The sequence below is a fragment of the Desulfobaculum bizertense DSM 18034 genome, assembly GCF_900167065.1.
Taxonomy (GTDB): Bacteria; Desulfobacterota; Desulfovibrionia; order Desulfovibrionales; family Desulfovibrionaceae; genus Desulfobaculum; species Desulfobaculum bizertense.
On record NZ_FUYA01000002.1, the window covers coordinates 99582 to 214924 of the forward strand.

Here is a 115343-nt window from a genome sequence, read left to right on the forward strand (position 1 = left end):
CTGCGGCAATACTTTTCTTTGTACAGGGCAGGAGTACACGAAAAAAGATGAAAGGTGTAGTCGTGCCCAGCACCGCCGCAACATCTGCAAGTTTTCTGGCTTCATCCGACTGGAGTGCAGCCTGAACGGGCTTTATGGCAAGGGGCAGACCTGCAACAAAAGCCGCCAGCACCAGCCCCGGAAAGCTAAAGATGATTTGTCCCGAAAAGAGTCCTCCGAATGGTCCTTCGCGGCCAAAGAGCACAAGCAGGACAAAGCCGCTGGCAACAGGCGGAAAGACAAGAGGGAGCGTTACGAGAATATCAATGGCCTCGCGAAGGGGTCCTTTTGACCACGCCAGCCAGCAGGCGAGTGGAAGGGCGATGAGGAGAAAGCAGAGGCCAGAAACACTGAGCACCTTGATGGAAAGTGACAGGGGTTCCAGAGTCTGGGCCTGCGTTGCGAGGAGGAAAAAGCCCTGCATTTACAGACCAAACCTGTGAATAATGGTCTGTGCCTCTGGGGTCTGCACAAAGGCAAGAAATGCTGTGGCTTCGTCCTTGTGTGGGGCGTCTGCCATTTCACAGAGCACGATGGAAATCGGGGAGTATGCTTTTTCGTTGAGTTCTGCATAGCCACCGATCTTGGGCGCAAGCTTGAGGGCGTGCGTGAGGTTGATGAACGCGACATCGACTTCACCGCTTAAAAGGTATGCCGCAGCCTGAGGAACCGTGGAAACCGGAATGAGCCGATCCCCAAGCTTGTGCAAAAGGCCGGTGTTTTCAAGATATTCCTTGGCGGCTTTGCCATAGATTGCCCTGCTTGGATCTGGAATGGCGAGTTTTCGAAAGCCGAGGGCTAGCTCCTGCGGGCCATTAAAGCTTTTCCCCTTGGGGTAAATGGCAACAAGTTTGCCTTTGCCAAGGGAATCTTCCCGGCAAAACTCAAGTCCTGAATCCTTGAGGAAATTTTTGTCTCCCAGCACAAGATCGACTGCACCGCTCATTTTTGCCTGTGCTGTGACGCGGGCCATGTTGCCATAGACCAGCTCTGGCTTTTCTCCACCGCTTTGAACATAGGCTTTGACCACAGGATTCAGAACGGCCCGGTAGCCAGCTCCGGAGGCGATGACAAGCTGGGCAAAGGCTGAGGAGGGGATACAGAGGAGAACGAGAAGCACGAGCGAGATTATGCGAGGAGATCGAAACATACGTCATCCTTTGTGGAGTAGCGGTTTTGAAGATTCTGTCGCGGGTCACGGTGCGCAAGCTGGCGCTTGAGCCAAAAAGGGGAGTGGTGTCCATTTTCTACGGCAACAATTCTGTCTGCCAGATAAAACGCCTCTTCGAGATCATGCGTCACGTGCACAATGGGAATATCCCAGTGCCCTTTCTGATTTTTGAGTTCTGTGCGAAGCGCTTCGCGTGTGGCGATGTCCAGCGCGGAAAAGGGTTCATCCAGAAGCAGAAGGACGGGTTTTCTGGCCAGAGCCTGACAGAATGCGGCCCGCTGGCGTTCGCCGCCAGAAATGTTTGCGGGCTTTTGTTCTGCGATGTGAGCAATGGAGAACTGTTTGAGCAGGGCGTCTATGTCGACGTCCTCACGGGCGGCAAAGGCGACGTTTTTGCGCACGGTAAGGTGAGGGAAGAGCGTGTAGTCCTGAAAGACCAGTCCAAGGCCGCGCTTTTGCGGGGGCAAAAACGTTTTGGCTGTGCTGTCACTCCAGACTGTGTCGTGGAGCTTGACCTGTCCGGAGTCTGGGCGGGTGAGTCCGGCAATGATGCGAACAAGAGTGCTCTTTCCTGCACCAGATGGGCCAACTATGGCTGTCAGAGTTCCAGGCTCACAGGTGAGCTTGATATCCAGTGTGAAATTTGCCAGCTGCTTTTGAACATCCAGGCAGAGGCTCATGACGATGTCCTTGTGTTGAGGTGGTTGATGGCAAGCAGAGCGGCAAAGCTGATGGGCACCATTGCCATGCAGAGTTTGAAGGCATCTGCGTAGCGCAGGGCTTCGACAGCTTCATATATGGCTACGGAAGCAACCTTGGTTGTTCCGGGGATACTTCCGCCAACCATGAGTATGACGCCAAATTCTCCAAGACTGTGGGCAAAGACCAGCATAGCGGCAGCAGAAAGACCGGGGAGGCTGTTGGGCAGGACGACCCGGACAAAGGTCGCGCAGGGGGAAAGCCCAAGCACAGACGCGCTTTCCAAAAGCCGTATGTCCAGCTTTTCAAAAGCGGCCCGCATGGGCTGAATGGCAAAGGGGAGATTGTAGACTAGGGAGGCGATAAGAATGCCGCCAAAGCTGAACACAAGGCGCTGGCCCGTCGTCTGTTCCCAGAGCGCTCCTAATGGACCCTGTGGGCCGAGTACCAGAAGGAGCGCAAATCCGAGAACTGTAGGAGGGAGAACCATTGGCAAGGAGACAATGGCGTCAAGCAGGCTTTTGCCCCGAAAGTGGGCAAAAGCTAAAATATAGGCAAGTGGCGCGGCAACAAAGGGGATGAAGCACGTTGTCGCCAGCGCCAGCTTTGCCGAAAGAAGAAGAGGAGTCAGGTCCATCTACTTGTATCCGTATTTGGCCTTGATTTTTTGTACGGTGTCGCTTCGCATAAAGTCTGCGAATTTCTGTGCGGCATCCCTGTGTTCGCTTTTTTTCAGAATGCATGCGGCCTGAAGAATATCGGGAGCGCCTTCAACAACGGTAAATGCTCCGCCCTTGGCCTTACCTGAGAACATGGAAGAATAGGCACAGAACCCTGCGTCGGTATTCTTGGTCTGGGCATACTGGAAAACCTGCGCAATGGTCTGGGCAAAGATGAGCTTGGGCTGAACCTTGTCCCAGATGTCGATGTTCTTCATGGCAATCATTGCTGCGGTCCCGTATGGCGCGGTTTCGACGTTGGCAATGGAGATTTTCTCGACGCGGGAATCTAGCACAAGATTTTTCCATGCAATTTTGCCAAGCTCTGGGTTGGCAGACCAGAGAACAAGCTGGCCCTTGGCATAGACAAACGGTTTTTCGGCGAGCTGCTCTTTGTAAAGCAGCTCTGGACGGCGTTCGTCAGCAGACAGGAAAACGTCGAAGGGAGCACCATTTTTAATCTGTCCGTAGAGCTTTCCGGTGGAGGTGTATGCGGCTTCGGCGTGCAGCCCTGTTTCGGCTTCGAACGCAGGGATGATTTCCTGCATGGCAGGCATAAAGTTTGCGGCCTGGGCGATGAGCAGGTCTGCTGCTCCGGCTGTTCCCGGAAGCAGAAGCGTGAGTGTGAGAACGAGAGTGAATAGCTGTTTCATGGTTTCTCCGAATGGTTCTGACGTGAGGAGTTGAATCTTTTGTTGATCTCTATAGACTCGTGTCAGGAAACTATGAGTATCCCTGATGAGATACAAGCGTGTCACGCAAGTTCGAGAATGCGTGACCAAAAGGGGGGTGTGGTGACTGAACCCGTGAACCGACGGGGACGGCATTCCGGTGATGGAGGTGACAGGATGTCGCCCTTTGAGACCTTTGCTGTCCCTGAGAATATGCGCCATTTGCCGACTGAAGCTCTGGATGTGCTGGAGCGTGGATTCTGGCAGTGGCGGGATGAGGCAAAGCGCGCGGACCGGTTGCGGTCCCGGACGCGGATATGCCTGCTGTTTGAGCTTTTGCGCTATAGTGGCGCGCGGCTTGGAGAAGTCTTGGCGCTTGATGATCGCCGGGCTGTGGACATTGAGAAGATGCAGATTTTTGTGGGCAAGGGCGCGCAGAAGCGCTGTGTGCCTTTGCCAGAAAAGCTGTGTCGGGAACTGAGAAAATTTGCGGCAAGTCCGGCAGGGACGGGTCTTGCTGGAGAGCTGTTTCATCTCGATCCCGGCTATGTGCGGCGCATGTTTTATGCCCGTGCAGAGCAGTGTGGACTCCCCCGGGAGCTGGGCGCTCCGCAGGTCTTGCGCCGCTCGCGCGCCATTGAACTTCTTCGGAGCGGTGTGCCCCTTGGCGTTGTTCAGGAGATTCTGGGGCAGTCCTCGGCAGATCTTGTGTCTGTGTTCCAAAACTGGTCCAAGCACGACGTGCAGGACATTGTCCGAAGAATGGCCGTTGACGCTGCACCGTTGCGGTCCAGTGCCCGAAATGTGTTTTCCGGGCATGTTGCAGAAATCCGGCGGGATGGCGTGATGGCCGAAGTTGTGCTGGAAACGGTGTTTGGGCAGCATGTGAGTGCCGTGATTACCGTGGAAAGTCTGGAAGCGCTCCAGCTGGACATTGGGGTGCCCGTGAGTGCCTCAATCAAGGCGCCGCTGGTGGATGTGGTGTTTGATGCCGAGGGGCGGGTGAGTAGCGCGAGCAACTGTTTTGCAGCAGAGATTACAGGAGTTCGCCGCTCGGAAGTCCTCAGCGAAATTACAGGACGCTCTGTGGATGGAATGCGCTTTTGTGCACTGCTCGCAAGTCGCGTTCTGGATGAGCAACAGCCAGAACGAGACGGCCCGAGCGCAGGGCAGTCGGTCTGCTTCTGTTTTAAGGCGCTTTCAGTTGTGCTGCATACTCTCTAAAGAAAAAAGGCGGACCCAAGGGTCCGCCTTTATTTTGCGTATCTGGTAACGGAATATCCGTTATGGGGAGAGCTAGCTCAGCTTGCCAAGAGTCTTGGTCAGCTCGAGCATAACGCCCAGTCCCTGCTTTGCTTCGGGGCTGTTGAGGCTCTTTGCCAGACCAAAAACGCTGACGCGGTCGGTCTTGGTAAGATCCAGCTCTGCGAATGCATCGCCAGCCTTTTCGATAAGCTCGCGGGTATGCGGCTCGCCCATCTTGTTGAGCAGGCCCAGCAGGAAAACAAAGGCTTCGCCCATGTTTTTGATTTCTTCCGGGCCGTAAGTGGATGCAATCTTGCCTCGCACTTCGAGCATGGTCTGGTAGGTGCGGAAAACGCCCTGCTGTTCCAGACCGTCCAGTTTCTCAATGGCCAGCGGCACGGTGTGCTGCAGGAGCGGAGAAACGGTTTTCCACAGCTCGATGATGTTGTCGAGCTGCTCCAGCATGTAGGTGATGTTGTTGACGCTGGTCATCATGCGACGCATCAGCTCAAACAGGTCCTCAAGCTGGAAACCGGAATCAATCTTGCCAAGTTCTGTCAGCAGAACTTTAAAGGCATCGTTTGCAATGGGAGAGAGATCTTTTTTCAGCTCCCGTGCATTCTCTGCCTGCTCGTGAACGACATCGAGTTTCTTCTCAATCTCGTCCAGTCGCTGGAGAATTCGTTCTTCAGTGCTTGTCATAACTTCGTGCTCCTCTCAGCTTACATTCCGGGAACGTTTTTCATCTTGCCGGCCATGAACATCTGGGATTCCAGAGGCAGGTCGTGTCCCTTAAGCATGAGGTTGAAGTAGACCCACTTGAACATCATCTTGCCCCAGTAGTTCATGTGGCTTTCGCCAAGCAGGGACAGCGGTCCAAGACCGGGGAAGGGGTACTTGCCCGGAAGCGGCTCAACGTCATAGTTGAAGTCGATGAGGTACGCCTGCTCGTAACCGGAAACGATGAAGCAGGTGGAGTGACCGTCGAACTCGGGACGAGGCTCTTCACCCTCGATCTCGCGGTGCAGGTTCTCGGCAACAATGTCGGCCTCGTAGTGAGCAACAGAGCCAGCCTTGGAGGTCGGAACGTTGGTTGCGTCACCAATGATGTACATGTTGTCGAACTGCTTGGATTTCAGGGTGTGCTTGTCTGTGTCCATGTAGCCCATCGGGTCAGCGATTTCGCTGTCCATGAGGAACTGGGCACCAAAGTTCGGCGGAATGGAAACCAGCAGGTCGTAGTCAACCTGATCGCCAGTTACGGATTCAAGCACTTTCTTGTCTGCATCAACGCTGTCCAGAACAAAGTTCGGGGTCACCTTGATGTTTTTCTCTTCACAGACCTTGGAAAGGATCTTGGTTGCTACTGGCTTGGTAAACGGACCAGTCAGGGGGGTGACCAGTTCGATTTCAATGTCTTTTCGCACGCCATTCATGGTGAAGAACCAGTCGGCGAGGTAGACGAACTCCAGAGGTGCAACGGGGCACTTGATGGGCATTTCTGCGATGTTCAGAACAACGCGGCCCTTCTTCATGTACTTCCAGTGCTTCTGGAGAGCGATAGCTCCATCAGGAGTGTAAAAATCGTGGATGTCCTTGCGCCATCCGTTCATCATTCCCTCAACTTCTTCGGGAACAATGCGGCAGCCCGTGCCGACCACAATCCAGTCGTAGTCATATTTGCCGTTGGCACAGGTCACAACCTTGGAAGCAGGATCAACATTGACAATGGTATCCTGAACAAAGTTGACGCCATTCGGGATGAAGCTGCTCTTGGGCTTGATGCAGTCATCAATGGAATAAATTCCAAACGGCACGAAAAGCCAGCCCGCCTGATAGTGGTGCTGCCAGTCGCGGTCGATGACGGTGATTTCCCATTCCTTTTCGGACAGTTTTTCTCTCATCTTGTTGGCAACGATGGTTCCACCGGCGCCAGCACCGAGAATGAGCAGTTTTTTCATACCAGGGACTCCTTATTGATGTTGGGATAAGGTTCACGCGCTTGGTGGCGCGCTATGTTGAGCGCCGCCGGTTTCCCGGCGCAGGTCCCTGCCGTTGTTCTGCTGCGGGGCAAAAGAAGGAGTCGCCTGTGCAGCAAAGCGAAATGACGTACTTTTTCACGTCTGGTCAGGGGGGCAGTCTTGTGTGACTGCGCTCTTGTTTGTTCAATTAAACAGCACTGTTTGGGGTGTGCTGTTCATTGTCTGTCACTGCCTTGTGTCCTGTGCAGCGGTCGCGAAGGGGGCTGACCCCAAAAAGCATGCGGGGGAGTCGCATGTGATGACCTTTTTGGAGCCAAGCCCTTCCCTTGCGTAAAGAAATCCGGGGATGAGACGGATTTCTGTGTGCCTTTGCAGTCTGTTCCCTGCAAAGGCTCCTGGGGCTGGTGGTGATGAATCAGCCCCAGGGAGGGGAATTTGCAAAAACGGGCAACATGCGCTCTGGAGAAGCGCAGGCTGCGTTGCCTGTCTTTGCCACTGACTTTTGGTGATGAATCAAAAGCCAGGCTATGAGGTGTCTGGGCCAAGGATGACTGGCTTTGCCCGGACGAGTGGCAGACCAAGGTCTGTTCCCCTTGTTCTGCCTGCCAGCCTTTATGGAGGAAGAGGCCTAAGGCTGGCGGGGTGCATGCCGAAATGACGGGAATTATGGAGAGAGCCATTCCTGTCAGCGGCATACGGTAAATTTGATCTTGTTAATCTATATTGAAAAAGTCTGGATTAAGCAGAAAAAAAGAGGGGGTACGTTTTTTCTATTTCGGACTTTTTTAATACCGATTAATTTTGTCTGAATTAAGTCAATGTTGGCACTGTGTCAAGATACGGGTGATATTTTTAATTATCAATATTTTTAATTATTTATGCGGAAAATGAGAAATATTCCGAGAAAAATGAAGGAAAATGAAGGGATGGGAGAGGCATATTTTTGTGCTGTTTAAGACCAAAAGCAGAGGCGGCACAGCGCTGAGGGGAGTGTGACGGCTCCCCTCAGTGGCGCTGCCATTCAGCTGTTTTTATGATCGTTTCTTAGCACAACGGGAGCAGAGCACAGGCATTCAGCGCCTCAGAAAGGATGCCCTGATGGTTTGGTGGAAAAGCAAGCATCAGCCCAAAGAAGATGGCAGAAAGCAAAACATAGAGCCAAAGCCCGGAGCGCTTTGTTCTGTCTCCCCAGAAGATAACAAGACGTGGGTTGATGATGCCAAGGATAATGCACACCAAAAAAGCAAGTGCAAGAACGAGACACAGAGTGGACATGGAAACCTCCAATTTTTCGGCCTCAGTTTTAGTGCAAATTCATCAGCAAAACAACAGTTGATGTATCTTTATATCCTACGCTTGCACTTGGGACATGGGGAGCGGGAATGAAGAAGAGAGGGGTGCTCGTGAGGTGAGGCGCTGAGTGTGAAAAAGTGTTGGAAAATGGTGAATGTTTCACGGCATAAAAAGTGTGAAACGTAGCGTCAAAAATGTCGTCAAATTCTCAGCATAAATTGCGCCAAGTTTGTCGCAATTTTGTGCAAAAAAGTCCTAATTTTTGAATGCCGTGAATTTGTTGAAAATATTTTTGAAAAAAGTATTGAATATTAGGGTATTGATCGTGGTTGACCACTGTAAAAATAGCCAAAGAAAGAAAAGATTTTTTTTAGAAAAATAAAATGGCAAAAAATACAATGATTTCAGTATAGTGACCGCGATTAAGCCCTGCGAGTGTTTGTCGTGAATAAAAAAACGCTTGCGTCATAGAAAAAGATGCCATAGCGCGAGCGTATCAGGAACATATTTTCATGCTGTTTGAGAGTCTGTTTCTGACGCAAAAACGCAGGATGTTTCCCTTGCATGCTTTTGCATCAGTCGAGACCTCTTTTTTGTGCCAAAAGCAGTTCCGTTGTCGTGCGGGACGAGCACACGGCATCCTCATTTATGGATGCGAAACTGCGTTTACTGCATGTGTGGCGGTACGGCGAACTGAAGTTAAGCCACCTTCAATTGCGGCCGACGTGTTCGGGCGTAAACAGTCACTAAAGCTGTCTTGCTCAGCTCCTTCCTGGGTGAAGCTTCCATGCCAGTTGAAGCTTCTCTTTTCCCAGGGCGCAAGCGCTTTTCTGAGTGTCTCCAAAACACCGTCCTCCTGCCTGCACAGGAAGAGAGGAAGCGGAGAGACGCCCTGATTTGTTAGAAATGCCTGCCTTGCACGCGCGCAGGCGACCTTCGTGATTCCCCGTGGAACCGAAGGGGTGGACGAAAGTCCACAAAAAGGAGTTGAAAATGCATGGCCTGAAGAGTCTGCGGACTCATTACGTCTTCGGGTATGTGCTCATTGCTCTTGCTGTCCTGAACTGGTCAGGAAATTTTGTAGCAGCTCGGGCAATGGCGAACGTTTTTCCACCTGCAACATTTAACGTTTTGCGCTGGCTTATTGCGACAGTGGTGTTTCTCCCCTTTGGGATTCGTCCGCTGTGGCGAGAAAGAGCCGTTGTGTTAGCGAATCTGCCTGTATTATTTCTTGTTTCGCTCTTCGGTATCTCTCTCTACGACGTGTTGAGCTTTATTGCCGGGAGCACCACAGGTGCCCTCAATATGTCGCTCATTGCAACGCTTTCCCCGGTGTTTACCTTTATTGCTGCCCATTTCTTTCTTGGGGAAGATCTGAACCGGCAGACGATTGTGGGTATCTTGGTGAGTGTTGTTGGTGTGGTGACTCTGGTCACGAACGGCGACATTTCTCGGCTTGCGGTCCTGAGGTTTTCGACTGGCGATTTGCTCATGCTTTGTGTGGCCTGCATGTCCGCAGGGTACAACGTCTCTATTAAGCGTCTCGCAGGAAAGCTGAGTCAGTCAGCAATGTTGATGGCGACATTTCTTTTAGGTTTACTTGCTCTGTGCCCCATGTGTTTTTGGGAATTGCAAAACGGTGCAAGCCTTCCTGAAATGACGGTGGAAATTTGGGAGATTCTCTTATATCTTGGAATCTTCGCGTCGGTTTTATGTTACTTGTTCTGGAATATGGCTGTTTCAATTATTGGCGCAGGAAAGGCCACGCTTTTTTATTACACAATTCCCTTTTGTAGCGGAATTCTTGCGTGGTACTTCCTTGGTGAAGCAGTAACGTATGCCCAGATTATGAGTGGGATAATGATTTTCGGAGGTATCATTATCTGTTTGAGCGCGGGGTCATCGACCAAAACGCGTCCACACAAAAGAATTCAATCTATGAGGGCACTTCGAGGTGAATCGGTATGAACTCACGGCGTCTTTGCCGTGGAATATTTTGTTGCTCACGGCTGGCGCCTTTGTTTTCATCCTTGGGTACAATGGGGTGGCTGCTCATCACAGCTTCGTCCCCTCAGGACTGTATGGCTTTGCCGTCCTGTTCCATCACTTTGTCCCAGATCTCGACGTCAGCACCTGGTATCTGGCGTTTAACGTCCCCATCTTTCTGCTCGCGTGGAAAGCTGTCGGACGTCGTTTCTTTTTGCTGAACTTATACTGCATGAGCATGGTGACCTTTTTGACCGCCGTCATGCATCTCGACTTTGGTATTCAGGACAGAATGTGCGCGGCAATAGCCTCTGGCGCACTCATGGGCGCAGGAGCTGGCATAATCCTGCGTTCCTATGGGGCAGGAGGCGGGCTTGATATTGTCGCCGTCATTTTGAACAGTAAATTCAACACGCGTATCGGTACGTTTTATTTTTTGGTCAACGCTGTACTGATGGCTGCCGTCGCTACGAACTTTGAGCCTGATCTCGTCGTCGCGTCTCTTGTCGTGTTGTTTTTAAGCTCTGTCTCCACTGAGTATGTGTTGTCCATGTTCAACCAAAGGAAATCTGTCTTCATCATTTCTAGGATGCAGGCAGAAATTGCCGAGGAAATGCGCGCTCTTCGTATTCAGGCGACTGTTATTCACGCTAGCGGTGCCTACACCGGGCGGAATGCAGATATGCTCTACAGCATTACCGACAACTTACGACTCAAGCGTCTCGAAGCATTGGTCTACGAGAAAGACCCCGATGCTATCTTTGTCGTTGAAAATACCTTCAACGTCCTCGGGAACAACTTCAGCAGGCGAAAAGTGTATTAGTTTTTAGGGCCTACCTCAGCATTAATGTGCTGGATGGGCAGGAGAGGAGAGAACCGGGGCCTGTCCCAGCGCGGTAGTGCTGGATGGGTGGGTGGGGGAATATTGGGGGCCTGCCCCCAAACCCCCGCGTAAGGGAATGATTCCCTTACGTATCCTCATCGAGTTTAAAAGCCGTGCAAGCTTCGCTTGCACGGCTTTTAAACTTGTTGGGCACAACGTCGAGAGCCTTTTTCTCTTTTGCGAGTTCGCCGCCATTTTCTTTCTGAACGCTCGCGTTCAGAAAGAAAAGAAGCGCGTTCTGGAAAAGGCAAAAGAACACGCGTTCGGGAAACGCCGACTAGGCCAAAATTTAAGGGGCCGGATGTAGGGGAAAGCCAACGGCTTTCACACATCCGGCCCCTTAAATTTTGGGCGATAGCGGGATTCCCAAGGGCCTCGTCCTTGGGCGGGGTCAAGGGGCGGCGCCCCTTGCAGAGGTGCGGGGACAGAGTCCCCGCCCACCCTAGCGCCCCTTGCAGAGCACGAGACGGAGTCTCGTACCCCACCCACCCCGCGAACTTGCTAGAGCACGAGATGGAATCTCGTAAAAAAAGGGCCGTGCTTCGTACGAAGCACGGCCTCATGCTGTCTGCAGAGGGTTATTTTTCTGGGAACACCATTTGCTCGATGTACGCGTTGGTGAATTCCGGTCGGGCAGATAACTCCAGATATTGTGCCCTGTCCATAATAGACTGGACGTGACCGGCCGCGTTTTCTTCTGTGATGTAGCGGAGGGCTCCGAAGCTTGTAGCATTACCCATCACGCAGATTTTTTCGAGCAGTTGTTCAGGAATCAGGCCAATACGAACGGCACTATTGGCTTTGAGTGCAGAGCCAAAGCCTCCGGCAAGGTAGAGAGTTTCGATGTCGGAAATGTCTAAACCTGCCTCGGCGATGAGGACTTCGATTCCTGCCCTGACGGCGGCCTTAGCAAGCTGAACTTCGCGGATATCGGCTTGCGTGAGAGAAACCTTTGGTGTGAGCATGAAGCCTTTTTCAGAGTTTACGCAGTCTCTGAGGGGGCAGTCCTTTTCTGGCTCAATACGTCCGGTTTCATCGAGGGCTTTTGTCTCCAGCATCAGGGCGATAGCGTCCAGAACACCTGAGCCACACAGACCCTGAGGAGTCGCGTTCTCAATACTTGTGTAGCTGACGGTGTTTTGTGCAGACAGCTCTACTGTGTCGATTGCTCCAGCCTGTCCAGCCATACCGCAGGACAGGGTTGCGCCTTCAAAGCACGGGCCAGCGGCGGCGGAGCAACAGTAAAAGGTATTGTTGGCAAAGAGCACGGTTTCTGCATTTGTTCCGAAGTCGATGAGTAGAAAGGGCTTTTTTGCCTGATAGGCACCAACGGCTAACAGGGAGGCGACGATGTCTGCCCCGATGTAGGACGAGATGCTTGGTAAGAGGAAAGCCTGTGCGCTGGTGTTGAGCCCAAGCTCACAGGCGGGGAGCTGGGTTGCTCGCATGCTTACCGGGGTGAACGGTGCTTTACCGATAAATTCCGGTGGAATACCGCAAAGGAGATGCATCATAGTGGTATTTCCCGCCAGAGAAATCACACTCACATCTGCAATGCCGGTTTCTGCACGCAGGGCATCCAGCATAGTGTTCAGCTGGTTGATAATGGCCTTTTCAAGAGGCTCTGTTCCCTGCTCAATGGTCGACTTAATGCGGCTCACGACGTCGGCCCCGTAGGGGTACTGTGCATTGTGAGCGCCTTTTGTTGCAGCGATGCGCTGAGTCTCCAGATTGAGCAGCGTGACGGCCACTGTTGTGGTGCCAATATCCACAATAAGGGCATGGTGGGCGGCTTCCGTGCTTATTCCGAGCAGGGTGTCGCCCTGAATGAGGGCATAGCCTTCTGTAGAAGAGTTTTCGAAGTGTTTAAGGCGATGTGGGAGCTTGCGCAGTTCTGCCAGCGGCAGGGCAGAGGTTTTTGCGCTTGTTGCTTCGAGCACGCGGTCTTCATCTGTCTGTGGTCGCTCAATGGAGGCGGGGCTAATGCGGAATGCCTCTTTGCGAATGGCGGGCTTAAATTCAAAGCCTTTTCGCGTAAAGGAAGACAGCACGCACAGGGCGTTTTTTGCCGGGATAGCAATCTTGAGTCCCTCAAACGCCTTGGTGTGACATGCCAGTCGCAGACCGGAAGACAGGGCATTTTCATCGAGCTTCTTGCGTTCTTCGGCAGTCGGCTCGCTGTTGGCATAGATCAAACACTTTCCACACTTGCCAATGCCGCATGGAAAATCCAGCAGTGAGTGCTCCTGCAGGAGAGGTTTAATAGGTGCCCCATTGGGAAGGGTGTAAAGCTCTTCCTTGTCTTTGTGACAGATGGTGATGGAAACATTCATTTCAGACAGCCTTTTTTGACAGCGGAGATGCAGTAAAAACTCCTGAGGCTGAAAGCTCAAGTGTGTGCTGGGGGGGGATCTGGAAAAAGAGGTCTGGCTGTGCTGCGCCCATCAGCAAAGCCTGCACATAACTCATAGAGCCAGACATTGTGGTCAGCTTGAGTCCTGCATCGTCGGCAACAAAGCGAGCAGTCTTGTAAAGCTGTTCCGAGTCCTTCCACTGATCCCAAAGAATAAGACGCGCCTGAGAATATTCTTTGAGCCAGCCATGCTCCATATCTATGAGGTACTGTGCGGAGTCCTCCCCAAACTTGTCTGCATACTCCTGAAAACGTTTTTGCCGGTTTTCCACAAAGGGAAGCTGGGAATAGCGAAGCCAGCCCGGAGACATCCAAAAGGTTCGTTCACTGTCGGGTATCTGAGATTTTTGTTCCTGATTCAGCCCCAAAAGCAGGGGGATGCAGTCGTGCACCCGCGGCAAGACAAGAGGGGTTTTTTGAGACGATATCCCAGAGAGTCCCTGCCCGCAGTATCCGTAACACAAGAGGATTTTCGTTGGCGCAGGAGAAGAGTTTTCCAGCTCGTTGATTTTGAGCTGGAGCTGCTCGCGAAGCTTGTTTGGAACGTCGTGCAGGCCCTGTGGCAAAAAGTGCACGTCGTGAGAGAGCCGGAGCTTCTCAATGAGAAACTCCAGCTCAGCTCGAAACACTTCACAAGCAATGACCGCTATGCGTGTGCTGCCTTGCATATTTCCAGAGCTTTTTCGGCTGCGGTGGATGCATCGGGGGTGTAGTAGTCAGCTCCGATCTTGTCGCGGAAGTCGTCATTAACCGGTGCGCCACCGATCATGAGTTTGACTTTGCCAGCGATGTCGCTGCCCTTGAGACATTCCACAACGTCCTTCAGGTGAACCATGGTGGTGGTCAGCAGAGCGGAACAGGCGATAACGTCAGCGTCGTGTTCGATAGCTGCGTCGATGTATGCCTGAGGAGCAACGTTGGTGCCCAGATCGTAGACTTCGAGGCCTTTGCTCTCCATCATCATGCGAACGAGGTTCTTACCAATGTCGTGCAGGTCGTCCTTGATGGTTCCGATAACGACAACGCCTTTTTTCTCGACGTTTTCACCAACGAGCAGGGGGCGAAGCAGTTCGGTGCCTGCTGCCATTGCGCGAGCGGCAATAAGAACTTCCGGAATGAAAATGTCGTTGTTTTTGAAACGTTCGCCAATCACGTCCATGCCAGACATGAGGCCGTCGTTCAGAATGGTCTGAGCAGAAAGGCCTTCATCAATGGCCTGCTGAACCTGCTCTGCAACTTCTTTCATTTTACCTTTCTGGAGATTCTGAGAAATTTCCTCAAGAATTGCTGTGCTCATTTTGTGTCCCTTTTTTTCTGTGCTGAAATGGTGCTATGCAAAAATGCGTTCCTTGACCAACTCTGATGTCCCACGCATGCAGATAACCGTCAGAGGTACGGGCTGACTCTGGCACTCTTTGAGTTCATAATCGGTGCCATTGTCGGAGATAAAGAAAACCTGCTCGTCACAACGCAGATAGCCTTTGACCCGCAAAATATGTTCGTCAGCGGAAACCCTGCCCAGAAAGTCGTGCAGGGAACCATTAACGCTTTCAATTGTAAAGCTTTCCGGCTTGTTGTCTGGGGTGTTGAAGCTACTCAGGGAAATGAACGTCTCGGTGTGCTGCCGAGGAGTCATGCCCTGAAGCGTGGGCAGTGAGTCACAGATCACTGCTGCTTCATTTGTTTTGGTAATGTACGCTCTGGCCTCTGCTTTCTGCTCCTCAGAAGAAAGGTCTGCCTTGGTCATAATCACGTAATCTGATGCCCGGAGCTGTCGGGGGATGACCTCCAGCACGTGGGACAGCTTCATACTCTTGATTGGATCAAAGGCGCAGATGGTGCAAAGGGGTTCATACTCGGTGTCCAGTCGAGCGAACTCCAGAAGACGCTGAATACCAGCCGGGTCAGCCATACCAGAGGCTTCGATGAAGACAATTTCGGCCTCTGTTTTAGACATCTGGATAAGTGCCTTGACGAAAGAGTCCTTGAGGCAGGCGCAAAAGATGGAGCCGCCGCCAATTTCGAGAACCTCGTCCTGAATTTCTCCAGACTCTCGAAGAATGGTTCCGTCGATGGGGATTTCTCCAAAATCATTGAGCAGAATTCCAATCTTGTAGTCCGAGTACTGGTCCAAAAGCTGGCGAAGCAGAGTTGTTTTTCCACTTCCCAGGAATCCGCATAAGGTAACGATTTTCTTTCGCATGACTCTTTCCTTTTGAGACCGCAGCCCCCTCCAGATGAAGAGGGCTGCGGAGTATCAACTTATTTCTGCTCTGCAGCAGCGATTTCCTCGCGAAGATCCTCAACAGTCGGGATCAGGGAAATGTGCTTGATCTCACCGTTAATCACGATGGAAGGAGCATTTTTGAGGCCGATTTTGTTCATAAAGGCCAGGTTCTCGGGGTACATCATGGAGCGCTCCACGACCTTGACGCGGTCGCCCATAGTGGCAGCAGCGTCGTTTGCAGCCTTTGTCATGTAGCCGCAGGCAGCGCAGGTCTTGGAGTCAATGGTGACAACTTCGACAAGCACGTAATCAAGGCTGGCGTAGTCAGGCATTTCAATCTCGGGGAGATTGTCCTGAGCAACGTAGTTTTCAAGAGCCTTGCGAACTGCTTCCTTGTTGTGCACAGCCTGACCAACACCAATGAGGTTGGCTGCAGGTGCGTCAAAGGGAACGTCGCAGCCAGGAGCGAGGATGAAGCGCTTGGTGCCCATCTTGTCCATCAGCTCGATGGCTTCTTTCTGGTTGTCCTGCTGGGTGCCGAGAAGCATGGTCACGGTCAGCTGGAGGTTGCCGGAGATGGTCACGTCATATTTGTCGGTGACTTCTTTGGCAGCCAGAATGTCGACGTTTTCGTCGATGGCGATGCACTGGGTGCCAGTTTCGCACATCGGCTCAATGTTCTTGGTGGCGTCGCCGCACACGAAGAAGCAGGAGGGCACGTTCTCAGCCTTAATGGCGTCAAAGAGCTTGGTGTAAGGCTCTTTGAGGAAGGTGTTGAACATGTCCGGGGAGATCTGGGAGACCAGCGGGTCAACAGCAGCGATGATGTCGCAGCCTGCCTCGATGTAGTACTTGGCGAGGTCAGCAACAACGTCTGCGCAGTAGTCGACCAGAGCCTTCACGCCTTCCTCGTTGTCGTACATATCCATAAAGATATTGGTACCACGGAGGTGGGAGGCGAGAGTGAAGGGACCGCAGACCAGACCGTACATGGCGATGTCAGGCTGTGCAGCCTTGAAACGCTTCATGACGTCGAGGATCAGCGGAATACGGCCGTCGGTCTTCTGAAGACGCTGGGTCGGGATTTCCAGAGTCAGGCCATCCAGAGGGTGGCTGCACACGGTCGGCGGAGTGTTTTTGTACCAGGTGAGGTCACAACCCAGAATTTCAGCTTCGACCTGAAGGTCAAAGATCGGGGGCATTCCGTCGGGAGTGTACTGAGAAGCTGCCTCCAGGAGGCATTCGAGAAGCTTATCGCCATCTTTAAAGATTTCCTCTGCGGTGTAGCCTTTGAGGTTGGCGATCTGGGAACCGGTGTAAGGCACCCAGGGGCAACGCTCGACTTCTTTGCCTGCGAGGACATCAAGAATGAGTTGTTTACCAGTCATCTTTTTTTACCTTTTTATGTTCTGCTAAGCCCGGTTGGAGGGCTGAGCGGAAGAATCAGCAGCTGCGGGAATCGGAATTTCTGTGTTTGCAGGAGTTTCTTTCTCTGCAGAACCCAGAATCTGAGTCTTGAGCTTGGCAATGAATTCTTTTTCGCGGTTTTCTTTGTAAATGGCGTACTCAAATTTTAGTGTCTTAAAGAATGAGTAGACCATCGCCCAGACCACAATCATGAATGGAGCACCTGCCAGAATACCTGCGAACTTAACGCCGTCGAGGCCGTTGGTGTTCAGCAGGACGATGGAGATTGCGCCGATGATGAGGCCCCAAAGGAGAACCTGGCTCTTTTTGGGTTCCAGAGAACCGTGAGACATCTGCATGGCAATGAAGAATGCAGCAGCGTCAGCAGAGGTAATCAGGAAGCCAGCAACACTGAGGAAGATCAGGCAGTTGACGATCATGCCGCCGCCAAAGGCCGTTGCAACAGCGTAGCTGCCATTTGCGGGGTTCATCTGAATCTGTTCCCACAGGTTCGTGATGCTGTGCATGTCGATGTAGTGGGTGGCGGTCATAAGAACGCCGAACCAGATGAAGGAAACGCAGACCGGGATAACCAGAACGCCGAGGATGTATTCCTTGATGGTTCTGCCCTTGGAAATACGGGCGATGAAGCCACCAACGAACGGTGCCCAGGAGGTATTCCACAGGTAGTAGAAAATGGGCCAATCCTGCGTCCAGCCGTGAGAGGTGTTGTATGGGTCTGCAAAGAGAGCCATGGAGAAGAAGTAGTTCAGGTACTGCCCAACAGTTTCAAGCATGCCATTCAGCAGCAGGACCGTGGGGCCTGCGAGAAGGATGAACAGGAACCATGCGACAGAAACCCAAACGTTGCAGTCACTGATCATCTTGATGCCTTTGTGCAGGCCGGAGTAAGCGGCGAGAGTGTAGGCGATGATGATGCTGAACATGATGATTGCCTGACCAGACAAGCCAACTTCGATGCCGAAGATCTTTTTGAGACCAACGGAGAAGAGCATGAGGCCGAGGCAGTTTGCTGCAGCAGCACCCCAGAGGGCAGTGATGGAAGCAATGATTTCAACGAAGCGGCCGATGAGGGTGTGTGATGCGTTAGGTCCGAGAATACCGGAGAGAGCACCAGACACAGTCATGGGGCGGTCCTGACGGAAAGCCGGGAAAGCGATAACAAGACCAACAAGGGTGTAAATTGCCCACTGGTGGAATCCCCAGTGGAGCATGGTAGCGCCCTTGGCGACCAGGTATGCAGCTTCGGAGCCGGATTCTGCCATGTATGGCGTCTTGTGGAAGTGCCACAGCGCTTCGCCAAAGGGCCAGAACACGTAACCTGCACCAAGACCACAGCCAAAGAGCAGTGCAATCCAGCTGAAGGTACTAAATTCAGGACGGTCGGTATCGTGGCCGAGGCGCATATCCTTATACTTGCCAAAGGCAAGGAAAAGCAGCAGCGGAATAAAGAGGAAAACGCTCAGGATGAAGAACCAGCCAAAGTTGGCGGCCATAAATCCTTTTGCGCCCTTCATGAGAGCAACAAATCCATCTGCGTCAGTAGCAGCCCATGCGATGGCGCAGAGAGTAACGATCAGCGTGACACCTATAAGAAGCTTGTCAGTCTGACCGCGTTTGTCGATAACGCCAGTTCCAGTGTTTGAAGACATAGCGGGTCCTTTTGGTAAGGGTACGAGTGTTTGCTTTACCTTGGTCAATGCTGGATTTTTTCGATCGATAAGAACTGAGACTTGAAACTGACTGCATTGAGATTTGTGATCCCAACTGCGTGTGAAGTGCCTTGTAATTTTTTGAACAAAACCGTAGGGTTTTCCCGCCAGAATGTGACGCCCTTCGATCCACAAGGATTCATCCCAAAATCTTTTGTGTGGTCGAGTGGTGCGTGTTGCTGAGGTCTTGCCGTGTGGCGGTGAGTCCAAAAATACAGAGGCGCACGCGCGTGCCGCTCCTCTAAGCGATTGCCCTGTCCGGGGAAGCAGTCTGGTTTTTTTCAGGATGAAATGTCGGAGTATTGCCGTACCCGGTCATTTCATTTCTGCGTAGTGCAGTGTGCTGTGCGGATTTGCCGATCTGCTGAGCACCTGTCCTGCAAGCCTTTCAGTGCGGTCATGTCGACGTTTTTCACAGCCTTAGGGGGCAGGGTGCCCCAGTTGTGAAGAGTGCCGGCATGACCGCTTTTTTTCGAGACGTTTCCGTCAGAAAAATCCATGCCGTTTTCGGCTCATAAGCGAGCGAAAACTAGCCGTTTTCTTTCATGAACGCATCGAGCTTGGCTTTAATTGCCTCGTCGATTGCGGGCATCTTAAAGTTTTCGACAAGCTTCATGCCGCGTTCACGTACAGCGTCTTTGTACTGGGGCTTACCGGAAGCGAAGTAGGAATCCAGTCCGCCACGGAAGGCCAGTTCAGGCATCCATGCAGCATCGCGGCAGTGCATTGCGGTGTGCATGTTGGTCAGGTACTCGCCGCCGGGACCCACTTCCTTGATGACATCAAGAGCGAGGCCTTCGTCGGTCAGGTCAGGTTTTTTGCGCATATCTCTTCCGTATCCACAAACTTCGTCGTCAAAAACGAGCTTGTTGAAGGAAGCTGCGAGGTAGGAAGACACACAACCGGAAGCGTGCTGAACAAAGTCAACACCGCGGTCCATTGCGGTCAGGGTTGCGCTCATGGATTCCATACCAGCCTGGGCGTCAACATCGCAGGACTCGGTCAGACCGCCGCCGCCACGGCAGGGCAGGCCATAATGGTGACCAAGCTGCACGCCAATGCGCTGGATTTTCTGGAACTCGGGAGCGCCGAGGGAAACAACAACGGTGCGCATGTCCATGATGCCGGAAGCGCAGCCGTAAATAACAGGAGTGCCGGGGGTGATGAGCTGAGCGAGAACAATGCCAGCCAGAACTTCTGCGTTCTGGAGCACTGCGGTGCCACCCATGCTAATGGGGCCAGTTGCGCCGCCGGTTACCAGAGATGCGATGAGCATGGGCTGGCGGTTGCGGGCACAGGCCATCAGAGCCTTGATGGACTGCTCTTCGTAGCGGAGAGGAGTCAGGCTGTTGATGAGGGAAATGGAGAATGGATGCTCTTTGAGGTACTCACGGTCGCAATCAAAAATGATTTCGCCCATCTGCATCATGTCTTCGACGCCTTTGTCGGCCTGGGTGCTGGCACCCATGAAAGGCTTGTCGGAGTAGACCATGGAGCTGTAGAGCATGTGGAGGTGAGCCTTGGTGGACTCAACGTCGCTCGGGTCGCAGAGCAGGTAACCAACCATGTCCTGGTTGGGGAGGCTCTGGGCCAGCTTGGTCAGGGTATGGTAGTCGTCGAGAGTGCCGCGACGAAGATTGTCATCAAAGTCAACAACGTGAGGCGGTCCATAGATGGGGGAGAATACAGGTTCTCCGCCGCCGATCACAACGTTGTTTTTCTCGTTGCGGGCATACACGGTGAAAGAAGAGGGGCAGCTTTCAAGTGCCTTTGCAATTTGTGCTTCAGTGAAGAATACCGTATGGTCTTCGACCCTAAAGCCGTTTGCCTTAAAGACTTCGATTGCTTCGTCGCACAAAAAGCCGATGCCAGTGGTTTCGAAAAGGTCCAGTGTTGCTTCGTGAAGCTTGGTGATGTCCTCACTGGACAGATCCCACATTGTGTTCAGTGTCATTTGCTCTCTCCAGATTTCGCTTGTCGTTTTCCCTCGTGGAACAGCTTGAGGGAATGTGACGTTGCGGTGTTCTCTTGCGAGTGGCGTCATCGTTGGGAAAATTCGCTTGTGCCACTTTTGCACAAGATAAAGAGCTGACTATCTCGGAATTTTCGAAAAAAAAATAGCGCACGCTAAAACGGCAGGAATAAAGTGGCGATTTGCCATCTGACTTTGCCGATTTTTAAAATAGATGGTGCGATATTTCGGTCGTGGTTAACGCATATTGGCAATACGGAGAGTGCTGTGGGTTCTACAAAGCAACGATTGTTCTTTCGTCCACACCTTGTTGACGAGAATATTCGCTGGAGAGATATATTGGAAACTGGGGAACGCTTTGAGCTTGCCCCTGATGAAGTGTATGTCCCCGCCAATAGAGAGCTGGTGCTCGTTCTTGATGGGGTTGTACAGTTTTATTGTACTGCACATACAGGACGAGAGCGCCTTGTATACAATGTCGGGCGAAATTCTTTTGCAAATGCAGGCGCAACAGCAACAGGAAGCAACCGTTTTTTGCACCTTCTTGCCAGAAGAAAAGCGACGCTTGTCAAATTTGATGCATATGCAATTTATGACTACGACTTTATTGCGAAGTATCCGCATCTGATGGTCGACCTGACACAGTCGATGGCCAAAACAACGGTGCTGTTTTCATTTCGGGCGTACAATATGTACTTCCATGAATGCACATCACGAGTCTGCAAAGTCCTTCTTGATCTCACAGAGGAAGAGAACAGTCCTCGTTTTCAGCATATGGATACCATGACCCAGAATGATATTGCAGATTTTGCGGGGACGCACCACGTGACGGTTTCCCGTGTACTCAAAAAGCTGCGTGAAGATGGGGTCTTGGGAGAGGTAACGCCGTCGTATGTTGATGTGTACGACATGGCGCGGCTTAGGCGACTTGAAGAGCTGGAAGGCTAGAGACGAGAGGAGAGCGTATGGATATCGTTGTTCGCGAAGGCTTGGCCAAGCTTTTTTTGCACCTGCTGAATATCAACGAAGACTGGGAGCAGTTGCCGGACTGCGGGAATTTGAAGCACTTTAAAAAGGGCAAAATGATTCCTGCATCTGCCGAGAACTTTTATCTGCTGAAGTCTGGCATTATTCGAGCTGTTGTCACCACTGCCGCAGGGCAGGACTGGACGCTGCTCTATCAGGAAAAAGGCTGTATCTTTAATGAGCTGGGAGCCTTGCAGGGGGGCATTGAACAGCTGTATTATCTCTGCCAGACAGATGTTTCTGTGTACTGTTTTCCGGGGGAGCTGCTGCTCAGCGAAGAGTTCTATCGGCGGAATCCTGAAAAGGCGATTAACCTGATTACAACTCTCGCGGTCAAGGAAGCCATCAGCTATGCGTACACCACGGACGTGGCCTGTGCTGATGCGATGGGGCGTGTGTGTCAGTCTCTTTTGGCTCTGGTGAACGAAAACCAGAATCAGGATGTGTTTTCTCCTGACGTTACGCAGTCAGAAATTGCATCCATGATGGGGCTTCACCAGACAACGGTAGCCCGTGCCATCAAGGAGCTTCGCGCCAAAAAAATCATTGGAAAATTTACGAAAAAGCGCCTCGAAGTGCTGGACAGGGAGAAGCTCGTCCAGATTGCTCGTGGTGGAAAGCAGGGGGAAGAGCTTCTCCTTGGCCGAATTCACGATAACTAGAAGCTCCAGCCCGCTTCTTCCAGCATTTTTGCGCAGCTCTGCATGGTATGCCCGCGACCTTTCGAGGTTTCTTCCTTCGTGTCGCGAGGGTTGCCACCGCTTTCGGCGTAGAGCGTGTTTGCCCCGGCCAGCAGGCCTGCGCCGCTTGGCTCATGGACTGCAATGCTGGTGAGTTCGGGGTTTTCAATCATGGCCAGAGCAATGACGGCCACAACATTTGCCATGCGCAGTTCTGAAATACTGCCGTTTGCCTTGAGTGGGCTGTGTCCAAAGTTGACACGGCGCATGGCTGCGTGCTGATAGCACTCATATTCCCGCCCCAGCAGGATCTGATCTGCAATTTCTTCACTGCTGTGCTCTGGGCCGATAGGCTCGCAGCAGTAATACCAGTCCAGCCCGGAATTCTTGACGTTTTCAATAGTCGCGATGCGCTCTTCGCGGCTAATTTTGGTGCAGACTCCTTCCTGAAGGCGCAGCACATGGTATGCGCCAGTCACTCCCGTCTCTTTCAGTTCTTTGGCCTGCGTTTCGGTGAAGTCGCCAATGTTGACGACGAGCCGGCATTCTGGGCTTATGATTTTTCGTACGTCCCGTACGGCATCCAGCAGAAATTCATAGTCAAACTCATGTGGCATCATGAGGAACAGCGCGGTCAGCGGTTTCCCTGATTCGGCAAAGGCCTTTGTATGCTCACGTAGCTTTTCTGGGGCCATTTTGAATGGGTCAAACTGGGTAAAGCTCTCGGCAAAAGAACAGAACTGGCAGTCAGCAGAACAGGGCTTAAATTCAATGCCGATCTGTCCCTGCAACATTGGTGCATGGAATCGCTGGCGAGCAATGCTGTCTGCCACACCACGCATCATAGCTGCTTCAAGAGAGCTGTCTGCAAGGTCCAAAAGCTGGACGCATTCATCTCTGCTTGGTGCCTTGCCCTGCTGTGCCCGATCCAGAATGGAAAGAATCTGTGTGTCGCACTGTATCGCCATGATAAAACTCCTTACGGTATGCAAAATATACGGTGAACGCGGGGTTTGGGCCGCGATGAAATTCTGAGACTCGTGTGATTCTCTATGAGGAGTCGTCTTCGAGGTCAACAGGGGGCTTCGTTGTATATGAACGCAAGAGAAAAAAGTTTGAGGTGCTCTCTGCATATGCAACACTTGCCATTATCGCCATATGTTTTGCGGACTGTTTTTCTTACGTTTGGCGATGATGGAATATGTCCCAGAGCGGGAAGAGGGGGCGAGGCGAAGCTGTTTGTAAGGAGAACGCTGGGAATAGCAGGTGAAGAGTCTGCTGCTCATAAGGAAATGGGCAAAAGCACTCTGTGCTGGAGCTGATTGCGTTTCAAAGGACGAGAAGCTGGAATGAAAGGGATAAATAAATGCAAATCTTTAAAATGAAAACTATATAAAACGAAATATTGAATAAAATATAGAAAAGCTTTTTAATATTATGAGAGAAAGGAAATATGTGAGCAGGAGAAAAAAATCACGAAGAAAAAGTGAAAAAATTGGAGTGATTTATCAGACTATTTAAGTAGGAATAAGGCTTTGGTGCCTAAAAAGCACCACGAATGTTTTCGTTTTGTTGTTTTTTCACAAAGTGCGGCGATTCTGGACTAGTTTAGTAGGCGCTATTTTTGATTAAGTCAGTCGGAAATTACCCGTTGGTCGGGTCTTCTGGCCATTTGTGCTTGGGGTAGCGACCTCTCATTTCGGCGCGAACCGCCTTGTACCCGTTTTCCCAAAAGTTTTTGAGGTCGCGGGTGATCTGGAGCGGTCGCTGGGCCGGGGAAAGCAGGTGGATTGTCAGGGCATAGCGTCCGCCTGCAATGCGTGGTGTTTCTGTGACGCCAAACATTTTTTGGAGTTTGACCAGAAGCGCGGGACCGCTTTCCTGAGCGTAGTCAATACGCGCATGCGTTCCGTCGGGCAGTTGCAGGCGCTGGGGCGCAAGAGCGTTAAGTCTGCGGTTTCCATCCCAGCCAAGCATTGCCGAAAGCGCATCCATAAGCGGTATTTTTTTAAACTGGCTGCGGCGGGAGATACCCGTCAGGAAGGGGAGAAGCCAGTCTTCGAGGCTCGCCAGCAAGGCCTCGTCCGAAAGGTCAGGCCATTCAGACGGGGCGGGAGCATCAAGGGCGTGAAGAAAAGAGACTCGCTCCCGCCAGTTCGTGCTGTCCTTGTCCCATGGCAGGGCATGGAGGCCTATTTGACGTATTCCGGCAAGCACGGCCTGTGAACGGTCTTCATCAGAAACATTCTTGAGTGCTGCATCGCGGAGCACAAGCTTGCCAAGAGTGCTTTGCTGCCGGGCGATGACGGATTCAGTCTTGCTGTCCCAGCCGACACAGCTTTTTTCGGTGATGGCCTCGGAAAAAGCCTGCTCCAGTTCTTCGCGGAAAACAGGGGCCGCTCGCCATATCCGGGCACGAACACCATTTCCGTCAAGGTCTGCAACCACAAGAAAATCTTCGTGGGCAAGGGCTTCATCCTCGGGGAGCCATGCCGCGCGGCCTTGAGAAAGTCGAAATTGACCGGGACCAACGCGCTGTGCAATGCGGTCGGGATATGCATAGGCCAGAAGAATTCCCGCAGCATCTGGGTGCGGTGCTGAAAGCTTTTTTATGCCAGCGAGAGCTGCGAGACGGCGTGCGCTTTCCTGAATTCGTCCAGAAGCGGCGCCGCGCTGAAACTGGGCGAGTCTGTGGCGAAGGTCTGGATTTCTGCTCATGTCCCGTTCCGAGATACAGGCCGCGAGCAGGGATGCCGTGCTCGCTTCCTTTTCTGCCTTGCCTCGTAAAAGCATATGGGCAAGCCGTGGGTGGAGAGGGAGCGCAGCAAGGGACGTGCCGTGAGGCGTGATGTGGCCATGCGCATCAAGTGCGCCCAGTTGCTGCAAAAGTGACTGGGCTTGAGAAAAGTTGCTCTGAGGTGGAACATCGAGCCAGCGCAGCTCTTCTGGCGACTCCGTTCCCCAGTTGGCGAGTTCCAGCGCCAGCGGGGCAAGGTCTGCCTCACGGATTTCAGGCGATGCAAAGTCTTTAAGCTGTCGGTCTTCGTGTTCTGACCAGAGTCGATAGCAAACGCCGGGACCAAGACGACCCGCTCGGCCTCGCCGCTGGTCAGCAGAAGCTCGAGAAACGCGTTCCGTGACAAGGCGTGTCATGCCAGAACCGGGGTGGAAACGTGGGACACGGGCCAGTCCTGAATCTATCACTATGGATATACCCTCAATTGTCAGACTGCTTTCAGCAATTGCGCTGGAGAGGACGATTTTACGGACGCCTGCTGGAGCAGGGGCAATGGCCGCATCCTGTTCCTTGTGGGAAAGTGCTCCAAAAAGCTGGTGAATGTGAAGTGCTGGTCCTTCAAGGTCGGCAAGTCGTTCTGCTGTCTGGCGAATTTCTCGTGCTCCCGGCAGGAAAACAAGCATGCTTCCCTGCTCCTGGCTGAGGGCGTGGCGTACGGCAAGGCTGACCGTGTCCTCTATGCGTGCATCCTGCCGAACTGGCGGGGTGAACTGTGTGCTGACTGGATAGCTCCGTCCCTGAGAGCTGAGCACGGGGCAGTTGTCCAAAAGGACTTGAAGCGGAGCGCTATCAAGGGTTGCACTCATTACCAGAATTTTGAGGTCATCGCGAAAGACCTCCTGTGTCTCAAGGGTCAGGGCAAGGCCGAGATCTGCGTGAATGCTTCGTTCGTGAAATTCATCAAAAATGACACAGGCAACACCGGAAAGTTCAGGGTCAGACTGGAGCATACGGGTCAAAATGCCCTCGGTAACGACCTCAATGCGTGTCTCCCGGCTGGTTTTGTTCTCCAGATGCACCCTGTAGCCAACTGTTTTGCCGACTGGTTCTCCACATTCCTTTGCCATGAAGCGGGCAGCTGTCCGTGCTGCAATGCGCCGCGGTTCCAGCATGAGGATGCGCTTCCCGCGGGTCCATTCTTCGTTGAGAAGGGCCAGAGGGACGCGAGTTGTTTTGCCTGCTCCGGGAGGGGCAGAAAGCACGGCACAGGAGTGCGTGCCCAGAGTTCGCAGGAGTTCTGGCAGGACGTCATCAATAGGGAGCTGGGTGGAGATGGCTGCTTTGGGCGTGGGGGAGTCGTTGTGTGTCATGATGGGGAAGGCGGTACCGTATTTGTATTTTTGGAGCAAGCCGGGCGCTTTTTCTACCACAGTTTGAGTCTTGCTTGTTGCGCTCCCAAAGGTATGGGGCTATTTAATGCTGAGTATATGAGCAGTTTTTTAAGACTGCTTGGAACTCGTCTTTTTTTTGGCTGCACCCAAGAGAACACGGCGAGAGGTATTCGTTCCGGAGTGAGCCGCCCGGCGAAGGACGGTCAGGAAACTGTATCTCAAAAAAGGAGGGGAAGACAGACTTCAGAAGTGCCAGACGGTGAGTCCAGCGACTCGGGCGGTACGATGGGACACCATCGGGACCTGTTTGCGAGGCCCGTTCTGTACACGATAAAGGAGGTCGTATGAAGGGGAACAGAGAGTTACCCGCAGTACTCGTGCTGCTGCTCGTCTGTGCTGCCTGCGCATGGAGCTATTGGACTATGACGCCGACCTATTCACTTCTTCAGGTGCGCAAAGCCGTAGCCAGTGGGAATGTGGACATGTTCCAGCGTTACGTCGACCTTGATGGGCTGCTTGAACAGGCTATGAATGACAGCATGAAAGCTGGGGAGCGATCGACGCTCCAGAAAGTGGGGCAAGTCAGTCCCGGTCTGGGGGGCGCTTTTGGACTGAGTGAGCTGAAAGGGAACCCGGACGAGATGCGCACAACCATTCGGAACACAGTTTTAGAATCGCTCAGGGTGTTTGCGGCGGCTTCGTCATCTGTTGACGAGTTTGAGCACGCAACGCTTGGCATAAAGAAAACCTGCATTGCGCTGGTTCAGCTTTTTGGGTTGAAACCTGATGTCCGGCGCGAAGAGCAGATCGCATATGCGACGAGCGTTCTTGCCCTGTCCAAGGAAGAGAAGCCTGTTCAGGTGGAATTCCAGTTGCAGGCAAAGGATGGTATCTGGCGTGTTTCACGGATCACCAATATCAAACAGATTGTTTTGGAGATGGAGCGCCGCACAGGTCTGACCGAAGTGGCGTCTCGCTCCTAGTACGAGAACGTTTTTTCCCCTGCACGGGAATATGAAGCCTCTGGCCTTTGGCTGGGGGCTTTTTTTGTGGGGAATGGTGTGGTGATTGTTGAATCAAAGTAGAGCGGCAGTATTGTTTTTGTGACAAGTAATCCGACTTTTTTGCTGGAGATAAAACCGCAGGCCAAGAGGTGTTTGGTCTGTGGTTTTTTTATGCTAAAGAGCCGTGCAATGGAGGAGTAAAAATGAAAAAGACCCTGGGATTACTTGCAATGTGCGTTGCGCTGTGTGCGTGTGTTTCTGGTCCATTGCAGACAAAGATTGATGGGACCACGTTGGTGCTGAACAGTGAACGGTACACTATTGGCGAGGGATTTCATCTTGCCGCAATTGTGGAAATACCCAAGTCCTATGAGCGGACAAAATGCTACATCTATAAAAATCCAGAGCTGGAGTCCTGGATTATCCTCAATGAGAAGCTGCCAATATTTAAAGCCAAGTATTATGGGAGTGGGAAGAACCGCGAGCTCAAGGAAAAAAGGGGGGAGTATCTCGACAGGATGTTTTACTGGTTTGAAGTCCGAAAGTGGAAGCCTGTAGAGCTGTATGACCCAGAGTTCAAAATGTCAGAATTGAGCAAAAAGCCCGTGGATATTGTGTATTACAACAAGCTTATCAGTGACAGAAAAGCTGTCTCTGTTTTCCTCATTTCCGTGATTGATCAAAATTCTCCAGATAAAAAATCGCATATTTCAGAGCTGGAACAGGGCTTTAGAAAGCTTTCCGAGTAAAGGGGCGCCGAATCGAACGCTGCTGTAACAGCTTGTACCGCAATGCTTTTTTCGGCAAAGACGTCCATGTAGTGATGTCTTTGGGTGATATTCATGTCGTGTTGAACAGTATTCCGAGTAAGTTGCTGTAGATAGTGATGAGGAAGAAAGCCTGTTTGGCCTGTGTCTGTTTTGTGCTATGAGGCTGTCCAATAAGGAGATGAATGATGAAAAAAGTCCTGATACTCGGTGTTCTGTGTGTTTTACTCTCAGCTTGTCAGCTCAAGCCGCTCAGTGTCGGAGTTGAAGATAATATTATTGTTGTAAATAATGAGCAGTATACAATAGCGGATAATTTTCAACTTGTAGCAATAGCTGAACACAACGAAGAAAAACAGAAACATCGTTGTTATATGTTTGAAGATTTATCTCTGAAATCGTGGATTTTTGTTATTATTAAAAATGCCAAATACACCGCTGAGTATTATGGTGATGGATCTTCTAAGGATTTAGATAAAAATTGCAGACGTTTTCGACTCAGGTACTTTAGCATGTTTGATGTCAGGCCATGGACTATCGTTGATAAAAGAAAAGATGATGTAGACCTTAAACGCTTTGCTAAACTTCCTGTTGACATAACATTCTGTAGTAAACTCATGAGCAACAAGAAATGTATTTCCCTCTACATTGTCTCTGAAATTGACACGAAATCTCCGGATCTGAAATCACATCTTTTCGATGCTGAAAAGTCGTTGAGCAAGAAGAGCCTCCAGCCGGGCGGTGCAGGGAAATCATGAGTTTTGTGGGATTACGCACGCTGTATGTCGTCTTTTGCGCAATTTTTATGAGTTCTGAGGCAAATGGTGTGCAGGACCACACCCTGTTTGTGGATAACGTGAAGTATGAAATTGCTCAGAATTTTCAGCGGCAGGCTCTTGTTGAAACTCAGGGTGAATTTACACAAAGCCAGAGCTTTGTTTTCAAATCCCGTGAGCTTAATTCATGGATTATTGTTGCTGTGTGTACCTCAACTGTCCCGAATAAGAAGAAGTCTGGTGGCACAACAGATCCCAAAGACCTTTTTCAAAATTCAGCCAGTCTGGAAGACGCGTACTTGATGTGGTTCGAAAACAAAGACGTCCGCATCCTTGAACAGGATGTTCCTGATTTCAACGTGACAGAGCTTGCAGACCGGGTATTTGACCTTGTGTTTTATAAATCAGTTCTCAATGAAACAGACAGTATCCTTGTGATTATTGCCTCAGCTCAGGATGAAGGTGCTCCGGAAAAGGCCTCCCATATTGAGGCTGCGCAGCAGTGCTTCACTCGGGTCGCTAAGTAAAAGGAATGTGAGTCATGGTTAAACGGTTTGTTGGGCTACTTCTACTCTGTGTTTTGGTGAGCGCATGTCACATGAAACCCCTGACGACGGATGTGTATGAAAATCGATTTGTTGTGAATAATGATGAATTTATTATTCAGAAAGATTTCGTGAAAAGCGCCATAGTCGAGACGAGAACAGACTATGGCATTGAAAAAACATACATCTATAGAAATGAAAAACTGAAATCATGGCTGCTTATTGTTTTGGGCTACGCAGATTGCAGAAATACTTTTTGGGGTGAAGGCGAAACGTTTCGATTTATGAACAGAAAGTACTGCCTGTATGGATATGAACTGGATTGGTTTACTGACACCAAATTTCATGTTGTCTGGGACCGGACTGGTCATTTTGACCCGAATGCCCTGAAGGATATTCCTGTTGATATTGTCTACTATACCAAAGTGCTGAATCCCAAGAAGGGGATACATGTTGTCATCATTTCGGAAGAAGACAAGAGTCTGAAGAACCGCAGGCAGAGCCACATTGATGAAGCTGAGCGGTGCCTTCGGTATGTTGAGCAGGAGGAAGACTGATGAGAGTGTTTGATAAAAAAATCATAATTCTCTGTGTGGCCTGTTTTGTGTTGTGCGCATGTCAGCCTAAGCCGAGCACAGCGTTAGTTGATGAGAACATCATTGTGACGAACAGTGCGCAATATGAAATTGCCAAGAGCTATTCCCTGAGGACTGTGCTGCGTGGTGACTGGGGTTGGGGTAATGGTCGTGTCTATGTGTATAGGGATAGCGCTACTCCTGCTTGGGTTCTTGTGCTCGTAAACGAGGCACCGTTTGCAAAAAAAATGAAAAAGGACGCTCCAGGCTCAGACATCTGGGAAAATTTAAAAATAAGCCAGAGTCGCTATGTTGATATGAGCGATATGCTCACAGAAACTGGATTGACCCCTGTAGGGAAAAATCCAGAGAAGGAAGACTTGGCCAAGGGATATTTTGACATACTTGGAGCGACCAAAGTTGTTCAAAAATACCGTTGTGTTCATGTCGTCCTGCTTTCGCCAGTGGGTGAAAAGCAGGATGTTTCTGTCAGGAAAAAAATCGCGTATTTCAAAAAGATTTTTCAGGAAAAAAATAAAATTTAAATGGAACCCTGAGTTTTTGTAGCTTGTGTCGAAAAGAAGGGGATTTGTATTTTGATTTTGAGAAGAGAGAGTTATTGAATGGTAGAATCTTGTGTCGCTCTTGTTATGCTTGCGTGGTTTATCGTTTTTTTTGTGTTTTTATTCATGACAGCAATGTACTGCTCTGAGCTGGCAGAAAAAAAAGGCAGGAATGCGGTTGCTTGGTGGATTTTTGGTATTTGCCTTGGACCAGTTGCAATGGCTGTTTTGTGGATGGGACCTTCTCGGAAAGAGCAGGACTTTAAGCTTGAGGAATAATAGGGGAAATACACCTTTCGTTTTTTCTCCTATGAAACTCCAAGTGAATTTGTCGCATTTTCCCTGTTGACCTTTTAAAGAAAAGCAGACTATGTTTTTTCTGTTCGCTTTGAAAAGCAGCAATTGCGTATGAAAATACATGCGCTTAACAGCGCCTGTGTGCATTACGCAGGGCATTTAAACTGAGTGTTTACCCAAGGAAGAGTTCCATGAGACAGCGTGTCGCAACAGCCGGGGGTTCCCCCATGCAGCAGATGATGGCAACAGCCACTCTCTGTGCTGTGACGTGTGTCGTGCTCGCTTCCCTGTTGAACTCTGTTGCTGCATCGGTCGCTTTTGCTGGCCTGATGTGTGCTTTTTTCTGTGCTGCTGTTCAGTCCTTTTCTGCTGAGAAGGGCGCTTTTGGCATTTCTAGCATTATTGAGATTATTCGCATTATGTGCGGATCTGCGATTTTTTTCCTATTTCGCAGGTTCACAAGGTTGCTGGGTGTCCGGAACGCGAGCTAGCGAAACATATGTTTTGGACACAGTGAGTAACGAATAAACTCTTGGTCCATACGTAAAAAGTACAAACCACAAGCTCCGGTTTCTTCTTTCTGAGAAGGAACCGGAGCTTTTTTTGTACCCAAATGAAAAGAACTTTATACAATAGAGGAGGAGGCGCAATGCAGCCCTCTGTCGCGAAAAGAAGAATGTGGGAAAACTCTTTTGGTCCTCTTCTATGCGCAGCTTTTTCTTCCCGGAGAGGCTAACGCATAAGCAAGAAGAGAACTTGAAACAGTTTTGAGGAGAGAACAATGTCCGATCGCGTATATATTTTTGATACCACCCTGAGAGATGGCGAGCAGTCCCCCGGCGCAACCATGAGCGAAAACGAAAAGGTTCGTCTCGCGCGCGAGCTGGAAAAGCTCGGCGTTGACATCATGGAGGCAGGTTTCCCTGCTGCCAGCCAGGGTGATTTCGAAGCCGTGCGCAAGATCGCCCAGACCGTGAAACATGCTCAGGTCGCAGGCCTGTGTCGGTCTATGCCCCAAGACATTGACCGTTGCTGGGATGCAATCAAGGACGCCGCACACCCCAGAATTCATACGTTCATCGCCACCAGCCCTGTGCATATGAAGTACAAACTTCGCAAAAGCCCGGAGCAGGTACTCGAAATGGCAGAGGCCGCAGTAAAGCGTGCCGCAAGCTACACCCCAAACGTAGAATTTTCGGCCGAGGATGCATCCCGTTCTGACTGGGACTTTCTGGTCAAGGTAACGGAAACGGCTATTGAAGCTGGGGCAACCACAATCAATCTTCCCGATACCGTGGGCTATGCACAGCCACAGGAATTCGGCGACATGATTCGCTATGTCATTGAGCATGCGAAAAACAGTCATAAGGCGATTTTTAGCGTACATTGTCACAACGATCTTGGACTGGCCGTTGCCAACACGCTTTCGGCCATTCAGGCCGGAGCCAGACAGGCAGAGGTGACAATTTCGGGCATTGGAGAGCGCGCAGGGAATGCAGCTCTCGAAGAACTGGTTATGGCAACCAAAACCCGGAACGGATACTACCAGGTTGAAACCAATATCAAAACAGAGCGCATTTACCCAACATGTAGACTGCTCTCCATGATTATTGGTCAGCCCATTCCGGCAAACAAGGTTATTGTTGGCGCAAATGCCTTTGCCCATGAGTCCGGCATCCATCAGGACGGCATGCTCAAGAACCGCGAAACGTACGAGATTATGACTCCCGAATCCGTGGGCCGCGAAAAGACTGATATCGTTCTTGGCAAACACTCCGGCCGTAATGCCATCAAGGGAAAAACTTCAGAACTTGGCTACTCTCTGGATGATGACGCTCTCCAGACTGTTTTTGAGGCTGTCAAAGGTCTCGCAGACAAGAAAGAGCGTATCTACGACGCTGATATTGAGGCAATTATCCTCGAAGAAGTGTACCGTATTCCAGACAAGTACAAGCTGCTGCACCTCTCTGTGCAGTCCAGTGATGTCGGCGTCCCCCCGAACGCCGCAGTGGTCATGGAAGTCGAAGGCGAGCGTCGCGAGCACGCAGCTCTGGGAACTGGTCCCATTGATGCCGTGTTTACCACAATTTCCGAAATTGTTGGCCGTGCTCCAAAACTCAAGCGCTACAGCGTTAACGCCATTACAAGTGGCGGCGACGCTCAGGGCGAAGTAACCGTTCACCTGGAAGAAAACGGGTACAGCACTGTTGGACGTGGTGCGCATCGCGATATCATTGCCGCAAGTGCACGAGCATACCTGAATGCTTTGAACAGACTCGATAAAAAGAACTCGGAGGGTTAAGAGCAATGGCTCATACACTCGCACAGAAAATCCTGCAGCGACACACAGATCAGAAAATCGAAGGAACTGGGCAGATCGTCCAGTGTGACGTGTCGCTGGTTTTGGCAAACGACATCACTGCACCGCTGGCAATTAAGTCCTTTCGGGCTATGGGTGCCGAAAAGGTCTTTGATCGCGACAAGGTCGCGCTGGTCATGGACCATTTTACCCCGCAGAAAGACATTGAGTCTGCAATTCAGGTGAAGAATACCCGTGAGTTTGCAGAAGAACAGCAGATTACGCACTACTACGAAGGTGGAAACTGTGGCGTTGAGCACGCTCTTCTGCCAGAGCTTGGCCTTGTAGGTCCCGGCGACATTGTGATTGGTGCGGATTCCCATACCTGCACCTATGGCGGCCTTGGCGCATTCGCAACTGGTCTTGGTTCCACAGACGTTGCTGGTGGCATGGCCCTTGGCGAGACCTGGTTCAAGGTCCCCCCGACGATTCGGGCGGTCTTTGAAGGCAAGCTTCCTGAGTTCGTTGGTGCAAAGGATCTGATTCTTGCGCTGATTGGCAAGATTGGCGTTTCTGGTGCCTTGTACAAGGCTCTGGAATTTGCCGGAAGCACGGTTAGCGAGCTGAGTGTGGAAGGGCGGATGACCATTGCGAACATGGCTATTGAAGCTGGTGGCAAATGTGGCCTTTTCCCTGTTGACGAGAAGACTCTGGCCTACACTGGTGCCCGTGGCCGCAATGACGAGGTACTGGTTGCCGATGAAGGCGCTGAGTATGAGCGAGTCGTCAATTTTGACGTGAGCAGCATGTCTCCGCAGGTTGCCTGTCCGCATCTGCCTGAGAATGTTCATCCTGTTGAGGACGTCAAACCCGTGAAGGTGAATCAGGTCGTTATTGGCTCCTGCACCAACGGGCGCATTAGCGATTTGCGTGAAGCCGCTGCCGTACTGAAAGGGCGTCAGGTTTCCCGCCACACCCGGACTATTGTTCTGCCCGCAACGCCCGGTATCTGGAAACAGGCTTTGCAGGAGGGACTCATTGAGACCTTTATGGATGCAGGCTGCATTGTTGGTCCTGCGACCTGTGGTCCCTGTCTTGGCGGGCACATGGGCATTCTGGCTGATGGAGAAGTTGCCGTTGCAACGACCAACCGGAATTTTAAGGGCCGTATGGGAAGCCTTGAATCTGAGGTCTACCTGTCCAATCCGGCTGTTGCTGCCGCCTCTGCCGTGGCTGGTGAAATCGCTGACCCGCGCAAGCTCTAGCTGCGGGCCGTACTGACGAGATAATTTCTGGAGGAGACAATGACCTTACAGGGTAAAGCACATAAAGTTGGCGATCACATTGATACTGACGCCATCATCCCAGCCCGTTTTTTGGTAACCACTGACGAAAAGGAACTTGGCGCACATTGCATGGAAGGCCTTGAAGCCGGGTGGGTTGACCGTGTCGAAGAAAACGACATCATGGTTGCAGGACAGAACTTCGGTTGTGGTTCTTCCCGTGAGCATGCCCCCATTTCTATCCTTGGCGCTGGTATGCCTGTTGTTATTGCGCATTCTTTTGCCCGCATTTTTTATCGCAACAGCTTCAACATGGGCCTTTTGCTCATTGAGCTTGGCGATGATGTTGAGAACTTTGGCGATGGCGACGAGGTTGCCGTTGACTTGGACGCCGGAACAGTGACCAATGTCACAACTGGGAAAGTTGTCCCGTTCCCGCCGCTTCCTGAGTTTATGCGTGAGTTCGTCGACAAGGGTGGTCTGATTCCCTACGTTCGCGAGAAGCTGGGAAAATAGTTGCGGTCCGTGGCGCGTTTCGTCACACAGAGCTGATTTTTTGGAGACATCACGATGAAATTGAATATCGTACTTCTGCCCGGTGATGGTATCGGGCCGGAGATCACAAAGCAGGCTGTTGCCGTTCTCGAAACTGTCGCCCAGAAGTTTGGGCATGAGCTGCATTGCACTGAGCATCTCATTGGTGGTTGCGCCATTGATGCCACTGGGCATCCTCTTCCGCAGGATACAGTTGATGCCTGCAAGGCCGCAGACGCAGTCTTTCTTGGTGCCGTTGGTGGTCCCAAGTGGGATAACCTTGAAGTTCGCCCCGAAGTTGGTCTGCTTGGCATTCGCAAGGCTCTCGGCCTTTTTGCGAATCTGCGCCCAGCAAAGCTTTTCCCTGAGCTTGCCGGAGCCTGTTTCCTTCGCCCCGACATTGTTCAGGACGGCATTGACGTCATGGTCGTCCGTGAGCTGACTGGTGGCATTTATTTTGGTGAGCCGCAGGGGCAGGAAGTCCGTGATGGCTTGCGCACAGGCTACAACACGATGGTATACAACGAAGACGAGGTGCGCCGCATTGCACGTCTCGCTTTTGAAACCGCCATGAAGCGTGACAAGCGTTTGTGTTCTGTAGACAAGGCTAACGTGCTTGAGGTGTCCCGCCTTTGGCGCACCGTTGTCGAAGAAGTTGCCACCGAGTATCCCGAAGTCGAGCTGAGTCATCTCTATGTTGATAATGCAGCGATGCAGCTTGTTCGTGATCCCAATCAGTTTGACGTCATTGTGACTGGCAACTTGTTTGGCGACATTCTTTCCGATGAGGCTGCGGTTATCACGGGGTCCATCGGTATGCTTCCTTCTGCCTCTTTGAGTAGTGGTGGTGTCGGGCTGTATGAGCCTATTCATGGTTCCGCCCCGGACATTGCCGGTCAGGACAAAGCTAATCCTTTGGCGTCCATTCTTTCTATGGCTATGATGCTTCGTTATTCCTTCAATCTTGAGGATGAAGCTCAGGTCATTGAGGATGCTGTACAGCGTGTCTTACGCGCCGGGCATCGCACTGGCGACATTGCTGCTGCCGGGGATTCCCCCCTCGGTGGAAGCAAAATGGGTCAGCTCGTTGTTGATGAGTTGAGTAACTAGAAGGGGCAAGATGTATTGGTACTCTGTCCCAAACCCTGCAAAGGCGCAGGGCGGGCGGGTGTTGTTTTATTGGGGCGCTGCCCCAAACCCTGCAAGGGGCGCCGCCCCTTGACCCCGCCCAAGGACGAGGCCCTTGGGAATCCCAAGTTCGCCCGAAATAAAAGGGGCCGGATGAGTGAAAGCCTTTGGCTTTCCCCTTCATCCGGCCCCTTTTTTTCGGTCTAATTAACTGGGCGTGTGCTTTTTTTCTTTCCGCTCCAATCCTTTCTTTCTGAACGCTTGCGTTCAGAAAGAAAATGGTGGCGAATTCGCAGAAGAGAAAGACTTTTTTATCGCATTCTCACCCAAGTTTAAAAGCCGTCCAAGCGAAGCTTGAACGGTTTTTAAACTCGATGAGGATACGTAAGGGAATCATTCCCTTACGCGGAGGTTTGGGGGCTGGCCCCCAATCTTATTGATCGACACGGAGTTCGATAGCGTCAAATCGCCAGTACTCGTGTTCGACGGTGAGGACGACGGAGTTGCTGTCGGTTTTAATGCGCCGGACGTAGACGCCGGGGGAGCCGGGGGTGATGCTGAGTTCGGTGGTGACGAATTTAGGGAGGAGGAGGGGGCGAATGAGGAGTCGGCGCTGAATCAGGGGCGTGCTGTACTGCTCTTCGGCGACCTGAGTCATGCCTGTGTGAGCGGTTTTGGGGATGATACCGGGGAGTCGTTCTGCATGGATGTAGTTTTTAACGCAGGCGACCTTGAGGCCATCGAGCGAGAACACGTTGTCCATTTCATAAACAGGAGTGCCGCTGGGGAAGCCTTCGTCACCGCCTGTGTCTGTAAGATTGGAAGCGTGAACGATACCGTTGTCGATGGTGGTCCAGTGTGCCTTACGTCCCTGAGATTCAGCGAGTCGGGCAAAGTTGATATGGTTTGCAGGGTTGTACACGAGTCGGGTCGGAGTGAGATACCAGCCTTTGCGTTCGAGCCGAAAGATTTTTCCTTCACGCTGGAGGAGGAGCAGGGCATGGCGGACCGTATTTCGGTTCTGGTCGAGGGCGGAACAGAGGGCGCGTTCGGAGGGGAGCTTGTCTCCGGGCATGAGTTCCCCTGTGGAGATAAGGGAGAGAATGTGTTCGAGCACAATGGTGTAGAAGCAATTTTTTTTCATAATGCGTTGTGTTCAGTGGTGAAAGGTGTTCATGCCGAGGAATCGCAATATTTCCGTCACCTGTCTGTCAGATGACAGCGTTAAATCTGGTTTAAACCAGTTGAAGATTTGAAAGCAACAGTGTAGAGAAAACCAGCATTGCTGAGAGAGCTTATTGCTTTTAGGGCATCTCAGCAGAGCTTTTCGTCTACAGCTGAAGAGGCTTTGTGGGTGGAGGCGGCACAAACCGCATGTGGATGACATGCAGCAAACACGGCCCTCGCATGTTTGTGTCGTTGTATTACATGGGGGCGGAGGAAAATGCTATGGTTCGTTTTCGACTGACTCTTGTCGGACTTTTAGTTCTTGCTATGGCCTCGTTTGCACAGGCGGGCACCTTGCAGGACGTGCAGAAGGACGGCTTCCTGAAATGTGGCACGCACATTGAAAATCCTGGATTCTCTTCTTTGGATAGCAATGGCAAACGCATTGGTTTTGACGTTGATTTTTGCCGTGCAGTGGCGGCTGCTGTCAATGTTTCTGAGATCAAATTTGTTCCGCTGACATCCAAGGAGCGCCTGCCAGCCCTCCAGTCCGGTGAGATTGATCTTCTTTCCCGTACCACGTCTCTGACCATGAGCCGCGACACCAAGCTGGGTTTTGATTTCCCGGCCGTGACCCTCTACGACGGTCAGGGCATGATGGTGCGTAAGTCTCTTGGCATCAAGAGCGCAAGGGAGCTGGATGGCGCTGCAATCGCACTCCAGACTGGTTCCACAACTGAGCTGAATATCACTGACTTTTTCCGCAGAAACAACATGAACTTTACTCCTGTTGTTTTTGACAAGCAGCCTGACGTCCGCAAGGCCTACGACACTGGCCGTTGCGACGTGCACACCACCGACATTTCCGGTCTGGCTGCTCAGCGTTCTCTCATGAAGAACCCTGATGAGCACATCATTCTTCCCGAAGTCATCTCCAAGGAGCCTCTGGGTCCTGTTGTCCGCCACGGCGACAACCAGTGGGCTGACGTTGTGCGCTGGACTGTCTGGCTGACAGTTGGTGCAGAAGAGAAGGGCATCGACTCCAAGAATGTTGATGAATTCTACGCAAACAGCAAGGACCCCGAAGTTCAGCGTATGCTGGGCAAGACAGGTTCCCTGTGGAAGGACCTTGGTCTTGACCAGGGCGCACCTGTCCGCGTGCTGAAGGCAGTTGGTAACTACGGTGAAATCTTTGAGCGCAACCTTGGCAAGAGCACACCTCTTCGCCTCGACCGTGGCCTCAATGCACTGTGGACCAAGGGCGGCCTGATGTACGCTCCGCCGTTCCGCTAGAATCGAGCTTGAACACGACTCCCCGCACCAGATTTTTTTATTTGGTGCGGGGTTTTCACCATTTTTTGCCCAAAAGCATTTGTGACGGATGCTTTTGTTTGGTCTGTTTGTTTAACAGGGTTGACTCATGTCCCAAAAAAAGACCCCCAATGAAAAGGTCCCGTTCTGGCGAAGTCAGGAGGGAAGGGCCTGGACATTTCAGATTTTTCTGCTGGCTGCCTTTGTGTGGCTTGGCGTAACTCTCTACCACAATACCCTTGTGAATCTGGAAACCCGAGGCATTAGCTCTGGGTTTGGCTTTCTGAAAAATGAAGCAGGATTCAGAATTGGCGAAGTGACTGGCGTTCTTCTGCCAAAGGGCGGGGTGCTGTGGTTTGTGCTGAGCCTTGCCGCTGGGCTTGGCATTTCGCGGTGGATTTCACGCCGCATCAAGAAAGATACGAAAAAGGAGCCGCTGAGAACAAAGTGGCTCGCACTGTGTTTGCTGTTCAGCATTGGCTTGCCCCTGCTGACTTTGTACCTCGTGCACGACAGCATTGAGATTGCGCACTACACGGAATCTTCCAGCTACCTGCTGGCGTTGGCAACGGGTCTGGCAAACACACTCAAAGTCACACTCATTGGTTGTGTGGCGTCAACCTTTCTGGGGTTATTCATTGCTCTTGGTCGCCTGTCTCCTAACTGGCTCCTGAGCAACCTGTGCCGCTGGTACGTTGAGCTGAACAGAAACTTGCCTATGCTGCTTCAGCTCTTTTTCTGGTACTTCATTGTGTTGCAGGAACTCCCCGGCGTTCGGCAGTCCCTTGACTTGGGCGGATGGCTTATCCTGAACAAGCGCGGTCTGTATTTGCCCGCATTTGTTCCTCAGCAGGGTGCTTGGCTGTTCTGTGCTGCGCTGGTTATTGCCCTGTGTGGTGTGTGGCTGCTTTTCCGCAGATCCCGCCGCCTGCGTGACGAAAGGGGCATTCCCGGAAAGTGTTTTTGGCCCTCCGTGGGCCTGCTGGTGGGGCTTCCGGCTTTGGCGTGGATCATTGCCGGAACCCCATTCTCTCTCGATTTTCCTGTACTCAAGGGCTTTAACTATCGCGGTGGAACTGGATTGACTCCAGAATTTACTGCGCTGGTTGTTGGCCTGACTGTGTATGTTTCTGCATTTAATGCCGAGATTATGCGCTCCGGCATTGAGGCTGTGTCCAAAGGTCAGCGTGAAGCCGCTCGCGCGCTGGCAATGCGGGAAGGTCAGGTTATGCGTCTGGTCATTCTGCCTCAGGCCATGCGTATCATTGTTCCCCCGCTGACAAGCGAATACCTCGCCATTGCCAAAAACAGCTCTCTTGCTGTCGCCATTGGCTACCCTGAATTCGTGAGTATTGGTGGCACGATTTTGAATCAGTCTGGTCAGGCTGTGGAAATCGTGGGCATCTGGATGGGCGTCTACCTGTGTATCTCACTGTGTATTTCGCTCGGCATGAATATCTATAACAGCAAAGTTGCGCTGGTGGAGAGGTAGTCATGGCAGAACATATTCCTGATAGACAGCCGCCGGTAACTCAGGTTGGCGTTATTGGCTGGGTGCGAAAAAATCTTTTGTACCCGTGGTATAACGCTGTACTCACCGTGGCGTCCTGCTGGGTGATCTGGTCGTTTTTGAAGCCATTTTTGAACTGGGCTGTGGTGAACGCCACCGTGACTCTGGACCCGGCTGTTGCCAAACAGCACAGCGGCGCAGCATGGGGCTTTATCCGCGACATGTGGCCTGTGTTCCTGACTGGTGTGTATCCGGCCGAGGAGCGTTGGCGTCCCTTGATTGCCCTGTGTATTGTCGTCGTTCTGGTCTGCCTGACGCTGGTGCACTCTTTCCGCCGGACCAAATGGATTCGCGCTGTCTGGCTGCTGTCGCCTCTTGCTGTCTTTGCTTTGGTGCATGGCGGCATGGGCACAGGTCTTTCCGTTGTCGGTTCGCACTACTGGGGTGGCCTGATGTTGACCATCATGCTCTCCATTGTGGCCATGATTGCTGCATTTCCAATCAGTGTGCTTCTGGCCCTTGGCAGAACCTCAAACATGCCTATCGCAAAGCCGTTTTGTGTGGCCTACATCGAAATTATTCGTGGTGTGCCGCTGATTACGATTCTGTTTATGGCTTCTGTTGTTTTGCCGCTGTTTATGCCCGCTGGCATGGAGCTGGACAAGGTGCTCCGTGCGATGGTCGGTATCACCATGTTCTTCTCGGCGTATCTGGCTGAGAATATCCGTGGTGGTCTGCAGGGTATCGGCAAAGGTCAGTACGAGGCTGCTGATGCGCTGGGTATGGGCTACTGGAAAAAAACGCTCATCGTTATTTTGCCTCAGGCCCTGCGTATCGTGATTCCGCCAATGGTGAACAATTTTATCGGCATTTTGAAAGATACCTCACTGGTTGGCATTGTTGGTCTTGTTGACCTCTTGCAGATTGCCTTTGCAACGACTTCTAATCCCAAGTGGTTTGGACGTCTTGAAGAGGCTTATGTGTTTATTGCCTTCTGGTACTGGATTTTGTGTTACGCACTGTCCAGCTACAGCCGACATCTTGAACGAAAAATGCCTTCTGCCAACAAGTAGGGGGGAACGAAATATGACGTGTACACATACACACACTGCCACTCATCTGGGCGATCGCCCCGTAGTCATCGACGTGGCAGGACTGAATAAATGGTATGATCAGTTTCATGTCCTGAAGGACGTGAATCTTCAGGTGAAAGAACGGGAAATCGTGGTTGTCTGTGGCCCTTCTGGCTCTGGCAAGTCGACCCTCATCAGAACGATGAACCGACTGGAAGAGCATCAGGAAGGCACGATTACTGTTGACGGCACTGTGCTGACCAACGACGTAAAGCACATTGAGCAGATTCGTCGCGAAGTCGGTATGGTTTTTCAGCAGTTCAACCTGTTCCCGCACATGACCATTCTTGAAAACGTTATCTCCGGTCCCGTGCATGTGCGCAACATGCCGCGCAAGCAGGCCGAAGAAATTGCATACAACTACCTTGAGCGTGTCGGTATTGGCGCTCAGGCCCACAAGTTCCCGGGCCAGCTCTCTGGTGGTCAGCAGCAGCGTGTCGCCATTGCCCGTGCTTTGGCCATGCAGCCGAAGATTATGCTCTTTGACGAGCCAACTTCTGCGCTTGACCCAGAGATGATTAAGGAAGTTTTGGACGTCATGCGCGAGCTTGCAGAGCAGGGCATGACAATGATTTGCGTGACGCACGAAATGGGATTTGCCCGCGAAGTGGCTGACACTATGGTCTTTATGGACCACGGACAGATTGTCGAATATGCGCCAGTTAAGGAATTTTTCACGAACCCGCGCGAAGAGCGTAGCCGTGTCTTCCTTGAGCAGATTCTCAATCACTAGACCTGAAAGCGTGGGCAGTGTCTTGCGCTCTGCCCACAGCATGCTTTCATAAGGTTTTTTACGCTATGAAGCCGCTTTCACTTATTCACGAGAAGCCCCTTGTCTGGGGGCATCGTGGCGGGCGTTCTCTCGCTGCGGAAAATACTCTCAAAGCTCTGCGCATGGCCCATGAAGCCGGTGCAGATGGATGGGAAACAGACGTGCAGCTGACCAAAGATGGTGAGCTGATTATTCTTCATGATTTAAACCTGTTGCGCTCAACAAATGCAAGCTGCCATCCCCTGTTTAAGGACAATGCTCCGCAGGTGCCGTGGCGCTTTACCCTTGGTGAAATCAAGGAGCTGAGTGCAGACGTTTTTCCGCGTCGCTTTTGTGGCAAGCCACATGAAGGTCGGCAGTGGGAGCGTTGTGGGCATGAGCTTGACCCTGAGTACTCCGTTCCAACCTTACAGGAAGCGTTGTCGCTTTCTCGTGAGCTTGGGATGTGGGTGAACATCGAGATCAAAGACCTTTCTCATGACGTCCCCCGCAGCCTTGCCAAGGATGTGGTTAGCAAGGTCCTCGCGACTGTCTCTGCACTCAATATGGACGAGCAGGTTATTATTTCTTCATTCAATCATGATTATGTGCGCGAGTGTAAGGCGAGAGCCAAGCACGTGCTGACGGGAGCACTGACCCCGCATGCGTTTGCTGGAGACCCCGTCGAGATGCTTCATGCGGCTTTGGCCGATGCATGGCATCCCGGCTTTCGGGGACTCAATGCGCAGAATGTCGCCGCCGTTCGTGAAGCTGGGTTTGCCATCAACCCCTACACGGTTAACGAATTGAACGACATGCAGCAGCTTACCGCATGGGGCGTCACTGGTTTAGTCACCGACTTCCCGCAGCGCGCATGTGCGTGGCTGTCTGATTAAAAAAACGCCCTTCCTTGAGATACAGGATGATGCGCCCCGGCTTCCGGGGCGCTTTTTTTGTGGGCTATGCGAAGGGGCTGGGCGGCGAGATGGGGGAGGGGAAGAATTGGGGGCCTGCCCCAGCGCGGTAGTGCTGGATGGGTGGGTGGGGGAAATTGGGGGCGCCGCCCCCAAACCCCCGCGTAAGGGAATGATTCCCTTACGTATCCTCATCGAGTTTGAAAGCCGTTCAAGCTTCGCTTGGACGGTTTTCAAACTTGTTGGGCATAACGTCGAGAGCTTCTTTCTCTTCTGCGAGTTGCCACCATTTTTTTTCTGAACGCTCGCGTTCAGAAAAAAAATAAGTGCGGTCTGGAAAAGGCAAAAGAACACGCAATCGGGAAATCTCCACTAGCTGTTTTTGAACAGGTTGGCGGAGAGGAGAGCGAAGCGCTCATCCCGCTAACCTGTTCAAAAACAGCGAAAGCGGGATTCCCAAGGGCCTCGTCCTTGGGCGGGGTCAAGGGGCAGCGCCCCTTGCAGAGGTGCGGGGACAGAGTCCCCGCCCACCCAAGCGCCCCTTGCAGAGCACGAGACGGAGTCTCGTACCCCCACACCCATCCTCAAAAAATATAGGCCCAGAGGCGAGAGCCTCTGGGCCGAGTGAAGGGTCTGCTGCGCATAGAGCGTTAAGAGCGAATTTGCAGCAGTTTTTTTGGGGTCTGTTGGGATTAGAGACGGAATCGGCACGCAGGGGAGTACTTGGCAAGACCTGCGAGGGACGTTTCCTTGTAGCCACATTTCAGATCGCGGCCGGTTTCTCCCATGGTCAAAACGACCTGGTCGAAGCTGATGCAGTGATCTCCGTCAGTAAAGAGGGTGTACTCTGCTGCGTCGAGGGCGCGGACAGCGGAGACGGCGTTTCGTTCGATGCAGGGCACCTGAACATAGCCCGCGACGGGGTCGCAGGTCATGCCGAGGTGATGCTCGAGGGCCATTTCTGCTGCATAGTCAATCTGGCTGAGGGTGCCGCCAAAGAGGTAGGCAGCCATGGCAGCGGCCATCGCGCAGGCCGTTCCCACTTCGCCCTGGCATCCGACTTCTGCGCCGGATATGGAGGCATTTTCTTTGACCAGATTGCCGATGAGGCCACCGATAGCGAGGGCACGAAGAAGTTCATCTTCGCTGACGTCGTATTCTTCCTTGAGTGAACGCAATACCGCAGGCACGAGTCCGGCGGAGCCACATGTAGGAGCTGTCACGACGAGACCGCCAGAGGCGTTTTCTTCTGAGACAGCAAGGGCGTAGGCAAAAGTCATACCTGTGGATTTCAGATGCTTTGCCTGAAGCCGGGCCTTTTTGAAAAAGGAATTTGCCTTACGAGGGTATTTCAGCTCACCGGGCAAAACGCCTGTTTTCTGTAAACCCCGGTCCATTGCCGTAACCATTGCCTCCCACATTTCGCGCAGAAAATCCCATAAGTCAGAATCTTCGTAACGCTCAACATACTCCCACAGCTCAATGTTTTCTTCGCGACAAAAACGCATGATGTCGAGAAGCTTGCTGTGGGGATATATGTTTTTTGAACCTCGGCTTGTTGAGCTGGCTTCGGCAATAGTGCCACCGCCAACGCTAAAGACTTCCCACTGCTCGGTGCTTTCGCCGAGAGTGTCGAGGGACTCAAAAAGCATTCCGTTGGTGTGGAACGGTTTGACCTCGTCGGCTTTCCAGACAATCTCGGTTTCGATTGGTTTGAGAGTCTTCTCAATAATCCAGTCGGTGAGATGTCCTTTGCCAGTCGCGGCAAGGCTTCCGTAGAGCGTGACCCTGTAGCGGGCAGCGTGCGGAGTGCGTTCGCGAAACATCTGGGCGGCCTTTTGCGGTCCCATAGTGTGACTGCTGGAGGGGCCATTGCCCAGTTTATAGAGTTCCTTCAAGGAATCCATGTGGTTTCTCCGTGAATTACATGACGTCGTGAATGAGTTCGATGAAGAGGCTGGCTGCGGTGAGCATGGCCTCGTCATTGAAGTCGTACTTGCTGTTGTGCAAGAGGGGCGAGTTTTCACCGTTACCAACCCAGACGAAACAGCCCTTGGTGTGCTCCATGAAGAACGCATAGTCTTCGGAACCCATTGCAGGGAGGACGTTGGTCAGCACGTTTTCTTTGCCCACAACCCGCTCGGCAGCGGCAATAGCCAGCTCCGGAGTGGAGTTCATGAGCACAGGATGCTTGCGGTAATAAGTGAATTCTGCCTCGACGCCATAGGTCTTGGCCACGCCATCAACAACAGTAGCGAGAGAGGACTCAATACAGTCCTGAACTCCACCGTCTACAGTGCGGACATTGCCGCGAATCATGACATCATCGGGGATGATGTTGTACGCGCTTCCGCCGTGCACCTGCGTGATGCTGATAACTGCCTTGTCGTGGGCAGAAACCTTGCGTGGGATGATTGTTTGAGCAGCCTTGATCATGTCGGCAACAGCGGCGAACGGTTCAATGCAGCCATGAGGCATGGATGCGTGTCCGCTTCGGCCGGTGACCTTGATGTCAAAGCGGTCCTCAGAGGCCATACATGGGCCCTGATGGACGATAATCTTGTCTGGGTCTTCGCCGGGCCAGTTGTGATACCCGAACATAAGGTCGATGGAGTACTTTTCAAATAATCCATCTTCGATGACCTTTTTTGCTCCGCCGTATCCTTCTTCACCGGACTGGAACAAGAGCAGGATAGTGCCGTCAAAGTCCCGGTAGGTGGAGAGGTACTGTGCAAGGGCAAGCATGGTCGTCGTGTGCCCGTCATGTCCGCAGGCGTGCATTCTGCCGTCTGTTTGAGACGCGTAGGGCAGACCTGTTTCTTCCTGAGTTACCAGACCGTCCATGTCTCCGCGGAATGCGACTGTTTTTCCGGGAGCTTTGCCGTCGACCTTGGCTAAAACAGAGTTCTCACCAATGGCTTCGTAGCTGAGTCCATACTCGTCCAGCTTGGACGTGATGAAGGCAACCGTACCGGCTGTTTCGGTTCCGATTTCAGGGCAGGTGTGCAGATGTGTGCGAATGGCTTTGAGTTCGTCAAAGCGTTTCACGACGTGCGGATGCAAAGGCATTTAGATTTCTCCCAGTACTTTCAGTACGACGTGGGCGATACCCGCAGAGGCGACAAAGGTTGAGGCCATGACAAAAAGACTGACCACGACGATACGCCAGCCGGTTTTCTTGAGGGCATCAAGGTCTTTGCCAATACCAACACCAGCGTAAGCAAGGATGGGGGTAGTCAGGGCAAGGAAGTTGACCTTGGAGACCCATGCAGCGAACTGTTCGGAGCCAGGAAAGCCGGGCAGGGTAACGAGCATGCCGAAGGTAATGATGTACAAAACTGGTGGAAGCTTGCTGAACACGAAGCGGTTTGCAGCAATACCAGCCAGACAGATGCCGAAAAGCACGGCCATGCCCGGGAGGGCTTCCAGAAGACCAAAATTATGTCCAATCGAGTTACCGATGAGCGTGATTACAGCGACGATAACCAGAACGATTGCGGATTCTACCATGCGGTTCATGTTTAGGCCTCCTCACTTTTGCCGTACTTCAGTCGGTACAGCATGCCGTAAAGCTTGTTAGACATGGGAAGTGCAATAAGCATGGACATGTACACACCGTCCAGACCGGACAGGGTATTACTTGCAACGCCAAAAGCCTGAATTTTTTCTGCCATTTCAGGATAAATGGCGGAGAGGCTACCAACGGTGGCTGTCATCATGCTTGCACTGCCAACGCCGGAGGCCATAGCCAGTGCGTATGGGTGGAAGATATTAAAAATGGAAATGAATGATGCGGCGAGGCCAAAGAATATGGTGCCAAAAACGGTGCCACAGATGTAGACACCCATGACGCCGCGACCTTCTGCTGTGTCCAGACCGTAGATGTCGCCGATAAGGGCAACGTTTGGCTCACGGGCGATGGAGTGGGCTGCACCAATGGACTCACGCTTCAGGCCGAGGAACATGGCGATCGGAATACCGATGAGCAGGGTGCCGATGTTACCAAACTCCTGGAGAATCAGGGCCGGGCCTGCTTTCAGGATTTCATAAAATTTGGGTCCAACGAGCGTGCCATAGCGCGCCATAAGGAGCATCAGAGTTAGGCTGACCAGAGCACTGGAGTTCACCATGTCTTTGTCGTTGACCACCTTGGCAAATTTGGGGCCAAGGAAGGTGCCGATGAAAACGGCATAAAGCATGGGCAGAAGGACGAGCTTTCCCGGGCCGACATTGAACGTCAAAGTTCCGATAAGTTCGGAAACAACCACGAGCACCAGAACGAGCAGGTGCACTTTGACGTTTTTGATTGCGTCAATCATGAATAATCCCCTAGAAACTAAAGAAGTTGTAATTCCCTGCCATCATCCACGTTGCGACATGTAGACACTGCGGACTGATGATGGCGCCTCTGACTCTGCTTGCGATGTATGTGTTGGGCCTCCTTGAAGACGGTCTGGTCCTTTTTTTGCTATTTTCGGACATGTCAAAAATGTGTCCGAAATTTGCCATAAAAAACAGGACTAAACGATAATTCTCACCAAATTTTTAGGACGTCCAACCTGATGGGCGTTTTCCTTCCCCACAAGTTTGGCGTGACCGCTATCAAGGAATTTTTTGAGTACCCGGCGCGCACTTCGTTCGCCAATGCCAAGGCAGCTTGCAAGATCTCCTGAATCAAAGGTATTCTTGCCCGTTTTATCCATGATGGCGCGAATCCTGTCGACATAGCTTGGGCTGACGCCGACTTCCTGCGAAATTTTGAGCAGGGTTTCGTCCGAAATCCGGGTCCGAAACCTGAGTTCTTCCTTTTGCCCAATGGGGCCGCGGAGTTCCTCTCCGTCCACGATGTACAGGCCGCCTTCTGGAAGAGCGATGGCATGGGAGAGGGCTTTTCTGGCGGATTTTTCTGCCTCAAATGCCGTTGCTCCAATGCCGATTCCAGAGGCAATGGGGAGTTTGTTTGCGCGTCCCCACTTCAGAAGTTCCTGAAACATATCGAGATGAACGGGGCTTTCTATGACGCCCCTGGTAGAAAAGATAACGTATTCTTCTTTTCCAAAATTAAAGAGGCTTCCCTGAATAGCGCGGGCGTATTCGAGAAGTTCAAGGTAAAAACGTCCTTCGATTTTCATGTCGTCATACTGATTTATGGAATCCATAGAGATGCCATGCAGCTTGACGTTTTGAATCGCGATGCCTGCGGAGCGAAGGTCTCTGGCTGTAATCTGTTCAATCAGGTGGCGAACTGTTTCGCGAATCTGGAGCGAATTGGGAGCCAGACGGAAGACCGGGAGGCCTTGTTCGAGAAGTTCCTGGTAGACGGAGCCGAAACCCGTTGCGATAACATCAGCCTTTCCAGATTCAAAAAGCTGGAGGTGGCGTTCCCTGTAGTCATCTTCCTTGTGATGAATGGCGAAGGGCATGGAGTGGATATGGTCGAAAGAGACGCCATATTCACGGATAACCTCTTCAAGAACTTCATCAAGAACGACATCAATACTGATGGTTTTGTGCTCGTATGAACTTCGGGCAATTTCGGCCAAAACCCGCATCAGGCTGTATGCACCACGTGGAAGATGGGCATATGGCTTGGTCACAATGCCACGGGCTTTTGCTGCTTCCTGTACGCCGATGCCAGAGAATAAAATGCCGTCAGTTTCTCGCTGGCAGCGCTCCAGCACTTCCCAGGATTCTTCTGTACGTTCCCGAACGTAAGCATAAAACGTAATTTCCGGGAAAAATTTTTCCACTGATTCCTGAATAATTGTCATGGAATCAGAGGGGCCAATGCAGGCAATTTTCATTGTCGTCTCTTTTTTGAGTGCGGCCGAAAACAGGCGTATTTATTTTGGACATGTCCAAAATATGACCGAAATTAGAGGTACAGCATGCAGTGCACCTGCGGTACTGTCAAGGCTTATTGAGGAAAAAGCAAAGAGGTCTGTATGGGGGGCTTTGATGAAGGGGAGGGAATTGGTGGCAATCGTTTTGTGGGGAACACTGTAGAAGGCAGGGCTTCTGAATGTGTATGCGAAGCCGCTGCCCACAGTGCATGAGTGGATGTCTCGCTACGGAGTGGAAGTCCTCCGGGCTGGAACGGGTTTAGTGACAGACGGGGGTGTCGAGAAGCCCCGTAAATTCTGGCTTGAGGTAGTGTTCAAAGATCTGTCGATAGTATTTCATGGTCTTTTCGATGGCCTGATCTTTGGACAGGAGGTCGTCTCGGACGTCTTGCAGGATACACTTAAAGATCATCATGTTGACCTCGTTGAAATCCTTGGCTGCGTCTTCGGTCATGTATCCGTCATTCACACAGTCTGTGAGCATCATGGAGCTGCGGGAATAGATGTTGTTGATCTGGAAAATTTTGTTCAGGGGTTCGGGCCAGTCCAGAATGACCTTCTCCGGGAACAGCTCATAATACTGGTGCATGTATTCTTCCAGCTTTTCGTCGCCATGCGAGAAAAACAGGTGTTCGTAAATTTCTGGGTCTTCGTAGGCGTACTCCGAGAAACACTTGCAGACTGCCATGTAGCGTTCCACGGAGTTTTCACACTCGGTCAGGCGCTGGGGGAGGGCTGCGTTGTACTCCTCCAGATAGTTCATGGTGGCGAGGAAAATAAGATGTGTCAGGTTATCAAAGTAGTTGTACAGCGTTGCGCTTGCGTATCCGGCGAGATCGGCTGTCTTTCGGATGGTGACAGCTTCAATGCCTTCTTCTTTGATGATCTGGTTTGCGGCTTCGATGAAATACGTCATGGTGCGCTGCTGTCGAATTTTCAGTCTGTCTTGAGTCTTTGTCATACGTTACCTTTTGCTCTTCACCGTGATGCATTTATACGGTTTTTCAGCGGGAACTGTGCGGCGATGCTGAGTGAATGATGAAGCACATGCCTTGGGCCTGTCCCAAAAGCGTGTGTGGGCCGCAGATATACAAACGCAGGCAAGGGCCAAATGGTCTATGGCCTTGCTTTGCAGAGAAATCAAGTTGCCGTGTTCAGGCTCTCACAAATGGAGTTGAGGCCAAAAATGAGACGTGGTCTGAGAATTGGAAGAACTCGCTGATTGATCGTTCAATGAATTCTCTGTAAATTTCAGGGATTACAAGGCGCTCCCTGTCCTCATTTGGGGTCACAACACTGTACACTAATCGCGGTTAGCGTGTCATTGCCTTGTTCAAAATAATAGCATGTTTTTTTTATGATCGCGGTCAAAAATGACGGCGTTTTCTCCCCATCATTTTTTTGTGAAAAGTAAAAAAGCCTGTAAAATGGGGAGGAAGAATGCTTTGAGGATGTCGGCCGTGACATTTGGCTCTGTATTTTGACGCCAAAATTGCGTTTTTGGCGGTGTGAAAGAAAAAACAGAGGACGTGTCAGGTGGACGCTGGGAGCTGCTTTTTCAAGCATGAGAATTTGTACTGACCTATATTTATTGAACTATATACTCAAAACGATGCAAAAAGTCAAGGATGCTCAAGCTATTAAAAGTGTGTATTGGGAACATATATGGGGGAAAAGTCGTCTATAGAATTGTAAAAAGATGAACTAGATTGTTTGATAAAAAAGAATCATGGCGAGTTCTAGAGACACTAGAGCGAGTGTATGATGATGCAAGAGCAACTCAATGCAGTGTAAGCTCTGAGGAGTATGCTTTTATTGCAAGGTGTGTTTTTTACTAAAAGAGACTCGTAAATGGGTTGTTCAAAAAGACACAATAGTTGCAGGGCGTCTGCGACGAAACAAGAATGCGAGTTTGGACGAAAAAGGTGAAAATGAGAAAAAATATACAAGAATAACATATTAAAATATTTGAATAAATTTTTTTGATCGAAATCGTGATCGTGATTAATAAAAAATTGTGATTGCAAAATGATCGCGATTATGCAAATTTTCACCAACGCCGAACAGGGAAGCGGAGACGTCTTCCCAAAAAAATGATCGCGATTATATTTTAGCTATGATTGTTTTTACAATCGCGATTACGCGCAATGCGCCGGCAGCATGTACACACGCGGTTTTTGTCCGCTGGCCCACGCGGGTTCCAAAATTTCTGGGGGAATCTCGAAGTGGCAGGGCAGAGGACGTGAGCGGCAATGACAGTTCGGTTTGGAGCGAATCCTCAGTGAACTGGAAGGCATATAATTAGGGCACGGCATTTTTTGCCAGAAAAGGAGAGCCAGTCGCGAAAGCGGTGACGTTTTTGGACTGAGTGCAGGGCGCAACTGAGTTTGGAAGGCACGCGCTCAGACTGGCTGGCTTAAAACCTCTCCATTTTAGAGCTGGAGTTTCCTTAATGGAACCGAAGAAAAAATCATCTGTGCGGATTGATCCCAAAGTTTTCTTTCCGTCGCTCATCATCGTAGCCGTCCTGTGCTACCTGACAATTCGGGATCTGGATGCAGCAAACAAAGTTATTGGTGCTGTTTTCCATTACGTCACATTCTCCTGGGGATGGGCATTTGAGTGGTACATGGTCTTTATGCTTGCTGGCTGGTGCTGGCTTGTTTTTGGACCCTGGAAGAACAACAGACTTGGCGATGAAGAACCTGAGTTCAGCACTCCAAGCTGGATCTTCCTGATGTTCGCTTCGTCGACTTCTGCCGCAGTTTTGTTCTGGGGTTCGTACGAAGCATACTGCTACGTCGCAACGCCACCATTTGGCTTTGAGCCAATGTCTGTGACTGCGCAGGAGTATGGCCTTGCATACAGCCTGTTCCACTGGGGTCCAATGCCCTGGGCTGGCTACGGTTTCTTTACCGTTGCATTCGGCTACTTCCTGTTTGTCAAAAAAATCAACGTCATTCGCCCCAGCGGAACCCTTGTCCCGCTTCTTGGCGAGAAAGCCTGCAACGGTCTTGCCGGTATCATCATCGACAACATGTACATTGTGGCTCTGATTCTCGCCATGGGCACAAGCCTTGGTCTGGCAACTCCGCTCGTGACCGAGTGCATTCAGTGGCTGTTTGGTGTGCCGCATACCCTTCAGCTTGACGCCACTATCATTGGCTGCTGGATCGTCTTCAACGCCATTTGTGTTGCCTGCGGTCTTCAGAAGGGCATCAAGTTTGCCTCTGACCTTCGCAGCTATCTTTCCATTGCAGTGCTGCTCTGGATTCTTGCCATTGGCGCAACAACTTTTATTTTCAACTACTTCACCGACTCCATCGGCATCATGCTGAACAACTTCACCCGGATGCTGTTCTACACTGATGCTATTCAGGGCGGTGGATTCCCGCAGGGCTGGACCGTGTTCTACTGGGCATGGTGGGTCATCTACGGAATTCAGACCTGTATCTTCCTCGCACGTATTTCTCGTGGCCGTTCTGTCCGCGAAGTCTGCGTCGGCATGGTTGCTGGTCTGACTGTTTCCACCTGGTTCATGTGGACTGTGCTGAGTGGTAACACCATGAGCCTTATCCATCAGGGCGTTTTGAACCTCCCCGACCTGGTGGCCAAGTATGGTGCTCCGCGAGCCGTTATTGAAACATGGGCCGCTCTGCCGTTTAGCACGCTGACAATCTCTGTGTTCTTTGTCCTGTGCTTTGTCGCAACCGTTACCCTGATCAATGCCTGTTCCTACACTCTGGCTATGTCCACCTGTACCGAGGCTGACGCATACAGCGAACCTCCGGTCTGGGTCCGTGTTGGCTGGTCCGTGCTCGTGGGTATCATTGGTGTCACCCTGCTGGCTCTTGGTGGTCTGAAACCTCTTCAGACAGCCATTATCGCCGGCGGTTGCCCGCTCTTCTTTGTAAACCTCATGATCATTGCATCCTTCATCAAAGATGCCAAAAAGCGGAAGTGGTAGCTTCTGCAACCATATACGGCAGAAAAAGAACTTAAGGAGAATTCCTCATGGATTTTAAGCTGACAGACGAACAGGAACTTTTTGTTGCTGGTGTTCGCGAGCTGATGGAGCGCGAAAACTGGGAAGCATACTTCGCAGACTGCGACGAAAAGCATGAATATCCGGAACGCTGGGTCAAGGAACTTGCTGACCTCGGCATCGACACCATGCTGCTCCCCGAGGAGCACGGTGGAATGGAAGCAGGCATGGTGACTCTCGCAGCCATCTGGGAAGAGCTTGGCCGTCAGGGCGCTCCGACCTACGTCCTGTACCAGCTCCCCGGCTTTAGCACCATCCTGCGTGAAGGCACTCAGGAACAGATCGACAAGATTTTTGCTTTCCGTGGCACTGGCAAGCAGATGTGGAACTCCGCCATCACTGAGCCAAGCGCTGGCTCCGACGTTGGCAGCCTCAAGACCACCTACACCCGCAAAAACGGCAAGGTGTATCTGAACGGCCAGAAGTGCTTCATCACCAGTAGCGGCAAGTGCCCGTACCTCGTTGTGATGGCTCGTGACGCAGAGTCCGAAAAGCCTGTCTTCTCCGAGTGGTTTGTCGACATGAGCCTGCCCGGCATCAAAAAGAACCCTCTCGAGAAGCTTGGCCTGCGCATGGACAGCTGCTGCGAGATCGTTTTTGACAACGTCGAGCTGGAAGAAAAAGACATGTTCGGCAAGGAAGGCAATGGCTTCCTGCGCGTTAAGGAAGAGTTCGATGCAGAGCGTTTCCTCGTTGCATGCACCAACTACGGTGTTGCCTACTGCGCATTTGAAGATGCTGCCAAGTACGCAAACCAGCGCGTGCAGTTCGGTGAGGCTATTGGCCGCACCCAGCTCATTCAGGAAAAGTTTGCTCACATGGCTATCAAGCTGAACAGCATGAAGAACATGATCTTTGAGTCTGCATGGAAGTGCGACAATGGAACCATGACTTCTGGCGACGCTGCCATGTGCAAGTACTTCTGCGCAAACGCTGCTTTTGACGTTGTCGACAACGCCATGCAGGTCCTCGCTGGTTACGGCGTTGCAGGCGGCCACCGCGTTGCCCGCTTCTGGCGCGACCTTCGCGTTGACCGTGTTTCCGGTGGTTCCGACGAAATGCAGATCCTCACCCTCGGCCGCGCAGTTCTGAAACAGTACCGCTAGTCGACTCTGAGCACCGAACGCCACGAACAACGAGGAGAGATTTCCATGTCTAAAAAGCTGTTTACCCCCAAGTTTGGCCCGCTTTCCGGGTTGAGGGTTGTTTTCTCCGGTATTGAGATTGCTGGTCCTTTTGCAGGCCAGATGTTTGCCGAGTGGGGCGCTGAAGTTATCTGGATTGAGAACACTGCCTACGCAGACACAATCCGTGTTCAGCCTCACTACCCAGAGCTTTCACGCCGCAACCTCCATGCTCTGTCTTTGAATATCTTCAAGGAAGAGGGCAGAGAGGCGTTTTTGAAGCTCATGGAAACGACCGACATCTTCATCGAAGCCAGTAAAGGTCCCGCCTTTGCCAAGCGGGGCATCACCGATGAAGTGCTGTGGGAAAGAAACAAAGCCCTCGTTATCGGCCATCTGTCCGGCTTTGGTCAGTACGGCACCCCAGAGTACACCAACCTGGCTGCCTACAACACCATTGCTCAGGCTTTCAGTGGCTACCTGATTCAGAACGGTGACAAGGATCAGCCCATGCCCGCATTCCCGTACACTGCGGACTACTTCTCGGGCATGACTGTGACCACCTCCGCTCTGGCTGCGCTCTACAAGGCACAGCAGACTGGCGTTGGCGAAAGCATTGACGTCGCCATGTACGAAGTCATGCTTCGTATGGGCCAGTATTACATGATGAACTACTTCAACGGTGGAGAAGTCTGCCCCCGTATGACCAAGGGTAAAGACCCGTACTGGGTTGGCTGCGGTCTCTACACCTGCAAGGACGGCTACATCGTTATGGAGCTGGTCGGCGTGAATCAGATCAAGGAGATGTTCGCACGTATGGACATCAGCCATCTGCTTGGCACCGAAGAGTTCCCCGACGGCACACAGCTTATTAGCCGTGTTGATTGTCCTTCTGGCGAATTCGTTGAAGAAAAACTTGACGAGTACCTCTCTGGCAAGACCATCAAGGAAGTTCAGGACCTGTTTGCTGAACTCCATGTGGCCTGCGCCAAGGTGCTGACCATTCCTGAACTTGAGTCCAACCCGCAGTACATTGCCCGTGATTCCATCACTGAATGGGAGAACATTGACGGCGAAACCTGCAAGGGTCCGAACATTATGCCCAAGTTCAAGAACAATCCCTGCAAGATTTGGCGCGGAATGCCCAAATACGGCATGGATACTGCCGACATCCTGGGTGACCTTGGCTACTCCGAAGAGCAGATCAAGGGCCTCGTGGACAAAGGTCTGGCAAAAGTCGGAAAAGACGCTCCTGCTGAGTAATTCAGGGAAGCTCTCGATATGACTGGGATGGCTGTCTGCTCCTGGGCGGCCATCCCCATCATTCGGACAAATTCCTGTAACGCGGCACAGGACAGGCGAGGTTCGGTGCAGCGGGATTTGGACGATGAAATGCGTTGAGGAACGAGGTTTATCAATTGGATAGTGTTGGGAACAAAAGCCTGCGGCATATGTGGGATGAACTGGCGGACACATATGGCGACAAAACTGCCCTGATTTTTGAAGACAAAGCAGGCAACACCCGCGAATTTTCGTATTCCGGATTCAACCGGGAAATAAATAGGGCCGCGAATTTTTTCCATGCACTTGGCATTCGGAAAGAAGACAAGGTCGCCGTCCAGATGCATAACTGTCCTGAGTTTTTGCTGTGCTGGTTCGGACTTGCAAAGATTGGCGCGGTGATGGTGCCAGTCAACGTGCATTACCTTGATAGTGAGTGTGCGTACATTTTGAAGAAATGCGACGTTAAGCACGTCGTGATTGAACGCGAATTTCTGGAGGTCTACAGCTCCCTGCGTCACGAAAAGGATCTGACAATTGAGACAATTGTCGTTGCCCGTGAGCGCGAGTGTGTAGAACTCGACGGGGCTGTGAACATGACGCTGGGACTGGGCGAGCAGTCCGAAACGCTCGATCATGTAGAGCCTCTGACCGGCGATGATGTTGCAGAGATCCTGTTTACATCTGGGACAACATCGCGGCCAAAGGGTGTGGTTATCACCCATTATAACCTTGTTTTTGCTGGGATGTACACATCCTGGCAGTGTGCACTGAGACAGGATGACCGGTATCTGACCATGATGCCAGCGTTCCACATAGATTTTCAGTGTACGGCAGCACTGCCGACCTTTGCTTCTGGCGCGACCTTTATCCTTTTGGAGAAATACAGCGCTCACAAGTTCTGGAATCAGATTTGCTGCTACCGGGCAACCATAACAGAGTGTATTCCCTTTATGGTCCGGACCCTGATGCTTCAGCCTGTGAAGCCGTGGGAAAAGAATCACTGTCTGCGAGAGGTGTTCTTTTACCTGAGCTTGGCCAAGCAGGAGAAAGATGCGTTTGTCGAGCGCTTTAATGTGCGGTTCCTGACCTCCTACGGCATGACCGAAACGATTGTAGGCATCGTTGGCGATGTCCCCGGAAAGGAACGCAGATGGCCGTCAATCGGAAAGCCGGGTTTTGGCTATGAAGTCAAGATCATGGACGAGAAGGGCGCTGAGCTTGCGCCGGGAAACGTTGGCGAGATTTGCATTAAGGGTGTGCCCGGAAAAACGCTCCTCAGAGAGTATTACAATGCTCCAGAAGCGACCGCCAAGTTACTGAATGCCGACGGTTGGCTTCGAACTGGGGACAACGGCTACATGGACGAGGATGGATATTTTTACTTTGTGGATCGCAATCTCAATATGATTAAGCGTTCTGGCGAAAATATCTCCGGCATTGAGATTGAAAACATTCTTGTATGCCACCCCAAGATTATGGAAGCCGCAGTGGTTGGCGTCCCGGACACCATCCACGACGAGATCGTAAAAGCTTTCGTTGTTGTTAAAGCAGGCGAAACACTGAGTGCAGAGGAAGTCTATGACTACTGCTCTGCGCACATTGCAAAGTTTAAGGTTCCAGGAAGCATTGAATTCACAGACTCCTTGCCTCGGTCGTGTGCTGGAAAGGTCCAGAAGCACCTCCTGCGGCAAAAGAGTATTGCAGAGGGATGTACCCTCGTTCCTGGAGAACGCTGCGTAGCAGCGCACTAATGTGATTTGGGCCAGTTCTGGCCTGAGTTGGGATTCTTGTACTCAATTTATTGATCGTGGTTATTTTTTGAACAGCCATTCTTTTACGACCGCAATCATAAAAAAGGAGAATCGACATGGCACTGAAATTGGACATGCAGGGCAAAACTTATGGCCCGTTTGTACGTGAATACGATTTCAAAGATCTGATTCTGTTCGCTCTCGGATGCGGCGCAGGCTACGACGGACGTACTGACCTTGAGTACGTTTACGAGAAGGATCAGAAGATCCTTCCCATGTTTGCAGCTATGCCCATCGTGGATAGCGAAGTCACGAAGACCATTGACTATGGTTTTCAGTGGGGCGGTTCCCTGCACTGGGGTTTTGACCTCAAGTTCCATCAGCCTCTGACCGCAATGTCCGGCAAGCTCAGCACCAAAGTTCTGCTGAAAGCTCTGTACGACCGTGGCGAGGGCCGTGGACTTTTGGCCCAGCACATTGGTGACACCTACGACGAGAACGGCACCCTGCTTTTCACTAACGAAAGCTGGGACTGCGCACTCTTTGACGGCGGCTGGGGTGGCCCCAAGGCTCCCAAGGACGTCGTAGAGATTCCTGAGCGTGAGCCTGACTTTGAGGTGACTGAGCAGATCGCACTGAACCGTGGTCTGATCTACCGCCTGAATGGTGACTTCCATCCGCAGCACGTCGACTGGGAATACGCACAGAAGTACGGCTATCCCAAGCCGAACCTGCACGCAGTCAGCACTGCTGGTGTGGCTTGCCGTCACATCATCAAGTCCCTCATCCCCGGTGAGCCGGAACGTCTGACTCGTTTCAAGACTCGTATCACCAAGCCTCTGTTCCCGGGTTGCACCGTGAAGACGCAGATGTGGAAGTGGGACGACAACAGCATTCACTTCCGCGTGATCGACGCAGAGCATCCTGAGATTGCTTACCTGAACTACGCTCTTGCTGAGTGGAAGTAACACAATCTGAATGGGAAAAGCCCCCGGCCTTGGCCGGGGGCATCCGGGAAAGAGTTTCCCGGTGGATTTAGCATAAGAGACAGGACGGAAAACAGATGAAAATCTTAGTAGGATACAAATTAGTCCCGGAAGAGCAGGACATCGCCGTTAATGCTGACGGCTCCCTGGATACGGCCAAGGCTGCTCCGAAAATCAGCCAGTTCGACCTGAACGCAGTGGAAGCTGCTGTTGAGCTGAAAGGCATGGTTGCTGACAGCACTGTTACCGCACTGAGTGTGGGCGGCAAAGAGCTGGAAAACACCAAAGCCCGTAAGGATATTCTGTCCCGTGGCCCCGAAGAGCTGGCTGTTGTTGTGGACGAAAAATTTCAGAATGCCCTGCCGCACCAGACTGCACTCGTGCTTGCTGCAGCAGCAAAGAAGCTTGGCTTTGACCTGATTCTTTGTGGTGATGGCTCTGGCGACCTCTATGCCCAGCAGGTTGGCATGCGTCTTGGCGCACTGCTTGACGTGCCGAGCATCAACGGCGTGAGCAAGATTGTTTCCGCGACCGACAGCACCCTGACTGTTGAGCGCGCTCTGGAAGAAGAAGTCGAGGTTCTCGAGATTCCTCTGCCTGCCGTTGTGTCTGTTTCCGCAGACATCAATGTCCCCACTATCCCCGGTATGAAAGCAATCCTGAAGGCTTCCAAAAAGCCCGTGAGCGTTCTTGGCGCTGATGAGCTTGGTCTTGAGGGCGAGTCTGATCTGGTTGAGTCTGTTGAAGTGAAGGCTCCCAAGCAGAAGGACCGCAAGAAGATCATTGTTGAGGGTGACGGCGACGACCAGATCGCTGAATTTGTAAGCCACCTGCGCAAGGTTATTAACTAAGGGATTGGGGAAGAAAATGAGCACTGTTTCCAACGTATGGGTTTTTAGTGATGCCGCTTCCCGCCTGCCAGAAGTGATTGCTGGCGGCAAGCAGCTTGGTGATAAGGTTTCCGCATTTGTTCTGGGTTCTCAGGACGATGTTGCAGCAGCATTCTCTTTTGGTGCAGACGCTGTGTACTCCCTTGGTGAGAAAGTCGCTGACCGTGTTGTCGAAGACTACGCCGCAACAATGGCTCAGGTCATTGCAGAGGGCGACAAGCCTGCTCTGGTTCTGCTTCCGGCAACCCGCCGTGGCAAAGCTCTGGCTTCTCTCCTTGGTGTCCGCCTTGATGCTGGTGTGGTTACCGAAGCTTCTGAGATTTCCGTTGAAGCTGACGGCATTTCTGCCAAGCACATGGTCTACGGTGGCCTCGCTCTTGGCGAAGAGAAAATTACATCTCAGGTTGCTGTTGTGATTCTTGGTAGTGGCGCATACCAGGCTGCTGAGGCTGATGCCTCCAAGACTGGTGAAGCTGTTGCTGTTGAGTATGTGGCTCCCAAAGCCAGCATCAAGTGCATTGAGCGTCGTGAAAAGCAGGGAAGCACTGTTGATCTCGACCGCGCAAAGCGCGTTGTGGCTATTGGCCGCGGCATTGCCAAGCAGGAAGACATCGCAATCGCAGAAGAACTCTGCGGTGCAATTGAAGCTGAACTCGGCTGCTCCCGTCCGATCGCCGAAGGCGAGAAGTGGATGGCTCGCGAGCAGTACGTCGGTATTTCCGGCGTGATGCCCAAGCCCGAAGTGTACCTGGCTCTCGGTATTTCCGGCCAGATTCAGCACATGGTTGGCGTCAGCGGTGCCCAGACCATCGTTGCTGTCAACAAAGACAAGAACGCACCTATTTTCCAGTTCGCTGACTACGGCATTGTCGGCGACCTGTACAAGGTTGTTCCAGCATTGGTGAACGCATTTAAATAAGTGTTTGCTTGGAGTCCAACGCTCCACCCGTGGGGCCTGCTGTTGGGGCAGGCCCCGCTCTCCAGAACGGAGAGCAGCTTTGGGAAACCCGAGAGGAGGGCACCTGCCAAAGGCAGCGACGTTGCCACTCTTCCAATGTCCCGCATATTTCGCGCTACGCGATCCTGTCTGCATCTGCTCCGCAGTCGTTATGGTTCTGACTGGAGTTCATCCCCTGCATAAACTCCAGAGGGCACGGTGCAGACAGGAATGCAGTTGCCATAGGGCCGCTGTTCGACTGAACGAAACTACCGCCAGAGCTCCGTTGAGGGAACTTGTGACGTTCAGTCGGGAAGACAGACAGCAGGCCCGATCCAGAAAACGGTATGCCGTTCATCTGATCTCCATTCCGGAGAAATCCCGGGAATCCGCTAGCCCCTTGGATTCCCGGGCTCTGGATGGGGGGGCACCATTTAAATGGTGGGCAGAACCGTTTGACAGTGGGGTACTTCTTCGTGAACGTCAGTTTTTATTCTGTGTGTTTGGGAAGGAGAAAATCCCCGGCTGCCAGCAGTTGAGGGGATTTTAGCAAAGACAGGGATAAAGACAGAAACATGGGGGGTGCGCTGTGCTATCACGCCAGAATTTCTGGGATTTTTGGGGCGTGTTTCAGTGCAATAAACAAAGAGAGCGTTCGGCCGGGACGACTCGTCACAAAGTCCCCTTTGCTGATGAGTGTGCCGTGCGTTTTCTCAAAAGGAAGTATTTTTTGAAGCAGACGACGCTGTGCTCACAACGTCTGCACTTCTAGGCCGCAGCAGAGCGCCGCAGGGCGCACCGAGTATATGGCTCAGTATATCTGTGCATATGAGACTTTTGGGTATGAGAAGGTTTTGCTGTCACGAATGGGCGTATGTGCGTATTCCAAAACTTTTTTGCATACAGGTCAGGCGAGGTTTTCCTACATCGGCAAGCTCTATGGAACAGCGTAGAGAAAGCCAGTCTGCCACACGTTTTTTGAGTCTCAATCTTGGCCTGTTCAGTTGCAAAAGAGTCAAGGGAGTGTCTTTGAAAGTGAGCATAACGCTGTACCGGCGTATGAGGGAATGGAGTGCTTTCCGTGGATTGCAGCCTGTGCTGGGCGAGCCTGTGTGCTCACTGGCAAGGTAAAACGGATCTGGAGCCATTTCTTCACGAAGTAACATAGGACACTTTCAGAAAAGGATGCACGCGCTTTGCCGGCTTTGACGAAGAGTGAGGACTCATTTTTGTCGAGAATATCACTTTTTTAATGAGGCAGATCCATAGGCGCACTCTCTGCTCCGGCTTGAAGGATGCAAGCATAACAGGAGGAAGCTATGGGCGAGATTCTATTCTCTGTGATAATCGGCGGAACATTGGTGGGCATTGGCCTGCTTATGAACTGGAACCTGTACCGGGAGCAGAAGCGCAACGACATTGAACGACAAAAGATTTAGCCGGGAGACCTACTGTGAATATTTACATACTTGGTGTCCTGTTGAGTGTCGTTTTTTATATGCTCGTTGGCACGTATGCTGGCCGTAGGGTCAAGAACGTCGAAGATTATTATGTTTGTGGACGCAACGCTCCGACCCTGCTCATTGCCGGGACCATGTTTGCGTCAATGCTCAGCACAAACGGGTTCATGGGCGATACGGCATTTTGCTATGGCGGCAACATGACCACCATGATCCTTATCAACACGCTGTGCGCGTGTGGATACATTTTCGGAGCTTTGTTTTTTGGGCGCTACATTCGCCGGGCGCGAGTGCGGACCATGCCCACGTATTTCTCATATCGGTTTAACAGCAAAAGAATCCGGCGCTTTGCAGGCATCACGACGGTGGTTTCCCTGACTGCGTATCTTTTGAGTGTCATTCAGGGCACAGGGATTCTCATGCAGACCATGACCGGGCTTGATCGGGTGACCTGCCTTTTGATCGCCTGGGGCTGCATTACTGCGTTTACGTTCTATTCCGGTTCTCGCGGTGTCATTTTGACAGACACCATGATGTTTATCTTTTTCTTGGGGGCGACGGTTATTGCCGGACCGTACGTCTTCAATGCCGCGGGAGGGCTTGGGTCGCTTCTGGATACCCTGATGCAGGACCCTAATACTCCCAGGGGATTGCTTGAATATCACGGCAATCCTGGAGCTGGCTCGGTGATGGACATAATGCTTTATGCCATCACGATGGGCCTCGTCTGGATGGTCGCTGTCGGAGTCAGTCCGTGGCAGGCCGGACGAAATCTCATGGCGAAAAATGAACATGTGATTTTCCGTTCCGGAGCCATATCGGCCATTCTGACTGTTGTGTTCTCTATTTATCTGTACCTGATGGCGGTGAGTGTCATTCCGCTGAATCCAGGTATGGAGCAGCCCGAACGTGTCCTGATCTGGGCTGCATTTGAAGTGATGCCCAAGTGTGTTGGCGTCCTGATGCTGACAGGCATTATGACCGCAGGCCTGTCTTCTGCATCAACGTTTCTTTCTGTGGTGAGCTTTAGCCTTTCCAGTGATGTGCTGAATCTCGATACCCGAAACGAAACATCTCACCTCCGGTGGACCCGGGGCATTGTGCTTGGCGTTGGGCTGTTTGCCCTTGTGCTCGCGTATTTGGATCTCTCATCAATCCGTATCATTACGTGGTTCGCCAGTACGATTATTGCCGCATCCTGGGGCTATGTGGCGTTTGCCAGTGTGTGGAGCAAACGCCTCACCGAGCGGGGAGCCTATCTCGCTATGGTCGGAGGCTTCTGTGGTTATCTGTTCTTTAAGTTGCTCAAGGAACTTGGGGTTCCGCATCTTGTTGCATTTCTTGACCCGTTCTTCATTGGGCTTTTCCTGAGTGTCATTCTGGGCGTCCTTGGCTCCAGAGGGCAAACGCGAACTCCAGAAGAACTCGCGTTTTTGGAAAAGCTTCACCGTATTCCTGCGGAAGAAGCACAGGCAAAAGAATATCGGAAAGACAGGGGCTATGGCTGGCTCATGGTTGGGATGGGTGTGCTCGTTTCTGTCTTTCTCCTCAAGTACTGGGCAATTCCCTACAACAGGGCTATTGGCACAGAGCTTCCGTCTCTGCTGCTAAGCCTTGTGGGATAACGGTGTGTCCGTAGTGCAAATTTGTAACCTCTCCAATGTTGGGACAGGCATGTTTTGGGAATGTCTGTCCCTTACACAACTCAATTTCACAGGCCGTGGGCCGTGTGTGAGGGTTTTATGTCTGAAGACAAGTTTGACGTCATTATTGTAGGCGGTGGTTTGGCTGGCTGCACCAGCGCATACCTGCTCGCCAAAGCCGGTCTGGAAACGCTGGTGATTGAGCGCGGAAACTTTTCTGGCGCCAAGAACATGACTGGTGGTCGCCTGTATGCGCACAGCCTGGAGAAGATTTTCCCGAATTTTGCGGAAGAGGCTCCTGTTGAGCGCTGCATCACTCATGAGAAAATTTCTTTTATGACCGAAGAAAGCAGCACCACAATGGATTATGCTGCTCCGGCCGCTGACGATCAGGCGAACCGCTCGTATTCTGTGCTGCGGTCCTCCTTTGACCAGTGGCTCGCTTCCAAGGCCGAAGATGCCGGTGCGAACATGATCCCCGGCATTCGCGTTGACGACCTGATTGTCCGTGACGGCAAGGTCTGTGGCGTTATCGCTGCAGAGGAAGAAATGGAAGCCGACATGGTCATTCTTGCTGATGGTGTGAATTCCATTCTTGGCGAAAAGCTGGGCATGGTCAGTAAGGTAACGCCTCACAACTGTGCTGTTGGCGTCAAGGAAGTCATCGAGCTTGGCAAGAAGCAGGTGAACGACCGCTTTGGCTGTGCTGACGGCGAAGGTGCTGCATGGCTCTTTGCTGGTATGCCTTCTGATGGACATATGGGCGGCGGTTTCCTCTACACGAACGAGGAAACTGTTTCTCTCGGTGTGGTCTTTGGACTGCACAACATCGAAAAGGCAGGCAAAAGTGTTCCGCAGATGCTGGAGGACTTCAAGAACCATCCGACAATCAAGCCCCTTATCGAAGGCGGCAAGCAGATTGAATACTCTGCTCATGTTGTTCCGGAAGGTGGCCTTGGCATGGTGCCCCAGCTTGTGGGTGACGGCGTGCTGATTGCTGGTGACGCTGCAGGACTGTGCCTGAACGTTGGCTACACTGTCCGCGGTATGGATTTGGCTATTGCTTCTGGTGAAGCCGCAGCAAAGGCCATCATTGCCGCCAAGGAAAAGGGCGACTTTAGTGCGAGTGCCCTTGAGCAGTACAAGAAGGACATCGAGGAAAGCTTTGTGATGAAGGACCTTGAGCTGTACAAAAAGCTTCCCGGTTTCCTCGACAATCCCCGTATGTTCAACGACTACCCAGAAATGGTGGAAGGCATCATGAAAGATCTCTTTACCATTAATGGCCCGTCTGTTGCCTTGCGCAAGAAAATTATGCCTCACCTGAAAAAGGTCGGTTTCCTCAACCTCATGAAGGATGCTTTCAAAGGAGTGGGTTCCATATGAGCAACACAGTCAACGTTGACGTCAAACTCGGTGTAAATAAATTTTTCGTGGATGAAGGCAATCCGCATATTGAGCTTGTCGAGAATCCCGATCCGGCTGAATTTGCCAAGCTTGAAGCTGCCTGCCCCGCAGGTCTCTACAAGCGCGACGAAAGTGGCAATGTTCATTTTGACTGTGCCGGTTGTCTTGAATGCGGTACCTGCCGTATTCTGTGTGGCAAGACCATTATTAAAAAATGGGAATACCCGAACGGGACATTCGGCGTCGAATATCGCTACGGTTAAGGTGAGCCTTTTGACTCTGGAAACCAGTGCAACTGGTTGAACCAGAGGAGAGAGGAAAAAGCCCTTATTTTTCTTTTGCAGTGCGGGACTGGCAAGAATTTCAAGGCTGTGCAGGCGGCTTTGAAGGGTATTGCGAAAGAATTTTTTGGGAAATAGACCTCAACCTCAGTTGACCAATACCGGCAACGTCCCTACGTTGCCGGTACTTTTTTTGGTTAATTTGAGTCAAGAAAAATGCGGGCGCAATAGCGTGCCCTGTTTTTCACCTTTAAGACACACAAAGGTTCACATTATGAGCAAGCAGACACAGGACTGGCGTTTTGCGCAGGCCAACAAGGAAGCATTGCTTTGCCTTGGAGCATATGCCCTGTATTTTGTCTGGTGGTACGTCAGTGGATATGGACTTGGGGACGGAGACCCTGAGCAGTATTCCACAATTCTGGGACTTCCTGCCTGGTTTTTTTATAGCTGCATTGTCGGCTATCCTCTGATTACCGTGCTTTTATGGGTAATGGTCCGCCTCTTCTTTAAAGACATGCCTCTTGATGAGCCGCTTGATGAAAAGAGCGCTCACGTGGATGTAGAAGGGGACGACGCATGAATGCCCATCTCATGACCATTATCCCAGTCATTGTGTATCTGATCCTTTCGTTTGGCGTGGCCTTTTGGGCGCGCAGGCGATCTTCCGCCGGAGACTCCTCTCAGGGATTCATCGAAGAATATTTTATTGGTGGCCGTTCTATGGGGGGCTTTGTCCTCGCCATGACCATCATTGCCAGCTACACCAGCGCGAGCAGCTTTGTTGGTGGGCCGGGAGTGGCGTACCGTTTTGGTCTGAGCTGGGTCTTTCTTGCCATGATTCAGGTCCCCACGACCTTCCTGACCCTTGGAGTGCTTGGAAAGCGTTTTGCCATTATGGCCAGAAAGACACAGTCCGTGACCCTGACGGATTTTTTGCGCGCACGCTTTCAGAGTGAAGCTGTTGTCATTCTCTGTTCTGTTGCGCTGCTGATATTTTTTATGGCCGCCATGCTTGCCCAGTTTATTGGTGGCGCGCGGCTTTTTCAGGCTGTGACGGGTTACCCGTACCTTGTGGGCCTGATTCTCTTTGGCCTTACGGTTGTTCTGTATACTGCTGTTGGTGGCTTCCGGGCTGTTGTGCTGACTGATGCCATCCAGGGGCTTGTTATGGCCATTGCTGCCGTGGTTGTGCTGTTTGCGGTTATCAAGGCTGGTGGTGGACTTGAGCAGTGCATTACGACGCTCAAGAGCATTGATCCGGGGCTGATTACTCCAACAGGCCCAAAAGATGTTGTACCAAAGCCCTTTATTCTTTCGTTTTGGATACTTGTTGGCCTTGGCATTCTTGGCTTGCCCCAGACAACGCAGAAGTGCATGGCCTACCGCGATTCGCGCGCAATGCATGACGCCATGATTATGGGAACCCTGCTTATTGGTTTCATGATTTTATGCGCGCACCTTTCCGGTACTCTTGGCCGAGCCGTGATTCCTGATTTACCCGCAGGTGATTTGGCGATGCCCACACTTATTGTAAAGCTGCTGTCGCCGTTTTGGGCTGGAGTCTTTATTGCCGGGCCTCTGGCCGCGATTATGTCCACCGTGGACTCCATGTTGCTGCTTGCCTCGGCCGCGATTATTAAGGATTTATACATTCAGTATAAGTTTGATGGTGACGCATCCAAGATGACGCCCATCAGCCTCAAGCGCATGAGTCTTGCCTCTACCGCCGTGATTGGCCTTCTTGTCTTTCTCGCTGCGATTCAGCCGCCTGACTTACTTGTCTGGATTAATCTTTTTGCTTTTGGTGGACTTGAGGCAGTGTACTTGTGGCCTATCATTATGGGGCTGTACTGGAAGCGGGCAAATGCTTCTGGGGCGGTCTGTTCGATTGTTTTCGGTACCGCCGCATTTTTTGCTCTTACCATTCTGAAGCCGGATATGGGGGGCGTGCACGCTATTGTTCCCACTGTGGCGATTTCCTTTTTTGCTTTTGTTGCAGGGACGTATTTAACCCCGCCTCCAGCGGACAGGATAATTCAGCTCTTTTGGGGGAAGATTGGGGACGATCCCCAGCCCGTGAGTGCTGGATGGAGGGATGGGGAGAGATCTGGGGCCAGCCCTGGACCCCGCGCAAGGGAATGATTCCCTTACATACCCTTTTAAACTTGGGTGAGAAGGCGTAAAGAACCTCGTTAAAATACAGGAAAAGGCCTCGCTGTTGCGGGGCCTTTTTTACATGGCAGCTGTGGGGACTACAAAGGGCGTGCCGTGGACATGGACGATGTCTACTGGCAATTCGTAGACGTCTTCGACAAGCTGGGAACTGATGTCTGTAGCGCTACAAAATTTATGGATTCGACCTGATTTGAGGAAAATAAGCTTGTCTGCGTAGCGCAGGGCGGCGTTGATGTCATGAAGCGTAATCACTGCTGCGAGGTGCTGTGCTGTGACCAGTCCTTTGAGCGTATTCAGGATGTTGATTTGACTTTTCAGATCAAGGGCACTTGTTGGCTCATCCAGAAGCATAAGCTTTGGTTCCTGAACAATCGCTCTGGCAATGGCGACTTTTTGGAGTTCTCCACCGCTGAGCTGATCTGTCATCCGAAGTGCCAGCGCATCAAGCCCGGTAAGCCGAAGTGCGTTGTGCACAAGATCAATATCGTGGCTGCCAAGACTCCAGGACATATGGGGCGTGCGTCCAAGCAGGACGGCATCAAAGACTGTGATGCGCGCGGAGTCTGTCTTTTGTGGTACGTAGCCTATGAGCTTGGCCACATCCTGAAGTTTCATGGAAAGGATCTCGTGTCCTTCAACCATGACATTCCCCTGAGACGGGGTAAGAATGCTATTGATATTTTTGAGAAGTGTTGTTTTTCCTGAACCATTTGGGCCAAGGATGGCGAGGATTTCATTGTGGTCGAGGGCAAAGCGTATCTGGTGCAGAACGCGTTGTGCTCCATAATCAAAGTTGAGATTCGAGACAGACAGAATCATGACCGTTGCCCCTTGATAATAAGATACAGGAAAACAGGTGCTCCCATGAATGCCGTAAGCACAGAAACGGGTAGTATATGCGGCGCAAGAATGAGGCGGGCCGCAGTGTCTGAAAGCAGCAGCAGGAGTGCCCCGCCGAGAAAAGAGGCTGGCAGGAGAAAGCGGTGGTCCGCACCGGTAAGCTTTCGACAGATGTGCGGAACTACGAGGCCTACAAAGCCGATAATACCAAGAAAGGCGATGATGCAGGCCGTCAGAAGGGAGGCTGCGAGCATCCCCATGAATCGAATTTTGCTCACCTGCACACCCAGCCCCTGAGCTGTTTCGTCACCAATGTCTATGGCGTTGTAGGCCCAGCTATTCCACAGAAAATAGGCTGAGCACAGAGCAAGAAGTACGCTCATCAGACCAAGCTCTGTCCATGATGCCCGGGCCGTATCTCCAAAGGTCCAGAAGACCATTGCTGCAAGCTGGACGTCGTCGGCAATAAGCTGGAGAAACATGGTTGCCGCAGTAAAAAGCGATCCCAGTGCTACACCGCTCAGGACCATGACTTCTGAACGGGTTCCCTGATGGCGTGAGATGAGGACGATAAGTGCGGCAGTTATGATGCTTAGGGCAAATGCTGTTGCCGTAATGCAGTACGGACCAATGCTTGAGGCGACGCTGTGGTGGCTTTGGGCGAAACCACCAAGGAGCATGACGGCGAGCGCGGCTCCAAAGGCTGCTGCATGGGAAATCCCAAGAGTGAAAGGTGATCCCAGAGGGTTTCGCAGGATTGACTGCATGACTGTCCCGGATATTGCGAGTCCCGCTCCTGCCAGAAGTGCAGAAAGTGCCTGCGGGAGACGGATATTCCAGATGATGAGTTTAAGACGCGCGTCAACGGGAGTGCCGGAGAGTGCGGCAAGCACATCATGGAGCGGTATTTGTGCTGCACCAAGTGAGAGACTCACCAAAAGAGTCAGGACAAGCGAAGCGCCAAGGACGCCAAGGAGCAGGATCTTTTTGTTAATGTACGCGGCGTAGCGTTGAGAAAGGGCAAGGCTATTTCCCATTGTTGCTCACAGTGATGCGGCTAAATGCAAGATTGGAAAATGCGCTATTCATGCGTTCAAATACTGGAGCACCAACAAGGAAACGGAAGATTTCGTCTGCCTGGTGTGCGGGGTTAATGTCTGCAAACTCTTCTGGATAAAGAATTTTTCCTGCGTAATAGGCATTTGCCAGTATGCTTCCGTAGTTTTTTGAATACCAGTTATACGGGAGCACACCGTAGACCCTGTTTTTCTGAACTGCCGTGAGGCTTTGGTATGCCGGATCGTTTTTGAGTTCGTACAGGCCGCTTGCTGTGGCTTCCATCTGGAGCGTGGAGAGGTCAAGGAAGAGGACATCTGGGTCCCACGCAAGAATTTTCTCTTTTGCAACGCTTGCATGCTTACTCAGTGCTTTTCCTGCACAGCCTTCGGCTGCAAGATTTTTTGCTCCAACAAAGGCAAACGGGGGGTAGCCGGGTTCTGTAGACTGGTAGCCGTGTGGGCCTCGGTAGGCAACGCCGCCGACAAAGGTTCTGGGTCTTTTGCTGTCGGGAATGTGGGCCGTTCTTTTTTTGAGGTCCGCAATGCGTGTCTGGATAAAGGAGACAACATCTTCCGCACGCTGCTGTTTGTCTATGACTTCTCCGATAATTCGCAGGCTTTGGAACAGCTCTTCTCTTCGTGAATCAAGGTTGCCATAGTGGATGGCAATAACAGGAATTCCGGTTTTCTTCTGGAGTTTGTCTGGCTCGGTTCCCTGATGAGAGGAGACTGTTTTAAAGATAACCTGTGGCGCAGGAGACAGCATAAGAATGTGTTCAGGGTTATCGTGTCCGCGAATTTCTCCGCACTGGGGAAGCTTTTTGAATTCAGGATATGCCAGCGCGTAGGGGCGCGCCGTAAATTTTTCGTAGCGGGTTTCCATTTCATCTGCGGCGACAGCAAACGTTTGGCCTTCAAGGTAGCTGAGCAGGCGCAGGCACCCTGAACCAGAGCACAAAACGTGAGTGACGCGTTCAGGGATAGCTATCTGTCGGCCAAGCGCATCTGTGATGCTGCGGGCCTGAGCTACGGAGAACGAGAAAGTAAAAAGCAGAGTCCAGAGCAGAATGAAAAGCCGTTTCATAGTTGTTCCCTAGAGTATTTTTTATGAATGTGTGTGCGGAAGATAGTACGCATTCAATAAAAGTAACACTGGAACAGCTCGCATGCTTTCGCCTCTCTGTCAAGGTCATCAGAGAAGATTGGGGGCCAGCCCCCAAACCCCCGCGTAAGGGAATGATTCCCTTACGTATCCTCATCGAGTTTAAAAGCCGTGCAAGCTTCGCTTGCACGGCTTTTAAACTTAATGGGGCTGCCTAAAGCGGCTTCTTTCTCTTTCCCGTGCGGTTGCCACCATTTTCTTTCTGAACGCAAGCGTTCAGAAAGAAAGGGTTGAGGCACAAAGAACACACGCCCAGTTAATTAGACCGAAAAAAAGGGGCCGGATGAAGGGGAAAGCCAAAGGCTTTCACTCATCCGGCCCCTTTTATTTCGGGCGATAGCGGGATTCCCAAGGGCCTCGTCCTTGGGCGGGGTCAAGGGGCAGCGCCCCTTGCAGGGTTTGGGACAGCGTCCCAATAAAACACCCCCGCCCGCCCTGCGCCCCTTGCAGAGCGCGAGACGGAGTCTCGCTCCTCCCACGCCTACCCACGCATGGCTAGGCGTGAGCGTTCTGCATTGCGATGATGAGGGGGAGCTTTTTACCTGAGAGGTAACGAACCATAGCTCCACCCGCAGTGCAGACATAGTCGATTTTTTTGATATCGATCAGACTCTGAGCGGCTGTGACGGAGTCGCCGCCGCCGATAACGCTGTAGCCTTTGCTGTCAGCGATGGCGTGAAAGAGCTGTTCGGTACCGTTTCTAAAGAGGAGTTCCTCATAGACACCGGCGGGTCCATTGACGAAGATGGTGCCAGCGGAGAGGATGCGTTCACAATACTGTTCAATGGTTTTCGAGCCGATGTCGAGAAAGGCCTGATCTTCTGGGAGCTGAGATACGGGCGCTTCGGCTCTCTGGCCGTTGCTGCTGTATGCGAGGTCCGAGGGAACGGCGATTTTCCCAGGATAATCCCGAAGATACTGTGCGGCCTGGTCGACATACTGGAGGAGTCCTCTTTTTTCGAGAAAGTCCCGAGAGGGTCCGCCGATGTTGATTCCACTGGCGAGGAGGAAGACATTTCCAGTCACGCCACAGGTGAGGATTGTATCGGCTTTGTTTGTGCTCAGAACCTGTTCCATCATGCCGAAGGCGTCGCCGATGCGGGCACCACCAAGGACAAAGACGGAGGGGCGTTCCGGGTGGCTCATGACCTTGTCGAGGGCGGCGACTTCGTTGCAGAAGAGCGGGCCAGCGGCGGAGGGCAGAAGTTCCTGAAAGGCGACCATCGAGGGGGACTTGCGATGTGCGGCTGCAAAGGCATCGTTGATGTAGCAGTCACAGAGAGGTGCAAGATTCCGAACGAGGAAGACGTCTTTCATGTCCTTTGGCTCAAGGGGAACGACTTTTTCAAAGACCGAGACTTCTTCGGCGAGGTACCGCAGGTTCCCAAGGATGACGGCTTCGCCATCTTTAAGGGAGCGGATAGCGTCCTGTGCTGCGGGACCGGCCACGTCGTCGATGTAGCGAACCGGATGCCCTGTCATTTTTGTGAGCAGCTCGGCATGTTCGCGCAGGGGGATGAGGTTCTGATAGTCCTCGGTGTCTCCCTGATGCGCAATGATGGCGATGCGCGCACCTTTTTCAAACAGGGCGTTAAGAGTAGGAATACTCTTTGAAATCCGGTTGGTATTCTTGATGCGACGGGTTTCTTTCTCGATAGGTGAGTTAATGTCGAGCCTTAGGAGAACCGTTTTTCCTGTGACATCAAGGGATTCCATTGCAGGAAGAGCAGACATGCTAGTCCTCCATGTACTGGGGCGTCATCCACTTGCCGAGGCCGAGGTATTCGTTGGTCTTGGCAACGCCGTCGTTCCCGTCTTTCTGCATGCCACAGGCAGCGCGGATGCCGTCCATTGTTTCAGGAATGGTGACGGATTCCTGAGGGATGTTGATAGCAAACATGATGTCGCGGCCGGATTTGACGACGGTGTCAGCCCAGAGGCCGATTTCGTACATATCGCTGCGGTTGTTGCCGAGGTCGCGTGCATAGCGGAAGAAGGAGGCATTGCCTGTGAAACCTTCGTCGGTGGTGACGACGCGGATTCTGGGGTGCTTCTTGAACTGTGCGATAGCTTCTTCGACAGAGATGTCTTTTTTGGGGGTCACAACGAGGGTAATGATGTGGCCATGAGTGACAGGGGTGTGAACGAGGAGGCCTGTCGCATTGATGTGGGGCATAATGGTCATGAGGTCCACAGCCTGATGGTTGGGAGCCTTGTCCATTTTGAGAGCATTGGTGAGACCGCGATGATAGTCGCCCGGATCAGCAACGCGACGAATGATGGTGATGGCGGCTTTTTCGACGCCAACACAACGGTCGAGGCAGTCCACGGTGCGGATGAGGCCTGTGGTGTTGCAGGAGGTCAGTTTGAGGAAGTCAGCGCCAAGGCCTTTGTCATAGTTTGCATAGCCGTGGAAGAAGACGTCGGCGACGTCGTTTTTCTCACCGCCCTGGAAAATAGCTTTTACTCCGGCCTTTTCGTAGAGTTTGCGATTCATAGCGCCGACGCCAGCAGTGGTCGCATCGAGCATGATGTCGACTTTTCCGAGCAGATCGTCAAAGGAGCCAGAAACGGGGACGCCAGCGGCTTCCAGGTCTTTTTCTTTTCCTGGGACAGCACAGTAGAGGTCATAGGGCATGCCGCGTTCGACGAGGGCGCGGATGGAGAGAGTTGGAGCGACGTCTGCGACGCCGACGAGTTCCATATCTTTCTGAAGGGAGACGCCATCAGCGAGACGCTGACCAATAACACCATAACCTGCGACACCAACTTTAACTGCCATTTCAAAGCTCCTTGTAGCTAAAAACTGTTAAGAGAGAGGCGTTTAAAACGAGTTTTTCAAAGCATGGTAACGTGTGCATTCCAAAGGAGACGAGTCCGAAAGCTCAGAAAACTCAGAGAGGGGAGTGATCTGAATGGCGGGTCTTTGTACTTTGCGGCGAGAATTGGAAAATTTCCCTTGCCCCACAAGGGAAAATGGTCCAAAGAAAACGACGCCACGCGGGAGAACCGCTCTGGGGGAATGCGTTTTTGAAAAAAGAAATCTTTGAGAAAACTCCTTTTTGAGAATGACTTTTTGGTCACGAGTGCAATATTGCAAAAAGGAAATCTCGTGTCAATGGCACGATGCATCTCTAGCTTTATGTTGGAAAGTATTAGAAAACAGATAGTTATGAGATTATAATAAATTCTTGATAATTATTTTTTCAAAAAAATTATACACAATGGTTACGATAGCATTTTGTATTGTTCTTTAACTGTCAGCATGTTACCCATAAATCTCTGTCTTTATACCAAAAATTACCCGAACGTGATTTTTGAGCGAATTCGTGCAGTATGTCGTGGCAGGGCGCGAGATTACAGTACTGCAATTGTCCACACCGTGGTATGAAAGTTAAAGGATGAGGAGCTTTGGTTTGCCCTATTCAGAGCCTGCCCTGAACTGTGAATCTGGTAAAATACGTCTGAAAAGCGAGTAGAAAAATTATGCGAAAAAATTCTGGAACTTCTGTTGTCACCGCTGCGGACGTCGCAAAGCGTGCTGGTGTGTCCCGCTCGACAGTTTCCCGTGCTTTTACCCAGGGGGCGTCGATCTCTGGAAAAGCGCGGGAAAAAATTCTGAATGCTGCTCATGAGCTTGGATATCAGCCCAATGCGATTGCCCGTATGCTCATCTCTAAACAAAGCAGGGTCATTGGTGTCGTTACCAATAGCCTGACCACAAACCCGTTTTATGCCAGCTTGCTGGCCAGACTCTCTGAGGAACTCCAAAAGCAGGACTTTAAGCTCATGCTTTTCTCAACACCAAAAGATACGAGTGTTGATATGCTGATTCCTCAGGTTATGCAGTACAAGGTTGCTGCTATTATTATCATTTCATCCAAGCTGTCTTCGGAAATGGCCGAAGTCAGTAATGCAGCAGGAATTCCGGTTATTTTGCTGAACCGGGTTATTCGCAAAAGCACGACCTATAACATTAGCAGTGACAACGTGCAGATCGGCCGTCTCGCTGCGGATGTTTTGCTCGACGCCGGACACAGGCGTCTGGGCTGCATTGGTGGTTCGGAGAATACATCAACTCATGATGGCCGCTGGAGGGGCTTCTCTAAACGGGTGAAAGACCGTGGCGGAGAAATTACCTCATACGCGATGGGTGGCTACAATTATGAAGATGCCCGAACTGCAACAATGGAAATGTTTTTGAAACGTCCATATCCCACAGGCCTTTTTTGCCTGAGTGACGTTATGGCACAGGCTGCTATGGATGTGATTCGCCAGCGTATGAACCTTCGGATTCCAGAAGACATTTCCGTCATTGGCGTTGACGATGTTGAGGTGTCTTCCCGTCCTGTCTATGATCTGAGTACAATTCGGCAGTCCGTGCCGGAGATGATAGACGCCGCGATGACGGTCCTGAGCAAGGTTCAGAGCAAAAGTCCTGTGAAACAGGAGTGGAAATTCCCCGGTGTCTATGTGAAGCGTGGAACGGTCGCAGCGCCTCCAAAAGAAGACAGCTAGGAAGCTCTGGTGGCAGACTGTATGCTATAAGAAATGATTCTCTTGAGGGTATGAACGGATCACAAATTTCTTTCCTGCCGCCAATGTAAAAGCCCAGCTCGAAATCGAGCTGGGCTTTTTTGTGTCATGTGACCGCTGGGCTAGAACGCCAGCGCCTGACTCAGGGCCATGCCTCGCATGAAGTATTTGGGCAGGAACATCGTGAGCTGCGGAACGTAGGTCAGAAGTCCAAGCGTCAGAATCATGGAGATGGTAAACGGAATGACTGAGCGACAGATTTTTGAAAATGGTGTGCCAGTCACGCCACAGGCAACAAAGAGGTTCGCGCCAAGTGGCGGCGTAATGTAGCCGATAGCGAGGTTCACACACATAATCAGGCCAAAGTGAATGGGGTCAATGCCAAGCTGGTGGATAAGCGGCAGGAGCATTGGAGCCAGAATAATAATGGCTGCAAGGGTTTCCATAAATGTGCCGACAAAGAGCAGCAGGGCATTAATCATCAGTAGAATGATTACCGTGTTGTCTGAGAGAGACAGGATCAGATTGGCAATCTGGTTAGGGATGCGGGCCAGTGTCAAAATAGACCCGAATCCAGCAGAGGTGCCAATGATGACCAGCAGGGTTGCCGTGATGACTGCGGCCTGAAGCAGGTACTTGGGCAGATCACGGAAGGTCAGTTCCTTGTAGATAAAGGTACCGATGAACCAGCCATAGGCGACGGCCACGGCAGCAGCTTCTGTGGGGGTAAAGATACCGCCATAGATGCCGCCAAGAATGATGACTGGAACCACAATGGCCCATTTGGCTTCCCAGACGATGTCCAGCTTTTCCTTCAGGGTATAATGATGGGCTGCGCCACTGTAGCCTTTCTTTTTGGCATAAAAATAGGAATACACCATAAAGCCAAGGCCCAGCAGAATGCCAGGAATGACGCCAGCAAGGAACAGTTCGGAAATCGACTGCTCGGTTGCGACACAGTAAATAACCATCGAAAGTGATGGGGGAATAATGGCTCCAAGACCGCCAGATGCTGCGATCAGGGCGGATGAGAAGGACTTGTCATAGCCCTTGTTAATCATGTCTGGAACCATCAGGGTGCCAATGGCTGCAACTGTTGCTGCTGCGGAGCCTGAGATTGCACCAAAGAACATGCAGGCTGCAATGGTCACAAGGGCGAGACCGCCGCTCATGCGTCCAAAACAGATTGTCGCCAGATCAAGCAGTCTGCGAGACACGCCGCCAGATCCCATGAGGTTGCCCGCCAGAATAAAGAAGGGGACAGCCATGAGCGGAAAGGAATCCGCAGCCGTGGTCAGCTTCTGTGCAAAGTAGGTAATGTTGATGATGTCGCTGTACCAGATTGCAGAAATGGACGCGACACCAAGGGAGATACCAATCGGCACCGTGAGAACGAAGCAGATAATAAACACGCCAAAGAGGACAAGCGCTACCATAACTCGGTCCCTCCCTTATTTGTCTTCTGGGCATTGGTCGCCAGAAGGGACCTGCCGGTAAAACACTTTGAAGTCACTGTGGAAATGGCGAAACCGGTGGACGAGTGTTTGTAGCAGCCTGAATGTGCAGAGGCTGTATCCGACCGGAACGGCGAGATAAATAATCCACATTGGAATTTCTGTTGCCGCAGTGATTTGCCCGCGACGGGCAATGAGGTGGGCAACCTGATAGCCCACGTAGGCCACAGTTGTAGAAAACGCCAAAAAGATCAGATCTGACAGAATGCAGAGAAGCTTTTTTTGCACGTCTGACAGAAAATCTCTGGTGAGAAGTGCATCGACCTTGATGTGGCTGTCTGTTTTGACCGCGTAGCTGATGCCAAGATAAATAAGCCAGATAAACATGTACCTGGAGACTTCTTCTGACCAGCTGAAACTGGATTCAAAAACATAACGGGCCACGACCTGAACAAAGATAAAAACACTGGCTAGACCAAGAAACGTCACCATAAAGAAGGCTTCGAGATTGTCATCGAGCCATTTCAGGATGCGAAGCAGTCCTGAGTGTTGAGTGCGCATACGTCCCTCCTGCGAGTACTGAGCCGGTGGTGCAGCACCGGCTCAGCGGAGAAGTGAACTGCCGGGTGGCAGCGAGAGATCAGTGCGTTACCGCAGACATCAGAACATCATAGGCCTCGCCTGCGCGTTTTTTGACCATGCCAGCAGAGTCTGCCAGCATGCCGCGCATTTTGAGTCGCATATCCGCAGGAACATCAACAACCGTCACGCCTGCTGCGCGTATTTTTTCAATGGCCTCGGCTTCCATGTTGCGGGCCAGTGTGCGCTGGTAGGGGATGGCTTCTGCAACTGCTGCGTCGATGATTGAGCGCTGCTCGTCTGTCAGGTCGTTGTAGAAATCAAGGGATGCCATAAAGACAAATGGCGAATAGATGTGACGGGTCAGGGTCAGACACTTCTGTACTTCGTAGAAGCGCTGGGAGTAGATCAGCTCTACAGACGTCTCCTGACCGTCAAGGGTGTGCTGCTGAAGGGCGGTGAAGAGTTCACCCCAGGCCATGGGCGTTGGGTTTGCTCCCAGAGCTTTCCATGCACAGATCTGGACCGGGTTTTCTGCGACGCGCATCTTGATGCCGCCGAGATCAGAAATGGAGCGAACGTCGCGTTTGGAGTTCGTCAGGCAACGGAAACCGTTTTCCATGTATCCCAGCCCCTTGATACCAATAGGCTCAAGGTAGCTTAAAAGTTTTTTGCCAGCTTCTCCGTCCAGTACTTCATAGGCCTGCTCATGGTCCTGAAAGAGGAAGAAGAGGTCCCATACAAAGAATTTGGGAGTAAATGGAGCAAGATTGTTCGCTGTAACAGCGGTAATATCCACGTTGTTCATCTGGAGACCTTCGGTGAGTTCCCGGTCTCCACCAAGCTGCTGATTGGGGTAGATTTCGACTCGCATGGAGCCGTTTGAGCGAGTTTCAACGATTTCCTTAAATTTAAGGAAGCCTTTGTGAAGCGTTGCAGTTTCGGGGACACCATGTCCGACCTTGATAACGAGTGTGTCAGAGGCCGAGGCTGTTACGGCGCTAAAGACGAGCCCTATAGCCAAAAGGATGCTCATGAATTTCGACTTCATTATTCCCTCCCAAGAGTGGCTGGTGGCCGCCGTCAGAGCGGCGGCCTGAGTTCGTGAAATGATTTTCTCGATCTAGAATGTCTCCATAAATTCTGCGTGGTCCATCCAGTCAAATCGCTCGTCATAGACCAGCTTGTAGGTTTTGGCGTCGCCTGCAAGGCCCCAGAGAAGGAACTCTGTACAGCCGGGAGCCGCAAGAGAGGTGTGGTAGCCCTTTGCAATTCCCATTGCATACTTGTCATCTTCAATCAGATGCACTTCGGCAAACTTCTCTGGCTCCAGTTCATAGGACATGGCAAACACGTATCCACCCTTGGGGCCTTTCACCTTGAACGAGAAAATTTCATCGAGAGGGTATTCGTTGTCTGCAACGATGTCGTGCTTGTGTCCGGGGAAGCCGATCCAGCCACCGGGGCGGGATACAGATTCACCAACGATGAGCTTCTGTGTCACGTGGTCGTTGTGCATTCCCTTGGGGCCAAAGATGAAGCGGTACTTTCTGCGCCACTTTTCAGCACCGGGAATGCCTTCTTCAACATTGTCCGGTGTGCACAGGTACGGCTCGTTGCCATCGTCACAGTACGCACAGAATGTGCGTACTTCGACGCCATTTTGGGACACAATGCTGTATTCACAGTGTGGAGGCAAGTAGATTGCCGTGGGTTTTTCGTCAAAGACAGAACCTCGGGTAATGCCTTTGTAATCATATTCCTGTCCCTTGAATGAGACATGCACATCCATGTCACCTTCCATGATGACAAGAGCCATCTCCTTCCCTTCAAGAGAACCGTTCATTCCAGTGCCTCCATCAACAAGGATGCGGCCAAATTCCATGTGCTCTACAGTGGAATTTTCTGGAGTAATAACAGACTCGTATCCCTGGACATCCTTAAAACGGTGCAGCGTAGTGTATGTCATTGTCTTTCTCGCTAGAGCTAGGGTTAAAATGCGTCGCGGTTGACAAAAAATTCAGGAGTTTCATTGCGCAGAACGGAACAGACGCCTGCGGCTGACTGGGTGGCCATTGCTTCAAGTGCTTCGGCTGTGAGCGCAGCGCAGTGCGGAGACAGCACGACCTTTGTGGTATTGATGATCGGGGTATCTGCCTTGGGCGGCTCGGCTTCAAAGACGTCTGTTGCAGCAGCTCCAAGCTCGCCACCTCTGAGTGCGTTCAGAAGAGCCGCTTCGTCCACAATGCCGCCCCGGGCTGTGTTGACCACCATGGCCGTGGGCTTCATCTGGGCGAGAGTCTTCTCGTTGATAAGTCCCTTTGTCTCTGGCGTGAGCGGGACGTGAATCAGAAGGACGTCAGCAAGAGGGAGCAGGGCGTCAAGTGTCGTCTCTCGCTGTATGCCGAGCTGTGAAAAGAGTGTGTCAGGAGCAAAAGGATCATAGGCGTGGACATCGCAGCGAAATGGAGCAAGCAGCTCAAGCACGCGCTGGGCAATGCGGCCAATGCCAATAAAGCAGACGGTTTTTCCAGAGAGTTCGCCGAGCGTGGCTCCCTTGCGGGCGCTGACGTAGTTTCCTGCTCTGATCTGGCTGTCGAGCTGAGGGATTTCTTTCAGCATGGACAGCACAAGGCTGAGGGTGTGTTCGGCAACGGCATTGAGGTTGGAGAAGGGAGCATTGACGACCTTGATGCCTTTGCTGGAGGCGGTTGGGATGTCAATGTTATCAACACCAATGCCATGCTTGGCGATGCATTTCAGCTTGGGGGCGCTTTCAATGATATCTGCCGTGATTTTTGCCGAGCGGATCAGGACGGCGTCGCAGTCGGCAATAGCCTTCTGAATGCTGTCATGGTCAGCTGCCGGAGCCTGAACAACGTCTGCAACGTCTTTGAGGAGTTTGACGCCATTTGGGTGGATGGGTTCAGTCAGAAGGACTTTCATGACAGGGCCTCCTCTGAGCACTGTTCAGCAGCAGTGGCGAGAGCCTTTTTTGCAGCGGAAGCCATGAATCCCTGATCACCGCCGAGCAGGAAATAGCGAATGCCAAGATTGTAGTAATAGTCCACCTTGCCAGGAGCGCAGATGATGCCTGCGGCTTTTCCTGCGGCGTGGATTTTTTTGATGGCGGTCTCAATGCAGTTTTTGACAGTGGGGTGCTGGGTCTGCCCAATCAGCCCAAAGGACTGGGACATGTCCATGGGACCGATGAACACGGTGTCGAGCTTCTCAATTTTGAGAATTTCATCCAGATTCTCGGCACCTGTTTTGGTTTCGCAGTGTGCGACGGTCAGGACGTTTGTGTTCGCCAGTTTTGGATATTCCACGGCGGGAATGGTGCCGTAGCCAGCGGCGCGGGTTGTTGGAGAAAATCCGCGCTGTCCTTCGGGGGCGTACAGGCTTGCTGCGATGAGTTCCCGGGCCTGCTCTGAGGTGTCGATGTTCGGAACCTGAACACCGTATGCTCCAGAGTCGAGCGCATTGAGGATGCCGCTTCGGGCGAGGCTTGGCGTACGGATGATGGGTGCCATGCCATGCAGGGTTGCGGCCCGGATGATTTCGACAAGGTTCTGTCGAGTGAACGCTGCGTGTTCCGTATCAACAACGCAGAAGTCGTACCCCGCAATGCCGAGCAGTTCGACTGCCGCGGGGTCAGCAAACTTTACAAAAGCACCGAAGACAGGCTGCCCTGCGTGGAGTTTTTGCTTTACTGAATTTGTGCCGATCATTGTACGTTCCTTTTTCAAGTCATTGACCTCAGCAGAGTGCTTCTGCTGTTTTTGTCAGAAATTTAACTGCTGGCGGCGTGGCGTATGCGCTGCATGAGCTGGGAAAGTCCCTGTGCCCGATCGCTGTTCATGAAATCTCCGATGTCCATAGCCTCATGCAGAGTGAATGCTGCATTCTCCAGTTCTGTGCAGTCAGCACCATGGAAGACCGATTGAATCAGGCTCAGGATGCCGCGCATGATGATGGAATCGCTGTCGAGTCTGAGCGACAGGGTTTTGCCATCGTGGGACATGTTCATCCAGATGCCTGTTTTGCATTCTGGAACGCGAAGCGCCTTGGCCCGTTCGGATTCATCCATCTGGGGCTGGGTAATGCCGCGCTCAATGATGTACTCATAGCGGTCAGAAGCATTGGGAAATGCGTTGAGCGTCTTGAGAATTTGTTCCTGTCGCTGTTCGATACTCATCATGCTGCTCCTGAGTGCTGTGGTTTCAGCAGGGCGCAGCTTTTTTTGAGTGCTGTGCTCAGCGCAAAAATGTCTTCGGGATTTGTGTAAATGCCAAAGGATGCCCGAACTGTTCCCTCTGTCCCAAGCAGGTGCACAAGAGGTTCTGCGCAGTGGTGGCCTGAGCGGACGGCAACGCCGTAGCGGTCCAGCATGACTTCAAGGTCAAAGTGGTGAATGCCCGCAATGTTGAAGGATAAAAGGCCACTTCGTATGTGCGGGGCGCCATAGATGGTGAGGTCGGGAATGGCAGAGAGTTCCTGTGTTGCAAGATCAAGAATTTCCTGTTCCTGCTTCAGGATGGCTTCCCAGCCTGTGGAGGTCAGAAAGTCCAGTGCAGACCGGAGGGCAATGGCTGCCGGGTAGTCTGGAGTCCCTGCCTCAAATTTGTAGGGGACGGTGTTGTAGCGTGTGTGCTCAAAGCTCACTTGCTCGATCATTTCGCCGCCAAACTGGTAGGGCGGAAGCTTGTCCAGAATGTCCATGCGTCCATACAGCACGCCAATGCCATTGGGTCCGTAGACCTTGTGTCCAGAGAAGCAGTAGAAATCGACGTCGAGATCCTGCACGTCCACGGGAAGATGCGCGACGGCTTGTGCGCCATCCACAACAAAAAGTGCAGAGCTGCTGCTTCTGACGAGTTTCCCTATTTCTTTGATGGGAAGGACTGTTCCTAAAACATTGGATACGTGTGCAACAGAAACAACAGCAACGTCACTGTCCAAAAGCGCTTCAAGCTCCACAAGGTCAAGATCACCATCAGAAGTGAGAGGAATGATTTTGAGAATGGCGCCAGTGCGCGTGCAGAGTTCCTGCCACGGGACAAGGTTTGAATGGTGCTCAAGGGCAGAGACAAGAATGGTCTGGCCTGCACGAATGCTGGAGGTAAGGGACTGTGCCACAAGGTTCAGCGACTCAGTGGCACCTTTGGTAAAGATGATGTTTTGTGGCGCCGGGGCGTTGAGAAATGCGGCGACAGTCCCTCTGGCACATTCAAGGGCATCCGTACACTCTCGGGCAAAGCGGTGTGCGCTGCGATGTACATTCCCATTAGAGGAGCTGTACACCTGCAACAAAGCGTCGAGCACACACTGCGGCTTTTGACTTGTTGCGGCACTGTCCAGATAGACGGCCGCGTCTGTTCGCTTCGCAAAGATTGGAAATTGTGCCCGAATTGTGTTGACGAAATCCCTTGTCATGCCTGTTACCTACGGTTTTTGAATGGCTGTAGCGTTGTCAAAAATAACATCGGCAAGTTCTGTGACTGTCTTGGCCTTGGCGAGAAGACGTGGAGAGGTCTCCACGCCAAGGTCCTTGAGCAGTCGAATCTGAAGAAGAATCCGTTTGGAGTCTGCGGCGGTGCTGTTCTGGCAGTCTGGAGTATCTGGCTGGCGGGCACTGGTACCGGCATCAAGGCTTGCCTTGTGGATACTGGCCTGTGCGAGTTCGCGCAGATCCTCCGACTGAGTGTCTCCAGAATTCAGCAGGAACCGGGCAAAGATGTAGCGTCGAACAAAGGCTTGAAACGCTTCCCGCTCCAGCTGGAGAGGGGCTTTGCCAACAGAATCCAGACAGAGCTGGGTTTGCCGATTGGCTTCCGCAACTCGTTCTTCAGCTGTCATGGCAATCCTCCCGCTAGGATTCCATAACTTCGATATCGAGCATTTCCATCAGATCCTTGATCTCTTCGGTGTAGTCGCCAAAGACCCAGGTGTAATGGTGCCCGACATAGCCCTGCTTCTTAAAGAAGTCCTTCACGTTTTTGACCTGGAAGAAGAAACCGGTGGAGCAGCCAACGGTGTCCAGACCTGCGCCAGCGATGAGCTTGGACTTGACCAGGTGAACTTTCTTGGCCAGCGGGTCAAAGCGGATCATGGTCAGGGTTTCGTTGCGGTCGCGGTTGTAGTCGTAGCGGATGGTGGTGCCGAATCCGCTGTGCGTGAAGTTGCGAATTTCGTAGGGGTCCTGCTTGTCCAGACCATGCATGTTTCTGGTGGGGACTGCGTGGAACATCATGACAATGTTGTCCATGTCGAGAATGTCGTCGACAATGCGCAGAGCCTTGGGGTTGGACTGGGAGGATTTGACAGATTTTTCAAAGGTGTCTTTGGCGAAGGGGTGAACGTTGCCCATGTGCGGAGCCTTGTTGGTCAGGCTGGTCAGCAGGGAAATGCAAAGCATGGCGTTCATGTCCACTGCACAGGAAGAAGGGATGCCGTCTTCTTTGAGCAGGGAGTGCGTCAGACAGAAGAGGAATTTGTTGTTGTTCAGGTAGCGGGTTGCACAGACTTCCGGGCAGGGAATGGTGAACGCGTTACAGTCATGCTTTTCGAGAAGCTTTTTGACGGTGAGGTAGAAGCGAACATCCTTGGGCGTGTATTTTTCACAGTCCATATGGATGGCGTCTGCACCTTCGGCAAGCTCTTTGGCAATGCGTTCGGATTCGGGAGTCAGCTCTTCCTCGAATTCCTCGAAAGACTCCAGAACGTCTTCAAGGTTGGCGTAGCGAGTGCGCATGCCGAGGCGGTTCTTGATTTCTTCAAGGTGGGTCAGATTACTGGTTTCACTGTCAGCAATGGCCTGATTTTTGTTCACCAGAAGCACATGGGTGCTGGCGATTGCCTTTCTGACCTGAAGAAGCTTGAGGGTGTATTCGAGGTCACTGCGGTCGATAAAAGGATAGGCTTCCTGACCCATTGCGCGGAGGTATGCAGAGCCGTCTGGGCCAGCCATCATGCCGATGATGCCGACAGGCTTTTTGGTTCTGCGGGCAACTTCCTTGGCAAAGAGCTGCTGGAAGAAACCATCAAAGAGGTAGAAGTCAACATTGGAATCCTGAGCAATGATTTCTTCAATCGGGGCGTCGGGAATGATGAAATCATCATAGAACTCTGCATAAACAGGCTCCAGAACGTTCACACAGTCAGGCAGGTTTGTCTTCATGTCTGTACAGAAGCTTTCATACTTGCTTGCTGCGGAGTGCTCATCAAATTCGCGGGTCAGCATGTCTGGACCACCAAGGCGGCAGGGGCCTTCGTATGCGTGACGGTGAATAAGCTGCGAGAAAACAGGTTTTACATTGAGTTTGACGTCGGTGATTTTCTTGATGCCCATTGTGGTTTCTCCGTACCTAAAAGTCCTTGCGTGTCATTAACGCATGTTTATTGGTCATTCTGAATGTTCAGATGAATTCCTTTGCGCTGAATCCGGCGCGTCCCAATGTGCAGATAGAGACATTCGCCGCTGGTTAGTGGTTGAGAGGTGTGCATGAGCGCACGGGATACATGCGTTTCATCCTGATTTCACTGTGGCATCAGTGAAATATTGGAATTGACGCTACCACCCCGTGTTTTTTGTTGCAACAAAAATATGGTATCGTGACCATTCTTTTAAAAATACGCCACCAGGTAAAGGAAATTACTGAGGTGACTGTTCTAGAGTTGATAGGATAAATATCTATTTGTGACAACACTTTAAAAACTTACTCAAGGTTTGGACAATACGTTTTAAAAGGATTGATTAGGGGGCAAATTGTGATACATCGAAGAGGACAGAGTGGGCACGATGCCAAAAAATACAGGATATGCAAAATTCCCTGTAATCCTTGGTACATGGAGATTTTCACCGAATTGAGGCACGAGAATTTCCAACAAAAAGAACCGTTCAGAAGTGGATATTACACTTTGTATTTATTGAATTTTTCCATGCCCACCCAAGTCTTGTCTTTGTGGACGAATTTCTTTGAGCAATTCCTCGTGCAGTTGACCAATGGAGATGACAATGGACATCGGCATATCTTTTGGAAAAGAGCAGTTTCATGTGGAAATTGAAGAAAAAAGCATTCAATCAATACTTATTCCGCAAGAAATTCCCAAAGTTGATGAATCTGAGGAATTATGGAGAGCAATAAAAAATCCTGTCGGAACACAGCGCATCTCCGAGCTTGTTCAATCTGATGAAACTGTGTGCATTATTACAAGTGATGTGACTCGCCCTTGCCCGACACGGAAGATGTTGGTGCCAGTGCTTGAAGAACTCGCTTCTGCCGGAGTGCCGGACGAAAATATTTGCATCGCTTTTGCACTTGGTGCCCACAGAAAGCACACGCTGGAAGAGAAAAAGAAGCTTGTGGGCGAAGACGTCTTGGCCCGAATTCAGTGTCTTGATTTAGACATGAACGACTGTGTGGACTTGGGAACAACGCGGGCAGGGACTCCGCTTCATGTCTTTCGGCCTGTTGTGGAAGCCGACAGACGGATTTGCATGGGGAATATAGAATTTCATTACTTTGCAGGCTACAGCGGTGGGGCAAAGGCAATCTTGCCGGGCGTTTCAACACATGCAGCGATTCAGTCAAATCACAAGATGATGCTGAGCGAAAAGGCGGCGACCGGGCACCTTGCCGGAAATCCTGTTCGGGAGGATATTGATACTGTTCCGGAGCTTTTGCCCATTGACTGTATCTTTAATGTCGTGCTTGGGCCGCACAAGGAGATTTTGCGCGCCGTGCTTGGAGATCCGATTCTGGCGCACCGGCAGGGCTGTGCGTTTTTGGATACAATTTATAAATTCCCACTGGATGAACCTGCTGACATCGTTTTAGTCAGCCCCGGTGGGTATCCCAAAGATCTGAACATTTATCAGGCACAGAAGGCCTTGGATAATGCCGCTCATGCTGTACGCAAGGGCGGCATTATTTTATGGGTTGCCCGCTGTCAGGAGGGCTATGGCTCTGAAAAGTTTACAGAATGGGTCAATGACGCCCAGACTCCACAGGATTTGATTGACCGTGTTCGCAAAAAGTTCGAGCTGGGCGGGCACAAGGCTGCCGCAATGGCAAAAGTTCGACAAAAGGCAGATATTTTCCTGCTGTCTGATCTTGATGATGCCGCAGCGGAAAATTTGTTTTGCACACCTGTACCCAGCCTTGAGAAAGGACTGAAAATGGCGCGCGAGCGCCTTGGTCAGGATGCTCGAATCGTCGTGATGCCTCACGGAGGTTCAACTCTTCCCGTTATTCAGGGCGACAAATAATTTTTTATGGAAAAGGCCCCGGAAAACCGGGGCCTTTCTAGGATGGATGGCACATTACCCTGTAGCGTGGGCAAAGTGGGGAGAAGAGAGCCGGACTGAGCCCGGCTGTGGTGAGCACCTTATGGGTGCAGGAGGATTTTGACCCGGCATTCCTTGCGTTCACGAATCAGGGCAAACGCCTTTTCTGCGTCTTCAAGTGAGAAGTGGTGCGTAATAATGTACTCGGGATGGACAGAACCGCTGTTGATAAGCTTGAGCACTGGTGCTGTGGTGTTTGGGCTTGCCAGTGTGCCATAGATAGACGCGTCTTTGGTGATAAGGGCGTTTATGGGCGCCTCAAACTGTGTCTTGCGGTAGAAGGATACCAGACCGAGTTTGCCGCCGGGTGCAAGGGCTTCTGCTGATTGCGAAAAGGCCAGATCATTTCCGGAGGATTCAAAGATAATGTCTGCACCTTTTCCTTCGGTGGCTTCGCCAATCTTCTTGACGACGTCTTCATCGTGGTAGTTGATGATTTCGTCTGCGCCAAGGCTGCGGCTGATGTCGAGCTTTTCATTCCAGCTTCCGATCTGGATGATTTTGCCCGCACCAAGTGCCCGCGCAAAGCTTGTGATGAGCAGGCCAATTGGTCCGTCACCAAAAACGGCAACTGTTGCGCCCGGGTCTATGCCTACCCGCTTGACTGTGTACAGTGCCGTTGCAGAAGGCTCGGAGAGTGCGCCCGTGTCCAGACTCATCCCTTCGGGAAGGCGGTAGACGTGTTTCCACGGAACCGTGATGTATTCTGCGTATGCGCCTGCCCGGTTTTTGTAAGAACCGATGACACCCCGATTCGTGCACAGGTTGTATCGGCCTTCCTTACACATGCTACACTTGCCGCAGGACATTGTGACATCAGCGGTGACGGCGTCGCCCTGTGTAAAAAGTCCTTCTGGAACCTCAGAACCAAAGCTTGCGATGTGTCCAGACCATTCGTGCCCAGGCAGTACCGGGTACACAGTGTTTCCGTTCTTGATATATGGATGCTCGCCAGACAGGAGTTCTTCGTCTGAGGCACAGATGCCTACTGCGGCAACCTTGACAAGAATGTCCTCCGGGCCGGGAGTCGGGGTTGGGACCTCGGTGTATTCAATCTGCTCTGGTCCAGTAAAAAGTATGGCTTTCATAGTCTCTCCTGTTCCTGTGAATCACTGTAGTCATACGCGTTGAGGCGAAGCCGTTCGCCTTGCGCCATGAGGAATGGGGTACACGTTGGGGCATGTTCCTTGACGGAAGAAATGAAAGAGGCAGGGTCTCCGCCATGTTCGGCGAAGGTGCCAAAGTGGCAGGGGATGGCGAGAGAAAGATTGAGCAGGCCTGCGAGCTGCCCCCCTTCTGTGCCAGTGAGGTTCCCAAAGGCACCGTTCACGGAAAGTATGCCAACGTGAGGCTGAAATTTGTGCACTGTTCGGAAGATTTCCGGAGAAAAACCAGTGTCTCCACTGATGTAGATTCTGAGTCCCCGGTACTCGATGCCAAGGCCTATTGCTTCTGGAGCCATTGCGCCGTGGTCTGCGTCAAAGACGTATAAGGTCAGGTCGCGGTCCAGATGAAGCTCATCGCCAGGACTCAGTGCAGTGAGTCGCTGCGAGTCAATGCCCATCTCGTCGTGCATGAGCGTGCAACAGGATTCTGGGGCTAAAAATTCGGATGTCCCCTGTGCCGCGATGTCAGGAATGGCGTCGTAGTCGAGGTGGTCGAAGTGGTGGTGTGTACTGAGAACGTAGCGGGGACAAAAGTCCTTTGGCTGGATGAGCTTTGGCGTCAGGCGCTTAAAGCCTTTGTAGTTTTTGATCCGCTCGCCACAGTCTGTCAGGTATGGATCGACGGCAAGGCTGAGGCCCGCATCTGTGCGGAAAAAAAAGCCTGCCTGCCCAAGCCAGAAGATATCAAGGTGATCTTCGGGCGTGTGCTCAGAAAAGAGTTGCTGGTGCAGGTTCATGGTATCCTCAGGAAGAATTGACTGTTGATACATGCAGACAAAAAAAACCGGAAAGGCGGGCAGAGATTTGACGGGTGCAATACAGGGGGGTGCCTTTCCGGTTCTTTTGTGTGCGGTTCTCAGAGAACCTAGAGACCCAAAACTTTTCGGATCTGCTTAACGCCTCCTTCCGGGCTGGTCAGCACAGGGATGCTGACATGTTTTTCCAGAAGGGGACGAAGATGGTAATGGCTGCCCTGAGCCATGACGATGACGTCATGTTTCTCAGCAGCCTTTTTGACGTAATCAAGGACAATGGCATTGTGCTTGTCGGCATCGCCTTCCTTGAGCAGTGCATCGTATGCGCCATCACAGTAATATGTTGTGATTTTGCAGTCTTTGCCAGAGGCATTGGCTGTGTCTGTCAGCAGTTCAGTGGATGCACTGACTGTAGAGTTTGACGTGCACACGAGTGCAATATCGTTCCCAAGAGAGACAGCTTCTTCCATCATGGGAGTGTCCAGCGTGAGGACGGGGATGTTCACACAGTTGCGAGCAGTTTCAGAGGCCCGTTTCATGGAAGAACACTGCGACAGGATGCAGTCAGCACCAAGGTTTTCGGCAATGCGGGCATAGTCACAGTAGCGGGAAATGATTCCCGGAGTGGTGCCCTTGTTTTCGAGCGCTTCCGCAAGCAGGGTGTCGTCAATGATATTGAAAATCTCAACTTCAGGCACCCAGTCGCGGAAAAACTTCTGCATATCGTTTACCGCGTAGAGGAAGGTGTGAAGTATGGCTACTTTTGGCTTGGCCATCAAAAAACTCCTCAGAATAAAACGTGAAGCAGGGTGCCTTGACGTTGCCCTGCCAGCGGGTAACGGACCTAGTTGGTGACGACGTCCTCGCCTACCGGGTGCTCTTTCTTCACCTGATTGATGAGAGCAACCATGCGATCGACGATAGCCTGGATGTATCTTTCACCCTTTTCTGCCGTAGCAGCAGTAGGATCACCAATAACGCCGTGAACAGCGTGGCGGTACTCAGGACCACTGACAGTGCCTTCGTCGAAGCGGAGCGGCTTGGAAGAGGTCATTTCTGTGGGGCTGGTAACAAAAGAGCGGTCCAGCAGGGATTTGCCGTTTTCTACAACAGCGAGGTCCATGTCGACGTATTCAGGGAAGAGAGACAGGGCAATGGATGTCTCGGCTTCGTCAGCATGCCAGAAAGGTGTGCTGAAGATTTCGTCGTGGATGTCGCGGATTGCGTTCTGGAACATGACGGAAAGAACGTAGTAGCCTTCCTGACCAAGATCCTGAACGGTGTAGTTGGTCACAAATGCCTGACCATGACCAAAGAAAATGATGAACTTTTTGTAACCAGCAACTGCTGCGCCACGGACGATGTCCTTGATCATGGCTTTGCAGGTGTCGTTGGAAAGCGGCACAGTGCCGGGGAAATTCCAGTGGTGATGGGGATGAGCGCCATACCAGGGGCAGGGGAGAAGAATTGCGTCGGTCTCTTCGGCAATGCGTTCGCACATGTCAAAAAGCTGCATGGTATCGTGACCAGTAGGAAGGTGCGGGCCATGCTGCTCGATGGAGCCGAGAGGCAGGATTGCAATGTCACATTTCTTTGCATGTTCAACAACTTCTTTCCAGCTCTTGTGCTGCCACCAAGGGGATGATTTACCTGGCATTTCTATATCCTCCAATAATATTGTTCTTGAAAAAGTTTCTTTCCTTTTTTCTAAAACTGAATGCACGCTAGCACTGGAAAATTTCTTGTGCAAGCGATTTTTGGAATCGTGACCAAAAAACATGAAAAAAGTGAGAGTTCTCAAATGGAAAGTTTCGTGTGATTTTTGAAAAGTTATTTTAAATCAATATATTATGTGAACTCACTCCGGGAGCATAATTTTAAATTATTCTGGAATAATAGGATAAAGATTTGGACTCAAGTGCAGAACTGCAAATTGCGGCAGAATCTCGAAATACACCGCGGCGGTCCATTAGGTTCCACAAGACAGCCAAGCAGCAGGCGCGAGGAGTGGCGGGTGTTTTATTGGGGCGGGGGGGTACGAGACTCCGTCTCGTGCTCTGTAAGAGGCACAGTTTTATTGGGGCGCTGCCCCAAGCCCTGCAAGGGGCGCCGCCCCTTGACCCCGCCCAAGGACGAGGCCCTTGGGAATCCCGCTTTCGCTCAAAAAATACGGCTGAATGGGATGAAAGCTTTGCTTTCCTCTCCATCAGCCGTATTTTTTGAGCTAGTGGGCGTTATGTGTGTTCTTTTTCTTTGCGCCTCAATCCTTTCTTTCTGAACGCCGGGGCGTTCAAAAAGAAAATGGTGGCAATTCGCAGAAGAGAAAGAGGCTCTCGACGTTATTTTCATCAAGTTTGAATTTCATTCACGCGAAGCGTGGAGGGAATTCAAACTCGCTGAGGATACGTAAGGGAATCATTCCCTTACGCGGAGTCCGGGGCTGGCCCCGGCCGGGGTTTGGGGGCTGGCCCCCAACTTCACAACATCAAAAAAAGCCCCCCGCATATTTATGCAGGGGGCTTTGAGCTTTCACTGTATTAGGCGCGTGTGATTAAGCTTCAGCTTCGAGAGCCGTCAGGACGACTTCTTTTTTCTCGCTGAAAGACAGCTCGAATTTGTGTCCATATTTCAACAGAAAGTCTTCATCGGCGATAAAGGGAACGTCGTTGACTTCAATCTGTTCGTCGTCATCTTCTTCAGGTTCGTCCATGCCCAGACCGAGCACGATTTTAGAACCTCAACCACCGCCTACTTTGTATTCACGCAGGCGCACACAGGTGTCGTCGTCTTCATCTTCCAGCATGGTGCGAAGCTTTTCGAGCATCTCATCTGGAACGGTAAGGGTAAACATATGATGTTATCCTCTTAGTTTCGTAATGGTTACACAATAACGGGGTTCAGCCCGTGTCTGGCAAATCTTTCCAGAACGACCTTCAGTTGCTCCGGAGTGTACTGAGACACTTCCGGAAGACTCTTGCCAAGGGCGAGGTACTTGCTTTTGCCAAAGGCGTGGCAGGGCATGATCTCAATTTCGTTGCGATCGAATTCCTTAAAGAACTCAGCCATAGCGGCGATATTTTCTTCGGAATCGTTCATGTTGGGCATGAGAGGCATGCGGATTCGGACCTGCTTACCTGAGGAGAGAGCAGCTCGCATGTTGCGCAAGATTATGGCGTTATCCTGACCTGTCAGCTTTTTGTGCTGTTCTGGGTCCATATGCTTGCAGTCGAAGAGGAAGAGGTCAGCCAGTTCGATGGTTTTGTCGAAGCGTTCTGCGGGGCAGAAGCCACAGGTATCGACTGTGACGTGAAAGCCTTCGTTGTGAACGGCTTCGAGCATATCCAGAAAGAACTGACCGCCAGCGGTGGGTTCGCCACCGCCAAAGGTGACGCCGCCGCCAGAGTTTTCGTAGAAGAGGGAATCTTTCTGAACTTCTTTCATGACCTCTTCGACAGTCATAAGGCGACCAGACATTTCACGCGCCTTGGTCGGGCAGGACTCGGCACACAGACCGCAGTCAGTGCACTTTGCCGTGTCACGGCCAAATTTTTCACCCAGAGGGATAACGGCATCGTTGGGGCACACGTCTTTGCATGTGCCGCAGCCAGTACACTGGGCTTCAAAGTACAGCATCTGGGGAGTGGTTTTTTGAGATTCGGGATTGCTGCACCAGAGGCAGCGTAACGGGCATCCTTTCAAAAACACCGTGGTTCGCAGGCCCGGCCCGTCGTGAATCGACATCCTCTGAATATTGTAGATCATTCCCTGACTCATTCTTGTCTCCACAGATTGTAGCTTTGAGAAATAGTGGGGAGTGCTATTGCGGTCCCCACAGGAAATATGGGGAGAGGGGGCAAGGGCTGTGCCCCCTCTCGAAGGTAATCAGCTTTATCTTTATCCAGCTGAGGCTAAGTTAGTTCTGGTATTCAGTACGCTTAATGATTTCGTTCTGAACACCCTTGTCGAGGCGAGTGAAGTAGGCACTAAAGCCGGCGACGCGGACAACGAGGTCTGCGTAGTTCTCTGGGTTGGCCTGAGCGTCTTTCAGAGTCTCGGAGCTGACGCAGTTGAACTGAATGTGAGAGCCGCCAAAGTCGCAGTAGGTCTTGATAAGGGAGACCAGGGTGCGAGCGCCAAGCGGTCCTTCGAGCACTGCGGGAGAGAACTTCACGTTGAAGTGGTTAGCGCCGTAACGAACGGTGTCGATAGCTTCTGCACCAGACTTGATGAGGGCGGTGATGCCTTCATGGTCGGTGCCAGGCATGGCGGAAACACTGCCGTCAGTCAGTGCAACACCTGCTTTTCTGCCGTTCGGCAGAGCGCCCATCAGAGCACCAAAGTAGTTGTGGTACGACAGGGAGTATGCGTCGAGCGGCGTACGGTGGCCGAGGCAATCCGGACCCTGAGCGTGATGGATGGCGTCAACGTCGCGGTAGTACTGCTGCACGAAGTGCTCGATCTCGGGGTAGTCGTTACCGTGCTTGGGTGCCTCGAAGCACATCTTGCGGATGTCTTCGCGACCCTCGAAGTTGTTCTTCAGGGCGTCGAGAAGTTCCTGCATGGTGAGCTTCTTGGTGTCGAAGACCAGATGCTTGATGGCGAGCAGAGAGTTTGCAGCGTCGATACCAGCAGTCATAATGGGGTTGATCTGAGAGTATTCGCAGCCGCCTTCCTCTTCGCAGATGCCAGTTTCGATGCAGCCATCATACAGGGCAGAGCGGAAGATGCTCGGAACAACCTGGAGGCGTGCCATCTGGCTGAGGTCAGAGTGGTTTCTGGAGACGTGGAAGAGGTGATCGAGCTGCTTTTTGTAAGCGTCATAAACTTCATCGAAGCTCTTGAACTCAGTGGGATCACCAGTTTCAACACCGACCTTCTTGCGGGTCACGGGGCATTTGCCGTTGTTCAGCATGACCTCAACGATCTTGGCGAGGCAGGGCTGGTCTTCCTGAAGGATGAAGCTTCCCTTGCCGCAGATGCCAGTGGAAACGCAGCCGTAGTTACCGCAGTTTCTGGCGTCTTCCAGAGTGATGCCGTTTTCATACTGGGCAAAGCGGGCAAGGTTACGCTCAACAACAGCTGTGTTGTTCAGGATCTGAGGCTGGCCGGAACCGCCACGGATGCACTCGACAACCTTCTTCATGTAGGAATCAGGAAGTTTCGGATGGTAGAGCAGGGTCAGCGTCGGCTGAATGTTCTTCATCTGAATCTGCGTATCGAGCAGAAGCTCTTCCAGTTCGGTGCTGGCGTCATTGCCGTTGGCGTCAACACCACCAATGGTGATGCTCTGGCCGGTGTGGCCGGACAGGGTCAGAGCGTAAGAGTTGCCCTGGTATTCGGCCAGCTCAAGGTGCTTGATCCACTGGAATTTGAGGAGCTTGAGGACCTGATCCTTGGTGAGGTTCCCTTCCTCGATGTCCTTCTTGTAGAAGGGGTACATGTACTGGCCGTAACGACCGGGAGAGGTCGCACATGCCATCTGCTCGATTTCGAGAGCGAGGTGCAGGAACCAGAAGGACTGGATTGCTTCGCGGAAGTTGCGGGCCGGGTATTCAGGGACGCGGCGGCATACTTCTGCAATTTCGAGAAGCTCTGCTTTCTGCTTGGGATCGTTTTCTTCTGCGGCGGTCTTTTCTGCCAGCTCAGCATAGCGGTGAGAGTGAGCAATAACAGCTTCGAAGGTCACGAGCATAGCGCGGTACAGGTCGTGCTTGCTCTTGTTCTTCAGCGTGGTGGGGCAGTTTTCGAAGCGAGAACGAACGTCATCAATCATCCAGCGGAGACCCTTGTTCAGAATCTTCGGGTAGTTTGCGATGCCGGAGCCAGAGGCAACACTGACGTTCTCATAGTACATGCCAGCTTTGGCGTATTTGGAGGGGTTTACGCCGTACTTTTCTTTGTACATCTTGTTGTTCAGATCAATGCAGGTGCGGCCTTTCCATTCCTTGTAGGTCTGTTTCAGCAGCGCTTCGGTCTCGGTGGGGATTTTCATCTCACCGAGGGAGGCCATCTTGGCCATCTGCATTTCCTCTTTGATCCAGGAAACGTTCCACTCGGGGTAAGCGTACACACCAGCGCGAACGCCGGTCAGGGTACCGACAATGGGGTTGCCATCAAGGAAGATGTTCTTCTTGGTCAGAACACGTTCAAAAAGCTTGGCGCGAATATAAAACGTGGATTCACCACGGTACTCTTCGTAAACTTCGTGCAGGAACTGAAGACGTTCGGGGTCCATCACCTGAGGTGCGGACATGAGGAAATCCTTGAGGTCTTTCAGTCGCTGGTCAGCGGTATCCCAGTTGATGCCGTAGCCTTTGGGGCTTGTGGCTTCGGAATTCATTTCACAAGAAGGAGTCGTCATAGCTGTCCCCTGTTGTTGTTAAAAGTATCCAGTGTTATGGTTCAAACTTTTTCTGAAGTAGATTGATTTCGTGGTTCGTTCGCTTGTTACTTTTGTGTCTAGCATAGGGTGTGCCAGAGGTTTCTAGAGTGGGATAAAAGCATGCAAGGGGCTGTAAACGCGGGGATTTTGTGTTTTGACGGGGCTTTTGGCGGGAAAGAAAAAATTTATTTTTTCGAAAAAAAACTTTCTTTTTTTAAAATATTTTTTATTTTTCGGCTCGCAGAGAGGGGCTGGAGAGGAAAAAGTCCATTCAAAATCGAGAAAATGCCCGTCCAAAAGTGCCGAGGTAGTGAAATTTGTATTTTGATCTGAAAAAGTTTGCCAATGTGACCCGGGAAAGCGTTTTGACGCCTGAAATGAAGGCGATATGGGATGATATGGGAATTGGTGTTGCGGTTGTTGATGCGCAGGGGATTTGTGAATACATGAACCCAATTCAGCAGCGAGTTGACGGGTTTAGCCGCATCCCGGTGAAGGGGCAGCACATCACGAGTCTGTATGTCCCGCATGAGCTGGAGTGCATCCCGACCATTGAGTGCTTGCAGAAAAGCATCCCTCTTTTGAAAAAGTCGTACTTCTACAAGACCTCAAACAACTACCTCGCGAGCACGGTGTCTGACTTTTTCCCGCTGTTTAAGCATGGAAAAAAAGACGGTGTCATCGCGTTTACTATCTGGACTGGTACCACAAGCCTTGTGAATTCGCGGAAGAGCAGTGCGAAGACCGTACGGGGCAAAGCCGCGAAGCCCCAGCAGTACAAGTATTATACTTTTGAGAGCCTGGTGGGTGAGGACAAGGAACTTCTTGAGGTTATCCATGAAGCCAGAACTGCGGCGCGAACGTCTTCTCCGGTTATGATTTGGGGAGAAAGCGGCACTGGCAAGGAGCTGTTTGCACAGGCTATCCATGCAGAGAGCACGAGAAGAAATATGCCCTTCGTGGCGGTGAACTGTGCGGCAATCCCTGAGAACCTGCTGGAAGGAATTCTTTTTGGAACCACAAAGGGCGCGTATACCGATGCTGCGGACAAACCTGGACTTTTTGAAGAAGCTGACGGTGGAACGCTTCTTTTGGATGAGCTGAATTCCATGCCTCTTGGTTTGCAGGCAAAGCTTTTGCGTGTCTTGCAGGAAAAGCGTGTGCGTCGACTTGGCTCGCATTCAGAGATTCCAGTCAATGTCTGCGTGGTGAGTATTTTGAATGAAGCCCCGCTTGATGCTGTGCGCAACGGTATCCTGCGGCGTGACCTGTTCTATCGTCTTGCCGTGGTGGGAATTGCTGTTCCGGCTCTTCGTGAGCGGAAGGGGGATATCCAGCTTTTGGCCAAGACCTTTATAGAGCACTCAGAGTTGCGGCAGGCTTCCGGAGATGTTGAAATCTCTGAGGACGTGCTCCAGATGTTTGCGGACTATGCCTGGCCGGGGAATATCCGAGAGCTGCGGCATGTTATTGAAGGAAGTCTTGTGCTTTTGGGCGAAGGGAAGTGTATCGATCAGGACTGCCTGCCCCGACATTTTCGGGATGCGTGGGAGCAGGGGCTTGTGAATTCTCTTGAGCAGGAGCACCGGGCTGCTCAGGAAGATGAGATGCGGAGTGGGGCACAGCGCTATTATGATTACCGGGGGGTAAAAAAGAGTAGTGTCATCCCGCTCAAATCCTGTGTGCAGGAGTACGAAACCCAGTGCATCAGGAATGTGTTGCGTGTCACTGGAGGAAATGTTGCCAAGGCTGCACGAATTTTTGAAATTACTGCCGCTGGACTGCGGTACAAAATGAAACAGCTCGACATAACCGAAGAGGATTAGTCGAGCTGCGAAGAATGTGAAAAAGCGCCATGCTCCCAGACTGGAAGGTCCGGGCATGGCGCTTTTTTGTTAGAAAATTGCGCGGCCAAGGCAGATGAAGCCTGCTGCAACAATAACGTACATCAAAAGCTTTCGGAATGTTACCACATTAAAGCGTCTGACGACGGGGAATGAACAGAGTGTTCCTATAAGTGCTGCAGGAATTCCGTACATGGCGTAATGGATAACATTTTCTGTGTAGAGACCTGAGAACGCATGAAGCCCGCAGGTCATGCTGCCACGGATGACAAAGAAAACGCCAAGGGTTCCAAGGAAGACACGTGGACCCCAGCCCGCAAACAGGCCGTATGCGGCGATAGGGGGACCATCAAAGGAAATTGAGGTGCCGAGCAGCCCGGCGGCAAAACCGGCTGATCCACCACGGCCCCAGGATTCTCGCCGTTTCCCTGTGGGCTTGTACGTATGCTGCCAGTACACATAGTAGAGCAGGAACACACCGATGGCTCCTTCCAGCACGGAACTGGGAACAAACTTCAGGATGTAGAGGCCAATAATTGCTCCGGGGATGGAACCTACGAACATGGGCCAGAGCGCTTTGACGCGGCAGTGGCGAAAGTGCATGCACGCGATACATCCATCCATAATGACATTAAGAATACAGCTCAGAGGGATGAGTTCGGTGATGGGAATGACCGTTGCGGCGATGGGAAAGGCAACCATTGCGCCACCGATCCCCGTTACGCCGGAAACAAATCCCCCCATAAACCATGAACAGGCGACAAGAAGTCCTACAGAATCAAGCATTTTGGCGTGTCCTGCCGTATTAGGCTATTGTGCGGCCAGTTTGGCTTCGCATTGTTCCAGTGAGCCGTAGCCCAGTTTCTGCATCAAAATTTCGTAGCGTTCCTGAACGAGGTTGCGGCCCTCTTTGCGGGCGGCATTCATGCATTCTTCGTAGAGCATGAGGCTCTTGCGAGAGTAGGTCTGAAGCTCGGAACCAAGGTAGAGGCAAAAGCCCTGATGGCCCTCTGGCTGCACACTCCGTGGGAAGCGCTCTGCAACCTGCCGACGCCATGTGCCTTCGACGACAACGATGTTGCGGAGCATTTCGTCATCGTTGAGCGGGGGAATCTGGCCACCCATGAGGGCATATTTTTCGGTCATCAGGTTGCGACCAGCCTTTTCCGCTTCCTTGAGGTCGTTCAGGTATGACTCAAGAAATGCTTCATTCATAACAGCGTGCGTCATCTCACGCATGACGCGGAAGGAGTCCGGGTGCTCCTGACAGACAGACGTCCCGCCAGCATTATTGACTGCGAGGAACATTTTCAGTTCGTGTTCAATAATATCCTTAACAAGCTCATTTTTTCGCGCTTCGGTCATGATGCTTACCTCTTTTTTATGCCGAATAATCCTCTTTGGCGGGGATTTCAGCAGAAAACACATATGGTTCGAAATTCACAAAGCCGTGCTCTTTTGCGGAATGAAAGAGAGTTCTCTCCTTATGGTGCGCGGAGGAGCAGTCTTTTTTGCGTTTTTGCTGCGAGCAAAGGCTGAGGAACCTCTACAAGAGCTTGGCATAAAAGGAAATACTCTAAATTTGGAAAATGGACATTCCTTCGCAATGCATTCGGGAAAAGAAGCACAAAGAAAAATTTTGCAAGAGAAGTGCCGATTTGCGCTTGAAAAAAGTGCGCACGCAAGCTTCAATGCTTTTCGAGCAATATCGTTGAGCTATGGGGAAAAAGAAAAAATAGCGGTGGGAATTTGCTATGTGAGGAAATGCTCAAGAGGGGAGGAAAACTTTCGAAAACGAAAGTATTTTTTCTAAAATGATACTTTTTTAACAACTTGGAAAAATGCGAGGAAAATGGTCAAATAAAAAATCCATTGTTTTTAATAAGATAGCTATATGGTGAAAAACTTCACGTATTGGCACCATCTTTGCTCTTTTCACAAGAGCAGTTCGCGGATGTGCTTTTTTTGAAGTGCCTCTGATTGCGGGACGTTCGTTCGCAGCTTCCGTCCGCAGCCAAAGGATTCACCATGCTCCGTCTGGGGGAGTGTGGCTGCTTCATGGCGAAAAAAACAAGACTCTCTATGCTCCGATGGGATAAGTTCTTTGCTTCGCAGGGGTATGCGTAATTCATGCCTGTTTTTTCAAAGACCTTCGTCACAAAACTCTGACGAGTATAGCAGCCGAACACCATAATCGAAGAGATTTATCATGTCACAAACTGAACAGGTTAAGTTAGAAAAATCCCTTTCACCAGCGCAGGTCTGGGCGTTGGCTCTTGGATCAATCGTTGGTTGGGGGTGTTTTGTTCTCCCTGGCGATATGTTTTTGCCCCAAGCTGGTCCCTTGGGAACGCTGATTGGTTTTGGCCTCGGTGCTTTTCTGCTCTGTTTTGTGGCTGTGTGCTACAGCTACATGATTAAATACGCTCCAGTTGCCGGTGGAGCTTTTGCATATGCTTACGTTGGCTTTGGACCAACAGCCGCCTTTGTCTGCGGCTGGGCGCTGGTCCTTGGCTACATCGCTATTATCGGTATTGATATTGCCGCGCTTGCCCTAATTTTCCGTTTCCTGTTCCCTGGAGTCTTTGAGTTCGGGGCCTTGTACACCATTGCAGGGTGGGACGTATACACAGGTGAGGTGCTGCTCATGACAGGCGCAACCTTGCTCTTTGGCTGGCTGAATTATCGCGGCGTCAGCTTTGCTGGCAAGTTGCAGGTCGTTCTGGCTTTCCTGCTGACCATCGGTATTATTTCCCTTTTTGCTGGTACCGCATCACAGGAAACCGCACACCTTTCCAACCTCACTCCGCTGTTCTCTGAGCACAGAAGCACAGTGGCTTGTGTCCTTCTGATTCTCGCAATTTCTCCTTTCCTCTTTGTTGGTTTCGATACCGTTCCTCAGGCCGCAGAAGAGTTCTCCTTTGAACCTTCCCGTGCACGTAACATCATGATTATTGCCATTATTTGTGGTGTTATCCTGTACAGCCTCGTGACCCTGTCCGTTGGTATTGTTATTCCATATCCTGAGATGCTCGCCAGAATGGACGCTCTTCGCTTGAGCGGTGGTACGGCGTGGGCAACTGGCGAAGCTGCCACAATCGCTTTCGGCAAGTTTGGTGCTGTTGTGCTGTCCTGTGCTGTTATGGGTGCTGTTTGTACCGGCATTAACGGCTTCTACATCGCAACCTCCCGCTTGCTCCTGAGCATGGCGCGTGGCCGCATCCTGCCTGCATGGTTCGGTGACATTCATCCCAAGTACCGTTCCCCCTACAAGGCAATTCTTTTTACCATCGTCATTGTCCTGCTGACGCCGTTCGCTGGCCGCTCCGTTGTTGGGTGGATCGTGGACATGAGTTCCGTCGGCACGGGTATTGGCTACCTGTTTACCTGCCTTGCTGCCCGCCGCGTCCTGCTTGGAAGCACTGGCGTTTCTGATAAGGCAACCCGTTTGTTCTGCTGCTCTGTTGGTACGTTGACCGCAGTCATGTGCATTGTCCTGCTGTTGGTTCCTGGTTCTCCTGCACACATCAGTGTGGCATCCCAGTGGTGCCTGGTTGTGTGGGTTGCAATGGGCTTTTTCTTCTACTTCTCGAACAGGTCCGTGTGGGTAAAGCTCCCCGAGGTGGAACTTCGCTCCAACGTGCTTGGCAGTGCAGATATTCCGGTCTTTTTCAAGCCTCGCAATCCTCAGCCGATGGGCAATGCGGAGCCGGTTCGGGTTCGTTCCGAATACAAGGACTAGCGAAAAGTCTGTTACGATAACGCAGACAACGTGTGTTTATGCCCCTGCCAGCAAGCGCTGGCGGGGGTTTCCTGTATTTGGGAACGAAAAAGATGAACCTTCCCCTAGGGGGACCGACTAGGCAAAGGAATAGTGATTGCCTATGAATAACACCATGCCTGAAGCGTCATGCGCTTCGATGACATGATACATATTTTCCTCTTACCCAGTGACGGAACTTCTCTGTACTACTGAAGGAGATTTTTGCTTATGAGTTCGACGTGCCCTTCTGGATGTCCTCAAACGACGTCTGGTGCAGAAGCCGTACCCCTTAGTGCTCGCCTTCAGCGTCTCAAAGACGCGTATCTCGATGCTCGCCCCAGTATAACGGTTGGACGAGCGCAGGCTTTTACAGAGATAGCCAAGAAATTCCCCTTCCTCCCGGTAAATGTTCGTCGGGCAATGAGTTTCAAGCGAGCATGCGAAACCGCACCCATGCTCATTCAGAAAGATGAACTTATTGTTGGCCATCCGTGTGGAAAGCCACGAGCAGGCGCGTTTTCTCCTGACATCGCCTGGAAGTGGCTCCGCGACGAGCTTGACACAATTGGGACCCGCGCACAGGACCCGTATTTTGTGAGCGACGAAGACAAGAAAATCATGCGTGAAGAGCTTTTCCCATTTTGGGAGGGAAAATCTCTTGACGAGGCATGTGAGGAAAAGTTCCGCGAGGAAGGAATCTGGGAATTTTCTGCGGAGTCTTTTGTTAGCGACCTGAGCTATCATCATACCAGTGGTGCTGGCGATACAAGCCCCGGCTATGACATTATTCTGTTCACCAAGGGTGTGAATGGAATGAAGGCTGAGGCAGAGGAGCATCTGGAGCGTCTCGAAAAGGGATGTGAGCCAGAAGACGAAGACCGCAAGAACTTCTACAAGGCTGCCATCATTACCTGTGAAGGCATTCTCTTGTATGCAAAGCGTGTTTCTGAGTACGCCACGAAGTGTGCAGAAAAGGAAGACGATCCGAAACGGCGGGCCGAACTTTTGAAGATCGCCGAAGTGAATGCCCGTGTACCTGCCTGTCCGCCAAAAAACTTTCATGAGGCGTTGCAGGCCATCTGGACAATTCAGTCCCTTTTCCTGATGGAAGAGAATCAGTGCAGTACTTCTCTGGGACGATTTGACCAGTATGTGTATCCTTGCTTTGCCGCAGACATTGAGTCCGGAGCGATGACTCGGGACCAGGCTCTGGAGCTCATGGGATGCTTCATCATTAAGTGTTCAGAAATGGTGTGGTATACCCCTGGGGCAACAGCAAAATACTTTGCTGGGTACATGCCGTTTATCAATATGTGCGTTGGGGGCCTAAAGCGCCACGGTGGCGACGGAACCAACGACCTTACCTATCTGGTCATGGATGCAGTACGGACAGTGAATGTGTACCAGCCTTCGCTGGCCTGCCGTATTCACAACCAGTCTCCCCAGAAGTATCTGGAGAAAATTGTTGAGGTCATCAAGGCAGGCGGAGGAATGCCCGCATGTCACTTCGATGATGCCCACATCAAAATGATGCTCCGAAAGGGCTTTGATTTTGATGATGCCCGCGACTACTGCCTGATGGGGTGTGTAGAACCCCAGAAATCAGGGCGTATTCACCAGTGGACAGCAGGGGGCTTCACCCAGTGGCCAGTTGCCATTGAGTTCGTGTTTACCCGTGGAATGCTCAGATCATATGATGGAGACCGGCAGGGTCTTGATACTGGTGATCTTGAGCAGTTTGAAACCTATGAGCAGTTTGATGCCGCTGTCAAAAAGCAGCTTGACAACATTATGGATATCACTGCTCGAGGGACTGTCATTAATCAGAAGCTTGTTCGCGATATCGTTCCGTCCCCATACATGTCCCTCTTTGTTGACGGGTGCATGGATAAGGGAAAAGACGTTTCCGCAGGCGGCGCTGTCTTGTATGACGGCCCGGGAACCGTCTTTGCGGGTCTTGGAACCTATGCCGATAGCATGGCTGCGATCAAGCATCTGGTCTTTGACGAGAAAAAATACACGCTTTTGGACATTCAGAAAGCTCTTGAGGCAGATTGGGTGGGGTACGAACACCTGCGCCGAGATTGCGAGAATGCCCCCAAGTACGGAAATGACGATGACAGGGCAGACATGATCGTTGCCGACATCATTGATTATACCGAAAAAGGTATGAACAGCCATAAATCTCTGTATGCTCGCATGATTCATGGAACTCTGTCGCAGTCGTTTAACACTCCTCTCGGTGAAATGATTGGAGCTACTCCGAATGGACGTCGTGCTGGCGCACCTCTTTCCGATGGTATGAGCCCTTCTCAGGGCGCCGACACGAAAGGTCCTACAGCGATCATCAAATCCGTCAGTAAACTGAATGTTGAGGCCATGAGTTTGGGAATGGCCCACAACTTCAAAATCCTGCAAGGCTTCCTGGATACTCCGGAAGGAGAAAACGGGCTTATTACCCTGCTGAGGACTGCGTCCATTTTGGGGAATGGACAGATGCAGTTCAACTATGTGGACAATGAACTTCTCAGAAAGGCTCAAGAAAATCCTGAGAAATACCGCGACATCATTGTTCGAGTAGCAGGATACTGCGCCTACTTCGTGGAGCTGTGCAAGGAAGTACAGGACGAGATTATCAGCCGCACCATGTTGCAGTAACCTACCTCCTTAGCAACATGAATGGGGGTGCCCAGATTGCAGGGCATCCTCCTTTTCCTCTGTAAAAAAAAGCCCTCTGGCCATTTGGTCAGAGGGCTTTTTTTATAGCTGCGTTCTACATGTCAGATTCAGTCGCGTTAAGCAGTACTTCTTTATTCTGATTGAATGAAAGTTCAAAGCTGTGTCCGTGTTTCAGCAGAAAGTCTTTTTCTGCGATGAAGGGCACTCCCTGAACTTCAATCTTCTCGTCTTCATCTTCATCAAACTCGTCGATACCAAGACCAAGGATGAACTTGGAGCTGCATCCACCGCCGAGCTTGTATTCACGAAGCCGGATGGAGTCTTCCTCTTCTTCTCGCATGGAACGAAGCTTTTCAAGCATTTCTTCAGGAACATTAAGTGTAAACATTGAGGTCTCCTTTTAGACTGAGCCGCAGTGTTGCGTGCGGATGGGACTATCTATTTGTTTAATCTATGAAAAGCATTGAATATGCCAATATATAGAGAAAAATCTAAACTACTGAATTTTATTGATTATTTGTCGTGTAGTGGAGAAAAGGGGAAGAAAGGATATTTATGATTTGGAAAGAAATTTTTCGATTCGCCAAAAAAACTTTCGCTGGTAGGGCACAAAAAAGCCCCCTCGACAAGGCAAAATGGAGAGGCTCGCGGTGTCGAAGGGGCTGCGTGCAGGGATAAAGGCTCCTGAGTGGAGGCGGAAGCCTTTTCCTCGCTAAGGGATAGGGACTATTTCTGAGGCAGATCAAAGATGGCCGTCTTTGTCTCCCATTCTCGTTGAAGAATTCGGGCAACGATCTCTGCTGCATCACCAACACGGATGCGGCAGAGTTCAAGCTGTTCTGGAGAGCCTTGCAAAACTTTTTTATTCAAGACTCGGCAGCAAATGGATTTGTGAATGGAACGGAAGGCGTCATGCAGTTCGTGACCAAGGCTGATGCAACGCTCAACACTTGGGTCTGTGGGATCTGTACGGCCAAAGAAAATTCCAAGAGACAGGGCTGCGCCTGTAACGGCACCACAGGAACAGCCGGACCCCATGCCCTTGGGCAGGGCAGAGCCGAGAGCAATAAGCTGGCTATAGGCGTCGAGCCGACCAGTGTGCTGCAAAACGGCCTTGATCACGGCCTCGGAACAGTAGAAATCATCAACAATAAACGCGGATTCTGCTGTAGCCCGAACATCGGAAACAAACGTATCTGGAAGCACCATGTGCATATCCTCCTTCTTCATTCTGGACTGGAGAACAGCAAAATGTGTTCCAGAAGTGGTTAAGATTTCGGCGCGTGAGCCTCTCTTTTGCGTACTTCGCGGTAGAACGCTCTTCGCTCTTTCTTTTTCAGCATGGGGATAACCCGTGAGGCGTCCCAGTGGGGAGTGTATGCGATGGTATTGGCAAAAACTCGCTGGAGGTAGCGGTCAATGTTGCCAGGAGTGAGCTGTCCTTTTCCTTGTGCGATTTTGTCGAGCATCCACTGGTTAACTCCTGAGTGATAGTGGGTTTGGTCGCAGAAGTTATACAGGTTGCCGCAGAGTCGTGAGTTATCCTCAAAGCCATAAATATGGACGTTGGGCAGGTCCTTGAGGGCCATGACCAGAGTCTTTTGGGCGCGGAGGTAATCAGGAAAGGCATGTCCACGGCTTTGGAGTCGCAAATAGCTTTCTGGAGCAATAAAAATGGTGAAGTCGACGTCTGGATGGCGCTCTACTGTGTGAACAATGTGTTTTTCTATTGATGGGAGTTTTCGCAGGCGAATCTTGCGACCTTTGGGAAACGTGGTTGTACTTAGAAAAGTATGACTTTTTTGCGCAAGGCGTCGCAGTTTGGCTGAGTGCTTGTCAAAGGGGAATCGGGCACAACGGGAGCCTTTGCTTGGCGTCATCCAGTAATTGAGCCAGTTCAGTGAAGTGGTTTTCCAGCCGTGTTTTTCTTGTTTGGGTGCCGTTATGGTCGCCCATGAATTTTTGAGCGTTGTCAGACTGGCGAGATAAGGCAGGTCATTGAATGGACTTCTGTCATACAGGTAGAAGGGGATAACCTGGGAGCGGTGCCAGACGTCAGCGCGTTCTTTATTGAAAATTTGCGTTCGCAGTCCCCAGAAAACATGTTTGATATTGGGGTGCTTGAGTGCTTCTGTGAGCATAAAGCTCTGCTCTGAAATTTGTCCACCGTCAACGGTGAGCTTGAGCGTCTGGTTCCAGTTCATTTGTTTGGAAATATTGCGAGGGGAAGAGCAGTCCGCAATGGAATTGCCAATGAGCACGGCATCGGCTTTATGGATGAAGTGCTTGAGTTTTGCCGCATTTTGGTAGCGCTGATTATTCCAGAAGCGTTCTTTGGCAAAATACTGGGGGTGATAGATCTGGAGCGGGTCTACAGTGGCGTTGACTGCAAGGAGGGCCATAAAAGGGAAGATGATCCCGGCCATGATGAAAAGGACGTGTTTTTTGAACATGGGCAGCCTAGAACTGGAAGTAGAGGAATTCGGAGAAGTGATTTTGTTGCAGGAGGAAGCCTGCTCCGCACCAAAAGAGAACAAGAATTACCGCAGTGTTCAACAGACGCGGCGAGAGCTTGTGCTCTAGACGCTGTGAGTTTTTGAAAAAGGTGTCAAAGAGAACATACAGAAGTGCTGGAAGAATCCAGAGCTGTGCGCTGGAGAGGGGGGCAAGATGTATGTCTGTAGGAAGGATCATTTTGTGAAGGACTGTGAACGCGTCCTGCACCGTTGGGGCACGAAAAATGACCCATGCGCAGTGTACAAAGAAAAAGGTGACAAGCCAGGCACACGCTTTGGGCATGGTGTGCCCTGCGGCTTTCCATATGCGGTGAATGACGAGTGCTGCGCCGTGCATAGCTCCCCAGAGGATAAAGGTCCAGCCTGCGCCATGCCAGAGACCTCCAATAAGGAAGGTCAAAAAAAGGTTGCAGAGTGTCCGGGTAAATCCTTTTCGGCTCCCCCCGAGTGGAATGTAGATGTAGTCACGCAGAAAGCGGCCGAGAGTGATGTGCCAGCGCCGCCAGAAGTCTTGAATATCAAGGCTGGCATAGGGGGAATTGAAGTTGATCGGGAGCCGGATTCCAAAGAGGAGCGCCGAACCAATCGCCATGTCTGTGTATCCGGAAAAGTCACAGTAGAGCTGAATGGTGTAGGACAGGCTTGTTCCCCATGCTGTCAAGAAATTCAGGCTGTCTGGAGCGCTGTATCCGGCATTGGCAATGGTTGCAAAGCTGTCAGCAATGCCGAGTTTTTTGACGAGACCAAGGGACAGGAAAAAGAGACCTGAATACATGTTGGTCCACAAAGTCTGTGAGGCTGAACTGTCCTCAAACTGAGGCATCATTTCTTTGTGGTGCACAATGGGGCCTGCAATAAGCTGCGGAAAGAAGGCGATGAACAGGCAGTAGTCAGAAAATGAATATTCTTCACTTGGGGAGGCATAGCAGTCAGCCAGATACGCGATTTGCTGAAAAGTAAAGAAGCTGATGCCAAGGGGGAGAATGATTTTAGAAAAGCTGGAGAGATCTGTTGTGAGTGGTATATTTTCGAGAATAAAACCGAGATATTTAAAGTAACAGAGAAGCAGGAGATTGAAGGCGCAGCCCGTCAGGAAAAGGAGCTTGCGCGCTGCGGGCCGAAGTTTTGCAGAGCAGAGTCCTTTGGCAAAGCTAAAGTTGATACAGATAGACGCGAGAATCAGCGGAAGGTGCTCTGGTTTCCAGTAAGAATAAAAGGCAAAAGACGCGAACACGAGCCACAGTTTGGCCGCACGGTAGCTCACGGTGTTTCGCAGAATATAGAAGAGCGCGAGGACAAGAGGAAGAAAGAAAAAAAGATATTCAAGAGAGTTGAATAACATGGTTATCCTTTTTGTGCCCAGAATGAATTGTATTTGTCTAAAATGGTTTCAGGCAGGCCTGAATCGATACACTGGCCTTGGTGCATCCAAATAATGCGAGTACATATTTTCCTGAGTGTTCCGGGGCTGTGAGAGACAACGAGAGCTGCTTTGGCGAGTTCTCGCAGGTTTTGCATTCGGTCGAGTGCTTTTTGCTGAAAGGGTTTGTCTCCGGTGGCCATGACTTCATCAAGAATCAGGATGTCGGGGCGGATTGCTGTTGCAATGGCAAAAGCAAGGCGGCTTCGCATGCCGCTTGAATAGGTCTTGACGGGTTCATTGATAAATTCGCCGATGTCGGCGAATTCGGCGATAGCTGGAAATCTTTTTTCAATTTCCGGGTAGCTCAGGCCGAGGAAACTTCCGTTGATAAAAACATTCTCCCGGCCTGTGAGTTGGTTCTGAAAACCTGCGCCAAGAGAGAGAAGCTGAGCTTTTCCCCGAACGATACGGGTTCCTGAATCAGGGTGGTACACACCAGCGCAAAGCCGGGACAGGGTACTTTTCCCAGAGCCATTCCGGCCAATAATTCCTAAAACCTCTCCCTCGTTGAGCGAGAGAGAAATATTTCGAAGCGCGTGAAACGGTGTTTTGCGAGGACTGAACGAAAGAAGTTCCCGCAGCGTTTTTTTGCGTCGAAATGACAAAGAAATGTCGTGAAGTTCAAGTAATGGTTCTTTCATCTTAGAGTGCTGTTGGGATGGTCCGTGCGTTAAATCGGAAAAAGGCGATGGCACACTGGGTGAGAATAAGAGAGACGCCAATCAGCCACAGAACAGGTTCGACGTGCAGAAGCCGTCCTTCGAGCAGAATTTCCCGTACCGCAGTCACGATGATGAGGATGGGGTTTGCAAGGTAAATTTCTTTGCAAATGTCGGGGATAGCCTGAATTTTGAGAAAGCGTTCAGGTGCATAAAGAATGGGTGTCACATAGAAACCCAGCCGAAGCAGGTACGGAAGAAATTTTGCCGTGTCGCGGAGGTGGACCTGAACGATGGACAGGATGCAGCCTAGGCTGAATGAGAAAAGAAAGAGTGCGCAGAGTGGAAGAAGCAGGGAAAAAGACGCCAGAGAAGCGGCCTGCATGTTCCAGAAAAAAATAATGCCAAGTCCGATACAGTAATAAAAAGACTGAACCAGAGGCTGTACCACCACGTAGAGCTCAAGTGGGAGTGCGATTTGTCGGATAAGTCCTGCACTTCTGGTGAGGGCCGTGGAAGAGAGCACAAGAGTCCGGGAAAAGCACTGCCAGGTGACAATGCCGCAAAGCGCAAAGAGGTGATACTGCGGTCCACCTCTCTCAAAGACGATTTTGACAAAGAAATAATAAATGCCCATCAGCAGCAGAGGATCAAGTACCCACCACAGGACACCAAGCTGTGTTGATGAAATTGTGGTTTTGAGATTGATCGTAAACTGGCTGCGAAGAGCATATCTATGGCGTCGTATATTTTGGAAAAGCTGGATCAATGGACACTCTTGTGAGGGACCGGAAGCCCGGTCCCTGAGTAAAAACTATCTGGTGGTGCCAAGAAAGTATTCGATGGTGTTGCGAATGCCTTGGCGCAGGTCATAGTCAGCGGTCCAGCCGAGGAGCTTTTGCGCCTTGCTGGTATCGGAGTAGTTGCGCTCCACATCGCCCAGACGGGGGGAGTCGTGAGAAAGTCGCATGGGGATATCGTGCAGAAGAAGCTCTTCTTTGATGATCTCTGCGACTTCGAGCACGGTGTGTTCTTTTCCGCTCGCGATCTGGAAGGTTTCCCCGCCGATGCCTTCCTGGAAGAGGGCTTTTTCGGCAGCTGAAATCAGGTCGTCAATGTAGATGAAGTCACGGGTCTGGTTTCCTGAGCCGTAAATGACGCATTCTTCATCCTGCACGGCCTGTCGAATGAATTTGGCAACAACGCTACTTTTCTTTTTGGAGAGCGGGCCAAAGACATTGCCAAAGCGAAGGCAGACTGTTTCGACGCCAAAGGTTTTGGCATAGCAGGAGCAGTAGCCTTCTCCGGCGAGTTTGCTTGCGCCATAGGGTGAAACTGGGTGCGGAGGCAATTCTTCGTGAATTGGAGGTTCGACTTCGCCTGCCGGGGCACCAGAAGAGGCAAAAACGAAGCGTTTTACACCGTGGATGCGGGCGGCTTCCAGTGCATTGAAGATACCAATGACGTTGGATTCCATGTCCAGCCGAGGATTCTCTACAGAGGGACCAACGCCGGTGTTGGCAGCGAGATGAACGATTGCGTCGCAGCCTTTTGCGCATTTCAGCATAAGTTCGCTATCGCGAATATCACCCTCAACAATAAAGATTCCGGTGGTTTCAGGGATGGAATTGACGTCACAGATGTGTGCAGGGGCGATTCCCTCAAGATCTTCTGGCGTTCCGGTCAGAAAGCTGTCGAGGATTCGAATCTGGACCTGTTCGGGGCGTTTGGTCAGTCGTTTAATCAGCGAGCAGCCAATGAAGCCGCAGCCGCCAGTAATGAGTATTTTTTGCATTGCATGCTACCTTGTCGGTTGTGTGGTGTTAGACAAAGCGTCTGACAAGGGCTTTGAATTTTCTCAGAAGCGCCTTGATTTTGAATTTGGCGAAATAATAGATTTTGTCGGCCTGATATTTTTTCAGGACCGGCTTTATTTTGGTGAAGATGCGTTTGGATATACGAAATGCTGGATGCTGAACCTTTTTTTTCTTTTGTGCCGCGACCTTTTTTGGTGGTTGTGGCTTTTTTTGGGCCAGCTGGATATTCCTCTCTCGCAGCTGCTCCCGAAGCATGACGTTCTTTTTCAGCACTTCTGCATTTTGTTGCACAAGGCTTTGAAGGTCGTCACGCTGCTCCCTCAGCAGCTCAGAGAGTTCTTGAAGAATCTGCGAGCTTTCCAGTGTTTTGCTCAGGTGAAATTCTTTTGCCAAATCTGAAAGTTGCGTGGCCATTTCGTGCCGTTCCTCCTGGGAAAGCGTCTCCCCCTGAAATCCCCTTTCTTCCATTCTCCTTTTCCTTCCTAGTCGAGATCTATGGTGCTCAGTAGAGAGTGAATAATGCGATGAGAACTGAGCGTCCGGTTTGCATCTGTGCGCATTTGAAGCTGCATGTGCTCATGAAGTCTGTCTTTGTACGATGCTGCTGTGAAAAAGAGCTTTTCCCATCGGTCATACGTCCGGTCTGGACTGTAGCCGAGGGCATCCTTGTGGGCTGCTTTTCCGTATTGATCGCGGCGTTCGGTTGAAGACATGAGGGCCTTGAGCTGCTGGGAAAGTGCTGCGACACGATCTTCCCCAGAGGCGAGCAGACCATTGTGCTCATGGCGTATGAGCTGATTGGTGCCGGGGCATTCTGCAAATCCAATGCTGGGAACCCCTACAGCCATAGCTTCGAGAATGCAGGTGGGGCAGCCTTCACTCAAAGAGGCTGTGACATGAATCTGACTTTTGAGGAATTCAGCGAAAACATCATCTGTTCGACCACAGATATGAATGCGTTCCTGGAGCGAGTGTTCCTCAATGTAGTCTTTGATCTCCAGCTTGTGGGGCTGGGGACCTTCGAGCGTGTTGCCAAAAACGCGGATGTCCCAGAGGGGGAATTCATCTGCGATTTGGTGGAACGCTTTGAGCAGGGTGATGAAGTTTTTATTTTTTTTCATCCCCCCAATATTGATGATGGAGTAGCGGCCCTGTGGTTCCTGATGTGCTCTGGTCTCGTGGACGAAAGACGGATTTGGGAATGCGGCGAGACTGTCCTGAATGTAGTCAGGGAAGCTGTCTGCATATTCGGGCATCACAAGACGAATGGCCTGTGCTGAGGCTGCGACGGCCTCACGCTCTACAGCACGAATCTCAAAGCGTGTTTTGGGGGCCTTTTTTTCAATCCAGTTTGTTTGCACCAGCCGTTGTGGGTTGGTGCATTCCTGCATCCCAAAGGGAATTCCTGTACCGAAAACAAGTTTTCGGTATCGAAGAAGCTCCCGGTTGAAATAAAAGGCAAAGAAAAGATCTGGAGAAAGGGCTATGAGTGCCTCCCGAAGCTTTTTCGAGCTTGTATACGGCAGGGGGATGACCCCCTCTGTCAGCGGGTAGGCTGGATGCCCTGTGTTTTTGTAGCAGACGTAAACCCGGTGCCCTCGGCGTGCCATTTCGTTGGCAAGCTCAGAGGAAACACGTTCTGCACCGCCTTTTCCTGCAGCAAGCGAGTCAGACATGATGGTCAGAGTGAGCTTGTGAGGGCGAGGGGCCGGAGCTGTGGTTTTTTTCTGCACCAGTTTCTTGAACAGAGGGACAAAGGAGCTACGCAAAAGTGCTGTGTAATCAAATGATTCAAGCTGCGTTCTGTTTGTACGAAGTTGCTCCTGCTGAGAAAGTTGAGGCAGTTCCTGCAAGGCTTTTGTGAGGCCATGTCCTTCCTGTTCAAAAAGTGAAAGGGAAAAACCACTGTTTTTGAGTGCCCTGTGTGCTTCTGTGTTTGAGGCCAGCAATGGAAGGCCTGCACCCATGAATTCCAGAGATTTGAGCGAGGGAGAGTTGGAGAAGACTTCTGATGGAACCCAGGCAATGCCTGCGTCATATTCAGGGAGACGTTTCAACAGTTCTTTTTGTGGAAGCTGTCCCTTGATTGTTACTTTGGCGTTGGGGTGCAGGGTTGGAATTTGCTCCTCAAGCTCTGCGATGCCAGCCAGACTTTTGCCATAGAGATCAAGATACAGGGGGTGTTTGGCATGTTTTGCTGCTTCCGAAAAAAGCGAGAGCAGTCGGGGAAGGCGACGCCGTGGATTCAAGGCACCAATGTAGACAAAGCGCTGGAAATTTTTTCGGGCCTGTATGGAAGACGCTGCTGGAAAAAGTGTGCAGTCAACGCCAAGTGGATAGGGAACGCTTGGGACGGTATGCCCCGGAATCCAGCTTTCAACACTTTCCTCAGAAAGCGTCACAATGGCATCAAGGGTGTGTTCGGCGAACTGGCCTCGTTCCTGAACATTCTTGAGTGCCTTTCCGGAAAGCAGAAGGGGCGTTTTGATGTCCAGTACGATTTTTGCGTTAGGAAAGGCCTTGCGCAAAAAAAACGCTGTATCACTCCATTCATGGCTATTGAAAATATAAAAAATGTCTGGAGAAAAGTCCTCCAGCTCGTGCATGCGCCCCAAAAGATCAAGAGGGGAGATGCTTTCAACGTTGAGCATTGGGATTTGTTCATCAAAAACGCCTTGGGTGTTCTCTGGAGCCAGAACGAGAGTTGTAAAGAACTCCTGTGCGTATTTGACAAAGAGGTAGGTCCCCGGAGTGCCAAGAAGGCCAAAAGGTCGGGAGGAAAGAAAACAGACGTTCATGGGCTATACCTCAAAGGAACAGTTCAGGAGGAGCGAGTCGCTGGGGCGAGAGACATGCCGTGAGTCCACCAGATTAAAAGAATCTGCAAAAAGTCCCTGAGAGTGAGCGCACTGCTGGATAAGCGTTTCCTTGAGGGCTTCCGTAATGGTGCAGGATGCTGAAAGGCTGGAAAAGCTGTTTGTGAGCAGTACAGACTTGCGCAGGGCAAAGAGGAGTTCACGCGAGGCAAGCGCTCTGTGCCCAAGGTGTTTTCCTTTAATCTTGAGGCAGGGCAAACGCTCTTCATTGAGGTCGCGGACAGGTTCTTTGACGACGAACTGAGCATCTCCGGCGCACCGGAAACTGAGCAAGATATCTTCGAGGAAGTGTTTGCCATAGTTGAGCCCTTCGTGAAGAAACAGGACGTACTCGCCAGTCCCAAGGTGAGCTGCCAGTTCAATGCTCAAATGCGGGGCATATGGCTCTGGCTTTGGCAGAATGCGAATATGTGAAGGAACATCTGTTGTCGTTGTTGCCTGTTTTTCAACAAAGAGAAGGAGCTCTTTGTTGGCATAACTTTGTTTTGAATATGCTGTAAGGATCTGCTGCTTCTGTTCTTCTGAAGCGACAGATGCCACAAGTGTTACCCGAGGCTCTTCGTTCCAGTCTGAGCTACAACCAAGTGAAGCGGCGCAGGCTTTGAGCCAGTGCCCAGCGCTTGCTGAGTTCATGGCAGCTCGCCATGCTTTGTGGGCCTTTTGGCGAAGAAAAAGAGGATCAATTTGCTGGCGGGCAATGTCGTTTTTGAGCTGCTGAGTGCTTTGCTCCTTTGACTGTTCCAAAGGCAATGCTGGACAGGCTGATGCCGTGGCAAGGAGTTGTGTCCGGGATGGGACCGCATTGTGAATCAACAGATCACTTTGGCGCAGCAGAATATTTTTTTGAGGCGATGTGATGGCCCGGATGCAGCGCAGAAGCGTTTTGTGTTCTGCATTTTGGTCCGAAAGAATACGCAGGGAAAGCTTGTCTCCCTCAAAGATATTTTCAACTGCCTTGGGAGCGTCGATGTCTTCGGAAAGAAGTATGTCGGCATGCTTCTTGTGATAGGTGCTCAGCGTTCGGAACGGATGGGTACGAAGAGGCTGAAAGCAGTCGGGCAGAAGGGTGACTGTCCGATTTTGTTCGCGAAGCTTGGTGCTGACTTCTGCCGAATGGGTGATGATGTGAGAAAAGGACTCCAGAGCATCCGTGTAATATGGAAGCTGGTTGGCTTTACTCGTAATCCAGAAGACAGTTGGAAGGCCCTTGTGCTTGGCATATTCAAGAATCTTGTGCAGCGTTTTCTGGTGCTCACTGTCCGGCATGAGCGCCATGCGCCACTCCCCAGTGGCGCTTTCCCAGCCTGATTCAATGAGAATAAAGTCTGGCGAAGCGTATTTGACAATCTGTACAGCATTTTCCGGGGTGAGGAGAAGAAGTTCGCACTCCGGCTGAAGTTCAAGAGCACGTTCCTCACTTAGCAGGGCAGCAACTCTCAGGTGAGAGCGCTGCGACACTGCTTCAAAGGGAGTGTTTTCTCCAGAAGTCCAAAATGGTTTGAATTTTTTGAGAAAATTCAAAGAGTGAGACAAGGTCCCTTGGGCTTTCATAGACGAGTCCTGAAATTAGCGTTACCAGCGGATGCCACGGAAGATGACGTCTTTTCTGATGTTTTCTTTGTATGTTTCTACAAGGGCAAACATGGAGTTCATCACGTTATCTGTAAGGTAGTGCGGTTCCACACCGATTTCGACCAGACCAGAATAGGTTGGGTTGTAGTAGTGCTCTTCAGCTTCCTTGCGTGGGTTTTCAATGTGTTGAATTTCAACCTTGTGGCCTCTTGCCTGACCAATTCGCTGAGTCAGTTCGGCAAGCTCACTAACGCTGAAAGTTTCCATGATCTGGTTAAAGATACGCAGTTCACCTTGTCCTGCTGGAGTCAGAACCGATTTTTCAACGCACTGGAGTGTATCGTTGATGTTCAAGTAACCGCGGGTCTGTCCTCCCTGACCGTAAATTGTCAGCGGATAGCCGGTAACTCCCTGAACAACAAATCTATTGATGACCGTTCCGAAAATTTCATCATAGTTGAACAGACTTCTCAGACGATGATCGATTTCTGATTCTGGAGTTTCAACGCCATAAACAGGTCCCTGCATCAGGTCAGTAATGGAAAGGCCCCACATCCGAACCGCAAACCACATCAGATCAGTGTCCATGATTTTGCTTGTGTGGTAGAGCGATGATGCCTGACGAGGATACAGGAAGCGCCCCTTTCGTCCCTTGTGTTCAATCTCCAGCCAACCTTCCTCAATATCAATGTTTGGTGTGCCGTATTCGCCCATAGTCCCGATGTGCACAACGTGGGTTTCCGGCGAGTAATCTTTGAGGGCAAAGAGGAGGTTGTTTGTTACGAGCAGGTTGTTTTGCAGCGTAAAGTTTGCATGCTTGTAGTCTATAAGCGAGTACGGTGCAGAAGGCTGTTCCGCATAGTGGAGTACTGTGTCAGGCTGTGCTGTGGATGGCTTTTCCGTTGCGGTCCATGCGTATTTGACTCGTCCATTGAAAAAAGAGCGCATGAATTCTGGATCAGACAAATCTCCAAGAGCGACCTTGATTTCATTCCCTGTGTGCTGGTGCCAAATCTTGGCCCGTTCGATGAGTGTCGGAACAGGGTAGAGCATGCCAACATCAAGAGTGGTGCAGGCATTCCTTCGGAAATAGTTGTCAGCAACGGTGACATTATGGCCGCGGGCAGAGAGGTACATTGCAGTCGGCCAGCCAAGGTAGCCATCACCACCTAAAATTAAAATATCCATTGTCCAGTCCTAGGATGCTGTTTCGAAAAGCAGATTGTTTTTGTACAGGAAGTCTTTGAGTTCCACCTGCGTCAGCGGTGTTTCGTTTGCTGAGTTGTATGGACGGGTTACGGTCTTGGAGAGTGTCCCAGGATACTCATAGTTGATGTGGCGATAGACACAACGGAAGGCGGGAGTTACGGCAAAGTATTTTTCCAGTTCAACAGTTCTGGCCATTTCTTCTTCGCTCATGAGCTCTTCATAGAGCTTTTCACCGGGTTTGCTTCCAATCACGGTGATGCCTATGTCCTCAGGATTGTGCCCATACACCGGAGCAAGCTCCTGAATCATGACTTCGGCGAGATCCTTGATGCGGATGACGGGCATTTTTGTGACAAAGACTCCGCCGCCCTGTGCCAGTTCACAGGAATCAATGACCAGCTTGGTAGCTTCATCAATGCTCATAATAAAGCGGGTCATTTCGGGATGAGTCAAAGACAGATTCTTTCCGGATTTGATTTGCTCGCGGAAAATTGGGATGACCGAACCTCGAGAACCAAGGACATTGCCAAATCGTGTAGAGGCAAGGATGGTCCGTTTGTCACGGGCAAGGCTGTTTGCGGCAGTAATAAGTCGCTCGCCCATGAGCTTGGATGTCCCCATTACATTAGTGGGATTCACAGCCTTGTCTGAACTGGTGAAAATGACTTTTTCAACATTGCATTCCAAAGCTGCATCAATGACATTTTTGATGCCAAGGATATTGGTCTGAACGCTTTCATACGGTGATTTTTCACAGAGGATAACGTGCTTGAGTGCCGCTGTATGGAAAACTATGTCGATTCCCTTGGTGAGCTTGGTCAGCTTGCTGATGTCGCGGATGTCGCCAAGGTAGAAGTGTGCATTTTCGTAACTGCCGTAAATTTGATCGACGAAAAACAGTTCACTTTCGTTGTTGTCTATGCCGATAAGCTCTCCAACTCCGTAGTCTTCGAGAAGCTGTCGGATCAGTTCCTTTCCGATGGTTCCGCATGCCCCAGTCACCAAGACACGCTTGTTCCGTAAATTCAAACTTTGCACACAGAT

Annotated in this window: 100 protein-coding genes (1 of these 100 only partly in view); 39 read left to right on the forward strand and 61 right to left on the reverse strand. The window is 51.4% G+C overall.

Annotation, left to right across the window (positions count from 1 at the left end; all coding sequences use genetic code 11):
* The 5 genes in view from B5D23_RS03385 to modA (B5D23_RS03405) are tightly spaced (each overlapping or abutting the next) and all read right to left on the reverse strand, a layout consistent with a single transcriptional unit that may run on beyond the window.
* Positions 1 to 463 carry the 5' portion of a molybdate ABC transporter permease subunit gene (locus B5D23_RS03385; protein WP_078683998.1) on the reverse strand. Its footprint begins 212 nt before the window's first position, so only the first 463 of its 675 coding nucleotides appear in the window; the start codon lies at positions 461 to 463; its stop codon lies off the left edge, out of view.
* Positions 464 to 1189 (reverse strand): molybdate ABC transporter substrate-binding protein, encoded by a 726-nt coding sequence (gene modA / locus B5D23_RS03390; RefSeq protein ID WP_078683999.1) that lies wholly within the window; start codon positions 1187 to 1189, stop codon positions 464 to 466.
* Complete coding sequence (locus B5D23_RS03395) at positions 1168 to 1890, reverse strand: ATP-binding cassette domain-containing protein (RefSeq protein WP_078684000.1); 723 nt, start codon at positions 1888 to 1890, stop codon at positions 1168 to 1170. The genes modA (B5D23_RS03390) and B5D23_RS03395 overlap by 22 nt, the downstream gene beginning before the upstream one ends.
* Positions 1887 to 2546: a molybdate ABC transporter permease subunit gene (gene modB, locus B5D23_RS03400; protein ID WP_078684001.1), complete on the reverse strand. Its 660-nt coding sequence runs from the start codon at positions 2544 to 2546 to the stop codon at positions 1887 to 1889. The genes B5D23_RS03395 and modB overlap by 4 nt, the downstream gene beginning before the upstream one ends.
* Positions 2547 to 3281: a molybdate ABC transporter substrate-binding protein gene (modA, locus tag B5D23_RS03405; protein WP_078684002.1), complete on the reverse strand. Its 735-nt coding sequence runs from the start codon at positions 3279 to 3281 to the stop codon at positions 2547 to 2549.
* Positions 3282 to 3422: 141 nt separating this feature from the next.
* Here modA (B5D23_RS03405) and B5D23_RS03410 point away from each other — a divergent pair, with 141 nt between their 5' ends.
* Positions 3423 to 4523 (forward strand): TOBE domain-containing protein, encoded by a 1101-nt coding sequence (locus B5D23_RS03410; protein ID WP_234985061.1) that lies wholly within the window; start codon positions 3423 to 3425, stop codon positions 4521 to 4523.
* 72 nt (positions 4524 to 4595) lie between these two features.
* Here the strand turns inward: B5D23_RS03410 and B5D23_RS03415 are convergent, their stop codons facing one another.
* The 3 genes from B5D23_RS03415 to B5D23_RS03425 form a co-directional block, all read right to left on the reverse strand.
* A complete protein-coding gene (locus tag B5D23_RS03415; protein ID WP_078684004.1) occupies positions 4596 to 5246 on the reverse strand; it encodes a helical membrane plugin domain-containing protein in 651 nt (216 codons plus the stop codon).
* Positions 5247 to 5266: 20 nt separating this feature from the next.
* Positions 5267 to 6505, reverse strand: a complete 1239-nt coding sequence (gene sqr, locus B5D23_RS03420) for a type III sulfide quinone reductase, selenoprotein subtype (protein ID WP_078684005.1) — start codon at positions 6503 to 6505, stop codon at positions 5267 to 5269.
* Between the two features lie 1065 nt (positions 6506 to 7570).
* Complete coding sequence (locus tag B5D23_RS03425) at positions 7571 to 7801, reverse strand: hypothetical protein (protein ID WP_078684006.1); 231 nt, start codon at positions 7799 to 7801, stop codon at positions 7571 to 7573.
* A gap of 1011 nt (positions 7802 to 8812) precedes the next feature.
* Here B5D23_RS03425 and B5D23_RS03430 point away from each other — a divergent pair.
* Together B5D23_RS03430 and B5D23_RS03435 are read left to right on the forward strand one after the other, a co-directional pair.
* Positions 8813 to 9787: a DMT family transporter gene (locus B5D23_RS03430; RefSeq protein WP_078684007.1), complete on the forward strand. Its 975-nt coding sequence runs from the start codon at positions 8813 to 8815 to the stop codon at positions 9785 to 9787.
* The gene (locus B5D23_RS03435) at positions 9774 to 10628 is read left to right on the forward strand and encodes a YitT family protein (RefSeq protein ID WP_078684008.1); all 855 of its coding nucleotides are present in this window, start codon (positions 9774 to 9776) and stop codon (positions 10626 to 10628) included. The genes B5D23_RS03430 and B5D23_RS03435 overlap by 14 nt, the downstream gene beginning before the upstream one ends.
* Before the next feature lie 638 nt (positions 10629 to 11266).
* On the opposite strand, the gene B5D23_RS03445 is transcribed toward B5D23_RS03435, so the two are convergent.
* The 7 genes from B5D23_RS03445 to B5D23_RS03480 all read right to left on the reverse strand — a co-directional run bounded on the left by B5D23_RS03445 (position 11267) and on the right by B5D23_RS03480 (position 20422).
* A complete protein-coding gene (locus B5D23_RS03445; RefSeq protein WP_078684010.1) occupies positions 11267 to 13021 on the reverse strand; it encodes an ASKHA domain-containing protein in 1755 nt (584 codons plus the stop codon).
* Position 13022: 1 nt separating this feature from the next.
* Entirely contained in the window at positions 13023 to 13769 is a 747-nt protein-coding gene (locus B5D23_RS03450) for a DUF1638 domain-containing protein (RefSeq protein ID WP_078684011.1), read from the reverse strand.
* Positions 13748 to 14398 (reverse strand): cobalamin B12-binding domain-containing protein, encoded by a 651-nt coding sequence (locus B5D23_RS03455; protein WP_078684012.1) that lies wholly within the window; start codon positions 14396 to 14398, stop codon positions 13748 to 13750. Before B5D23_RS03455 ends, B5D23_RS03450 begins: the two co-directional genes overlap by 22 nt.
* Before the next feature lie 33 nt (positions 14399 to 14431).
* A complete protein-coding gene (locus tag B5D23_RS03460; RefSeq protein WP_078684013.1) occupies positions 14432 to 15304 on the reverse strand; it encodes a GTP-binding protein in 873 nt (290 codons plus the stop codon).
* Positions 15305 to 15363: 59 nt separating this feature from the next.
* Complete coding sequence (locus B5D23_RS03465) at positions 15364 to 16716, reverse strand: uroporphyrinogen decarboxylase family protein (RefSeq protein ID WP_078684014.1); 1353 nt, start codon at positions 16714 to 16716, stop codon at positions 15364 to 15366.
* 24 nt (positions 16717 to 16740) lie between these two features.
* Entirely contained in the window at positions 16741 to 18408 is a 1668-nt protein-coding gene (locus B5D23_RS03470; protein WP_078684015.1) for a BCCT family transporter, read from the reverse strand.
* A 589-nt stretch (positions 18409 to 18997) separates the two neighbouring features.
* Entirely contained in the window at positions 18998 to 20422 is a 1425-nt protein-coding gene (locus B5D23_RS03480; protein WP_159445891.1) for a trimethylamine methyltransferase family protein, read from the reverse strand.
* Between the two features lie 357 nt (positions 20423 to 20779).
* On the opposite strand from B5D23_RS03480, the gene B5D23_RS03485 reads away from it, so the two are divergent.
* Both B5D23_RS03485 and B5D23_RS03490 read left to right on the forward strand, forming a co-directional pair.
* The gene (locus B5D23_RS03485; RefSeq protein ID WP_078684018.1) at positions 20780 to 21388 is read left to right on the forward strand and encodes a Crp/Fnr family transcriptional regulator; all 609 of its coding nucleotides are present in this window, start codon (positions 20780 to 20782) and stop codon (positions 21386 to 21388) included.
* Positions 21389 to 21405: 17 nt separating this feature from the next.
* Entirely contained in the window at positions 21406 to 22128 is a 723-nt protein-coding gene (locus B5D23_RS03490; protein ID WP_078684019.1) for a Crp/Fnr family transcriptional regulator, read from the forward strand.
* Here the strand turns inward: B5D23_RS03490 and B5D23_RS03495 are convergent.
* Positions 22125 to 23114 (reverse strand): biotin synthase BioB, encoded by a 990-nt coding sequence (locus B5D23_RS03495; RefSeq protein ID WP_078684020.1) that lies wholly within the window; start codon positions 23112 to 23114, stop codon positions 22125 to 22127. The two genes, B5D23_RS03490 and B5D23_RS03495, sit on opposite strands and share 4 nt — an antisense overlap.
* Before the next feature lie 676 nt (positions 23115 to 23790).
* The gene (gene hrpB, locus B5D23_RS03500) at positions 23791 to 26313 is read right to left on the reverse strand and encodes an ATP-dependent helicase HrpB (protein WP_234985062.1); all 2523 of its coding nucleotides are present in this window, start codon (positions 26311 to 26313) and stop codon (positions 23791 to 23793) included.
* Positions 26314 to 26618: 305 nt separating this feature from the next.
* Here hrpB and B5D23_RS03505 point away from each other — a divergent pair, with 305 nt between their 5' ends.
* The 11 genes from B5D23_RS03505 to leuB all read left to right on the forward strand — a co-directional run bounded on the left by B5D23_RS03505 (position 26619) and on the right by leuB (position 36027).
* On the forward strand, positions 26619 to 27257 hold the full coding sequence (locus B5D23_RS03505) for a hypothetical protein (RefSeq protein WP_078684021.1): 639 nt from the start codon (positions 26619 to 26621) through the stop codon (positions 27255 to 27257).
* Positions 27258 to 27481: 224 nt separating this feature from the next.
* Entirely contained in the window at positions 27482 to 28027 is a 546-nt protein-coding gene (locus B5D23_RS03510) for a hypothetical protein (protein ID WP_078684022.1), read from the forward strand.
* A gap of 203 nt (positions 28028 to 28230) precedes the next feature.
* Positions 28231 to 28803, forward strand: a complete 573-nt coding sequence (locus tag B5D23_RS03515) for a hypothetical protein (RefSeq protein ID WP_144012526.1) — start codon at positions 28231 to 28233, stop codon at positions 28801 to 28803.
* Positions 28800 to 29348, forward strand: coding sequence for a hypothetical protein (locus B5D23_RS03520; RefSeq protein WP_078684024.1), 549 nt, complete (start codon positions 28800 to 28802; stop codon positions 29346 to 29348). Before B5D23_RS03515 ends, B5D23_RS03520 begins: the two co-directional genes overlap by 4 nt.
* A gap of 14 nt (positions 29349 to 29362) precedes the next feature.
* On the forward strand, positions 29363 to 29923 hold the full coding sequence (locus B5D23_RS03525) for a hypothetical protein (protein WP_078684025.1): 561 nt from the start codon (positions 29363 to 29365) through the stop codon (positions 29921 to 29923).
* 5 nt (positions 29924 to 29928) lie between these two features.
* A complete protein-coding gene (locus tag B5D23_RS03530) occupies positions 29929 to 30486 on the forward strand; it encodes a hypothetical protein (protein WP_144012527.1) in 558 nt (185 codons plus the stop codon).
* A gap of 78 nt (positions 30487 to 30564) precedes the next feature.
* Entirely contained in the window at positions 30565 to 30783 is a 219-nt protein-coding gene (locus B5D23_RS03535; protein WP_078684027.1) for a hypothetical protein, read from the forward strand.
* A 799-nt stretch (positions 30784 to 31582) separates the two neighbouring features.
* Complete coding sequence (locus B5D23_RS03545; protein WP_078684029.1) at positions 31583 to 33103, forward strand: 2-isopropylmalate synthase; 1521 nt, start codon at positions 31583 to 31585, stop codon at positions 33101 to 33103.
* A 5-nt stretch (positions 33104 to 33108) separates the two neighbouring features.
* Positions 33109 to 34365 carry a 3-isopropylmalate dehydratase large subunit gene (gene leuC / locus B5D23_RS03550; protein ID WP_078684030.1) on the forward strand — a complete coding sequence of 419 codons (1257 nt, stop codon included), beginning with the start codon at positions 33109 to 33111 and terminating at the stop codon, positions 34363 to 34365.
* Between the two features lie 39 nt (positions 34366 to 34404).
* On the forward strand, positions 34405 to 34899 hold the full coding sequence (locus B5D23_RS03555; protein ID WP_078684031.1) for a 3-isopropylmalate dehydratase small subunit: 495 nt from the start codon (positions 34405 to 34407) through the stop codon (positions 34897 to 34899).
* A gap of 54 nt (positions 34900 to 34953) precedes the next feature.
* On the forward strand, positions 34954 to 36027 hold the full coding sequence (gene leuB / locus B5D23_RS03560; RefSeq protein ID WP_078684032.1) for a 3-isopropylmalate dehydrogenase: 1074 nt from the start codon (positions 34954 to 34956) through the stop codon (positions 36025 to 36027).
* A 451-nt stretch (positions 36028 to 36478) separates the two neighbouring features.
* On the opposite strand, the gene B5D23_RS03565 is transcribed toward leuB, so the two are convergent.
* A complete protein-coding gene (locus tag B5D23_RS03565) occupies positions 36479 to 37189 on the reverse strand; it encodes a GntR family transcriptional regulator (RefSeq protein WP_078684033.1) in 711 nt (236 codons plus the stop codon).
* Between the two features lie 305 nt (positions 37190 to 37494).
* Between B5D23_RS03565 and B5D23_RS03570 the strand changes: the two genes are divergently transcribed.
* The 5 genes from B5D23_RS03570 (at position 37495) to B5D23_RS03590 (ending at position 42813) form a co-directional block, all read left to right on the forward strand.
* Entirely contained in the window at positions 37495 to 38505 is a 1011-nt protein-coding gene (locus B5D23_RS03570; RefSeq protein ID WP_078684314.1) for an amino acid ABC transporter substrate-binding protein, read from the forward strand.
* A 127-nt stretch (positions 38506 to 38632) separates the two neighbouring features.
* A complete protein-coding gene (locus B5D23_RS03575) occupies positions 38633 to 40015 on the forward strand; it encodes an amino acid ABC transporter permease (protein WP_078684034.1) in 1383 nt (460 codons plus the stop codon).
* Positions 40016 to 40017: 2 nt separating this feature from the next.
* Positions 40018 to 41106, forward strand: coding sequence for an amino acid ABC transporter permease (locus tag B5D23_RS03580; protein WP_078684035.1), 1089 nt, complete (start codon positions 40018 to 40020; stop codon positions 41104 to 41106).
* A 13-nt stretch (positions 41107 to 41119) separates the two neighbouring features.
* The gene (locus B5D23_RS03585) at positions 41120 to 41899 is read left to right on the forward strand and encodes an amino acid ABC transporter ATP-binding protein (RefSeq protein ID WP_078684036.1); all 780 of its coding nucleotides are present in this window, start codon (positions 41120 to 41122) and stop codon (positions 41897 to 41899) included.
* Positions 41900 to 41964: 65 nt separating this feature from the next.
* On the forward strand, positions 41965 to 42813 hold the full coding sequence (locus B5D23_RS03590) for a glycerophosphodiester phosphodiesterase (protein WP_078684037.1): 849 nt from the start codon (positions 41965 to 41967) through the stop codon (positions 42811 to 42813).
* 710 nt (positions 42814 to 43523) lie between these two features.
* Here the strand turns inward: B5D23_RS03590 and B5D23_RS03595 are convergent.
* The 6 genes from B5D23_RS03595 to B5D23_RS03625 form a co-directional block, all read right to left on the reverse strand.
* On the reverse strand, positions 43524 to 44738 hold the full coding sequence (locus tag B5D23_RS03595; RefSeq protein WP_078684038.1) for an L-serine ammonia-lyase, iron-sulfur-dependent, subunit alpha: 1215 nt from the start codon (positions 44736 to 44738) through the stop codon (positions 43524 to 43526).
* Positions 44739 to 44754: 16 nt separating this feature from the next.
* On the reverse strand, positions 44755 to 45900 hold the full coding sequence (locus B5D23_RS03600) for an amidohydrolase (RefSeq protein WP_078684039.1): 1146 nt from the start codon (positions 45898 to 45900) through the stop codon (positions 44755 to 44757).
* Entirely contained in the window at positions 45901 to 46350 is a 450-nt protein-coding gene (locus B5D23_RS03605) for a hypothetical protein (protein ID WP_078684040.1), read from the reverse strand.
* A 2-nt stretch (positions 46351 to 46352) separates the two neighbouring features.
* Positions 46353 to 47150, reverse strand: coding sequence for a DUF3100 domain-containing protein (locus tag B5D23_RS03610; RefSeq protein WP_078684041.1), 798 nt, complete (start codon positions 47148 to 47150; stop codon positions 46353 to 46355).
* A 201-nt stretch (positions 47151 to 47351) separates the two neighbouring features.
* Positions 47352 to 48635: a hypothetical protein gene (locus B5D23_RS03615; protein ID WP_078684042.1), complete on the reverse strand. Its 1284-nt coding sequence runs from the start codon at positions 48633 to 48635 to the stop codon at positions 47352 to 47354.
* Between the two features lie 298 nt (positions 48636 to 48933).
* Positions 48934 to 49635, reverse strand: a complete 702-nt coding sequence (locus tag B5D23_RS03625) for a TetR/AcrR family transcriptional regulator (RefSeq protein ID WP_078684044.1) — start codon at positions 49633 to 49635, stop codon at positions 48934 to 48936.
* A 1491-nt stretch (positions 49636 to 51126) separates the two neighbouring features.
* Between B5D23_RS03625 and caiT the strand changes: the two genes are divergently transcribed.
* The 7 genes from caiT (at position 51127) to B5D23_RS03660 (ending at position 59673) form a co-directional block, all read left to right on the forward strand.
* Positions 51127 to 52641: an L-carnitine/gamma-butyrobetaine antiporter gene (gene caiT / locus B5D23_RS03630; RefSeq protein WP_078684045.1), complete on the forward strand. Its 1515-nt coding sequence runs from the start codon at positions 51127 to 51129 to the stop codon at positions 52639 to 52641.
* 47 nt (positions 52642 to 52688) lie between these two features.
* On the forward strand, positions 52689 to 53825 hold the full coding sequence (gene caiA, locus B5D23_RS03635) for a crotonobetainyl-CoA dehydrogenase (RefSeq protein WP_078684046.1): 1137 nt from the start codon (positions 52689 to 52691) through the stop codon (positions 53823 to 53825).
* A gap of 45 nt (positions 53826 to 53870) precedes the next feature.
* The gene (gene caiB / locus B5D23_RS03640; RefSeq protein ID WP_078684047.1) at positions 53871 to 55106 is read left to right on the forward strand and encodes an L-carnitine CoA-transferase; all 1236 of its coding nucleotides are present in this window, start codon (positions 53871 to 53873) and stop codon (positions 55104 to 55106) included.
* Positions 55107 to 55261: 155 nt separating this feature from the next.
* The gene (gene caiC, locus B5D23_RS03645) at positions 55262 to 56878 is read left to right on the forward strand and encodes a crotonobetaine/carnitine-CoA ligase (protein WP_078684048.1); all 1617 of its coding nucleotides are present in this window, start codon (positions 55262 to 55264) and stop codon (positions 56876 to 56878) included.
* Between the two features lie 116 nt (positions 56879 to 56994).
* Positions 56995 to 57846, forward strand: a complete 852-nt coding sequence (locus B5D23_RS03650) for a MaoC/PaaZ C-terminal domain-containing protein (RefSeq protein ID WP_078684049.1) — start codon at positions 56995 to 56997, stop codon at positions 57844 to 57846.
* Positions 57847 to 57941: 95 nt separating this feature from the next.
* Positions 57942 to 58715, forward strand: coding sequence for a putative electron transfer flavoprotein FixA (gene fixA / locus B5D23_RS03655; protein ID WP_078684050.1), 774 nt, complete (start codon positions 57942 to 57944; stop codon positions 58713 to 58715).
* Positions 58716 to 58731: 16 nt separating this feature from the next.
* Positions 58732 to 59673 (forward strand): FAD-binding protein, encoded by a 942-nt coding sequence (locus tag B5D23_RS03660; protein ID WP_078684051.1) that lies wholly within the window; start codon positions 58732 to 58734, stop codon positions 59671 to 59673.
* Between the two features lie 154 nt (positions 59674 to 59827).
* Here B5D23_RS03660 and B5D23_RS03665 read toward each other — a convergent pair whose 3' ends face one another.
* Positions 59828 to 60049 (reverse strand): hypothetical protein, encoded by a 222-nt coding sequence (locus B5D23_RS03665; protein WP_078684052.1) that lies wholly within the window; start codon positions 60047 to 60049, stop codon positions 59828 to 59830.
* 1095 nt (positions 60050 to 61144) lie between these two features.
* Here B5D23_RS03665 and B5D23_RS03670 point away from each other — a divergent pair.
* The 5 genes from B5D23_RS03670 (at position 61145) to panF (ending at position 66627) form a co-directional block, all read left to right on the forward strand.
* Positions 61145 to 62776 (forward strand): sodium:solute symporter family protein, encoded by a 1632-nt coding sequence (locus B5D23_RS03670; RefSeq protein WP_078684053.1) that lies wholly within the window; start codon positions 61145 to 61147, stop codon positions 62774 to 62776.
* Positions 62777 to 62893: 117 nt separating this feature from the next.
* On the forward strand, positions 62894 to 64180 hold the full coding sequence (locus tag B5D23_RS03675; protein ID WP_078684054.1) for an FAD-dependent oxidoreductase: 1287 nt from the start codon (positions 62894 to 62896) through the stop codon (positions 64178 to 64180).
* Entirely contained in the window at positions 64177 to 64464 is a 288-nt protein-coding gene (locus B5D23_RS03680; RefSeq protein WP_078684055.1) for a ferredoxin family protein, read from the forward strand. The genes B5D23_RS03675 and B5D23_RS03680 overlap by 4 nt, the downstream gene beginning before the upstream one ends.
* Positions 64465 to 64756: 292 nt before the next feature.
* The gene (locus tag B5D23_RS03685) at positions 64757 to 65065 is read left to right on the forward strand and encodes a YhdT family protein (RefSeq protein ID WP_078684056.1); all 309 of its coding nucleotides are present in this window, start codon (positions 64757 to 64759) and stop codon (positions 65063 to 65065) included.
* Positions 65062 to 66627 carry a sodium/pantothenate symporter gene (gene panF, locus B5D23_RS03690; RefSeq protein WP_078684057.1) on the forward strand — a complete coding sequence of 522 codons (1566 nt, stop codon included), beginning with the start codon at positions 65062 to 65064 and terminating at the stop codon, positions 66625 to 66627. Before B5D23_RS03685 ends, panF begins: the two co-directional genes overlap by 4 nt.
* 90 nt (positions 66628 to 66717) lie before the next feature.
* On the opposite strand, the gene B5D23_RS03695 is transcribed toward panF, so the two are convergent.
* The 5 genes from B5D23_RS03695 to B5D23_RS03720 form a co-directional block, all read right to left on the reverse strand.
* Positions 66718 to 67479 (reverse strand): ABC transporter ATP-binding protein, encoded by a 762-nt coding sequence (locus tag B5D23_RS03695; RefSeq protein WP_078684058.1) that lies wholly within the window; start codon positions 67477 to 67479, stop codon positions 66718 to 66720.
* Positions 67476 to 68537, reverse strand: a complete 1062-nt coding sequence (locus B5D23_RS03700) for a FecCD family ABC transporter permease (RefSeq protein ID WP_078684059.1) — start codon at positions 68535 to 68537, stop codon at positions 67476 to 67478. The genes B5D23_RS03695 and B5D23_RS03700 overlap by 4 nt, the downstream gene beginning before the upstream one ends.
* The gene (locus B5D23_RS03705; RefSeq protein WP_078684060.1) at positions 68527 to 69642 is read right to left on the reverse strand and encodes an iron ABC transporter substrate-binding protein; all 1116 of its coding nucleotides are present in this window, start codon (positions 69640 to 69642) and stop codon (positions 68527 to 68529) included. Before B5D23_RS03705 ends, B5D23_RS03700 begins: the two co-directional genes overlap by 11 nt.
* 573 nt (positions 69643 to 70215) lie before the next feature.
* Positions 70216 to 71454, reverse strand: coding sequence for a phosphoglycerate kinase (locus B5D23_RS03715; RefSeq protein WP_078684062.1), 1239 nt, complete (start codon positions 71452 to 71454; stop codon positions 70216 to 70218).
* A gap of 1 nt (position 71455) precedes the next feature.
* Positions 71456 to 72502, reverse strand: a complete 1047-nt coding sequence (locus B5D23_RS03720; RefSeq protein ID WP_078684063.1) for a type II glyceraldehyde-3-phosphate dehydrogenase — start codon at positions 72500 to 72502, stop codon at positions 71456 to 71458.
* A gap of 704 nt (positions 72503 to 73206) precedes the next feature.
* Between B5D23_RS03720 and B5D23_RS03730 the strand changes: the two genes are divergently transcribed.
* Positions 73207 to 74238, forward strand: coding sequence for a LacI family DNA-binding transcriptional regulator (locus B5D23_RS03730; RefSeq protein ID WP_078684065.1), 1032 nt, complete (start codon positions 73207 to 73209; stop codon positions 74236 to 74238).
* A gap of 140 nt (positions 74239 to 74378) precedes the next feature.
* On the opposite strand, the gene B5D23_RS03735 is transcribed toward B5D23_RS03730, so the two are convergent.
* From B5D23_RS03735 to B5D23_RS03780, 10 genes are all read right to left on the reverse strand, one after another.
* The gene (locus B5D23_RS03735) at positions 74379 to 75692 is read right to left on the reverse strand and encodes a TRAP transporter large permease (protein ID WP_078684066.1); all 1314 of its coding nucleotides are present in this window, start codon (positions 75690 to 75692) and stop codon (positions 74379 to 74381) included.
* A 15-nt stretch (positions 75693 to 75707) separates the two neighbouring features.
* Complete coding sequence (locus B5D23_RS03740; protein WP_078684067.1) at positions 75708 to 76271, reverse strand: TRAP transporter small permease; 564 nt, start codon at positions 76269 to 76271, stop codon at positions 75708 to 75710.
* Positions 76272 to 76350: 79 nt separating this feature from the next.
* Entirely contained in the window at positions 76351 to 77340 is a 990-nt protein-coding gene (locus tag B5D23_RS03745) for a DctP family TRAP transporter solute-binding subunit (RefSeq protein ID WP_078684068.1), read from the reverse strand.
* Between the two features lie 72 nt (positions 77341 to 77412).
* Positions 77413 to 78258, reverse strand: a complete 846-nt coding sequence (locus B5D23_RS03750) for a 5-deoxy-glucuronate isomerase (protein WP_078684069.1) — start codon at positions 78256 to 78258, stop codon at positions 77413 to 77415.
* A 23-nt stretch (positions 78259 to 78281) separates the two neighbouring features.
* Positions 78282 to 79235, reverse strand: a complete 954-nt coding sequence (locus B5D23_RS03755; RefSeq protein ID WP_078684070.1) for a hydroxyacid dehydrogenase — start codon at positions 79233 to 79235, stop codon at positions 78282 to 78284.
* On the reverse strand, positions 79232 to 80020 hold the full coding sequence (locus B5D23_RS03760) for an HpcH/HpaI aldolase family protein (RefSeq protein WP_078684071.1): 789 nt from the start codon (positions 80018 to 80020) through the stop codon (positions 79232 to 79234). Before B5D23_RS03760 ends, B5D23_RS03755 begins: the two co-directional genes overlap by 4 nt.
* Before the next feature lie 62 nt (positions 80021 to 80082).
* Positions 80083 to 80490 (reverse strand): SufE family protein, encoded by a 408-nt coding sequence (locus tag B5D23_RS03765; protein ID WP_078684072.1) that lies wholly within the window; start codon positions 80488 to 80490, stop codon positions 80083 to 80085.
* Positions 80487 to 81725, reverse strand: coding sequence for an aminotransferase class V-fold PLP-dependent enzyme (locus B5D23_RS03770; protein ID WP_078684073.1), 1239 nt, complete (start codon positions 81723 to 81725; stop codon positions 80487 to 80489). The genes B5D23_RS03765 and B5D23_RS03770 overlap by 4 nt, the downstream gene beginning before the upstream one ends.
* 9 nt (positions 81726 to 81734) lie before the next feature.
* Positions 81735 to 82148 (reverse strand): hypothetical protein, encoded by a 414-nt coding sequence (locus B5D23_RS03775; RefSeq protein WP_078684074.1) that lies wholly within the window; start codon positions 82146 to 82148, stop codon positions 81735 to 81737.
* A gap of 13 nt (positions 82149 to 82161) precedes the next feature.
* Positions 82162 to 83640 (reverse strand): hypothetical protein, encoded by a 1479-nt coding sequence (locus B5D23_RS03780; RefSeq protein WP_078684075.1) that lies wholly within the window; start codon positions 83638 to 83640, stop codon positions 82162 to 82164.
* Between the two features lie 666 nt (positions 83641 to 84306).
* On the opposite strand from B5D23_RS03780, the gene larA reads away from it, so the two are divergent.
* The gene (larA, locus tag B5D23_RS03785) at positions 84307 to 85560 is read left to right on the forward strand and encodes a nickel-dependent malate racemase, LarAH6 family (RefSeq protein WP_078684076.1); all 1254 of its coding nucleotides are present in this window, start codon (positions 84307 to 84309) and stop codon (positions 85558 to 85560) included.
* A gap of 119 nt (positions 85561 to 85679) precedes the next feature.
* Here the strand turns inward: larA and B5D23_RS03790 are convergent, their stop codons facing one another.
* The 7 genes from B5D23_RS03790 to B5D23_RS03815 form a co-directional block, all read right to left on the reverse strand.
* On the reverse strand, positions 85680 to 86726 hold the full coding sequence (locus tag B5D23_RS03790; RefSeq protein WP_078684077.1) for a zinc-dependent alcohol dehydrogenase: 1047 nt from the start codon (positions 86724 to 86726) through the stop codon (positions 85680 to 85682).
* A complete protein-coding gene (locus B5D23_RS03795; protein WP_078684078.1) occupies positions 86723 to 87574 on the reverse strand; it encodes an MBL fold metallo-hydrolase in 852 nt (283 codons plus the stop codon). The genes B5D23_RS03790 and B5D23_RS03795 overlap by 4 nt, the downstream gene beginning before the upstream one ends.
* Positions 87575 to 87669: 95 nt before the next feature.
* Positions 87670 to 88335, reverse strand: a complete 666-nt coding sequence (locus tag B5D23_RS03800; RefSeq protein ID WP_078684079.1) for an aspartate/glutamate racemase family protein — start codon at positions 88333 to 88335, stop codon at positions 87670 to 87672.
* 68 nt (positions 88336 to 88403) lie between these two features.
* Complete coding sequence (locus B5D23_RS03805) at positions 88404 to 89216, reverse strand: creatininase family protein (protein WP_159445892.1); 813 nt, start codon at positions 89214 to 89216, stop codon at positions 88404 to 88406.
* An 894-nt stretch (positions 89217 to 90110) separates the two neighbouring features.
* The gene (locus tag B5D23_RS15300; protein WP_159445893.1) at positions 90111 to 90410 is read right to left on the reverse strand and encodes an ErpA-related iron-sulfur cluster insertion protein; all 300 of its coding nucleotides are present in this window, start codon (positions 90408 to 90410) and stop codon (positions 90111 to 90113) included.
* 29 nt (positions 90411 to 90439) lie between these two features.
* The gene (locus B5D23_RS03810) at positions 90440 to 91333 is read right to left on the reverse strand and encodes a glycyl-radical enzyme activating protein (RefSeq protein WP_078684081.1); all 894 of its coding nucleotides are present in this window, start codon (positions 91331 to 91333) and stop codon (positions 90440 to 90442) included.
* 139 nt (positions 91334 to 91472) lie between these two features.
* Positions 91473 to 93920, reverse strand: a complete 2448-nt coding sequence (locus B5D23_RS03815) for a glycyl radical protein (protein WP_078684082.1) — start codon at positions 93918 to 93920, stop codon at positions 91473 to 91475.
* A gap of 398 nt (positions 93921 to 94318) precedes the next feature.
* On the opposite strand from B5D23_RS03815, the gene B5D23_RS03825 reads away from it, so the two are divergent.
* Positions 94319 to 95767, forward strand: coding sequence for a sigma-54 interaction domain-containing protein (locus tag B5D23_RS03825; protein WP_431830563.1), 1449 nt, complete (start codon positions 94319 to 94321; stop codon positions 95765 to 95767).
* Positions 95768 to 95836: 69 nt separating this feature from the next.
* Here the strand turns inward: B5D23_RS03825 and B5D23_RS03830 are convergent, their stop codons facing one another.
* Positions 95837 to 96571, reverse strand: coding sequence for a sulfite exporter TauE/SafE family protein (locus B5D23_RS03830; protein WP_078684084.1), 735 nt, complete (start codon positions 96569 to 96571; stop codon positions 95837 to 95839).
* Between the two features lie 24 nt (positions 96572 to 96595).
* Positions 96596 to 97150: a DUF4125 family protein gene (locus B5D23_RS03835; RefSeq protein WP_078684316.1), complete on the reverse strand. Its 555-nt coding sequence runs from the start codon at positions 97148 to 97150 to the stop codon at positions 96596 to 96598.
* Here B5D23_RS03835 and B5D23_RS03840 point away from each other — a divergent pair.
* The 3 genes from B5D23_RS03840 (at position 97149) to cutC (ending at position 102206) form a co-directional block, all read left to right on the forward strand.
* Positions 97149 to 97598: a hypothetical protein gene (locus tag B5D23_RS03840; RefSeq protein ID WP_144012530.1), complete on the forward strand. Its 450-nt coding sequence runs from the start codon at positions 97149 to 97151 to the stop codon at positions 97596 to 97598. The genes B5D23_RS03835 and B5D23_RS03840 overlap by 2 nt on opposite strands.
* A 396-nt stretch (positions 97599 to 97994) precedes the next feature.
* Complete coding sequence (locus tag B5D23_RS03850) at positions 97995 to 99527, forward strand: APC family permease (protein WP_078684087.1); 1533 nt, start codon at positions 97995 to 97997, stop codon at positions 99525 to 99527.
* A gap of 249 nt (positions 99528 to 99776) precedes the next feature.
* Complete coding sequence (gene cutC, locus B5D23_RS03855; protein ID WP_078684088.1) at positions 99777 to 102206, forward strand: choline trimethylamine-lyase; 2430 nt, start codon at positions 99777 to 99779, stop codon at positions 102204 to 102206.
* 115 nt (positions 102207 to 102321) lie between these two features.
* Here the strand turns inward: cutC and B5D23_RS03860 are convergent, their stop codons facing one another.
* The 12 genes from B5D23_RS03860 to B5D23_RS03915 all read right to left on the reverse strand — a co-directional run bounded on the left by B5D23_RS03860 (position 102322) and on the right by B5D23_RS03915 (position 115337).
* Positions 102322 to 102615, reverse strand: a complete 294-nt coding sequence (locus B5D23_RS03860) for an ErpA-related iron-sulfur cluster insertion protein (protein WP_078684089.1) — start codon at positions 102613 to 102615, stop codon at positions 102322 to 102324.
* Positions 102616 to 102953: 338 nt separating this feature from the next.
* Positions 102954 to 103436 carry a C-GCAxxG-C-C family protein gene (locus B5D23_RS03865; protein WP_159445894.1) on the reverse strand — a complete coding sequence of 161 codons (483 nt, stop codon included), beginning with the start codon at positions 103434 to 103436 and terminating at the stop codon, positions 102954 to 102956.
* Between the two features lie 59 nt (positions 103437 to 103495).
* The gene (locus B5D23_RS03870; RefSeq protein WP_078684091.1) at positions 103496 to 104680 is read right to left on the reverse strand and encodes a hypothetical protein; all 1185 of its coding nucleotides are present in this window, start codon (positions 104678 to 104680) and stop codon (positions 103496 to 103498) included.
* Between the two features lie 7 nt (positions 104681 to 104687).
* A complete protein-coding gene (locus tag B5D23_RS03875; RefSeq protein WP_078684092.1) occupies positions 104688 to 106085 on the reverse strand; it encodes an MBOAT family O-acyltransferase in 1398 nt (465 codons plus the stop codon).
* Between the two features lie 2 nt (positions 106086 to 106087).
* Positions 106088 to 106807, reverse strand: coding sequence for an ABC transporter ATP-binding protein (locus B5D23_RS03880; protein WP_078684093.1), 720 nt, complete (start codon positions 106805 to 106807; stop codon positions 106088 to 106090).
* A 1-nt stretch (position 106808) separates the two neighbouring features.
* Complete coding sequence (locus tag B5D23_RS03885; protein WP_078684094.1) at positions 106809 to 107594, reverse strand: ABC transporter permease; 786 nt, start codon at positions 107592 to 107594, stop codon at positions 106809 to 106811.
* Between the two features lie 45 nt (positions 107595 to 107639).
* Positions 107640 to 108620 (reverse strand): NAD-dependent epimerase/dehydratase family protein, encoded by a 981-nt coding sequence (locus B5D23_RS03890; RefSeq protein ID WP_078684095.1) that lies wholly within the window; start codon positions 108618 to 108620, stop codon positions 107640 to 107642.
* Between the two features lie 28 nt (positions 108621 to 108648).
* The gene (locus B5D23_RS03895; RefSeq protein ID WP_144012531.1) at positions 108649 to 109056 is read right to left on the reverse strand and encodes a hypothetical protein; all 408 of its coding nucleotides are present in this window, start codon (positions 109054 to 109056) and stop codon (positions 108649 to 108651) included.
* A gap of 68 nt (positions 109057 to 109124) precedes the next feature.
* Positions 109125 to 111440 (reverse strand): glycosyltransferase, encoded by a 2316-nt coding sequence (locus tag B5D23_RS03900; RefSeq protein ID WP_078684097.1) that lies wholly within the window; start codon positions 111438 to 111440, stop codon positions 109125 to 109127.
* A gap of 3 nt (positions 111441 to 111443) precedes the next feature.
* A complete protein-coding gene (locus B5D23_RS03905) occupies positions 111444 to 113069 on the reverse strand; it encodes a CgeB family protein (protein WP_078684098.1) in 1626 nt (541 codons plus the stop codon).
* A 21-nt stretch (positions 113070 to 113090) separates the two neighbouring features.
* Positions 113091 to 114278: an NAD-dependent epimerase/dehydratase family protein gene (locus B5D23_RS03910; RefSeq protein WP_078684099.1), complete on the reverse strand. Its 1188-nt coding sequence runs from the start codon at positions 114276 to 114278 to the stop codon at positions 113091 to 113093.
* A gap of 9 nt (positions 114279 to 114287) precedes the next feature.
* Positions 114288 to 115337 carry an SDR family NAD(P)-dependent oxidoreductase gene (locus B5D23_RS03915; protein WP_144012532.1) on the reverse strand — a complete coding sequence of 350 codons (1050 nt, stop codon included), beginning with the start codon at positions 115335 to 115337 and terminating at the stop codon, positions 114288 to 114290.
* Positions 115338 to 115343 lie beyond the last annotated feature (6 nt).

Bases quoted from the DNA above. Each gene is read 5' to 3' on its own strand.
- larA (WP_078684076.1), top strand. From the start codon at position 84,307: ATGGACATCGGCATATCTTTTGGAAAAGAGCAGTTTCATGTGGAAATT.
- B5D23_RS03890 (WP_078684095.1), bottom strand. From the start codon at position 108,620: ATGCAAAAAATACTCATTACTGGCGGCTGCGGCTTCATTGGCTGCTCG.
- B5D23_RS03800 (WP_078684079.1), bottom strand. From the start codon at position 88,335: ATGGCCAAGCCAAAAGTAGCCATACTTCACACCTTCCTCTACGCGGTA.
- modB (WP_078684001.1), bottom strand. From the start codon at position 2,546: ATGGACCTGACTCCTCTTCTTCTTTCGGCAAAGCTGGCGCTGGCGACA.
- leuC (WP_078684030.1), top strand. From the start codon at position 33,109: ATGGCTCATACACTCGCACAGAAAATCCTGCAGCGACACACAGATCAG.
- B5D23_RS03605 (WP_078684040.1), bottom strand. From the start codon at position 46,350: ATGAACCGCATGGTAGAATCCGCAATCGTTCTGGTTATCGTCGCTGTA.
- B5D23_RS03705 (WP_078684060.1), bottom strand. From the start codon at position 69,642: ATGAAACGGCTTTTCATTCTGCTCTGGACTCTGCTTTTTACTTTCTCG.
- B5D23_RS03900 (WP_078684097.1), bottom strand. From the start codon at position 111,440: ATGAACGTCTGTTTTCTTTCCTCCCGACCTTTTGGCCTTCTTGGCACT.
- B5D23_RS03445 (WP_078684010.1), bottom strand. From the start codon at position 13,021: ATGAATGTTTCCATCACCATCTGTCACAAAGACAAGGAAGAGCTTTAC.
- B5D23_RS03850 (WP_078684087.1), top strand. From the start codon at position 97,995: ATGTCACAAACTGAACAGGTTAAGTTAGAAAAATCCCTTTCACCAGCG.
- B5D23_RS03520 (WP_078684024.1), top strand. From the start codon at position 28,800: ATGAGTTTTGTGGGATTACGCACGCTGTATGTCGTCTTTTGCGCAATT.
- caiT (WP_078684045.1), top strand. From the start codon at position 51,127: ATGGAACCGAAGAAAAAATCATCTGTGCGGATTGATCCCAAAGTTTTC.
- B5D23_RS03720 (WP_078684063.1), bottom strand. From the start codon at position 72,502: ATGGCAGTTAAAGTTGGTGTCGCAGGTTATGGTGTTATTGGTCAGCGT.
- panF (WP_078684057.1), top strand. From the start codon at position 65,062: ATGAATGCCCATCTCATGACCATTATCCCAGTCATTGTGTATCTGATC.
- B5D23_RS03615 (WP_078684042.1), bottom strand. From the start codon at position 48,635: ATGAAAATTGCCTGCATTGGCCCCTCTGATTCCATGACAATTATTCAG.
- B5D23_RS03415 (WP_078684004.1), bottom strand. From the start codon at position 5,246: ATGACAAGCACTGAAGAACGAATTCTCCAGCGACTGGACGAGATTGAG.
- B5D23_RS03680 (WP_078684055.1), top strand. From the start codon at position 64,177: ATGAGCAACACAGTCAACGTTGACGTCAAACTCGGTGTAAATAAATTT.
- B5D23_RS03780 (WP_078684075.1), bottom strand. From the start codon at position 83,640: ATGGGCATCAAGAAAATCACCGACGTCAAACTCAATGTAAAACCTGTT.
- B5D23_RS03610 (WP_078684041.1), bottom strand. From the start codon at position 47,150: ATGATTGACGCAATCAAAAACGTCAAAGTGCACCTGCTCGTTCTGGTG.
- cutC (WP_078684088.1), top strand. From the start codon at position 99,777: ATGAGTTCGACGTGCCCTTCTGGATGTCCTCAAACGACGTCTGGTGCA.
- B5D23_RS03510 (WP_078684022.1), top strand. From the start codon at position 27,482: ATGAAAAAGACCCTGGGATTACTTGCAATGTGCGTTGCGCTGTGTGCG.
- B5D23_RS03665 (WP_078684052.1), bottom strand. From the start codon at position 60,049: ATGAACGGCATACCGTTTTCTGGATCGGGCCTGCTGTCTGTCTTCCCG.
- B5D23_RS03590 (WP_078684037.1), top strand. From the start codon at position 41,965: ATGAAGCCGCTTTCACTTATTCACGAGAAGCCCCTTGTCTGGGGGCAT.
- B5D23_RS03430 (WP_078684007.1), top strand. From the start codon at position 8,813: ATGCATGGCCTGAAGAGTCTGCGGACTCATTACGTCTTCGGGTATGTG.
- B5D23_RS03790 (WP_078684077.1), bottom strand. From the start codon at position 86,726: ATGAAAGCCATACTTTTTACTGGACCAGAGCAGATTGAATACACCGAG.
- B5D23_RS03840 (WP_144012530.1), top strand. From the start codon at position 97,149: ATGATGCTTACCTCTTTTTTATGCCGAATAATCCTCTTTGGCGGGGAT.
- B5D23_RS03545 (WP_078684029.1), top strand. From the start codon at position 31,583: ATGTCCGATCGCGTATATATTTTTGATACCACCCTGAGAGATGGCGAG.
- B5D23_RS03580 (WP_078684035.1), top strand. From the start codon at position 40,018: ATGGCAGAACATATTCCTGATAGACAGCCGCCGGTAACTCAGGTTGGC.
- B5D23_RS03765 (WP_078684072.1), bottom strand. From the start codon at position 80,490: ATGATGAGTATCGAACAGCGACAGGAACAAATTCTCAAGACGCTCAAC.
- B5D23_RS03910 (WP_078684099.1), bottom strand. From the start codon at position 114,278: ATGGATATTTTAATTTTAGGTGGTGATGGCTACCTTGGCTGGCCGACT.
- B5D23_RS03565 (WP_078684033.1), bottom strand. From the start codon at position 37,189: ATGAAAAAAAATTGCTTCTACACCATTGTGCTCGAACACATTCTCTCC.
- B5D23_RS03660 (WP_078684051.1), top strand. From the start codon at position 58,732: ATGAGCACTGTTTCCAACGTATGGGTTTTTAGTGATGCCGCTTCCCGC.
- B5D23_RS03860 (WP_078684089.1), bottom strand. From the start codon at position 102,615: ATGTTTACACTTAATGTTCCTGAAGAAATGCTTGAAAAGCTTCGTTCC.
- B5D23_RS03465 (WP_078684014.1), bottom strand. From the start codon at position 16,716: ATGACTGGTAAACAACTCATTCTTGATGTCCTCGCAGGCAAAGAAGTC.
- B5D23_RS03470 (WP_078684015.1), bottom strand. From the start codon at position 18,408: ATGTCTTCAAACACTGGAACTGGCGTTATCGACAAACGCGGTCAGACT.
- B5D23_RS03595 (WP_078684038.1), bottom strand. From the start codon at position 44,738: ATGGATTCCTTGAAGGAACTCTATAAACTGGGCAATGGCCCCTCCAGC.
- modA (WP_078684002.1), bottom strand. From the start codon at position 3,281: ATGAAACAGCTATTCACTCTCGTTCTCACACTCACGCTTCTGCTTCCG.
- B5D23_RS03815 (WP_078684082.1), bottom strand. From the start codon at position 93,920: ATGACGACTCCTTCTTGTGAAATGAATTCCGAAGCCACAAGCCCCAAA.
- B5D23_RS03740 (WP_078684067.1), bottom strand. From the start codon at position 76,271: ATGCGCACTCAACACTCAGGACTGCTTCGCATCCTGAAATGGCTCGAT.
- B5D23_RS03870 (WP_078684091.1), bottom strand. From the start codon at position 104,680: ATGTTCAAAAAACACGTCCTTTTCATCATGGCCGGGATCATCTTCCCT.
- B5D23_RS03700 (WP_078684059.1), bottom strand. From the start codon at position 68,537: ATGGGAAATAGCCTTGCCCTTTCTCAACGCTACGCCGCGTACATTAAC.
- B5D23_RS03795 (WP_078684078.1), bottom strand. From the start codon at position 87,574: ATGTATCAACAGTCAATTCTTCCTGAGGATACCATGAACCTGCACCAG.
- B5D23_RS03675 (WP_078684054.1), top strand. From the start codon at position 62,894: ATGTCTGAAGACAAGTTTGACGTCATTATTGTAGGCGGTGGTTTGGCT.
- B5D23_RS03505 (WP_078684021.1), top strand. From the start codon at position 26,619: ATGAAGGGGAACAGAGAGTTACCCGCAGTACTCGTGCTGCTGCTCGTC.
- B5D23_RS03810 (WP_078684081.1), bottom strand. From the start codon at position 91,333: ATGAGTCAGGGAATGATCTACAATATTCAGAGGATGTCGATTCACGAC.
- caiA (WP_078684046.1), top strand. From the start codon at position 52,689: ATGGATTTTAAGCTGACAGACGAACAGGAACTTTTTGTTGCTGGTGTT.
- B5D23_RS03875 (WP_078684092.1), bottom strand. From the start codon at position 106,085: ATGTTATTCAACTCTCTTGAATATCTTTTTTTCTTTCTTCCTCTTGTC.
- B5D23_RS03730 (WP_078684065.1), top strand. From the start codon at position 73,207: ATGCGAAAAAATTCTGGAACTTCTGTTGTCACCGCTGCGGACGTCGCA.
- B5D23_RS03455 (WP_078684012.1), bottom strand. From the start codon at position 14,398: ATGAGCACAGCAATTCTTGAGGAAATTTCTCAGAATCTCCAGAAAGGT.
- B5D23_RS03525 (WP_078684025.1), top strand. From the start codon at position 29,363: ATGGTTAAACGGTTTGTTGGGCTACTTCTACTCTGTGTTTTGGTGAGC.
- B5D23_RS03750 (WP_078684069.1), bottom strand. From the start codon at position 78,258: ATGACATACACTACGCTGCACCGTTTTAAGGATGTCCAGGGATACGAG.
- B5D23_RS03775 (WP_078684074.1), bottom strand. From the start codon at position 82,148: ATGACAGCTGAAGAACGAGTTGCGGAAGCCAATCGGCAAACCCAGCTC.
- B5D23_RS03395 (WP_078684000.1), bottom strand. From the start codon at position 1,890: ATGAGCCTCTGCCTGGATGTTCAAAAGCAGCTGGCAAATTTCACACTG.
- B5D23_RS03830 (WP_078684084.1), bottom strand. From the start codon at position 96,571: ATGCTTGATTCTGTAGGACTTCTTGTCGCCTGTTCATGGTTTATGGGG.
- B5D23_RS03825 (WP_431830563.1), top strand. From the start codon at position 94,319: ATGAAGGCGATATGGGATGATATGGGAATTGGTGTTGCGGTTGTTGAT.
- B5D23_RS03695 (WP_078684058.1), bottom strand. From the start codon at position 67,479: ATGATTCTGTCTGTCTCGAATCTCAACTTTGATTATGGAGCACAACGC.
- B5D23_RS03450 (WP_078684011.1), bottom strand. From the start codon at position 13,769: ATGCAAGGCAGCACACGCATAGCGGTCATTGCTTGTGAAGTGTTTCGA.
- B5D23_RS03745 (WP_078684068.1), bottom strand. From the start codon at position 77,340: ATGAAGTCGAAATTCATGAGCATCCTTTTGGCTATAGGGCTCGTCTTT.
- B5D23_RS03805 (WP_159445892.1), bottom strand. From the start codon at position 89,216: ATGCCAGGTAAATCATCCCCTTGGTGGCAGCACAAGAGCTGGAAAGAA.
- leuB (WP_078684032.1), top strand. From the start codon at position 34,954: ATGAAATTGAATATCGTACTTCTGCCCGGTGATGGTATCGGGCCGGAG.
- B5D23_RS03895 (WP_144012531.1), bottom strand. From the start codon at position 109,056: ATGGCCACGCAACTTTCAGATTTGGCAAAAGAATTTCACCTGAGCAAA.
- B5D23_RS03865 (WP_159445894.1), bottom strand. From the start codon at position 103,436: ATGGTGCTTCCAGATACGTTTGTTTCCGATGTTCGGGCTACAGCAGAA.
- modA (WP_078683999.1), bottom strand. From the start codon at position 1,189: ATGTTTCGATCTCCTCGCATAATCTCGCTCGTGCTTCTCGTTCTCCTC.
- caiB (WP_078684047.1), top strand. From the start codon at position 53,871: ATGTCTAAAAAGCTGTTTACCCCCAAGTTTGGCCCGCTTTCCGGGTTG.
- B5D23_RS03625 (WP_078684044.1), bottom strand. From the start codon at position 49,635: ATGACAAAGACTCAAGACAGACTGAAAATTCGACAGCAGCGCACCATG.
- B5D23_RS03715 (WP_078684062.1), bottom strand. From the start codon at position 71,454: ATGTCTGCTCTTCCTGCAATGGAATCCCTTGATGTCACAGGAAAAACG.
- B5D23_RS03835 (WP_078684316.1), bottom strand. From the start codon at position 97,150: ATGACCGAAGCGCGAAAAAATGAGCTTGTTAAGGATATTATTGAACAC.
- B5D23_RS03515 (WP_144012526.1), top strand. From the start codon at position 28,231: ATGATGAAAAAAGTCCTGATACTCGGTGTTCTGTGTGTTTTACTCTCA.
- B5D23_RS03585 (WP_078684036.1), top strand. From the start codon at position 41,120: ATGACGTGTACACATACACACACTGCCACTCATCTGGGCGATCGCCCC.
- B5D23_RS03460 (WP_078684013.1), bottom strand. From the start codon at position 15,304: ATGCGAAAGAAAATCGTTACCTTATGCGGATTCCTGGGAAGTGGAAAA.
- B5D23_RS03490 (WP_078684019.1), top strand. From the start codon at position 21,406: ATGGATATCGTTGTTCGCGAAGGCTTGGCCAAGCTTTTTTTGCACCTG.
- B5D23_RS03600 (WP_078684039.1), bottom strand. From the start codon at position 45,900: ATGCCTTTGCATCCGCACGTCGTGAAACGCTTTGACGAACTCAAAGCC.
- B5D23_RS03570 (WP_078684314.1), top strand. From the start codon at position 37,495: ATGGTTCGTTTTCGACTGACTCTTGTCGGACTTTTAGTTCTTGCTATG.
- B5D23_RS03755 (WP_078684070.1), bottom strand. From the start codon at position 79,235: ATGAAAGTCCTTCTGACTGAACCCATCCACCCAAATGGCGTCAAACTC.
- B5D23_RS03650 (WP_078684049.1), top strand. From the start codon at position 56,995: ATGGCACTGAAATTGGACATGCAGGGCAAAACTTATGGCCCGTTTGTA.
- B5D23_RS03760 (WP_078684071.1), bottom strand. From the start codon at position 80,020: ATGATCGGCACAAATTCAGTAAAGCAAAAACTCCACGCAGGGCAGCCT.
- B5D23_RS03495 (WP_078684020.1), bottom strand. From the start codon at position 23,114: ATGGCGATACAGTGCGACACACAGATTCTTTCCATTCTGGATCGGGCA.
- fixA (WP_078684050.1), top strand. From the start codon at position 57,942: ATGAAAATCTTAGTAGGATACAAATTAGTCCCGGAAGAGCAGGACATC.
- B5D23_RS03770 (WP_078684073.1), bottom strand. From the start codon at position 81,725: ATGACAAGGGATTTCGTCAACACAATTCGGGCACAATTTCCAATCTTT.
- B5D23_RS03575 (WP_078684034.1), top strand. From the start codon at position 38,633: ATGTCCCAAAAAAAGACCCCCAATGAAAAGGTCCCGTTCTGGCGAAGT.
- B5D23_RS03555 (WP_078684031.1), top strand. From the start codon at position 34,405: ATGACCTTACAGGGTAAAGCACATAAAGTTGGCGATCACATTGATACT.
- B5D23_RS03480 (WP_159445891.1), bottom strand. From the start codon at position 20,422: ATGACACTGAACACAATGTGGGATCTGTCCAGTGAGGACATCACCAAG.
- B5D23_RS03880 (WP_078684093.1), bottom strand. From the start codon at position 106,807: ATGAAAGAACCATTACTTGAACTTCACGACATTTCTTTGTCATTTCGA.
- B5D23_RS03685 (WP_078684056.1), top strand. From the start codon at position 64,757: ATGAGCAAGCAGACACAGGACTGGCGTTTTGCGCAGGCCAACAAGGAA.
- B5D23_RS03735 (WP_078684066.1), bottom strand. From the start codon at position 75,692: ATGGTAGCGCTTGTCCTCTTTGGCGTGTTTATTATCTGCTTCGTTCTC.
- sqr (WP_078684005.1), bottom strand. From the start codon at position 6,505: ATGAAAAAACTGCTCATTCTCGGTGCTGGCGCCGGTGGAACCATCGTT.
- B5D23_RS03425 (WP_078684006.1), bottom strand. From the start codon at position 7,801: ATGTCCACTCTGTGTCTCGTTCTTGCACTTGCTTTTTTGGTGTGCATT.
- B5D23_RS03535 (WP_078684027.1), top strand. From the start codon at position 30,565: ATGGTAGAATCTTGTGTCGCTCTTGTTATGCTTGCGTGGTTTATCGTT.
- B5D23_RS03905 (WP_078684098.1), bottom strand. From the start codon at position 113,069: ATGAAAGCCCAAGGGACCTTGTCTCACTCTTTGAATTTTCTCAAAAAA.